The sequence below is a fragment of the Flavobacterium sp. 9R genome (genome assembly GCF_902506345.1).
In the GTDB taxonomy this organism is placed as follows: domain Bacteria; phylum Bacteroidota; class Bacteroidia; order Flavobacteriales; family Flavobacteriaceae; genus Flavobacterium.
This window is the reverse complement of the sequence record NZ_LR733413.1, coordinates 403,700-519,042: the sequence shown is the minus strand read 5'-3', so window position 1 is coordinate 519,042 and position 115,343 is coordinate 403,700. Positions and strand designations below refer to the sequence as shown.

General features: G+C 34.7%; 90 protein-coding genes (2 of these 90 running past the window's edge). 53 read left to right on the top strand and 37 right to left on the bottom strand.

All coding sequences use genetic code 11. From position 1 onward, the window contains the following. The 5 genes from FLAVO9AF_RS02305 to corA all read right to left on the bottom strand — a co-directional run. Positions 1–2,124 carry the 5' portion of a SusC/RagA family TonB-linked outer membrane protein gene (locus tag FLAVO9AF_RS02305; RefSeq protein ID WP_159683645.1) on the bottom strand. It extends 876 nt beyond the left edge of the window, so the window shows 2,124 of its 3,000 coding nt (coding positions 1–2,124); its start codon is at positions 2,122–2,124; the stop codon falls past the left edge of the window. A 242-nt stretch (positions 2,125–2,366) separates the two neighbouring features. Further along, positions 2,367–5,111, bottom strand: coding sequence for a histidine kinase (locus FLAVO9AF_RS02300; protein ID WP_236552263.1), 2,745 nt, complete (start codon positions 5,109–5,111; stop codon positions 2,367–2,369). A gap of 139 nt (positions 5,112–5,250) precedes the next feature. Then, complete coding sequence (locus FLAVO9AF_RS02295; protein ID WP_159683642.1) at positions 5,251–6,447, bottom strand: acetate/propionate family kinase; 1,197 nt, start codon at positions 6,445–6,447, stop codon at positions 5,251–5,253. 194 nt (positions 6,448–6,641) lie between these two features. Continuing rightward, positions 6,642–8,735 carry a phosphate acetyltransferase gene (gene pta, locus FLAVO9AF_RS02290; protein WP_159683639.1) on the bottom strand — a complete coding sequence of 698 codons (2,094 nt, stop codon included), beginning with the start codon at positions 8,733–8,735 and terminating at the stop codon, positions 6,642–6,644. 49 nt (positions 8,736–8,784) lie between these two features. Beyond that, a complete protein-coding gene (corA, locus tag FLAVO9AF_RS02285) occupies positions 8,785–9,855 on the bottom strand; it encodes a magnesium/cobalt transporter CorA (protein WP_159683634.1) in 1,071 nt (356 codons plus the stop codon). Positions 9,856–10,173: 318 nt separating this feature from the next. Between corA and FLAVO9AF_RS02280 the strand changes: the two genes are divergently transcribed. Then, positions 10,174–12,726 (top strand): zinc-dependent metalloprotease, encoded by a 2,553-nt coding sequence (locus tag FLAVO9AF_RS02280; RefSeq protein ID WP_159683630.1) that lies wholly within the window; start codon positions 10,174–10,176, stop codon positions 12,724–12,726. Between the two features lie 177 nt (positions 12,727–12,903). Further along, positions 12,904–14,304, top strand: coding sequence for a class II fumarate hydratase (gene fumC, locus FLAVO9AF_RS02275; RefSeq protein WP_159683627.1), 1,401 nt, complete (start codon positions 12,904–12,906; stop codon positions 14,302–14,304). Positions 14,305–14,458: 154 nt separating this feature from the next. Here the strand turns inward: fumC and FLAVO9AF_RS02270 are convergent, their stop codons facing one another. Then, the gene (locus FLAVO9AF_RS02270) at positions 14,459–15,013 is read right to left on the bottom strand and encodes a hypothetical protein (RefSeq protein ID WP_159683624.1); all 555 of its coding nucleotides are present in this window, start codon (positions 15,011–15,013) and stop codon (positions 14,459–14,461) included. A 159-nt stretch (positions 15,014–15,172) separates the two neighbouring features. Beyond that, complete coding sequence (gene dnaK / locus FLAVO9AF_RS02265; protein ID WP_159683619.1) at positions 15,173–17,056, bottom strand: molecular chaperone DnaK; 1,884 nt, start codon at positions 17,054–17,056, stop codon at positions 15,173–15,175. A gap of 969 nt (positions 17,057–18,025) precedes the next feature. Here dnaK and FLAVO9AF_RS02260 point away from each other — a divergent pair. The 5 genes from FLAVO9AF_RS02260 (at position 18,026) to FLAVO9AF_RS02240 (ending at position 25,486) form a co-directional block, all read left to right on the top strand. Next, positions 18,026–18,643: a hypothetical protein gene (locus FLAVO9AF_RS02260; RefSeq protein WP_159683614.1), complete on the top strand. Its 618-nt coding sequence runs from the start codon at positions 18,026–18,028 to the stop codon at positions 18,641–18,643. Positions 18,644–18,689: 46 nt separating this feature from the next. Continuing rightward, on the top strand, positions 18,690–19,394 hold the full coding sequence (locus FLAVO9AF_RS02255) for a hypothetical protein (RefSeq protein ID WP_159683611.1): 705 nt from the start codon (positions 18,690–18,692) through the stop codon (positions 19,392–19,394). 52 nt (positions 19,395–19,446) lie between these two features. After that, a complete protein-coding gene (locus FLAVO9AF_RS02250; RefSeq protein WP_236552262.1) occupies positions 19,447–19,875 on the top strand; it encodes a DUF5713 family protein in 429 nt (142 codons plus the stop codon). A gap of 105 nt (positions 19,876–19,980) precedes the next feature. After that, entirely contained in the window at positions 19,981–20,517 is a 537-nt protein-coding gene (locus FLAVO9AF_RS02245; protein ID WP_159683608.1) for a hypothetical protein, read from the top strand. Between the two features lie 493 nt (positions 20,518–21,010). Next, positions 21,011–25,486, top strand: coding sequence for a starch-binding protein (locus FLAVO9AF_RS02240; RefSeq protein WP_159683603.1), 4,476 nt, complete (start codon positions 21,011–21,013; stop codon positions 25,484–25,486). Positions 25,487–25,556: 70 nt separating this feature from the next. Here the strand turns inward: FLAVO9AF_RS02240 and katG are convergent, their stop codons facing one another. Then, a complete protein-coding gene (gene katG, locus FLAVO9AF_RS02235; protein WP_159683598.1) occupies positions 25,557–27,758 on the bottom strand; it encodes a catalase/peroxidase HPI in 2,202 nt (733 codons plus the stop codon). 224 nt (positions 27,759–27,982) lie between these two features. Next, the gene (locus tag FLAVO9AF_RS02230; RefSeq protein WP_159683593.1) at positions 27,983–29,914 is read right to left on the bottom strand and encodes an amino acid permease; all 1,932 of its coding nucleotides are present in this window, start codon (positions 29,912–29,914) and stop codon (positions 27,983–27,985) included. A gap of 528 nt (positions 29,915–30,442) precedes the next feature. On the opposite strand from FLAVO9AF_RS02230, the gene FLAVO9AF_RS02225 reads away from it, so the two are divergent. The 11 genes from FLAVO9AF_RS02225 (at position 30,443) to FLAVO9AF_RS02175 (ending at position 41,557) form a co-directional block, all read left to right on the top strand. After that, positions 30,443–31,651, top strand: coding sequence for an anhydro-N-acetylmuramic acid kinase (locus FLAVO9AF_RS02225; protein WP_159683589.1), 1,209 nt, complete (start codon positions 30,443–30,445; stop codon positions 31,649–31,651). A gap of 410 nt (positions 31,652–32,061) precedes the next feature. Further along, positions 32,062–32,526, top strand: coding sequence for a hypothetical protein (locus tag FLAVO9AF_RS02220; protein ID WP_159683586.1), 465 nt, complete (start codon positions 32,062–32,064; stop codon positions 32,524–32,526). Positions 32,527–32,600: 74 nt separating this feature from the next. Then, the gene (locus FLAVO9AF_RS02215; protein WP_159683581.1) at positions 32,601–33,179 is read left to right on the top strand and encodes a hypothetical protein; all 579 of its coding nucleotides are present in this window, start codon (positions 32,601–32,603) and stop codon (positions 33,177–33,179) included. A gap of 236 nt (positions 33,180–33,415) precedes the next feature. Continuing rightward, positions 33,416–34,954, top strand: coding sequence for a glycoside hydrolase family 10 protein (locus tag FLAVO9AF_RS02210; protein ID WP_159683576.1), 1,539 nt, complete (start codon positions 33,416–33,418; stop codon positions 34,952–34,954). Between the two features lie 21 nt (positions 34,955–34,975). Then, positions 34,976–36,295, top strand: coding sequence for an MFS transporter (locus tag FLAVO9AF_RS02205; protein ID WP_159683572.1), 1,320 nt, complete (start codon positions 34,976–34,978; stop codon positions 36,293–36,295). A gap of 55 nt (positions 36,296–36,350) precedes the next feature. Continuing rightward, a complete protein-coding gene (locus FLAVO9AF_RS02200; protein ID WP_159683567.1) occupies positions 36,351–37,160 on the top strand; it encodes a KilA-N domain-containing protein in 810 nt (269 codons plus the stop codon). A 63-nt stretch (positions 37,161–37,223) separates the two neighbouring features. Continuing rightward, the gene (locus tag FLAVO9AF_RS02195) at positions 37,224–38,819 is read left to right on the top strand and encodes a glycoside hydrolase family 3 protein (protein ID WP_159683564.1); all 1,596 of its coding nucleotides are present in this window, start codon (positions 37,224–37,226) and stop codon (positions 38,817–38,819) included. Positions 38,820–39,215: 396 nt separating this feature from the next. Beyond that, the gene (locus FLAVO9AF_RS02190; protein WP_159683561.1) at positions 39,216–39,854 is read left to right on the top strand and encodes a peroxiredoxin; all 639 of its coding nucleotides are present in this window, start codon (positions 39,216–39,218) and stop codon (positions 39,852–39,854) included. Positions 39,855–39,958: 104 nt separating this feature from the next. Next, complete coding sequence (locus tag FLAVO9AF_RS02185; RefSeq protein WP_159683558.1) at positions 39,959–40,267, top strand: co-chaperone YbbN; 309 nt, start codon at positions 39,959–39,961, stop codon at positions 40,265–40,267. 54 nt (positions 40,268–40,321) lie between these two features. Continuing rightward, complete coding sequence (locus tag FLAVO9AF_RS02180) at positions 40,322–40,579, top strand: hypothetical protein (RefSeq protein ID WP_159683555.1); 258 nt, start codon at positions 40,322–40,324, stop codon at positions 40,577–40,579. Between the two features lie 231 nt (positions 40,580–40,810). After that, positions 40,811–41,557, top strand: coding sequence for a class I SAM-dependent methyltransferase (locus FLAVO9AF_RS02175; protein ID WP_159683552.1), 747 nt, complete (start codon positions 40,811–40,813; stop codon positions 41,555–41,557). 17 nt (positions 41,558–41,574) lie between these two features. Here FLAVO9AF_RS02175 and FLAVO9AF_RS02170 read toward each other — a convergent pair whose 3' ends face one another. Then, positions 41,575–42,738 carry a hypothetical protein gene (locus FLAVO9AF_RS02170; RefSeq protein WP_159683549.1) on the bottom strand — a complete coding sequence of 388 codons (1,164 nt, stop codon included), beginning with the start codon at positions 42,736–42,738 and terminating at the stop codon, positions 41,575–41,577. 237 nt (positions 42,739–42,975) lie between these two features. Continuing rightward, a complete protein-coding gene (locus FLAVO9AF_RS02165; RefSeq protein WP_159683546.1) occupies positions 42,976–43,326 on the bottom strand; it encodes a 4Fe-4S dicluster domain-containing protein in 351 nt (116 codons plus the stop codon). 129 nt (positions 43,327–43,455) lie between these two features. Between FLAVO9AF_RS02165 and FLAVO9AF_RS02160 the strand changes: the two genes are divergently transcribed. The 6 genes from FLAVO9AF_RS02160 to FLAVO9AF_RS02135 all read left to right on the top strand — a co-directional run bounded on the left by FLAVO9AF_RS02160 (position 43,456) and on the right by FLAVO9AF_RS02135 (position 48,360). Then, positions 43,456–44,517, top strand: coding sequence for an acyl-CoA reductase (locus tag FLAVO9AF_RS02160; protein WP_159683542.1), 1,062 nt, complete (start codon positions 43,456–43,458; stop codon positions 44,515–44,517). Positions 44,518–44,607: 90 nt separating this feature from the next. Beyond that, positions 44,608–45,678 carry a 3-phosphoserine/phosphohydroxythreonine transaminase gene (gene serC / locus FLAVO9AF_RS02155; RefSeq protein ID WP_159683539.1) on the top strand — a complete coding sequence of 357 codons (1,071 nt, stop codon included), beginning with the start codon at positions 44,608–44,610 and terminating at the stop codon, positions 45,676–45,678. 191 nt (positions 45,679–45,869) lie between these two features. Then, positions 45,870–46,820 carry a D-2-hydroxyacid dehydrogenase gene (locus tag FLAVO9AF_RS02150; protein ID WP_159683536.1) on the top strand — a complete coding sequence of 317 codons (951 nt, stop codon included), beginning with the start codon at positions 45,870–45,872 and terminating at the stop codon, positions 46,818–46,820. A gap of 98 nt (positions 46,821–46,918) precedes the next feature. Then, complete coding sequence (locus tag FLAVO9AF_RS02145; protein WP_159683533.1) at positions 46,919–47,476, top strand: DUF937 domain-containing protein; 558 nt, start codon at positions 46,919–46,921, stop codon at positions 47,474–47,476. 117 nt (positions 47,477–47,593) lie between these two features. Beyond that, entirely contained in the window at positions 47,594–48,025 is a 432-nt protein-coding gene (locus FLAVO9AF_RS02140; RefSeq protein ID WP_159683530.1) for a DUF6146 family protein, read from the top strand. A gap of 32 nt (positions 48,026–48,057) precedes the next feature. After that, entirely contained in the window at positions 48,058–48,360 is a 303-nt protein-coding gene (locus FLAVO9AF_RS02135) for a DUF6787 family protein (protein WP_159683527.1), read from the top strand. Positions 48,361–48,399: 39 nt separating this feature from the next. Here the strand turns inward: FLAVO9AF_RS02135 and FLAVO9AF_RS02130 are convergent, their stop codons facing one another. From FLAVO9AF_RS02130 to msrA, 3 genes are read right to left on the bottom strand one after another with little or no spacing between them, the layout of a single operon-like run. Beyond that, the gene (locus FLAVO9AF_RS02130; protein ID WP_159683524.1) at positions 48,400–48,702 is read right to left on the bottom strand and encodes a hypothetical protein; all 303 of its coding nucleotides are present in this window, start codon (positions 48,700–48,702) and stop codon (positions 48,400–48,402) included. A 39-nt stretch (positions 48,703–48,741) separates the two neighbouring features. Then, positions 48,742–49,410: a GTP cyclohydrolase I FolE gene (folE, locus tag FLAVO9AF_RS02125; RefSeq protein WP_159683521.1), complete on the bottom strand. Its 669-nt coding sequence runs from the start codon at positions 49,408–49,410 to the stop codon at positions 48,742–48,744. Positions 49,411–49,424: 14 nt separating this feature from the next. Then, positions 49,425–49,958 (bottom strand): peptide-methionine (S)-S-oxide reductase MsrA, encoded by a 534-nt coding sequence (msrA, locus tag FLAVO9AF_RS02120; RefSeq protein ID WP_159683518.1) that lies wholly within the window; start codon positions 49,956–49,958, stop codon positions 49,425–49,427. A 152-nt stretch (positions 49,959–50,110) separates the two neighbouring features. Here msrA and FLAVO9AF_RS02115 point away from each other — a divergent pair, with 152 nt between their 5' ends. The 9 genes from FLAVO9AF_RS02115 to FLAVO9AF_RS02075 all read left to right on the top strand — a co-directional run bounded on the left by FLAVO9AF_RS02115 (position 50,111) and on the right by FLAVO9AF_RS02075 (position 60,628). Further along, positions 50,111–50,773 (top strand): ABC transporter ATP-binding protein, encoded by a 663-nt coding sequence (locus tag FLAVO9AF_RS02115; protein ID WP_159683515.1) that lies wholly within the window; start codon positions 50,111–50,113, stop codon positions 50,771–50,773. 34 nt (positions 50,774–50,807) lie between these two features. Further along, complete coding sequence (locus FLAVO9AF_RS02110; protein WP_159683512.1) at positions 50,808–51,572, top strand: TIGR02757 family protein; 765 nt, start codon at positions 50,808–50,810, stop codon at positions 51,570–51,572. Positions 51,573–51,639: 67 nt separating this feature from the next. Further along, positions 51,640–52,701, top strand: a complete 1,062-nt coding sequence (locus FLAVO9AF_RS02105) for a hypothetical protein (protein ID WP_159683509.1) — start codon at positions 51,640–51,642, stop codon at positions 52,699–52,701. Next, positions 52,692–54,134: a glycosyltransferase gene (locus FLAVO9AF_RS02100; RefSeq protein WP_159683505.1), complete on the top strand. Its 1,443-nt coding sequence runs from the start codon at positions 52,692–52,694 to the stop codon at positions 54,132–54,134. Before FLAVO9AF_RS02105 ends, FLAVO9AF_RS02100 begins: the two co-directional genes overlap by 10 nt. Positions 54,135–54,139: 5 nt before the next feature. Further along, positions 54,140–55,405: a YaiO family outer membrane beta-barrel protein gene (locus tag FLAVO9AF_RS02095; protein WP_159683501.1), complete on the top strand. Its 1,266-nt coding sequence runs from the start codon at positions 54,140–54,142 to the stop codon at positions 55,403–55,405. 2 nt (positions 55,406–55,407) lie between these two features. Then, positions 55,408–57,633 carry a DUF4838 domain-containing protein gene (locus tag FLAVO9AF_RS02090; protein WP_236552261.1) on the top strand — a complete coding sequence of 742 codons (2,226 nt, stop codon included), beginning with the start codon at positions 55,408–55,410 and terminating at the stop codon, positions 57,631–57,633. Between the two features lie 11 nt (positions 57,634–57,644). Further along, on the top strand, positions 57,645–58,010 hold the full coding sequence (locus FLAVO9AF_RS02085; protein ID WP_159683497.1) for a response regulator transcription factor: 366 nt from the start codon (positions 57,645–57,647) through the stop codon (positions 58,008–58,010). Between the two features lie 176 nt (positions 58,011–58,186). Further along, a complete protein-coding gene (locus tag FLAVO9AF_RS02080; RefSeq protein WP_159683492.1) occupies positions 58,187–59,212 on the top strand; it encodes a hypothetical protein in 1,026 nt (341 codons plus the stop codon). Positions 59,213–59,275: 63 nt separating this feature from the next. Beyond that, positions 59,276–60,628, top strand: a complete 1,353-nt coding sequence (locus tag FLAVO9AF_RS02075) for a DEAD/DEAH box helicase (RefSeq protein ID WP_159683488.1) — start codon at positions 59,276–59,278, stop codon at positions 60,626–60,628. A 77-nt stretch (positions 60,629–60,705) separates the two neighbouring features. Here FLAVO9AF_RS02075 and FLAVO9AF_RS02070 read toward each other — a convergent pair whose 3' ends face one another. After that, positions 60,706–61,821 carry a lactonase family protein gene (locus FLAVO9AF_RS02070; protein WP_159683483.1) on the bottom strand — a complete coding sequence of 372 codons (1,116 nt, stop codon included), beginning with the start codon at positions 61,819–61,821 and terminating at the stop codon, positions 60,706–60,708. A 333-nt stretch (positions 61,822–62,154) separates the two neighbouring features. Between FLAVO9AF_RS02070 and FLAVO9AF_RS02065 the strand changes: the two genes are divergently transcribed. From FLAVO9AF_RS02065 to FLAVO9AF_RS02050, 4 genes are read left to right on the top strand one after another with little or no spacing between them, the layout of a single operon-like run. Continuing rightward, positions 62,155–64,074 carry a BatA and WFA domain-containing protein gene (locus tag FLAVO9AF_RS02065; RefSeq protein WP_159683479.1) on the top strand — a complete coding sequence of 640 codons (1,920 nt, stop codon included), beginning with the start codon at positions 62,155–62,157 and terminating at the stop codon, positions 64,072–64,074. Positions 64,075–64,106: 32 nt separating this feature from the next. Next, positions 64,107–65,360: a dihydroorotase family protein gene (locus FLAVO9AF_RS02060; protein WP_159683475.1), complete on the top strand. Its 1,254-nt coding sequence runs from the start codon at positions 64,107–64,109 to the stop codon at positions 65,358–65,360. A 21-nt stretch (positions 65,361–65,381) separates the two neighbouring features. After that, complete coding sequence (locus FLAVO9AF_RS02055; protein ID WP_159683471.1) at positions 65,382–65,705, top strand: DUF4870 domain-containing protein; 324 nt, start codon at positions 65,382–65,384, stop codon at positions 65,703–65,705. Positions 65,706–65,724: 19 nt separating this feature from the next. After that, positions 65,725–66,366 carry an alpha/beta hydrolase gene (locus tag FLAVO9AF_RS02050; protein WP_159683466.1) on the top strand — a complete coding sequence of 214 codons (642 nt, stop codon included), beginning with the start codon at positions 65,725–65,727 and terminating at the stop codon, positions 66,364–66,366. A gap of 31 nt (positions 66,367–66,397) precedes the next feature. Here the strand turns inward: FLAVO9AF_RS02050 and FLAVO9AF_RS02045 are convergent, their stop codons facing one another. Both FLAVO9AF_RS02045 and FLAVO9AF_RS02040 read right to left on the bottom strand, forming a co-directional pair. After that, positions 66,398–66,898 (bottom strand): hypothetical protein, encoded by a 501-nt coding sequence (locus FLAVO9AF_RS02045; protein WP_159683462.1) that lies wholly within the window; start codon positions 66,896–66,898, stop codon positions 66,398–66,400. A gap of 14 nt (positions 66,899–66,912) precedes the next feature. Continuing rightward, positions 66,913–67,677: an MBL fold metallo-hydrolase gene (locus FLAVO9AF_RS02040; protein WP_159683458.1), complete on the bottom strand. Its 765-nt coding sequence runs from the start codon at positions 67,675–67,677 to the stop codon at positions 66,913–66,915. 97 nt (positions 67,678–67,774) lie between these two features. On the opposite strand from FLAVO9AF_RS02040, the gene FLAVO9AF_RS02035 reads away from it, so the two are divergent. Beyond that, positions 67,775–69,232 (top strand): TonB-dependent receptor, encoded by a 1,458-nt coding sequence (locus tag FLAVO9AF_RS02035; RefSeq protein WP_159683455.1) that lies wholly within the window; start codon positions 67,775–67,777, stop codon positions 69,230–69,232. A gap of 40 nt (positions 69,233–69,272) precedes the next feature. Here the strand turns inward: FLAVO9AF_RS02035 and FLAVO9AF_RS02030 are convergent, their stop codons facing one another. Both FLAVO9AF_RS02030 and bcp read right to left on the bottom strand, forming a co-directional pair. Next, complete coding sequence (locus FLAVO9AF_RS02030; protein ID WP_159683450.1) at positions 69,273–69,731, bottom strand: YciI family protein; 459 nt, start codon at positions 69,729–69,731, stop codon at positions 69,273–69,275. A gap of 152 nt (positions 69,732–69,883) precedes the next feature. Next, positions 69,884–70,336: a thioredoxin-dependent thiol peroxidase gene (gene bcp, locus FLAVO9AF_RS02025; RefSeq protein ID WP_159683445.1), complete on the bottom strand. Its 453-nt coding sequence runs from the start codon at positions 70,334–70,336 to the stop codon at positions 69,884–69,886. 356 nt (positions 70,337–70,692) lie between these two features. Between bcp and nth the strand changes: the two genes are divergently transcribed. Beyond that, positions 70,693–71,346: an endonuclease III gene (gene nth / locus FLAVO9AF_RS02020; protein ID WP_159683440.1), complete on the top strand. Its 654-nt coding sequence runs from the start codon at positions 70,693–70,695 to the stop codon at positions 71,344–71,346. A gap of 305 nt (positions 71,347–71,651) precedes the next feature. Here the strand turns inward: nth and FLAVO9AF_RS02015 are convergent, their stop codons facing one another. From FLAVO9AF_RS02015 to FLAVO9AF_RS01980, 8 genes are all read right to left on the bottom strand, one after another. After that, positions 71,652–72,236 carry an RNA polymerase sigma factor gene (locus FLAVO9AF_RS02015; protein ID WP_159683437.1) on the bottom strand — a complete coding sequence of 195 codons (585 nt, stop codon included), beginning with the start codon at positions 72,234–72,236 and terminating at the stop codon, positions 71,652–71,654. A gap of 268 nt (positions 72,237–72,504) precedes the next feature. After that, complete coding sequence (locus tag FLAVO9AF_RS02010; RefSeq protein ID WP_159683434.1) at positions 72,505–73,263, bottom strand: family 16 glycosylhydrolase; 759 nt, start codon at positions 73,261–73,263, stop codon at positions 72,505–72,507. A gap of 210 nt (positions 73,264–73,473) precedes the next feature. After that, positions 73,474–75,768, bottom strand: coding sequence for a beta-glucosidase BglX (bglX, locus tag FLAVO9AF_RS02005; RefSeq protein WP_236552260.1), 2,295 nt, complete (start codon positions 75,766–75,768; stop codon positions 73,474–73,476). Positions 75,769–75,832: 64 nt separating this feature from the next. Further along, entirely contained in the window at positions 75,833–77,467 is a 1,635-nt protein-coding gene (locus FLAVO9AF_RS02000; RefSeq protein WP_159683428.1) for a family 16 glycosylhydrolase, read from the bottom strand. Between the two features lie 12 nt (positions 77,468–77,479). Continuing rightward, entirely contained in the window at positions 77,480–79,102 is a 1,623-nt protein-coding gene (locus tag FLAVO9AF_RS01995) for a hypothetical protein (protein WP_159683425.1), read from the bottom strand. Between the two features lie 13 nt (positions 79,103–79,115). Continuing rightward, positions 79,116–80,594, bottom strand: coding sequence for a RagB/SusD family nutrient uptake outer membrane protein (locus FLAVO9AF_RS01990; RefSeq protein ID WP_159683422.1), 1,479 nt, complete (start codon positions 80,592–80,594; stop codon positions 79,116–79,118). An 11-nt stretch (positions 80,595–80,605) separates the two neighbouring features. Beyond that, entirely contained in the window at positions 80,606–83,650 is a 3,045-nt protein-coding gene (locus FLAVO9AF_RS01985) for a TonB-dependent receptor (RefSeq protein WP_159683419.1), read from the bottom strand. 242 nt (positions 83,651–83,892) lie between these two features. After that, the gene (locus tag FLAVO9AF_RS01980) at positions 83,893–86,697 is read right to left on the bottom strand and encodes a triple tyrosine motif-containing protein (protein WP_159683416.1); all 2,805 of its coding nucleotides are present in this window, start codon (positions 86,695–86,697) and stop codon (positions 83,893–83,895) included. A gap of 192 nt (positions 86,698–86,889) precedes the next feature. Between FLAVO9AF_RS01980 and uvrA the strand changes: the two genes are divergently transcribed. Further along, positions 86,890–89,697 (top strand): excinuclease ABC subunit UvrA, encoded by a 2,808-nt coding sequence (gene uvrA / locus FLAVO9AF_RS01975; protein ID WP_159683413.1) that lies wholly within the window; start codon positions 86,890–86,892, stop codon positions 89,695–89,697. A 91-nt stretch (positions 89,698–89,788) separates the two neighbouring features. Here uvrA and FLAVO9AF_RS01970 read toward each other — a convergent pair whose 3' ends face one another. The 6 genes from FLAVO9AF_RS01970 to FLAVO9AF_RS01945 all read right to left on the bottom strand — a co-directional run bounded on the left by FLAVO9AF_RS01970 (position 89,789) and on the right by FLAVO9AF_RS01945 (position 97,944). Continuing rightward, complete coding sequence (locus FLAVO9AF_RS01970) at positions 89,789–90,085, bottom strand: hypothetical protein (RefSeq protein ID WP_159683410.1); 297 nt, start codon at positions 90,083–90,085, stop codon at positions 89,789–89,791. Positions 90,086–90,332: 247 nt separating this feature from the next. Continuing rightward, the gene (locus FLAVO9AF_RS01965; protein ID WP_159683407.1) at positions 90,333–92,024 is read right to left on the bottom strand and encodes a mechanosensitive ion channel family protein; all 1,692 of its coding nucleotides are present in this window, start codon (positions 92,022–92,024) and stop codon (positions 90,333–90,335) included. 268 nt (positions 92,025–92,292) lie between these two features. Then, entirely contained in the window at positions 92,293–93,762 is a 1,470-nt protein-coding gene (locus FLAVO9AF_RS01960; RefSeq protein ID WP_159683404.1) for an oligosaccharide flippase family protein, read from the bottom strand. 51 nt (positions 93,763–93,813) lie between these two features. Further along, a complete protein-coding gene (locus tag FLAVO9AF_RS01955; RefSeq protein ID WP_159683401.1) occupies positions 93,814–95,139 on the bottom strand; it encodes a glycosyltransferase family 4 protein in 1,326 nt (441 codons plus the stop codon). Between the two features lie 27 nt (positions 95,140–95,166). Then, positions 95,167–97,587 carry a YfhO family protein gene (locus FLAVO9AF_RS01950; RefSeq protein WP_159683398.1) on the bottom strand — a complete coding sequence of 807 codons (2,421 nt, stop codon included), beginning with the start codon at positions 97,585–97,587 and terminating at the stop codon, positions 95,167–95,169. A gap of 48 nt (positions 97,588–97,635) precedes the next feature. Beyond that, positions 97,636–97,944 carry a DUF4834 family protein gene (locus FLAVO9AF_RS01945; RefSeq protein WP_370516441.1) on the bottom strand — a complete coding sequence of 103 codons (309 nt, stop codon included), beginning with the start codon at positions 97,942–97,944 and terminating at the stop codon, positions 97,636–97,638. A 103-nt stretch (positions 97,945–98,047) separates the two neighbouring features. Here FLAVO9AF_RS01945 and FLAVO9AF_RS01940 point away from each other — a divergent pair, with 103 nt between their 5' ends. Next, the gene (locus tag FLAVO9AF_RS01940) at positions 98,048–98,998 is read left to right on the top strand and encodes a transporter (RefSeq protein WP_159683395.1); all 951 of its coding nucleotides are present in this window, start codon (positions 98,048–98,050) and stop codon (positions 98,996–98,998) included. A 78-nt stretch (positions 98,999–99,076) separates the two neighbouring features. Beyond that, the gene (locus FLAVO9AF_RS01935) at positions 99,077–100,198 is read left to right on the top strand and encodes a GTP cyclohydrolase (protein ID WP_159683392.1); all 1,122 of its coding nucleotides are present in this window, start codon (positions 99,077–99,079) and stop codon (positions 100,196–100,198) included. 100 nt (positions 100,199–100,298) lie between these two features. On the opposite strand, the gene FLAVO9AF_RS01930 is transcribed toward FLAVO9AF_RS01935, so the two are convergent. Next, a complete protein-coding gene (locus tag FLAVO9AF_RS01930; protein ID WP_159683389.1) occupies positions 100,299–101,561 on the bottom strand; it encodes a pyridoxal phosphate-dependent aminotransferase family protein in 1,263 nt (420 codons plus the stop codon). 161 nt (positions 101,562–101,722) lie between these two features. Next, positions 101,723–101,893, bottom strand: coding sequence for a hypothetical protein (locus FLAVO9AF_RS01925; RefSeq protein WP_159683386.1), 171 nt, complete (start codon positions 101,891–101,893; stop codon positions 101,723–101,725). Here FLAVO9AF_RS01925 and FLAVO9AF_RS01920 point away from each other — a divergent pair. Next, a complete protein-coding gene (locus FLAVO9AF_RS01920) occupies positions 101,883–102,659 on the top strand; it encodes an NYN domain-containing protein (RefSeq protein ID WP_159683383.1) in 777 nt (258 codons plus the stop codon). The genes FLAVO9AF_RS01925 and FLAVO9AF_RS01920 overlap by 11 nt on opposite strands. A 62-nt stretch (positions 102,660–102,721) precedes the next feature. On the opposite strand, the gene FLAVO9AF_RS01915 is transcribed toward FLAVO9AF_RS01920, so the two are convergent. Beyond that, on the bottom strand, positions 102,722–103,390 hold the full coding sequence (locus FLAVO9AF_RS01915; protein ID WP_159683380.1) for a carbonic anhydrase: 669 nt from the start codon (positions 103,388–103,390) through the stop codon (positions 102,722–102,724). Between the two features lie 168 nt (positions 103,391–103,558). Here FLAVO9AF_RS01915 and FLAVO9AF_RS01910 point away from each other — a divergent pair, with 168 nt between their 5' ends. The 3 genes from FLAVO9AF_RS01910 to FLAVO9AF_RS01900 all read left to right on the top strand — a co-directional run bounded on the left by FLAVO9AF_RS01910 (position 103,559) and on the right by FLAVO9AF_RS01900 (position 107,084). After that, on the top strand, positions 103,559–104,137 hold the full coding sequence (locus FLAVO9AF_RS01910; protein WP_159683377.1) for a non-canonical purine NTP diphosphatase: 579 nt from the start codon (positions 103,559–103,561) through the stop codon (positions 104,135–104,137). A gap of 206 nt (positions 104,138–104,343) precedes the next feature. Then, a complete protein-coding gene (locus tag FLAVO9AF_RS01905; protein WP_159683374.1) occupies positions 104,344–106,227 on the top strand; it encodes a DEAD/DEAH box helicase in 1,884 nt (627 codons plus the stop codon). A gap of 89 nt (positions 106,228–106,316) precedes the next feature. Continuing rightward, the gene (locus FLAVO9AF_RS01900; RefSeq protein ID WP_159683371.1) at positions 106,317–107,084 is read left to right on the top strand and encodes a carboxypeptidase-like regulatory domain-containing protein; all 768 of its coding nucleotides are present in this window, start codon (positions 106,317–106,319) and stop codon (positions 107,082–107,084) included. Here the strand turns inward: FLAVO9AF_RS01900 and FLAVO9AF_RS01895 are convergent, their stop codons facing one another. Continuing rightward, positions 107,085–107,477, bottom strand: a complete 393-nt coding sequence (locus FLAVO9AF_RS01895; protein ID WP_159683366.1) for a LytTR family DNA-binding domain-containing protein — start codon at positions 107,475–107,477, stop codon at positions 107,085–107,087. It abuts the gene before it with no gap. A 221-nt stretch (positions 107,478–107,698) separates the two neighbouring features. On the opposite strand from FLAVO9AF_RS01895, the gene FLAVO9AF_RS01890 reads away from it, so the two are divergent. The 7 genes from FLAVO9AF_RS01890 to FLAVO9AF_RS01860 form a co-directional block, all read left to right on the top strand. Then, positions 107,699–108,079 carry a hypothetical protein gene (locus tag FLAVO9AF_RS01890; protein ID WP_236552259.1) on the top strand — a complete coding sequence of 127 codons (381 nt, stop codon included), beginning with the start codon at positions 107,699–107,701 and terminating at the stop codon, positions 108,077–108,079. Positions 108,080–108,288: 209 nt separating this feature from the next. Next, a complete protein-coding gene (locus FLAVO9AF_RS01885) occupies positions 108,289–109,089 on the top strand; it encodes an MbnP family protein (RefSeq protein ID WP_159683362.1) in 801 nt (266 codons plus the stop codon). A 274-nt stretch (positions 109,090–109,363) separates the two neighbouring features. Beyond that, the gene (locus FLAVO9AF_RS01880) at positions 109,364–110,404 is read left to right on the top strand and encodes a cytochrome-c peroxidase (protein WP_159683358.1); all 1,041 of its coding nucleotides are present in this window, start codon (positions 109,364–109,366) and stop codon (positions 110,402–110,404) included. Positions 110,405–110,449: 45 nt separating this feature from the next. Further along, on the top strand, positions 110,450–111,412 hold the full coding sequence (locus tag FLAVO9AF_RS01875) for a transporter (RefSeq protein WP_159683354.1): 963 nt from the start codon (positions 110,450–110,452) through the stop codon (positions 111,410–111,412). A 10-nt stretch (positions 111,413–111,422) separates the two neighbouring features. Next, on the top strand, positions 111,423–111,806 hold the full coding sequence (locus tag FLAVO9AF_RS01870; protein ID WP_159683351.1) for a hypothetical protein: 384 nt from the start codon (positions 111,423–111,425) through the stop codon (positions 111,804–111,806). Between the two features lie 56 nt (positions 111,807–111,862). Continuing rightward, a complete protein-coding gene (locus FLAVO9AF_RS01865; protein WP_159683348.1) occupies positions 111,863–114,007 on the top strand; it encodes a TonB-dependent receptor in 2,145 nt (714 codons plus the stop codon). 92 nt (positions 114,008–114,099) lie between these two features. Then, positions 114,100–115,343, top strand: the 5' portion of a protein-coding gene (locus tag FLAVO9AF_RS01860) for a PepSY-associated TM helix domain-containing protein (RefSeq protein WP_159683345.1). Its footprint extends 349 nt past the window's final position; only the first 1,244 of its 1,593 coding nucleotides appear in the window; it begins with the start codon at positions 114,100–114,102; the stop codon falls past the right edge of the window.

The window sequence follows — 115,343 nt, the reverse complement described above, 5'->3', positions numbered from 1 at the left end:
CAAAATTACATTGGTAGTATTCTTATCATACACGTCAAAAGTTCCCTTCAAGCGGTTATCCAACATTTCTATGTCAATACCTGCAGATGCCTCTTGAGTGATTTCCCATGATAAACTTGGGTCAATTTGTGAATTAATAGTTGTTCCTTCATTCAAAATTGAACCTCCTAAATACGTATTCAATCCTGAGGAGTACGCTTGGTTGTTTAATGGCACATTTTGGTTTCCTAATTTACCCCAACCACCTCTGATTTTCAATACGTTAATCGCTTTAACATCGGCCATAAAATTTTCCTTAGTTACAACCCAGCCTAAACCAAATGCTGGAAATGTTCCCCAACGATAATCTTTACCAAAATTAGAAGAGCCATCACGTCTTATCGTTCCAGTAAACAAATATTTATCCATTAATTTATATTGAAAACGACCAAAATAAGAAGCTAAACGAGTTTGATTGAACATCTCATCTCTATAACTAATAACGTTTGCAGCATTTTCAACACCATTAAGTGCCCAATAATTTTCATCTTGATTTACGTTTTTTCGAACAACAGTCAATTTTTCACGAGACCCTTTAACAGAAGCCTCCATACCAGCCGTAACTTCTAAATCATGAATATCACTAAACACTTTACTGAAAGTAAAATAGTTCATTAAATTCCAATTAAAATATTGCTCCCTTCCTTTTGTCAATAAATTAATGTTTGAAGTAGCTGGATAAGCAGATGCAATTCTAGTAGGATCAGCTGCTAGCCAAATGTTTTTAGTGTCTTCATAATTATACTGTTTCCAAGTATAATATTCCCCATTAAACTGTGAAGTAAACTTTAAAGGTTTGATTATTTCATAATCTAATTTTAAACCTCCTTGTAAAGTTACGCTACGTTGTTCTTCGTTAAAAAAGTCCAATTGTGCCACAGGATTCCCAACATTGTTAAAAGAAGACCCAGATGGAGCAGCAAAACCATCAGCACCAACAAAAGACACACCGTATTGTCCATTAGCAAAACGAACAGGGACAATTGGTGATTGTTTATAAGCATTAGTAAAAGCACTCAATGGTTTAGGAGAGGCATTTGCTGATGTAAAACTAAAGTTTTGATTTACCGTTAATTTCTTAGAAATCTTGTATTCATTATTGTTTCTAAAAGTAGTTCGGCTGTAGTCCAATCCATTCAAAATTCCTTTTTCACTATAGTTTCCTGCACTAAAAAAGTATTTCACCGTTTCTGATGAACCTAATATCGAAACGTTATTTTGAGAGTAAGTTCCTGTTCTAGTTATGGCATCAAACCAATCTGTGTTTACTGGTTGATCCTGCGAAAAGGTAGTAGACTGTAATGCCACATTTGAATAATGAGCATATTTATTACTACCCGCCATTTTTACCTTCTTGAGTGTAGTTCTAAATCCGGTGAAATTTTCAAGTTCTACAGTTACCTGATCCCCTTTCCCTTTTTTGGTGGTTATAATAATTACACCATTTGCTGCTCTGGTTCCGTAAATAGCAAGTGAAGAGGCATCTTTTAAAATTTCATACGAAGTAATATCATTGGTATTGATATTATTAATGTTTTCGGTTGGCATACCATCCACTACATACAAAGGAGTTCTTCCTCCAAGTGCAGTTCCAAGCCCTCTAATTACAACAGAAGGAGAGCTTCCTGGTAAATCTGATGAAATCACCTGAACGCCCGCCGCTTTTCCCTGAATTGCTTGTGAAGCATTAAGTACTTTCGTCTTAGTTATTTCTTCGGATTTAATGGAAGAAATAGCTGTTGTGTTATCTATCTTTTTACGGGTACCGTAACCTATGACGATAACATCTTTCAAAACGGTATCATCAGACTCGTACAAAGTAATTTTCATAAAACCCGAAGAAGCCTTTACAGTTATCGAGTTAAAACCTAACATAGAAATCTTTAATGATTCGCCTTCTTTGGCTTTAATCGCAAAATTTCCATCAAAATCAGCATCAGTAGATGTATTAGAAGTCGAAGCTACAACAATTGCTCCTGGAATCCCTACACCTTTACTATCTTGTATTTGACCTTTTATAGACTGCGCATGCAGGTATGCTGGCAGCAAAAGGAATGTTAATAAACTAAAAATAAAATTTCTCATAAGATTGTAATTGGTTAAAGTTGTCAACCAAAATTAGTCAATTACAACGTTGTAGTTGAGTTGTTAGAGTACTACACAACTACATCATACAAAACAAAAAAACACTTAATACACACAAATACAACACTTTAATAAAAATAAAATCAACATTAGAAACGCAATATGATGTAGTAATGATGTAGTATGGCGATTCAATAAAGCTTTACAATCAATAAGAATTTGATAAATAATACTTGTTTTTTTTATATAGTTAATAAAAATTTGGTTAGATTTTCTTCTTGTGATAGTTGCAGTTTTTTTCGCAATCGGTATCTATGAAGCTCTACTCCTCTAAAAGAAATATTCAACATAGGTGCAATTTCCTTAGAAGAAAGGTTCATTTTCAAATAAATACAGAGTTTGATATCCTTTGGAGTCAAATTTGGATATCGTTTACTCAAGTTCGAAATAAACTCTTTGTGTATTTGATTCAAGTTGGTTTCGAATGCTTCCCATTCATGCTTATTGACTGAATTAATTTTGATTACTTTCTTGATTTCATTCTTCAGTTTACTCAAATCCGATTCAGAATCTAAAATATTCTGAATACTTTCCATCATTTCGGTTTGTTTGGCAATGGATAAGGATTTACCAGCAACTTCAGAGGATTTGGTTTGAAGCTCTAATTCTAAAATATGCTTTTCATACTCCTGAAACTGTAACTCATTTTGGGCTTTAAGTTCCATCTCAAGGATTTCATTTTGATGTTTCAATGCCTCTTCTTGTAATTTCAATTTTTGAATGTAGCGTAACTTATTCCATTTATAATAAACGAAAAATATGATTCCAATAACCAACAAATACAGCAAAATCATCCAAAATGAAAAATACCAAGGTTGTTTTACCACAAAAGAAAAACTCGACAACTCACCAAAACCAACTCCATTATGATTGTAAATGGTAACAGTATGTGACCCACTATTTAAGTTGTTTAAGACAATGGCTCCGTCTTTTAACGAAACAAAATCATTCACTTCATCGATTTTATAAAACAAATGAGGCTTGTTTACCCCATAAATTCCAGATATGACTCTTATCTTCAACTCAGAATTAAAGTCAATTTTGCCTCCATCGTTAACAATAGATTGATTGCTGAATGCCTCAATTTTAGGAATAACATTGGTTTTATCATTGAACGCAAATTGTAGCGAAATAAAACCATCATCTAAATTGAGCAAATAATTATTTCCAGTTTTATAGACTTTTAAATTGTCATTAATCAATTTTCCTTTGTAATACTTCTCCTGAATTACATTCCATTTAAATTGATTTCCCTCTGCCAAGATATGATACAAAATACCATCTCTAATAATTAAAAACTGCTTATCATCAATAGCAATAACATCCGAAACATTCTTAAAGTTAGACTGAAACCAATCATTTATCTCCAGTAAACCTGTCAATGAATTATAAGTGTACCAAGAATTATTTATCAAAAACAACAATTCATTTTTGAAATCAAAAATTTTGACACCAAAATCATTCTGTATTTTAGACTGTTGCGTAATGTTTTCTATTTTTTGAGTCTTAAAATTATCATCATATTGAATGCAATACAAACCACGATAATTATCAGCAGCCCAAATTTCATTTTTTCGATTTTGAGCTAAATACTTAATCGGTTTTAGTAGTTTCTGAATAACCCTGCTTTCCTTCAAATTATTAGGATTGGGATACACCAAAATTCCAGTATATGTAGCTTGCAAAAAAGATGCATCGACAGCACTTTTTACAAGATTCCATCCACCATTCACTCCATTTAATTTGGATAGGCCAGTAGATGATTGATATAAAAATGTCCCATCATTATGACCAATCATAAAACCTTGCTGAATAGGGGATATATTCCAAGATTGTCCTTGCGTATTTGGAAGCAAACTAAGCTTGTTTTGTTCAAACTCAAAAACACCATGATTGGATGCAATAAGATAACTAGATGCTGTGGCCTTAACCACAGAATAAACAGAACCCAAAGCTCCAGAATTATCATATAATATAGAAACGGGAGAATTGATTTCCACGTGCGAAATACCATTATCAAGACCTAACCACAAATCATTCTCGTTATCAACACCAATACTTAGTACAGAATTGTTCAATAAAACATTCTTCCTATTGATGTTCTGAAAGGTTTTTTTAGCAAAATCATAAATAAAAAGCCCTCGCAAGCCAGTACCTATAATCAATCTATCCTTACTAACAAATTGAGCCAGATTTATGGTCGTATTTTTTAATAATTCGTTCAGAGGATGCGACCAAGGAATTAATTTCTCGTTTTTGGCAATAAATACACCCCGTTTTTGAGTAAAAATAAACAGTTCCTCACCCCTTTTCTGAATACCATGTACAACACTGTTTTTTAGCACATCCCATCCTGGGATAGCCTTCAATTGATTCTGAACTAGTTTGAAAATCCCTTTTTCTACGGTAGCCACGAATATATCGCCATCAATCAAGAAACAATATGAAATCATATAAGGAAAAGTGATTTTTTTCACACTACCTTTTTCATAAACATAAATTTGATTAAAGGATTGAAAATAAATGGCATCTTTAACTTTAAAAATTTTCCAGATTTCTTCGTTTTCATTCTCAAAAAAAATATTTTTTCCCTTTGAAATTGAAAAATAGAACATCTTACCTCCACTTCTTTTCCAATAACCAAACTCTTTATACGAACCAGAATAAATCCTATCTCCATCTGAAAAAATTGAACGAATAATCGTCTTGTTGGGCAAAAGATATTTTTCCCAAACAACTCCGTTGTAACGCAATAGGTAATGATTGTTAGCAAAGTACATGGCTTTATCTTGGCCCTGCACTACACTCCAAACTTGGTTATCTCCTTTGTAACTCGATTTATCATAATTCTCAACGAAAGGAAGTAATTCTTGCGATTGACAAAACAAACCAAACAGTAATAAGAAAAGGGAAAGTACTTTTTTCAAAATAGTGATTTTATCCTCAAATTTAATAGGTTTTAAACAAAAAAGCTTCTGAATTCAGAAGCTTTTTTAATATAATTGAATTGTAGAATTTGTTCTTGATTATCTAACCAATTTCCTTGTTGTTACAATGTGACACAATTTAGCTCAGCAAATCATACACCTGATTGGCAATCTCTACTTCCTCATTGGTTGGAACCACCAATATTTTTGTTTTAGAACTTGGCGTGTTAATTTCTCTGATTTCTTTAGAGCGAATGCTGTTTTTCTCTAAATCCAATTCAAGACCAAAATAATCCATATCAGCACATACTAATCGACGAATATAATCTGAATTCTCTCCAATACCAGCTGTAAAAACAATAGCGTCCAAACCATTCAAAACAGCGGCATACGAACCAATGAATTTTTTAATTCGATAGGCGTTCATTGCGAGTGCCAACTGACATTCCTTATTGCCTGCCTCGGCATTACTTTCAATATCTCTCAAATCGCTATAGCCTGTCAAACCTAGCATTCCACTTTGCTTTTGTAATAACGCATTCACTTCATCAGTAGAGTAGCCTAAAGATTTTACCAAATAGAAAATTATCGATGGGTCCACATCACCGCTACGAGTTCCCATAATCAATCCGTTCATAGGTCCAAAACCAAGCGTGTGGTCTATACTTTTTCCGTCTTTTATAGCCGTCATACTACATCCATTTCCTAAATGAATCGTAACTATTTTGTCAGCTTTATGGTTGGCCGTTTGCGTTAAATACTGAATGGCTTTTTCGGAAACATACTTGTGGCTGGTACCGTGAAATCCGTAAGCACGAATTTTATGTTCTGACAATAAATAATTCGGAATAGGATATTTATAAGCCTCAACTGGCATTGTTTGATGGAAAGCCGTATCAAAAACCGCCACTTGTTTGGCCGATTCAAAAATTTGTTCTGCCACAATAATCCCTTCTAAATTAGCAGGATTGTGTAACGGAGCCAACTCAAAAAGTTGTCGGATTTCCTCTTTTACTTCGTTTGTAATTACTACCGTATTCGAAAAAGAACTTCCTCCGTGCACCACTCTGTGCCCAACCGCTTTAATTTCTGAAGTAGACTGAATCACCCCAACTTTTTCATCCATCAACAACTGCGCAATTTTTTGCAAACCCACTTTATGATTGGCAATTGGTAATGACTCCACAATTTTATTCGTCGCTGTGGTGTAGGTCAAATTAGAAGTATCCAACCCAATTCGATCAATCATTCCACTACAAATTACCTTTTGTTCTGGCATTTCAATCAATTGATACTTTATCGATGAACTTCCTGAATTTATAATTACAATTTTCATATATGCAAATTTTACTATTATGTTTGGCTTACAACCAAGCCTATTTGTTTCATTTTTTGAAGCGGCAAAAATACGCTTTCTTGTGGTCAAAGTCCCGTCATCCATTATAATCTTTTTCCCCGAAAAAAATCGGGGCAAAAGGATTTTCATTCCTACCGGGGCTAAAAGGCAACAACTTACCTTTTTGTAAACATTTACAATCCTTGTGCTTGTATGGCAGTAATTACCACCGTATTGATGATATCATCCACCGTACAACCTCTACTCAAATCGTTCACCGGTTTGTTCAATCCTTGCAACATTGGACCAATCGCCAAGGCGCCAGTTTCTCTTTGAACCGCTTTATAGGTGTTATTTCCTGTATTCAAATCTGGAAAAATCAAGACACTAGCCTGTCCTGCAACTTGTGAATCTGGCATTTTACTTTTACCCACACTCATATCTACCGCAGCGTCATACTGAATCGGTCCTTCAATTTTAATATCAGGACGTTTGGCTTTTACAATTTCGGTAGCGGCTCTTACTTTCTCCACTTCATCACCTTTACCAGAAGTTCCAGAAGAATACGACAACATCGCTACTTTAGGGTCTATTCCAAATGCCAAACTCGAATCCGCCGATGAAATAGCGATTTCTGCCAATTGTTCTGCGGTTGGATTCGGATTAATCGCGCAATCTCCAAAAACAGAAACTCTATCTTCTAAACACATAAAGAACACGGAAGAAACCACAGACGAATTAGGCTTAGTTTTGATAAACTGAAGCGCTGGCAAAATAGTATGTTGCGTCGTATGCGCCGCTCCCGAAACCATTCCGTCAGCGTGTCCTTTGTACACCATCATCGTACCAAAATAAGACACATCTTCCATTAAATCCCTTGCCATCGCCAACGATACATTTTTGGCTTTTCGAAGTTCATAATAGGTGTTTACATAATCCTCATAATGCTCTGATTCCGTTGGATTAATTATCGCTACTTTATCAAAATCAAAGTCTAAACCAAGTTCTGCTACTTTGCTCTCCACTTGTTTTCGGTTACCAATGATAGAAATATCAACCACATCCATAAGTTGCAAACGCGAAGCCGCAATTAAAATTCGCTCGTCATTTCCTTCAGGTAGCACAATATGTTTGCGATGTTTTTTGGCACGTTTTACCAAATTGTATTGGAACATCTTTGGTGTAATACCATCTGATTCGAAAGAGGTAAACTTCTCCGCCAAAGCATCAATATCTACATATTTTTCGAAAGTAGCTATCGAGGTTTCGATTTTCTGTGTATTGTTGGCATAAATCTTAGACTTAATCGCACCAATTTGATTCGAAATATTATACGTTCCGCCTTCTACAGTAAGAATTGGAACCACTGTTGACAACCCTTCAATCAATTTCAAAATACTTTCCTCTGGCATAATATTTCCTGTCAAAACAATTCCAGAAACAGAAGGATAATTAGCCGACTCATTGGCTTGTAACGCACCCAAAATAATATCGGCACGGTCACCCGGCGTAATGATCAAACCATTTTCTTTTAGATGCAATAAATAATTAGGCAATTGCATCGCTCCAATACTATAACTTCCAGTTTGGTTGTTCAAATATTCGTGACCAAACAACACTTTGGCACCAATCTCATTTACAATTTCTTGAACCGTTGGATTGTTCAAACTCGAAATCAATGGAATCGTATTGATTAAAACTGAACTTGGTAGGTTCTTTTTCAAATCATTCGTAACCAATTCAATATTTTCAGGTTGTACTTTATTAGCAATCACCGAAATCACTTCAACATCTTTTACTTTGAACGTATCGTAAGCCAAATACAAACTATCTACCAATTCTTCTAGTGTTTTGCCAATACCTGAACCAATGATGATAGTTGGGATACCTAGATTTTTAGCAATAAGAACATTAATTCCTAATTCTATAGCGGTACCTTCTCCTATAAAACTCGTTCCTTCTACCAGAACAAAATCAAACTTTTCTTCCAGTCGTTTGAATTTTTCAATAATCACATCCAGTACTTCACCAATCTTTCCTTTGTTCTTTTTCTTGATTAATTTGCTCTTGGTAAAAGCATAAGCATCTTCAAACTTCATATCCAATCCAAAATGAGAAATCACAGTTTCAATATGATTGTCAAACTGTCCTTCCTCAAAATCCTCTATAATTGGTCTAAAGTACCCAACGCGAGCTGTTTTACCAATTAACAACTGCATTAATCCTAAACTGATAATCGATTTACCACAGTTTTGTTCGCTAGTGGCTATGTATATTGCTTTATTCATTGTAACTAATTTTAATCATTTTTTCCTATTCTAAAATCCTCTATAAACACTAAAACCAACGCCTCTTTTTGAAGTAAACTACCATTGCAATTCCAATGGCCAACATCAATAATAGTATATAAAAATAACCGTTTTGATAACGCAATTCTGGCATATTATCAAAGTTCATCCCATAAACGCCAACTATAAATGTCAACGGAATAAAAATAGCCGATACTATAGTTAGCGTTTTCATAATTTCATTCATCTTGTGCGATTGCGTTGTAAAAAAGAAATTCGAAGCACTTTCTAATAAACTCATATCCGAATCAATTTGTTCCAAAAGTTCTAATGTTTTTTGGTACAAACGAGCAAAAAACACAAAACTATCGGGTTGCATTACATTAAAAGTGTTATCGTCTTTTATACTTTTTATATCATATAACGAATCGCGTAGCGGAATAATGGCACGCTTTAAAAAATTGAAATTATCCCTATGTTTTTCTATTCGCTGTAAAATTACTGGGTCAGAGCTAGTTTTAGATAAATTCATAATCTCTTCCAAACGGTCTTCTTCATTTTCGATGGTGATGTAAAAATTTTCCATTACAGCATCAAGCAAGGTATACAACAGATAATCCGTTTTTTTGGTCCTCAAAATAACCGAGTTCTGACGAATGCGTTCTCGAATATGAGTAAAAAAATCCGAACGCTTTTCTTGAAATGAAATAAGCAAACCATCTTTTAACAAAAAACTAATTTGCTCAACATTAATATTATCAGAATGCTCTGTTGGCAAAATCGATTTAATATTAAAAAACAAACGATCGTGAGATTCTTCCAACTTAGTTCTTCGACTTGTGTTTAGTACATCTGACAAAACATAAGTATCAATCGAAAAATGAGAACCTATCGCCTTAATCAATTCAAGATTGTTTAAGCCATGAATATTCAACCAATTATTTTTAGCAAAATCAACTTGTTTGGTCAACTCTTTCAATTCAAAATCCATATACTCAGAAAAGCTAACTCCATCATAAACAAAAAGTTGCATCTCCGACTCTTTGTTTTTGTGAACACCCGTATATTCTAAACTATTGGGCTGTACTTTTCGTCCTTTGCGGTATTTTATTTTTCTCATGAATTGAATTTATCTAGTAATATTACGAAAAATAAATTAATATTTAGCTGAATTCAAGTCATTTGACTTTACAAATTACAGAACGTACTGTGGTTACACTAGTTATATTTTTGACAAAAATAAAATAAAAAAACAGTACTATTTATGAGAAAAATCAGGTTTTAAATTATTTTAAAACTGCTATCAACATTTGTTAATCTTTAAATTTTAACTTACAAAACTGCGCTTTTTTTGTTTTTTTTTAATAGGTTTGAAGCAAGAAAACTATTTCATTGTAGAATTTTCAAAAATCTATTATCTCTAAAAAATCAAAACAATATGTCAAAAACCAAATTGTTATTGCTTAGTACTGCACTTCTTTTATGCGGTACCGAAGTAACCTTTGCACAAAGCAAAAAAAAGAAAGATGCGGGCAAAGAAGCTCCGAAAGTGGAACAAAAAGCTCCAGAAAAAAAAGGTCCTAAACCGTATAACAAAGTAGTCGATTCTACTGCCGTTACTCAAAAAGGGCTTTTCGACATTCACAAAACTACCGACAATAAGTTTCTTTTCGAAATCAACGATACGCTTATTGGTAAAGAAATCATGACGATCACCCGTTATTCTAAAACTCCAGCAGGTGGAGGTGTTTTTGGGGGTGAAGAAGTAAATCGTCAAGTTATCAAATGGGAAAAAGGATTGAACAACAACCTTTTGTTACGCTCTATTACACACGTAATTACTTCTCCAGATGAGGACAAACCTATTGCTCAAGCAGTAAAAAATTCATCAGCTGACCCAATTATTGGTAACTATGAAATTTTAGCCTTCAAAAAAGAAGGAAAAGAAACTACAGGTTATGTAATTGATGTAACTCCAACATTTGAATCGGATTTACAAACTTTCTCTTTGGATCCTATCAAAAAGCAATTACTCAATATTCAAGGGTTTCAAAAAGACCGCTCTTTTATTCAAAAAATGAGCAGTTACCCAATTAATGTTGAAATCAAAACCGTAAAAACGTACGCTACTACTGCACCACAGTTATCGTTGAATCCAACACCTAGAATTGGAACCAACTTACCTGCTGCGTTGGATGCAGGAGTGGTGACTATTGAATTGAATACTTCGATGTTATTGTTACCAAAAGTACCTATGCGTAAAAGAACTTTTGATGCTCGTGTTGGTTTCTTTGCTAACCAAATCGATGTTTTTGAAGAAGAATCTCAAAAATCGGATACTGAAACTTTTGCTGTTCGTTGGAAATTAGAGCCTAAAAACGCGGATGACGCTGCCAAACAAAAAAGAGGTGAATTGATCGAACCGAAAAAACCAATCGTGTACTACATCGATCCTGCTACTCCTATCAAATGGAGAAAATTCATCAAGCAAGGAATTGACGACTGGCAAGTAGCTTTTGAAGCCGCTGGTTGGAAAAATGCTATTCGTGGCGAATATTGGCCAGAGAATGACCCAACGATGAGTTTAGAAGATGCGCGTTTCTCTGTATTACGTTATTTTGCTGCCGATATTCAAAATGCTTACGGTCCAAACGTACACGATCCAAGATCTGGGGAAATCCTAGAAAGCCATATTGGATGGTACCACAACATTATGAGTTTGTTGAGAAACTGGTATTTAATTCAAACTGCAGCTGTTGATCCAGCGGCAAGAAAAAAACAATTTGATGACAACCTAATGGGCGAATTGATTCGTTTTGTTTCTTCTCACGAAGTGGGACATACTTTAGGTTTACGTCACAACATGGGAGCAAGTAATGCTACTCCAGTAGAAAAACTTAGAGATGCTGCTTTCCAAGAAAAGAACGGTCATACCTCTTCTATTATGGATTATGCTCGTTTCAACTACGTAGCACAGCCAGAAGATGGCGTAAAACACTTATTCCCAAGAATTGGTGATTATGACAAATGGGCCATCAAATGGGGGTATTCTTATTTTGCTGACGCCAAAGATGAAAAAGCAGAAAAAGCCATCTTGAATGAGATGACCAAAGAAGCCTACAAAAATCGTCGTTTGTGGTTTGGAACAGAATCTAGCCCTTATGATCCAAGATACCAAACAGAAGATATTGGAGACAATGCTATGAAAGCTTCTGCATACGGAATCAAAAACTTAAAACGTATTTTGCCAAACTTAATCATTTGGAGTGCTGAAAAAGGAGAAAGCTATTCAGAATTAGAAGAAATGTACAATGCTTTGACTGGACAATTCAGACGCTACATGGGACACGTGACTAAAAACGTAGGTGGTATTTATGACACACCTAAAACCTATGATATGTCAGGTAACCAATTCGAAGTAGTTCCAAAAAGCATCCAAAAAGAAGCCGTTACGTTCTTGAACACTCAATTATTTGCTACACCAAAATGGTTAATGGATCCTAACGTATTATCCAAAATCAATCCTGAAAGTGGTGTGGAAGCTATCAAAGCGATGCAAGACGGAACCCTTTCTAACTTATTAGCTGGAGACAGAATGGTACGTTTGATGGAAACTGCAGCTATGAGTCCAGAAAACTATTCTGTAGATGAATTAATGACCGACTTGAAAAAAGGAATCTTCTCAGAATTAGCTGGTGGTGCCAAAATAGACATTTACCGCAGAAACATTCAAAAATTGTATGTGGATAAAGTTATTGCTATGCTAAAACCAGGTAATGCTGTAGTACGTTCTAACAGTGTTGGTGCGGCTTATGGTATGAATTCAAGAACTGTAAATTTAGCCCAAACCGATTTGCCTTCTATCGCTAGAGGACAATTGGTAGGATTGAAAAACGAAATGAAAGTCGCTGCAGCAAGAATGGATCGTTTGAGTAAATTCCACTTATTGGATTTAGTAGCTCGAATCGACAGTGCTTTGAATCCAAAATAACAAGCAACGTTTTAGTTGAATATCAAAAGGTCTCGTTAATAGCGAGACCTTTTTTTATGTTCATATTTGTATTTAACCAATATAAAACCAATGAATTAAAAACAGTTCCATTTAAACCAATCAAAAACGGTGGTATTCACTAAATTTGAGTAGTATTCATATTAAAACCATAAGATTATGGAATTCAGAATAGAAAAAGACACCATAGGAACCATTCAAGTACCAGCTGATAAATATTGGGGTGCACAAACCGAACGCTCCAGAAATAATTTCAAGATTGGTCCACCCGCTTCAATGCCCAAAGAAATCATTGAAGGATTTGCTTATTTAAAAAAGGCAGCCGCATATACCAATTGTGAACTAGGTTTTTTATCTCTTGAAAAAAGAGAGGCCATTGCAACCGTTTGTGATGAAATTCTATCTGGAGCTTTAGCGGATCAATTCCCACTTGTCATTTGGCAAACGGGTTCCGGAACACAAAGTAATATGAATATCAATGAGGTTATTGCTAATCGAGCTCAAGTACTCAAAGGATTAAAAATTGGTGAAGGAAAGCCGTTTATCAAAGCGAACGACGATGTCAATCAATCACAATCCTCCAACGACACATTTCCAACAGCGATGCATATTGCGGTATATAAAGTAATCACTGAAATTACATTGCCAGGTGTTGAAAAGTTAAGAGACACACTTAAAACTAAAGTTGAAACATTTAATGACATTGTCAAAATAGGTCGTACCCACCTAATGGATGCTACCCCACTAACTCTTGGTCAAGAATTCTCCGGATATGTAGCTCAATTGAGTTATGGAATAAAAGCAGTACAAAACACTTTGTCCCATCTTTCAGAAATCGCGTTGGGCGGAACTGCGGTAGGTACAGGACTCAACGCACCAGAAGGATATGATGTAAAGGTGGCGCAATACATTTCCCAATTTACAGGACATCCATTCGTTACAGCTCCCAATAAATTTGAAGCATTAGCAGCTCATGACGCCATTGTAGAAACTCACGGAGCATTAAAGCAACTGGCCGTTTCCATCAATAAGATAGCCAATGATATTCGGATGTTGGGTTCTGGACCACGATCAGGAATTGGTGAACTATTGCTTCCGGAAAACGAGCCAGGATCTTCTATTATGCCAGGAAAAGTGAACCCCACACAATGTGAAGCCATTACTATGGTTTGTGCTCAAGTAATTGGTAATGATGTGACCATTTCAGTAGCAGGTATGCAAGGACAGTATGAATTGAATGTATTTAAGCCTGTGATAGCAGCCAATTGTTTACAATCAGCGCGCTTGTTAGGAGAAGCTTGCTATTCATTTGAAGAGCATTGCATCAAAGGTATTGAGCCCAATTACCAACGTATCGAAGAACTAGTCAACAATTCCTTGATGTTAGTTACAGCATTGAATCCTAAAATTGGCTATTACAAATCAGCTGAAATAGCCCAAGCAGCTCATCGTAATGGAACCACATTAAAAGAAGAAGCTATTCGATTGGGATATGTAAGTTCTGATGATTTTGATACTTGGGTAAACCCCAAAGAAATGGTAGGTAAACTAAAGGAATAAAAACACAAAAAAAACCGAGCCATTTCTGACTCGGTTTTCATTATTTATGTTCTTCAGAAGATCTCGATAAATATCGGGATAAGCGATTCATATCATTTTTTATTCAATGCAGTTCGTTGAAAAACGAGACCTTTTTTTATACCTTCCTATTTCATTAATTTTTTGAAATCGTCTTAGTCAAAAAATTAACCTCTGAAAATGTACCCGTAATAGTGATTTTTTCTGGAGCATCTTTAGAAATATTTTTACTTTCCTGAATTTTTGTTTCAAAACTAAACGTACCTGAGAATGTTTTTTTGTTCAAATCTATTGCTGTATACGTTAGATACCCTTTAATTGGAAAGTAAGTAATCTCTTTTTTATTTACTTTTTTGATAAGTTTAAAAACTGCCCTACCATTACTTCCCATAAAGCTATCCGTAAAGTCATAGTCTTTTAGAATACTTGAAGGAGTTAGATTAATTGGTTCAAGAACACCTATCATAACTTTATAATTAGCATCATCAACTATTAAATTAAGATTTTGAATCTCATTTTCCTTAACAGTTATTAGATTAGCGTATTGCACATCACCTGCCCAAGCCTTCCCATCAATGGTAGCAGCAACTTTAGACTTTTGAACATTTTTTGGTATTTCATCCTCATCATTAGAGCATCCAATAAACAAGAACGTGGCGAACAAGACCCCTAGGGCATAGTTTTTTTTCATATTCTGTAGCTTTTAAGTGTTAACTATATCGAAATTAACAAAACAATCCTTAAATAAATATTAAAAAGTAAGATATAACTCCTAAAAAAATCATAAAAAAAAACCGAGCCATTACTGACTCGGTTTCAATCTTACTACTTAGTACTAGGTACTAAATACTTATTTAACCTCTTCGAATTCAACGTCTTCAACATTATCTCCTTGTGCTTGAGCTTGTGGCTCAGCAGCAGCTTGACCTTGTTCACCTTGAGCGTACATCGCTTCAGTTGCTTTTTTCCAAGCAGCGTTGATGTTATCCAAAGCAGTTTGAATAGCTGGAATGTCTTGAGATTGGTGCGCCATTCTCAATTCAGTTAAAGCGTACTCTACAGCAACTTTGTTATCGTCAGATAATTTATCACCAAGCTCTTTCAATTGAGATTCTGTTTGGAAAATCATACTGTCAGCTTCGTTCAATTTCTCTGCTCTTTCTTTTGCAATTCTATCTGCGTCAGCATTTGCTTCTGCATCTTTTTTCATTTTCTCGATTTCTTCAGCAGTTAATCCAGAAGAAGCCTCGATACGAATATCGTGAGATTTACCAGTTCCTTTGTCAGTAGCCGATACTTTGATGATACCGTTAGCATCAATGTCAAAAGTAACTTCAATTTGAGGAACACCTCTTGGTGCTGGTGGAATTCCGTCTAAGTGGAAACGACCAATAGTTTTGTTATCCGCAGCCATTGCTCTAGCTCCTTGCAATACGTGGATTTCAACAGATGGTTGAGAATCAGCAGCAGTAGAGAAAACTTGAGATTTTTTAGTTGGGATAGTAGTGTTAGCTTCGATTAAAGTAGTCATTACACCACCCATAGTTTCGATACCTAAAGATAAAGGAGTAACGTCAAGTAACAATACATCTTTTACATCTCCAGACAATACACCACCTTGGATAGCAGCTCCAATAGCTACAACCTCATCAGGGTTAACTCCTTTAGATGCTTTTTTACCGAAGAATTTTTCAACTTCTTCAACAATTTTTGGCATACGAGTAGAACCACCTACTAAGATAACTTCGTCAATGTCAGAAGTAGACAAACCTGCATCTTTCAATGCTTGTGCTACTGGAGCCATAGAACGTTTTACTAAAGTATCTGCTAATTGCTCAAATTTAGAACGAGATAATTTTTTCACTAAGTGTTTTGGTCCTGAAGCCGTAGCTGTAACGTATGGCAAGTTGATTTCAGTTTCTGCAGAAGAAGACAATTCAATTTTTGCTTTCTCAGCAGCTTCTTTAATACGTTGTAATGACATTGGGTCTAAACGTAAATCAATACCTTCTTCAGCTTTGAATTCGTCAGCTAACCAGTCAATGATTACTTGGTCAAAATCATCACCACCTAAGTGAGTATCACCATTAGTAGACAATACTTCGAAAACTCCGTCTCCTAATTCCAATACAGAGATATCAAAAGTACCTCCACCTAAATCGTAAACAGCAATTTTTTGGTCAGTTCCTTTTTTATCCAATCCGTAAGCCAAAGCCGCAGCAGTTGGCTCGTTGATGATACGCATAACTTTCAAACCAGCGATTTCACCAGCCTCTTTTGTAGCCTGACGTTGTGCATCGTTAAAGTAAGCAGGAACAGTAATAACTGCTTCAGTTACTGTTTGACCTAAATAGTCTTCAGCAGTTTTTTTCATTTTTTGAAGTGTCATAGCTGACAATTCTTGAGCAGTGTACAAACGACCGTCAATATCCACACGTGGTGTATTGTTGTCACCTTTTACAACTGTGTAAGGAACTCTTTTTGCCTCTTCTTGAGTTTCAGCAAAAGTATGTCCCATAAAACGTTTGATAGAAGCAATAGTCTTAGTTGGATTAGTTACTGCTTGTCTTTTTGCAGGATCACCCACTTTAATTTCTCCACCTTCTACAAAAGCGATGATAGATGGCGTTGTTCTTTTTCCCTCTGCGTTAGGAATAACAACTGCTTCATTACCTTCCATTACAGAAACACAAGAGTTGGTCGTACCTAAATCAATTCCGATTATTTTACCCATTTTTAATATATTTAATTTTTATTGTATACTCGTTTTAACAACTCGAGGTCGGTAAGTCAAGGACTGTGCCAAGCCGATGTCAGTCTATAAATTGTCAGTTTGCTCCAAAAATGGCGGAAAAAAATATGACAAGATGACATTTTCAATTTCAAAAAGCAAAAAACAAAAAACAAAAAACAAAAAGCAAAAAGCAAAAAGCAAAAGGGAAAAGGCAAAAGGCAAAAGCAAAAAGCAAAAGGCAAAAGGCAAAAGCAAAAGCAAAAGCAAATTACAAAATTTCAAAAACGTCACCCTGAGCGCAGTCGGAGGCAAAATTCCAAATTCTTAAATTCCAAATCCTAAATCCTAATTCTTAAATCCCAAATCCCAAAAACGTCACCCTGAGCGCAGTCGAAGGGCAAATCTCAATCCTTGCAGTTACTACTCCCCTCTTGAAATCGAAGATTCAACGACTCTAAAGCAAATAAACAAATGGAGTTATAGGGGCTGGGGGTGTGTTTTTATATTGCCAATCCTAAATCCTAAATCTCAAATCCTAAATCTCAAATCCTAAATCAAAAATCCCAAAATATCCTCCTAAACATAGTCGAAGGGCAAATTCCTCCATTACACAACTATTTAGGAGCTTAATCCTACTGTCCGCTATATCTGTGGCTCTGAACCCCAGAGCCACAGGATGCCGCTCCCATCAGGGCTAGAAACGTTATGCGAAGAAATTCCAATTTATAAATTACAAATCCCCTTTTTTTTGCAGTTACAACTTCCCTCTTGAGAGGGGTTGGGGGTGTGTTTTTTCAAACAATAACCATAAACCAATATCAACAAACCCTAAACAAGCAAAAGATTTGTAATGAAAATTGTATATATTTGAGAATACTATATAATGTGATTCTTATCCTAGCAAACATCCAGAAAAAGAGTACTTTGAAGTGATTTTATCAAACACATGTACTAGTTATAAGCAATTTTATGAAAACTAAAACTGAAAACATTGACAATAGATTTCAAGACGAAAATTACACAATATGTAATTTTCAGAATGATATATATGTTGAGTGTCCAAAATGTAACAAAAAGGCAGTTATTAAAAAAGAAACACCCAATTCTTACTTTTCTGAAAGAATTTTAACTTGTTCATATTGTCATTATTCACAACGAGGACGTAAAGAAACTTTCCGAGTGGAATTAAAATGCAATTGTTCAAATTGTTCTTCGCAAATTAATTTGATAATACCGAATGTTAATGAGAAAAAAGAAAAAATAGCAGTTAGATGTAAAAATTGTGGAATAACACAAGATTACGAGCCAAGAAATATTTCACAAGAATGGTTGTTTTCAAATAGCGGAAAAACAAATGAAAATTATTTTGGACTTCCACTTTGGATAAACTCAAACTTCAGAAATCATATTTTTTGGGCTTTTAACTATGAACATTTAGCCTATTTGAAAAAATATAAATCCGCTGATTTAAGAGAAAGAAACAATCGAACTCATTGGACAATGGTTGAGAAACTTCCTGATTGGATGAAATCAAGCAAAAATAGAGTAAAACTAATTAAACTGATTAACGAACTTGAAACAAAATAAAAGCTAAATAAAGTATAGTGAGAACAGGTAATAAGCATTTACATATATGAAAAACATAAGTGAATTCAACAGTAAAATAGTTAGCAATTATTTGAGGTTTAAAAGCAATTCTGAGTCTTTGCTACTTATTTGCAAAGATGTAATTATTTTTCGTGAAGAAAAATTGAATACATTAAGTGAAAGATTAGAAATAAGTAAAAAATCATTTTCAGAAGATGGAGATTGGGATAAATACGTTGATAATAATCTATCAGTAATGTTAAGTCAAAAAGTTTACGAAAACGACTTTGATTATCTCTTTTATAATTCAATATTTATCTCGCTATTTTCACTATTCGAGATTCATTTCACAAAACTTGGAAAAAAATGTGAACAATTTGAAGATAAAACACTAAAAATAAAAGATTTAAAAGGGAATAGCGATATTGATACTGTCAGAAAATATATGAATTTAGTTCTAAATATAGAAACTGCCTCTGCTGAAAACCAATCTTGGAAAGAACTAGAAGATTTTAAAAGCATTCGAAATGCAATTGTACACAATGAGAATCAACTCAATAAAGTCAACACAACAAAAATACACTCTTTAAAGGGTATTCAAAAACTTAAACAACATAATATTAAATATTCGGAACAAGAAGTATACTTTAAAATTAATAGCTCAGAATTCCTTATTGACTTTGTGAATACATCTAATCATTACTCTAAAATACTCTTGAATGAGATTCTAACAGCAGCTAACCCTAGTTAGAAAAGAAAAAAACATCAATGAACCAGATAACAAATAATTAATTTTATAAAAAATGAAAGGATATTTTATTGCAATAATTTCTTTGATTTTATTTTCTTGCAATGGTCAGCAAGCGACAAATCAAAATACAATTGTCAATCAAGAAAATTTAAAAAACGATAAAATGAAGAATTATGCCTATTTAAAAGATATGTATGCTGATTCCTATTTCCCAAAATTTCTCGTTGACAAAGTGAAAACAATCCTTATTGAACTATGTATTGATATTGAAAAAACATCGCCTAACAACAATGACGCACTTTATAAGTTAACACATACAGCGACAAAAAAAATAAATAATTTACAAAACGAATTCTCTGAGCAAAACAGCGAAATAGAAACTGGTGCTAGAGAATCAATTGCTGCTGACTTTGACTTTATTGCTAAAGCTTATGGATTCAATGCTGATGCAGAAGAACTGATAGCTCCCAGAGAGTGGTAGAAAACTAGCAATTACAACTTCAATAGATTCGGGCAATTTCCTTTTCATATTACGATTTTATACCAGCCAAAACCACCTTAACCGCAAGCAGCACCATTTTTTCCTATGCGCAATACAATCAAAATCTTTGACTTCAAAAACCAAACAGGCTTTCTGTTTGGTTGCTTGATTTTATTTTCAAGTTGCAAAAAAGAGTTACAACCAACCATCGAAAATCCAAAGTTTGTGAGAACGTGGTATGACACTGTTCAAGGAATGCCTTTTAGAGCAAAATTAAGCATCAAGGAAAACAACAGCTTCGAATATTCAAGTCGAAGTTGCGAAAGCGGTTCCAAAAGCAGCGGAAAATGGAGAATTGAAAAGGACACTATCATTTTAAATAGTACAAAACCAAAAGGATGTTTGTTTCAACATCCATTTGGAGTTATATGTATTCCTTTTAACGAGCCGTATAGTGGAGATTACAAAACAATAAAAGACTGTGAACCAAGCGGTAGTGAAGCTACTTATGAAATCTTTGAGAATGAAAAATTCATCTTCAAAAATGACACGCTGATTCATACCAACAAAGTAAAAGACAATTGTCCCAACATTAGAATTGCCTTTTCAACAAAAGAGAAACTTAGGCGAAGTAGTAAATAAAAACGTTTGACAACATCATTCCCAAAACAGCACTGTTCAAAATGAATACTGCTGTTTTTTTTATGTTATGAAAACCAAAAACCCTCACCTAGCCCCGATGGCAGTGGCATCCTTGCTTGGCGGGGTTCGACAAGCAAGATATAACGGACAGCGGGACGACTCGTGTGGTGCGCAAGAATGTGGTGCTCCTAGAGAATATCCGCTCTATTTTAAATCGGAAATGCTCTGTTGGGTTTCATTTTAATATTTTTCAAAATAATCATCATTTTAACCTTAAAAACAGGCATAACTATTAAAAAAATAGCACATTTTCAATATGATGTTAATTTTATAAGAATCTCTAAATTCATTTGTTATAAAAAATACTTTTAAAATAAAGTTGTAAACACTAAAACGTTGTAGTAGAAACCTCAACTATGACATTCATAATTTGAACACTATTTTTTGATAAATTTAACAAAAGTTTAATGCTTTATTTACCAAAACTTAAATTATGAAAAAACTAGTACTATGGCTTATACCCCTACTCGTCTACGGTTTTGGAGCGAAAGCACAAATAAGCACTTCTTATTTGTGGCATTTGCACCAACCCACTTATTGGGGTGATGTAAGCAAGAAAAACCCCAATCGCTACCAGATAGTTAAAGAATCGCAAGATTTGAAAACATCGGGAGCTAACAACGACAAGAACGGACTAGCCCATCCTACTAATAACTTAGTGGAGATTTTTAGTACCGGTGACCGTGTAGCAGCCTACCAATTTGCTCCAAAAAATGCCATATCCTCGATAGCTGATTTGCCCAAAGCAGGGGCTCAAATCACTTACGGAGGTTCATTGATGGAAAACGTACAGGAATTAGCCCAAGCCAACCAATGGGGCTATTCGACTTCGTGGACGCAAAATATTAAGGATGCCAAAGGCTGGAAAACTTCGGGAGGATTCCCAAGAATGGAAGTAGTATCTTTTACAATGCACCACGCCTTATCGCCATTGTTAAGTGACGAAGCCTTGACCAAAGAAATCAAAGCGCACCAATACTACAGTGCTCAATTGTTTGGTACCCACGATTCGAAAGGCTATTGGCCAGCAGAATGCGCTTTCTCAGAAAGAATCATCAAAACCTTAAAAGAGTGTGGCATTGAGTGGTCGGTCATTGCTAATAGCCACCTTTCAAGAACTTTATCCGACTATCCCCTAAAATACGGTTCTGGTGGGACGATGTGTGATGTTCCCAACAAAGCTGACCAAGTAGATACGAAAGGAAATACGTGGTTTTCGGCTCAAAAAGATGCCCGCGGAGGACAATTTGCCATTCCTTACTCCTATTTGCCTTATAAAGCCAAATACATCGATCCTGAAACCGCTCAGGAATACAAAATCACCGTGGTTCCAATGGCAGATTACGAAAGTTATGAAGACGGCTATTCTGCAATTGGCACTACTCTAATAGATCCTATTGCAGCCAAAGCTTCAACCTCTCCAAGACAACCTTTGGTTTTATTTGCTCATGATGGCGATAATGCTTGGGGTGGCGGTTCATCATACTATAACGAATCGGTTACTGGTTTTTCGCATGCCTCGGCAGCCAAGGGAAATAATGCTACAACTATTCCACAATATTTACAAGATCATCCTGTCCCAGAATCTGAAGTTGTTCACGTAGAAGACGGCGCATGGGTAAATGCTGATGGGGATTTTGGTCATCCACAATTTACCAACTGGCTTTGGCCTTTCTTTGATCCTGTTACCAAAAAATTCAATCCGAATGGTTGGACAGAAGACATGATGAACCAAGCCATAACTACCGCGGGTGAAAATCACGCCATCATGGCCGAACAACTCGAAGGAAGCAATCTCCGCATTAGCGAAATCGTAAATCCAACAGCAGCCATAAGTCCAGCTGAAAAAGCATGGCATTTTTTGATGGCCGGATACGACAGTGGAAATGCCTATTATGGTTTAGCCGAAGATTTAGAAATCAAAACAACCTTGGCTGTGAACCGCTGTGTGGAGTTTGCACAACCAACACTTAACGCTCACCCAGGCGTTGACAACACCAAACCTTCTGTTTTTATTCCACAGCGATGGCCTTATAATCCTGGAGAAAAAGGATACGGAGCGCCTTATGCTTACAAAGAATTCTTGAATTCAGCCGACTTTACAGTATACACTTTTGCATATGATGTAAGCGGGGTTGAAAGAGCCGAACTAAAATACCGTATTGATAATGATGGGAAAAACAGTTTAAGCTCCAATCATAACGATACATACGCCGGTGGAACTGATGTGGGTTCTTGGGTAAGTTTACCAATGACCGAAAGGGTTTTCCCTAAAGGCAATGTAACCAACAGTACCCAAGCCGATTTGTACATGCTGCCTACGGTAATTGCTAATCAATACCATGCAGAAATTGCTGGACTTTCGGAAAAATTAGTGGATTATTACGTAGAAGTAACTGATAAAAAAGGCAATGTCACCAAATCGAAAATTCAACACGTTTGGGTTGGAAAAAATCTAGATGTAGCTCCAAAACTTACGTTTACGCCAGACATCACAAATTCTCCAACAACAGTAGACGTAACCATAAAAGCCACCGATAGTACTGACCCATCACCAAAAATCTACTACACCACTGATGGTAGTGTTCCAACAACGGCATCGGCTAGCGCAATTAGCAGCAAAACCATCACCATCACTCAGACGACCACTATAAAACTGTTTGCGGTTGACAATGAAGGAAACATTTCAGAAACTGTTACCAAAACTATTTCAATTGGAGCTTTACCAGAATTCACAGTGTATTTCAAAAAACCAACCAATTGGAATACAGCTGTAAAAATCTATTATTGGTCTCCTACAGGAACAGCACCAGTTGTAGCCTATCCAGGAGTAGCTATGACTAATGATTGTGGCGATTGGTACAAATACACCTTCCCAAGTACAGTATCCGCTTCGAACTTACTTTTTACAGACGGTACTTTAAAAACCGGCGACTTATCGGCAACCGCAGGAATTAAATTTTATGATGGAGCTTGGCTAGCCAGCGAACCTGCTAATCGTTGCAACGTCACTCCTATTGCACCTGATTTGACCATTGCACCAGTGGGCGGCAATTTCACTACTGGCGCCACAGTGAATGCAACACTTACTGCAAATGAAGCGACATCTACCATTTACTATACTTTAGACGGCACAACACCAACAACTGCTTCGCCATCCGCTGTAGGTAGCAAAAGTATCGCCATTACCAGTACTACTGTGCTTAAAGCCTTTGTAAAAAACACCGCTGGAACTAGCTCTGCTGTCAAAACAGAAACCTACACTTTTAGCACTCCTAGTACCTTTACGGTGTATTTTAAAAAACCAACCAATTGGAATGCAGCGGTAAAAATTTACTATTGGTCACCAACAGGAACTGCCCCAGTAGTAACTTGGCCTGGAATTGCGATGACTAAAGATTGTGGGGATTGGTACCAATATACATTCCCGAGTACGGTTTCTGCTTCAAATTTATTGTTCAACGATGGGACTTTAAAAACTGCTGATTTAACTGCTACAGCGGGAATTAAATACTATGATGGCGCTTGGTTAGCTGGAGAGCCTGCCAATAGATGCCCTGTTATCTTACCAGATGTAACCATAACTCCAGTGGGCGGCAACTTTACTACTGGTACCACTGTGAATGTAACACTTACAGCCAACGAAACTACATCAACCATCTACTACACCCTCGATGGGACGACGCCAACCATAGCATCGCCTTCAGCTGTTGGCAGTAAAAGTATAGCCATTACCAACACTACAACGCTTAAAGTTTTTGTAAAAAACACCGCTGGAACTAGCTCTGCTATCAAAACAGAAACGTATACGTTTAGCACTCCCGCAACTTTTACGGTGTATTTCAAAAAACCAACCAATTGGAATGCTGCAGTTAAAATCTACTATTGGTCACCAACAGGAACTGCTCCAGTTTTAACTTGGCCTGGTATAGCGATGACCAAAGATTGTGGTGATTGGTACCAATATACGTTCCCAAGTACGGTTTCTGCTTCTAATTTACTGTTCAATGATGGTACTTTAAAAACTGCCGACTTATCTACAACAGCAGGAATTAAATACTACGATAGAGCTTGGTTGAATGGAGAACCTGCCAACAGATGCCCTACCATAGCTCCTGATTTGACTATTTCAAAACTTGGAGGTAGCTTTGCAACTGGATCTACAGTAAATGTAACCTTAACGGCCAACGAAACCACTTCGACCATTTACTATACCCTCGACGGAACGACGCCAACTACAGCTTCGCCTTCAGCCATTGGAAGTAAATCATTTGCCTTTACTTCAACTACTGTCTTGAAAGCTTTTGTTAGAAACACGGCTGGAACCAGCTCGGCCATCAAAACAGAAAACTATACGTTTAGTGCGGTACCAACAATTACCGTATATTTTAAACCACCAACAAACTGGACCGTAACTCCAAAAGTATATTACTGGAGCGCTACACCGACTGGTAGTATAGCAAATGCAGTCTGGCCAGGAGTAAACATGACAGCAGACGCCAATGGTTTTTATAAATATACTATCACTGGACCAACTGCAATAAATCTCATTTTTAATAATGGTTCAGGAGGGAGTACTAACCAAACTCCAGACTTAATTGCAAAAACAGATGGTTTTAGTTATACTTGGGGAGATCCTGTAAATAAAACTTTGGGAACAAATTCGAATAAAGTCGAAACCACTAACGTAATTCGCGTGTATCCTAACCCAGTGAGTCATACTTTGCAAATTCAATCTGTGATACCTGCTAATCATTTTATAGTTTTCTCTTCACAAGGAAGTACTGTACTTGAAGGAAAACCAGAAGACAACACTATCAACGTTAGTCAACTAAGTGATGGTCTTTATTTTATTCTACTTCGTTTTGAAGATGGTCAAGAAACGATGCAGAAAATACTAAAAAAATAAAATTCATTTAATCTATAATAAAAAAGTGGGCTTAAAAGCCCACTTTTAATATTCATAATAGTTTCATTCATTACAAATCAAATCGATCAGCATTCATTATTTTTACCCATACTCTAACGAAATCAGCAACAAATTTTTCTTTATTGTCATCTTGAGCATATACCTCTGCATAAGCTCTTAGCACGGAATTAGAACCAAAAACCAAATCAACACGAGTAGCAGTCCATTTAGTTGCTCCAGATTTTTTATCTACAATATTGTATAGATTATCTCCGGCTGGTTTCCAACTATAATTCATATCTGTTAAATTAACGAAAAAGTCATTGCTAAGCACTCCTTCATTATTGGTAAATACACCGTGTTTTGTTCCTTTATAATTGGTTCCAAGAACACGCATACCTCCAACTAAAACAGTCATTTCGGCTGCAGTTAATCCTAAAAGTTGTGCTTTATCCAACATCAATTCTTCAGGCTCTACAACATATTTAGCTTTCATAAAATTTCTAAATGCATCATTTGTTGGCTCTAAAACTTCAAATGATTCTGCATCTGTCATTTCTTGACTAGCATCTCCTCTGCCATAAGCAAATGGAACTTTTACTGTAAATCCTCCCTCTTGAGCCGCTTTTTCGATAGCTGCACTTCCACCTAAAACAATTAAATCTGCTATACTAACTTTTTTGCTCAAGCTTGACTGAATTGCTGTTAGTTTATTTATAACATTCTGTAGACGCTCTGGTTCATTTGCAATCCAGTCTTTTTGAGGCGCTAATCGAATTCTGGCTCCATTGGCTCCACCTCTAAAGTCAGACCCTCTGAAAGTTCTTGCACTATCCCAAGCGGTATTGATTAATTCGGCTCTTGTTAATCCACTGTTTAGTAAGGTAACTTTTAATTCTTCAATTTCTGCCTCGCTTAAAGTATAGTCAACTTTTGGAATAGGATCTTGCCAAATCAAATCTTCAGCTGGTACATCAGCACCTAAATATCGGTCTTTAGGCCCTAAATCACGATGAGTTAACTTGAACCAAGCTCTAACAAAAACCTCTGAAAAATATGCAGGATCATTGTAAAAACGTTCCGATATAGCACGGTAAGCTGGGTCCATCTTCATTGCCATATCCGCATCAGTCATAATTGGATTTCTTCTAACCGATGGATTGTGTGCATCAAATGGTTTATCTTCTTCTTTGATATTAGTAGGCTCCCATTGCGAAGCTCCTGCTGGACTTTTTGTTAATGCCCAATCGTGGTTCAATAATAAATAAAAGTACTCGTTGTCCCAACGTGTAGGATTTGTGGTCCAAGAGCCCTCTAATCCACTCGTAACCGTATCACCAGCATTTCCATTACCTTTTGGATTTAGCCAGCCCAAGCCTTGATTTTCGATAGCGCCCGCTTCTGGTTCTGGGCCTAATTTTGAAGCATCACCATTTCCGTGTGCTTTTCCAACAGTGTGACCACCAGCTGTTAATGCAACAGTTTCCTCATCATTCATTGCCATTCTTTGGAAAGTAATGCGAACATCATGTGCAGTTTTAAGCGGGTCAGGCTGTCCGTCTACACCTTCAGGGTTTACATAAATTAATCCCATCATAACGGCTGCCAACGGATTTTCTAAATCACGTTCCCCAGAATATCTAGTTCCTTCACTTCCACTTTTTGCCAACCATTCTTTTTCTGCTCCCCAATACACGTCTTTTTCTGGGTGCCAAATATCTTGACGTCCTCCAGAGAATCCGAACGTTTTTAATCCCATTGACTCATAAGCCATATTTCCAGCAAGAATCATCAAATCCGCCCAAGAAATTTTATTACCATATTTCTTTTTTATAGGCCACAACAACCTCCTTGCTTTGTCCAAATTGCCATTATCAGGCCAGCTATTCAAAGGTGCAAATCGGATGTTACCAGTTCCAGCACCACCTCGCCCATCAGATATTCTATAAGTTCCCGCTGAGTGCCACGCCATTCTAATCATTAATCCGCCATAATGTCCCCAATCTGCAGGCCACCATTCTTGACTAGAAGTCATAAAAGCTTTCAAATCATTTTTTAACGCTTCCAAATCTAATTTTTTAAACTCTTCTGCATAATTAAAATTTTTCCCCAATGGGTTGGTTTTACTATCGTGTTGATGAAGAATATCTAAATTGAGTGCTTTAGGCCACCAATCGTGATTATTTGTACCTGAAGTTGCACTTTTGGTTAGTGCCCCACTTGAAAAAGGACATTTTCCGCCTTCACTAAAAGAATTACTGCTGTTTTCCATAATATATGTTTATTTAAATTGATATCTTAATGAATGCTAATTTACCATAGTTTTATCTTTTGATTTTTCAATTTTAATAGATAAAAACTATATAAAAAGTGTAAAACATTATGTATAAAGATATTAAATAAACACAAATAAAAGGAAATCAATACGCTACAAATTGAAACAAAAAAACCTCTTAGCAAAACTAAGAGGTCTGATATTAAACGATAAAAATATACTTAGCGAGCTTCAGTATTCAATTTACTATTTTTTCGGCTAAAGCTAAAATAAATAACCAAACCAATTAACAACCAAATTCCAAAGTATATCCAATTCCACACACTCAATTCAGCCATCATGTACAAACAACAAATTAAGCCTAACAATGGAATTAATGACAAATTCTGCTTGTATGCCCAAACACACAATCCTATTAAAGAGAATAAGAAAATCCACATAGGTATTTTATGCTTAAACAAAGCAAAACCACTTTCGTATTTAATAGCATCAGAAACTGGTAATCCAGCCACTACGCTTTCATATTTAACATCATCTTCTGCATGTTTGCTCAATAAGTTTTCAAGGTCAGAAGAAGCTTCCGCTGCTTTTTCTCCTTCTAATGCAATTAAATAATCAGAAACCAATTTAGTTTCTTCTTTATTCAACGAAGTAATAATAGAAGAAGGTGAATTTACTTGTGTCTTATTAGTAATAAAATCCATAGTCGCTTTTTCATTAAATCCAAAAGCAAAAACAAGACCTATTATCATTAAAACAGGCATAATAAACTTTGAATTCACATAAGGAGTTTTGAACTTACCACGAGGAATATCTGTTTTATTTTGCAAAGACAACACACCAGCACATACTAAAACAAAAGCGAATAATGTTCCGATACTACACAAATCTGTAACCATTGTCAAGTTTAAAAACAAAGCTGGCACAGCTACTACAAAACCGGTAACTATTGTTGCAAAAGAAGGTGTTTTAAATTTAGGATGCACGGTAGAAAATTTCTTTGGCAACAAACCATCACGACTCATACTCATCCAAATACGAGGTTGTCCCATTTGAAAAACCAATAAAACACTCGCCATAGCAATTACAGCTGAAACTGCAATAATTCCAGACATCCATTTTAAATCTAATTTATCAAACACAAAGGCCAATGGATCACCAACATTCAATTGATTATAGCTTACCATACCTGTTAAAACTAGCGCAATTGCAATGTATAATAATGTACATAGTATTATAGCCCACATCATACCTTTTGGTAAATCGCGTTGAGGATCTTTACACTCTTCTGCAGTAGTAGAAATTGCATCAAAACCAATATAGGCAAAAAACACAGCAGAAACACCTTTTAAAACACCAGTAATACCATTAGGAGCAAACGGAGACCAATTAGCAGTATCAACATAAAAGATTCCAACAGCTATCACCAATAAAACGATACAAACCTTAATTGCAACCATTAAATTACTAGCATTTCGAGATTCTTTCATTCCACGGTACACTAAAGCAGTAATCAAGACGATAATCAAAAGTGCTGGCAAATCGGCTACTAAATGGAAAGAACCAATAGTTGGACAAGTTGTCCACGCAGTGTAAGCAGCTTGAGTGGCTGCTGATAAATTTTCAAAAGACTTTCCGCCTTGCATTAAAGCAGTCGCGTCTTTAAAACCATTTGAAGCTGTCAAATAATCCATTTGAACCCACTGTGGCATCGTAATCCCGCCGCTTTCTAAAAGCCCCGTAAAGTAATCACTCCAAGATATTGCTACGGTTATGTTACCTACTGCATATTCCATAATCAAAGCCCAACCAATTATCCATGCAATCAATTCACCAAAAGCTACATAAGAATAAGTATAAGCACTACCAGAAACTGGAACCATAGAAGCGAATTCGGCATAAGCAAACGCTGCAAAACTACAAGCAACAGCTGTAAACAAAAATAAGAAAATAACCGCTGGACCGCCGTCTGCACTCGCTTTACCTATGGTACTAAAAATCCCTGCTCCTACAATAGCAGCAATACCAAAAGCAGTAAGATCACGAGCTGTTAAGTGCTTTCCTAAAGCTTCATGCCCGTCCAAATTATTTTTCTCAACTTGCTTTAAAATGTCTTGAACTGTCTTTTTTCTAAATAAACCTTTTAATGCCATTTTTTAAATTTTATCGGTAATGGTTAGTTAATGTATGCTTTGCAAATAAATGCTTTTAAAACTAAAAATTAAATTATTGAATCATAAAAATTAAAACAACCCGTTTAAAAAATTGTTTTATCTTTTAAAAAAGCAATAACTAAAACAATTTATTTTTTATTGCGTTAAAAAAGTCAAATATATACATAAAATAGACATACAGAAAAAAATTTGTGTTTTTATGTTTATAATTTACTAACATTTAATTCACACTGGCATAAAAATACTAATATCCTTAGTATCAAGATTACAATTTTGATTTTTTTTAAAAAATGAACTATAACAATTGAGTGAAACCCGTGATTCAACAAAATTAAAAGTTTTCTTCTTGTTAAAAATCAGAATACAATCTTCAAATACAATAAATCATCCTCTCTTTTGTGTCAAAAAAATAAAAGATAAGGAATAGTCATTTAAAAACACAACTGCTTTTTACAACAATCAATTTTATACTACTTTTGAACCATTACTCAACTTTAATTCGCTATTATGAATCCAAATATCCAATCTTTGATTACCGTTTCGCAAAAATCAGTACGAAATATTATTGGTCTAATGTCAGGAACATCACTTGATGGATTGGACGTTGCTTATTGCAAGATTTCTGGATCAGGAACCTCAACTAAAGCGGAAGTAGTGCATTTTACAACTTTTCCTTATGACGAGGAAACCAAATCAGAAATAAGAAAAGTTTTTGCTCAAAAGACAATCGATTTTCAGCATTTAGCTTTGCTAAATGAATGGATAGGCATAAAACACGGCGAAATTGTCTTGGATTGTTTACAACAATGGAAATTAAACACTTCAGATGTTGATTTGATTGCATCACATGGACAAACTGTTATGCACGCTCCCAAAAGTCTCCACCAACAAAATAAATTTCCCAATGCAACTTTACAAATTGGCGACGGAGATCATCTTGCTGTAACTACGCAATGCATTACAGTTTCTGATTTTAGACAAAAACATTTAGCCGCTGGAGGAGAAGGCGCTCCTCTGGCTGTGTATGGAGATTATTTTTTATTTAATTCTACTACTGAAAATAGAATATTACTCAATATTGGTGGAATTTCAAATTTTACCTTACTACCAAAATCAGGTTCATTTGATTCCATTTTTGTTACCGATACGGGTACAGGAAATACGCTAATGGATGCCTACACTCGTTTACACTTCCCAAATCAAGATTACGATATAGACGCAGCTATTGCAAAAACTGGCAAAGTAAATCAACCCTTATTACAGAAATTAAAAAGTGACGCTTTTTTCAGTGCCTCATTCCCAAAAAGCACAGGTCCTGAACTATTTAGCCTTGCTTTTCTTAACAAAGCACAAAACGAATCGGATACTACTTCTATACCTGTTGCTGATGTTTTAGCAACACTAACACAATTTACCGCCGAAACTATTGCTGAAGCTATCTTAAAAGTAACAGCTACACAAATTGAAAAAAACACCGCAACTACTGTTTATATTTCAGGTGGTGGCTTTCACAATCCATTAATAATGAAATACTTAGAAAAATTACTTCCATTCGCAATTGCATCAACAACTTCACTCGGAATTAATGGAGATGCTAAAGAAGCATTGCTATTTGCAATCCTTGCCAATGAAACCATTTGTGGAAACTTAAACAGTTCTAAAAAGAATAACAGCATCCCAGCAATAAGTATGGGAAAAATCTCATTTCCAAGATAAAAAGCATTTTACTTCGACAAAAAGCAATAGCGATACTATTAAAATGGTTTTTTATGTTAAATAAAATTCATCCTGATTTTAGAATAGTAATAGTACGCAAGAAATTATCTTACAATTAATTCTTAAAAAAAATGCCAAAAACATAATTTTAGCACCTTTTTACTACAAGAAAAGATTTTTTTTAACATTTGAAGAATCTCTTAAGTTAGATTTAATTTAAAATTCATTGATTATTTGTAAATTTAATATAGAAAAACAGCATAATAAAAGCCATTTTCAGACTAGTCAATTTGGAATTTTGAACTAAAAAATAGAGGCATCTATTTTTTTACAACTATTTAGATAACATAAAATTTAAATAGTATGTTTCTTTCACCGAATCACTGTTTCATTTTAAAAAAACCTTCGAAATGAAAAATAAGAAAGAAAATAATAGTTTCAATTGTTATCTATCAAATGCCAAGAGTTACGGGCAACTTATGGATTATAACAATGAATCAGAAGATTCAGTTCTAACGAAAAGAAAACTTGTTGTTGAAATCAATACCTTAAAAAAATCACTTTCTGATTTACAAATCGAAAAGGAGGATTTAAATATGCAATTACTTCAGCAGTTCAAAGAATTAAAAAGAACTCAAAAAAACCTTAATAAAGACTTTCATAAAGGGTTAGAGGAAATGATGTTTATCCTTTCGCATAAAGTGAGACTACCATTAACCAATATTTTAGGTTTAGCTAATTTATTGACTAATGTTGATAATTCAAATGATGAAAATCTTGCATACATTGAATTACTCAAGGCATCAGCCAAAGATTTAGACAATATTACAAAGGAACTTGGTTCATTCATTTATGAATTGAATCACAAAAAATGAAACCGCTTCCAAATAAGGAATTCATATAACACGCTCACTATGACTTAAAATCAAAACCAAAAAAACACTCGATTATGAAAACAATTGTCTTATTACTAGTAACGGCACTCACATTTGCTCAAAATGATAAAGAAAACTATCTTTCATTTTCAGGTGCATTAGATGCAAGGAATTTAATATCAGGAAGCAATCCAACTAATAACGAAAGTGCTCTGAATTATCTTCTACAATTTGCAATGGTTTCAAGGAATTTCGAAATTAATGTAGGATATGAACGTTTTTCAATGATTCAATATAGCAAAAACACCATCGGGTTTGGTTATCATATTCCACTTCATACAAGAATTGGTAATCTTAACATAAAATCAACAATAATACCATCCATCGAACCTACATTGATTAACAGATGGGGAAATTGGGGAGGTGGAATTTCTTACGAACAAAAAAGTTCTCACATATCTGCAGGAGCCAACCTAGCCTACAGAATACATTTATCAGATTCAATTGCAATAGAATATTTATTTAATGTCCTACCAAGAGTAGACCTTAGTGCTATGTATGGAAGTGCTAGCACAAAAGAGAAAAAAAGCGCCAATGGAATTCCAATTATTGGCAGTAACTATTTTAAACTTGTATATAAAATTGGAAGATAAGCCCTAAATAAAAGAAGATGAATTTTAGCCTTTTTTGCCCAAAAAATAAAACCTCATTCAGAAAGTAGTTGAATGAGGTTTTATTTTTTCTTACCTCGCTTAAAATAGAAAAAAATCATTCTCAAAAAGCCTTCCCTTCAACTAATCAATCAACCTTTAAAAGAATTTATTGAATAATAATCCTTTTTTCTAAAGTAAAAAAAACTATTTTTGAATGCATTATAAACGAAAACATAATGACCAAAAATAAAGTATTACCTCTACTATTTATTTTATTACTATCTATCATTACCAAAGGGAACGCTCAGAAAAAAGATCATTATCCCAAAAATGAATTTAGAGGTGTTTGGATTGCTACTGTCGTAAATATTGATTGGCCCAAAAAAAGTAATGATTCTGTTGCTAAACAAAAAGCGGATTATTTACAAATTCTTGATACCTATCAAAAACTCAACTATAATGCGGTTATCGTTCAAATTCGAAGCGTGGGAGATGCCTTCTATCCTTCAGAATTAGCTCCTTGGTCTCGCTTTTTGACTGGAAAAGAAGGAAAAGCTCCTACCCCATATTACGATGCTTTGGAATGGATGATTGAAGAAGCCCACAAGAGAGGATTCGAATTCCACGCTTGGCTTAATCCCTATCGTGCCACTTTCGACTTGAATAAAGCGCAACTTAGCCCTAATCACGATATTTTTAAGTACCCACAATGGATGATTACTTATGGTGGGAAAATGTATTATAACCCAGCATTACCTGAAGTTCAAAATCATTTAGTAAAGGTGGTTGAAGAAGTTGTAATGAAATATGATATTGATGCCATTCATTTTGATGATTACTTTTATCCTTATAAAATTAAAGGAGAAGAATTTAACGATGCTGATTCTTTCAAAAAATACGGTAATGGAATGAATCTCGAAGATTGGCGTAGAAACAATGTAACTACATTTGTAAAAAGCATTCACTCTGCCATTAAGAATCACAAACCTTGGGTACAATTTGGCATTAGCCCTTTTGGTGTTTGGAGAAATAAATCGATGGACCCTAAAGGTTCCGATACACAATCAGGACAAACCAATTATGATGATTTGTATGCCGACCCTATTCTTTGGATGCAAAATAAATGGATAGATTATCTATTGCCTCAATTGTATTGGAGCATTGACCACAAAACGGCTTCTTATGCCAAACTACTAAAATGGTGGTCAGAAAACACCAATGGTGTTAATCTCTATATGGGAAACAGCACCTACAAAATCAAAGGTGATTCGGATAAAAAATGGAACAACATTCACGAAATTCCCAATCAAATTGATTTGACTAGAAGCTATGCTAATGTACAAGGAAATGCATTTTATAGCGCTAAATGGTTTATCAATACTCATCAAGACGTCGCACAATTGCTACAAAATCATCAGTATAAATATCCTGCAATTCCGTTGCCTGTTCCCAATTCAAAACACGTCGTGATAGATACACCTGTAGTTAATAAAATTGAAATTGATTCGGTAAATTGCACTTTTACTTTACCAATGCCTTTGAATACCAAAATTCGTTATGTAGTGGTGTATAGTGCCAAACGAGACTCTAAAATTGACCTTCAAGAAGCTAGTCAAATTATGACTAAATATTTTGTCGACCCAAAAGCAACAATAATCAATTTTAGCATTCCGCTAAGTGACATAGACAAAAACAAAGCTTTTGCTCTTACTTTCATTGACTTTTATGGCAATGAAAGCAAAGAAACCATCATTGATTTACCCAAAGAAGACTAACCCAACCATTTCTACCATTCTATGAAATCAGAAAAAAATCCTTGGTATTGGATACCACTTTTGAATTTTGCATCAGGTTTTCCGTATGCCATAATCATATCTGTATCTGTTTTGATGTACAAAAATTTAGGCATCAGCAATGAAGATATTGGAATGTTTACTAGTTTACTCTACTTGCCTTGGGTGATTAAACCGCTTTGGAGCCCATTTATCGATTTGCACGCTACCAAAAGAAAATGGTTTTTGGCGATGCAATTGGTCATTTCGATTGCTTTTTTAATCGTTGGATTAACCATTCCGATGCAACATTTTTTTGTATTGAGTTTGGCTTTATTTTGGGTGGGTGCTTTTGCTTCAGCTTCAAATGATGTAGCTATTGATGGATTCTATTTATTGGCGCTAACCAAAGACAAACAATCTTTTTTCTTAGGGATCCGCAGTACTTTTTACCGTTTATCTATGCTTACTGCCAATGGCTTAATTGTACTTTTGGCTGGATTTTTAGAAGAAAAATACGGAGACAAAAGCAAAGCTTGGTCTTATACTATGCTCGTGGTGGCATTGATTATGATTTTCATCACGGTCTACAACTTTTTTATGACGCCAAACCCAGAAATTGAACAGGAATACATAAAAAGCAATGCCAATCATAAAGGAAGTTTTACCGAAGTATTTGTTACTTTTTTCCAAAAGAAACAAATAGGATTGATTCTGACATTTATATTAGTATATCGTCTTGGAGAATCACAATTGATGAAGATGCTTTCTCCTTTTTTGGTTGATGATGTAGCCAAAGGCGGAATGGGATTAAGTACCGAAGATGTTGGGATTATTTACGGAACCTTTGGGGTAGCTGCTCTAGTTATTGGCGGAATCATTGGCGGAGTCGTCATCTCGAGAGACGGTTTAGGAAAATGGATGCTCCCAATGATTTTAACGATGCATTTGCCAATTATTGGGTTTGTTTATTTATCCCATTATCATCCTTCAGAAATAGTTAATATACATTTTGAATTCTTAAAGATTATATTTGATTATAATTTAAATCCACACATTACTGCGGTCGTTGTGATTGAACAATTTGGTTATGGCTTTGGTTTTGCGGCTTTCTTAATGTATTTAATTTACGTAGCCGAAGGAGAATCCAAAACCTCTCACTACTCTATCGCTACTGGATTTATGGCTTTAGGAATGATGCTTCCCGGAATGGCAAGTGGTTATATTCAAGAGTATTTGGGCTATGGTAACTTCTTTATTTGGGTGTTTTTAGCAACAATTCCGGGGATTATTTTATCTCGCTTTTTGATTTTTCCTTATGATTTTGGAAAAAAAGAAAGTTAAATTGACTCTATAAAAGTAAATTTAGTTTATAACAAATTAATTAACTGGAGTTTAAATGGCAAAATTAAACGTACAAGGAAAAGAGATAACAATAATTCAATCCAATAATCAAGATTATATTTCTATCACTGATATGTTGAAAGCTAAAGATGGAGATTTTTTTATATCGGATTGGTTAAGAAACAGAAATACTATAGAATATTTAGGTATTTGGGAGCGAATTCATAATTCAAATTTTAATTATGGCGAATTCGCCATAATTAAAAGTCAAGCAGGCTTAAATAACTACAAATTAAGTGTAAAAGAATGGGTAGAAAAAACTAATGCAATTGGCATTAAAGCTACCTCTGGGAGATACGGTGGTACTTATGCTCATCAAGATATAGCTTTTGAATTTGGAATGTGGATAAGTCCAGAATTCAAAATTTATTTGGTTAAAGAATTCCAAAGATTAAAATCAGAAGAGAACAGCCTAAATAAACTTGAATGGAATTTACAAAGAACTATTTCTAAAATAAATTATAGAATTCATACAGATGCCATAAAGGAAAATTTAGTTCCAAAAAGCTTAACTCCTCATCAAAAAAAATTAATTTATGCTGATGAAGCTGACATTTTAAATGTGGCTCTTTTTGGTAAGACTGCCAAGGAATGGCGTAGCGAAAATCAAAATGAAAAAGGTAACATAAGAGATACAGCAACAATTGAACAACTTGTTGTTCTATCTAATCTTGAAAGTATTAACGCAATGCTAATATCACAAAAAAATAATCAGCAAGAAAGATTAATAAAATTGAATGAAATAGCCATTATACAAATGAAATCTCTTGTAAATTCAAAGGCATTATCCAATAAAACTAAGTAAAATTTTTTTTTTACCCCTCAACATACAATTCATTTATATGGCCTATGCTATAAAGTATAAACAATGACAACCGAACAAAAAATAGGACAATTCTTTTTTCCCGCCGTATTTATTAACGACAGCGAGGAAAACATTCAGGCAACAGAGCATTTAATTCGTGAATACAATATTGGCGGCTTAACCTTTTTTCACAGTCGAGCTAGTGCGGCTACCAATTATGAAGGCAACAAAAAAATTGAATTCAATGATGAGAGTTACGAACGATTAAAAGCCTTAATTATACGTTACCAAAAAGCTGCAAAAACACCGCTTTTAATGAGTATAGATGCAGAATGGGGCTTGGCAATGCGCGTTGAAAAAACACCTCAATATCCTTATGCCATTACACTTGGAGCTGTTCCTGTAGCAGATAAAGAATTGGTCTATGAAATAGGAAAACAAATTGGAAAGGACTTAAAATCGGCTGGTATTCATTACAACTTAGCTCCTTTGGCGGACATAAATACCGACCCAAACAATCCTGTAATTGGGTATCGTTCTTTTGGAGAAGACAAAAACAAAGTCGGCACCTTTGCTTTAGAATATTTGAAAGGAATGACAGTTGCTGGGATTTTGGGTTGCTTAAAACACTTCCCAGGTCACGGCAATACCAATGTCGATTCCCATTTGGGATTACCCGTTCTGAATGAGACCTTAGACGAATTACTGTCGAATGAATTAGTTCCTTTCATTAAAGGAATTGAAAACAAAGTCGACTCCATAATGATTGGGCATTTGGCGGTTCCTGCTCTTAACAATGGAGCAAATACTTCGGCTACACTTTCTAAAGCAGTGATTGAAGGTTTACTTAGAGAACGATTGGAATACGATGGTTTGGTGATTTCGGATGCATTGAATATGCATAGTGTTTCCAAACTATACCCAACTAAAGGGATTTTAGAATGGGAAGCGTTTAATGCTGGAAACGATGTGTTGTGTTTTGCAGAAAATGTACCCGAAGGGATTCAGGAAATTTTAAAAAGAGCTAACATCGCAAGGATTGAAGCCAGTTTTGAACGTATTTGGAAATGCAAAGTACAAGCTGGATTGATTACCGATAGCAAATTTGAAGAAACTGATTTAGACTGGAATTCTACAGCTGTAATCAACCAAAAATGTGCTGAAAAAGCCATCACATTAGTAAAAAAAGACAGCAACTCATCTATAACTGATTTTATCAACAATGGTGGACGGATAGCAAAAGTGAGTGTGTATAGAGAGAGTGACAATCCGTTCTTTGAAGGATTAGAAAATACGATTCAGGGAGATTCTTTTTCGATTACATTGGGAGAGGAAAATCTGGAGGAAAAACTACAAGCAATAGACAAATATGACACTTTGATGATTGCTTTATTTGTGCCAAAAGCCAAACCTTTAGCCAATTTTGAAATTGAAGATGCAATTATTACTTGGCTAAGTGAAGTGGTGTTGACTAAAAAAGTGGTCTTGCATTTGTTTGGGAATCCGTATGCGCTACAAGTGCTTCCGAATATTATGGCAGCCAAAATTGTTGTCGTAGCCTATCAAGACCTTATTGAATTTCAAGAAGTAGCGGCACAAAAAATAGTATTGAACCAAGCATACGAAGGAACTTTGCCCGTGACTTTACTTTTGAAATAACTAAATGTAAAGAAATATAGAAACGATAGTGGTAAGCTATCGTTTTTTTTTGACTGATGCTCACAAGAAAGCCCATTGCTGCTTTTTAGCCCCGATGGGAGCGGCATCCTTGATTGCCGGGGTTCGGCAAGCAAGATATAGCGGAGAGCGGGACTTTGTTTCCATAAAAGCCTAAAGTTTCCTGCTCCTAAAAATTAGCCAAAATAGACCTACAAACCACTAGTTATCAATATTTTAAATTATCTACAACGTTTTCGTTAAAAACTGTTATTTTTTTACAAAATAAGCAACTCCTATTCGATTATAGTTAATTATAATTAAAACTTTGAGCAACTCGGACACTTACTAATTACCTTTGCCAAACAGAAATAAACAAAATTTTAAATCATAATCATTATGTCATTAGTAGGTAAAAAATTTCCAAGTATTGCGGTTGATGCTATCTCTGAAATGGGAGACAATTTGAAAATCAACATTTTTGAAGAAGCTGTAAACAACAACAAAAAAGTATTGTTGTTCTGGTACCCAAAAGATTTCACTTTTGTATGTCCAACAGAATTACACGCTTTTCAAGCCGCTTTACCAGAATTTGAAAAAAGAAATACAATTGTAATTGGTGCTTCTTGCGATACTAACGAAGTACACTTTGCTTGGTTGAACACACCAAAAAACAATGGTGGCATCGAGGGAGTAACTTACCCAATCTTGGCTGATACTAACAGAAACTTGGCTAACATTTTAGGTATTTTGGATATCGAATCTACTAGCTACAGCGAAGAAACCGATTCTGTAATCCTTGAAGGTTCTAACGTAACGTACAGAGCTACTTATTTGATTGACGAAACTGGAAAAATTTTCCATGAAAGTGTTAACGATATGCCATTAGGTCGTAACGTAAACGAATACTTACGTATGGTAGATGCTTACACGCACATTCAAGTAAAAGGTGAAGTTTGTCCTGCTAACTGGGAAGCTGGTAAAGAAGCAATGAGTGCAGATAGAAAAAGTACTGCTGAATACTTAAGCTTAAACTAATAACAAGTTCCAAATTTTAAATTCCAAATTCCAATGTAGTTCGTTTTAGCACTATCAAAAATTGGAATTTGGGATTTTAAAAATTGAATTTTAAAATTTAAATTATGTTAATCGAATTAAACGAAGATACGTTAGGTGCTTTGGTAGCACAAAACGAAAAAGTAGTGGTTCAATACTCGGCTTCTTGGTGTGGTAATTGCAGAATTATGAAGCCAAAATTCAAAAAAATGGCCACTGAAAACGAAAATCTAACGTTTGTTTTGGTGGATGCTGAAAATTCACCTGAATCTAGAAAGTTAGCCAATGTGAGTAACTTACCTACTTTTGCAACGTTTGTTGGAGGAAAATTAGTTAACGAAACACAGACTAATAAAGCAGAAGTTTTAGCCGATTTAGTAAAAGAAATCGCTTAAAAAAACGAATTACTCCTCCTTACAATTATTTCCAATCTTTATACATTTATTCCAATGAAATTACCTGTTATCAAACACCTGACTCAATTTATAGAAGAAAACGATCAAGATTACATCATTGAAACTATAGAAGTTTTAGAAGCACTTACCGAAGTTCCTTCTTTGAAAGACGAAGAGTTGGATGTGATAGGCGAATTGATTTCGAATATGTATGGTGCTTTGGAAGTACATAAAATGGTAAAAACGGGTACTGATAAGAAAGAAGCTTTGAACACGTTTATGAAGCGTGTTTTGGGTTCAATTGATAAATAGGTTCTGTTTCTAAAACATAAAAAGCCTGCAAAGACAAAGTTTTTGCAGGCTTTTTTTATTATATCTTTCTTCACCGATTATGCTAGCGCATAATAATTCTAACTTGCATTTAAAAAAATATTTTACTGTTGAAATACCATTATTGTTTGCATAAAAAAAATTAAACCATTTAAAATACTATTTTTGTTAGTAATTTAGAGTCAATTATTTACGGTTTTTAATCTATCAAGTATGAATACATTATTTACAGATAAAATGGCTAGTGTATACGATGCTATGTATCAAACTTTCATTGATTATAACGAAGAATATGACTTCTACAATACTATTATTCAGAAATACGAAAGTCAATCAACTCTAGAAATTGGTAGTGGCACAGGAAACTTAGCACTTCGTTTTTTTCAAAACAATCAAAAGTATTTGGGGCTTGACGCAAGTGAGGATATGATTGCAATTGCCAAAAAAAGAACTTCGAAAAGTACGTTTATTCATGGCGACATGAGAGAGTTTACATTAGAAAATCCAGTTGATTCCATCCTCATCACTGGTCGCTCTACTAGCTATTTAATTTCTAATGAAGACGTCTATTATTGCTTTGACTCGGTTCACCAAAATCTTAATAACGAAGGTGTATTTGTGTTTGACTTTATTGATGCAAATAGGTATATTCCTTATTGTGAAAACAACAAAAGCATCATTCATAAAGCGAATTGTGAAGGAATCCTGCATTACAGAGACAGTAATTGGAAACTTACCACGGCGGATAATTTTTTGATGGAATGGACTGCTACTTATTACACTATCCAAGATAACGAAAAAGAGGTGATAGCAGAAGATTTTTCTACGGTTAGAGTTTTTACTTTAAATGAAATTGAACTTTTCCTTTTTATGAAAGGATTTGAAATTCTTGAAGTAATAGACAGAAAAACTTATGCATTTGACACCTATGTTATTGTTGCAAAAAAGAAAAAAAAGTAGTTTTAAAACAATGAGTTTTACATTTTTTTCTCAATTATCGAAATGATTCGCTGTTCCTCATCAGTAGCTGCTAAACCAGAGAAATCCCAATAATTAGTTAGAATACTATTCCCTTTATTAATCAAGCTTTTGTCTTTAAATACTTGAGGTTCTCTATAAGTATAATTTTGATTACTAAAATTAGTAGTTACTAAATAATTTCTAACTTCTATATTCTTAGTTTCCTTTTTATACATTTTCTCAAAACCAATTTCTTCCTTTGAACTTACTAGGAAATAATTAGCCTCTTCAACTCTATAAGTAGTTTTTACATTAGACATATAGATGTTCTTGTCGCCTTTTCCAGTTTTTCCTGGATTTCTAGCCAAACTAATTTCTGAAATTTTAGAGCTTACCTCGATTATTAAGTTTTTCTGATTATCATAAATAATCTTAAACTCATCTAATAAACCTTTGGAGTTATCTAGTGGAGTTGCTGTCAAAACATAATAAGCATCGTTTTCAGAATAAGAACGCACCAAGAAATAATAATTATCTTTTGCTTTAGGATCCAAAAGAGGAGCAAGATACTTAAATGTATAATAATTTTCCATTATATCATTTAAGTTGTATCCCAACAAATCAGCGCTCACTTCATCTTCAACGACACCGAAAGAGCGGTTTTGCTCAACAAGAATGGTCGAATTTAATTTTTTTTTATCCCCCACAATTTGAAAATTCAACAATCCATCAGTGTAATAGGAATACACACCATTAAGTTTAAAAAACTCTCTACAATACACCTTTAAACGTGCTGGAACATTGAATTTTTTGATAGAATTTGCAACTAATGATTTTAAAATTTTTTGTGGATGCTGACGGGTAACTACCAATTCATCTAACTTATTCAAACTACTTTTCAAATAAATGATATTCCCTTTTTGTTTTAGAGTTGCAGGTCGAACCGTAATGCTTACATAAGAAGGATGCGATAATTGATAATTAGAATTTCCGTTTACAATAAAACTAACTTCCCCTTCCTTATTGCTTAGAAGAATTTGTTTCGTTTTAGCCACTAAAACAGTCACATCTTCTATAGGAAGTTGCGTATCCATATCCTTAATAATCAAAGTTCTTTCTATTTTTTGAGCTAGAACACTTGAACTAACTAGTAATAAAAAGACAAGTAGTGTTCTCTTCATAAGAAGTGATTTTATGTCTTACCTAAAATTCAGAAACTTTTAATATTTTAGATAAAAATAAATAAATTGTTGATAAAAAAAAGAAAAAAAGAAAAATATGTCTACAAAGCCGACTTTATTTTTTAATTCTGCACCCAAACAGAAGAAAAAGTAAGAAAATAACAATAGTTATTAACAATCTAAAAAACAAAAAACCTGAGTAAAACTCAGGTTTTCAATATGGTAATAACTTAAAAACTATTCGTTATGTAAAAACGATTGTCTGTTTAAAAGTGTTTCTTCATCTTCTACGTGATTATCATCAGGAATACAGCAATCTACTGGACAAACTGCAGCACATTGTGGTTCATCATGAAAACCTTTACACTCTGTACATTTTCCTGGAACAATATAGTATACTTCGTCAGAAATTGGAGTTTGTGGTGCCTCAGCATCTATTTCAGTACCATCAGGTAAAATTACTTTTCCTTTTAATTTGGTGCCATCTTTATAACGCCAATCGTCTGCGCCTTCATAAATTGCAGTATTTGGACATTCTGGTTCGCAAGCTCCACAGTTAATGCATTCGTCTGTAATAATAATTGCCATCTTTAACTAAATTTTTTAATTAAAATTTAAAGTGATTGTTTTTATAATAAAAAACAACTGTTGTCATTAGCTTCTAAAAAGCTTATTTTTGTGCAAAATTACAATCAAAAGATTTCATACACAAGCAATATGACATTAGAAACAAAAAAAAGTAAATTTGTTGAATTAGGAAAATTCTTGAGTCAATTTTCTTCTATAGAGAATCCCTCGAAAAATGATGTTTTGGGCAACGATTTATTTTTTGACGAATGTCTTAATCTAATTGCTCTTTCTCAGTCGCATAATGGTTGGTACACTCCTGAACAAGTCTGTTTTGCTTTTCAATCTTGGGCGAAAGCATTAACCCAAGAAAAACTAGACCAATGGCTATCTGCATATGATTTCACAGACAGACAGCCTAAAACAATTGCCTTGATTCTTGCTGGAAACATACCTTTGGTAGGTTTTCATGATTTCTTATCGGTATTGATTTCGGGACATAATGTTCTAGTAAAAACCTCTTCGAATGACCAGCATTTACTTCCGTTTATAGCGAAATACCTAATTCATATTGCCCCTGAATTCAAAGATAAAATCACTTTTGTTGAGGGAAAATTAGAAAACTTTGATGCCGTTATCGCAACAGGAAGTAACAACACTGCTCGCTATTTTGAATATTATTTCAAAGACAAACCTTCAATTATCAGAAAAAACAGGAACTCAGTAGCATTGCTAACTGGTGAAGAATCCCGCGAACAACTCGAAGCTTTGGGTGAAGATATTTTCCGCTATTTTGGTTTGGGATGTCGCAACGTATCAAAACTTTTTGTGCCAAAAAACTATTCTTTCGATGCTTTTTTTGAAGCCATTTTTAAATACAAAGAAGTTATTGAATATGAAAAATATGCCAATAATTACGACTACAATAAAGCCGTTTTCTTGATGAGCAATTTTAAGTTGCTAGACAATGGCTTTTTGACCATCAAAGAAGATAATGGCTACAGCTCGCCTATTTCGAGTACTTTTTATGAGTTTTATGAAGACATCGATGACGTGGTAAAGCGCTTACAAGACGAAGAAGACAAAATTCAGTGTATAGTTTCTAATAATTTAATCTCCAACAGTATTCCCTTTGGGCAAACCCAAAGCCCTGAATTATGGGATTATGCTGATAATGTAGATACAATTTCATTTTTACTAACAATAAAGTAGAAAATTGTATAATTATTTCGAATAATTCAGCTTGTTTTCAAGTATGATTGTCGAAATTTGCATTTTTAAATTTTCGGATACTTACAAACCATGAAAAAACACAACTACAGCGCAGGACCATGTATTTTACCACAAGAAGTTTTTGAAAAATCGGCTCAAGCCATTTTAGATTTCAACAACTCAGGATTATCAATTTTAGAAATTTCCCACCGCAGTAAAGACTTTGTTGCCGTAATGGAAGAAGCCAGAGCTCTTGCTTTAGACTTATTAGGTTTAACAGGCAAAGGCTACCAAGCTTTATTCTTGGCTGGAGGAGCTAGTTTAGAGTTTATTATGGCGCCTTACAACTTGATGAAAGAAGGAGGCAAAGCTGCCTATTTAGACTCTGGAACTTGGGCCAGTGCTGCCATTAAAGAAGCAAAAACTTATGGAGAAACGGTAATCGTGGCTTCCTCTAAAGAACAAAATTACAATCATATTCCAAAAGGATATACGGTGCCTGAAGATGCAGATTATTTTCACTGTACGAGCAACAACACCATTTTTGGAACACAAATGAAAGAATTTCCAAAATTGAATATTCCAATCGTTTGTGATATGAGTTCGGATATTTTTTCACGTGTTTTAGATTTCACTCAATTTGATATCATTTATGCAGGTGCTCAAAAAAATATGGGTCCAGCAGGAACAACTTTAGTAGTGGTTAAAGAAGAGATTCTTGGCAAAAACGGTCGCGTGATTCCAAGTATGTTGGATTATGCCAAACATATCAAAGCAGAAAGTATGTACAATACTCCACCTGTTTTCCCAGTATACACTTCGCTATTGACTTTGCAATGGTTGAAAAACTTGGGAGGTGTAGCAGCCATCGAAAAAATCAATAACGAAAAAGCGGCTTTATTATACAATGAAATCGACAGAAATCCATTGTTTAGAGGAACAGCTGCTGTAGAAGACCGTTCGAATATGAACGTTACTTTCTTATTGAACGACGAAGCACATAAAGATACTTTTGACGCGATGTGGAAAGCCGCTAATATTTCAGGACTTCCAGGACACCGTTCTGTAGGAGGTTATAGAGCGTCTATCTATAATGCGATGCCAATAGAAAGTGTTCAAGTTTTGGTTGATGTTATGAAAGCTTTGGAAGCAGCGGTTTAATCGCTTACACCAAATTTTCTTGAAAGCACAACTCCCCTAGCCCCGATAGTAGTGGATATCCTTTTCTATTTTTTCTTTAAAAATAGAAAAGATAGCAACGGATAGCGGGATTAGCTCCTAAAAAAATAAAAATATAGTATAGTTGATTCTTTGGCACAAACAAGGAATTAGAGAAACAAAATAAAAACAAAATGAAAGTATTAGCCAATGACGGAATTTCAAAAAGTGGAATTCTAGCTTTAGAAAAAGGTGGTTTTGAAGTAATCACTACAAAAGTGGCGCAAGAACAAGTGGCCAATTTTATTAATGAAAACAACGTGAGCGTTATCTTGGTAAGAAGTGCTACCAAAGTGCGCAAAGACATTATCGATGCTTGTCCTGGTATCAAAATTATTGGTCGTGGCGGTGTTGGTATGGATAATATTGATGTGGACTATGCAAAAAGCAAAGGGATTCACGTAATCAATACTCCTGCTTCTTCATCAGAATCGGTAGCGGAATTGGTTTTTGGACATTTGTTTACAGGAGTTCGTTTTTTACACGATTCTAACAGAAATATGCCTCTTGAAGGAGACTCAAATTTTGATGGTTTGAAAAAAGCCTATGCTAATGGTACTGAACTAAGAGGAAAAACTTTAGGAATTGTAGGTATTGGACGTATTGGTCAAGCTACTGCAAAAATGGCTTTAGGACTAGGTATGAAAGTTATTGCTGCCGATAGTTTTATTCCTCAAGTAGACATTAAAGTGGAGTTTTTTGATGGACAATCTATCACTTCTACTATTGTTTCTCAATCATTGGAATCGTTGTTTCAAGAAGCAGACTTTATTACTTTGCACGTACCAGCTCAAAACGGGTATATCATTGGCGAAGAACAATTGGCTACTATGAAAGACGGCGTAGGAATTGTAAACTGCGCTCGTGGTGGTGTAATTGATGAAGTTGCGTTAGTAAAAGCTTTGGACAGCGGAAAAGTAGCTTTTGCAGGTTTAGATGTTTTTGAAAGCGAGCCAAAACCAGAAATGGCGATTTTGATGCATTCTAAAATCTCGTTGACGCCTCATATTGGTGCAGCTACTGGAGAAGCTCAAGACAGAATTGGAACAGAATTAGCCTCACAAATTATTGCTTTGTTAGGATAAGTAAAAGTCTTCAATATATCAAAAGGGTAATTTATTAACAGCAGTTATAAATTACCCTTTTTTATTTAAATTTGAGAATACTTTAAATCTAAAATACTATGTTTGAGCAATTAACACAATTAGTGCAGCAATTTGGAGATGATGCTGTTGTAAAAAACAGTGCTATACCAAATGAGCATAACGAGGCAGTTATGCAGGAGACGGGCAACTCAATTTTCGCTAGTTTACAAAAAATGGCTTCTGAAGGAGGAGTTGAGCAATTGGCAGGTTTGTTGCAAGGCAATAATGCCCAAGATAGTTCCAATCCTGCAGTACAACAAATCACACAACAACTTACTGGTAGTTTGAGTGAAAAATTCGGAATAAGCGGAGAAGCAGCTTCTGGAGTAGCAGGAAATATGATTCCGAAAATTCTAGGTGGATTGATGGGCAAAGCCAATGACCCAAACGATAGTTTTCAAATTTCGGATATCATTGGAGCAATTGCTGGCAATAGCGAACAAGCGGGTGGTATTATGGATACTATTTCTAAGTACGGAACACAATTTGGCTTAGATCAAAATGCGGATGGAAAAGTAGATATTAGTGACGCTATGAATCTAGCAAAAGGTAGTGGCGGAATTGGAGGAATACTAGGTAAATTATTTGGTAAATAAAAGCAAGAAAACATAGAGAAAAGCGTCATTTCCTTAAAAGAAATGACGCTTTTTTTATGATAGAATTTACATTTTTCAGGCTCAGATTTTGTAAATTTCGATTTCAATAGTTAAGCCATGAAAAAGATAGCTTTTATAATCGTGCTTATTGCAATAATTGGCGCTTGTTCGACTCCAAAGAATAGTCTAGCTTCAGTTCCTACAACCAATCCAGTTAAAGGAGACACAATAAGAATTGCTAATGATTCATTAGAATATGAAGTAATCATTATTGACCCAGGTTTTAGCACTTGGTTGAATTCTATTGCACTTCCAAGAGGTTATTATTCGCAATTTTATTTAGAAAATAAGAACCGATTTTATATTACAGAATGGAACAATAGAGCGCAACAACCGTTACGATTTGACCCAAATTTATATGAAATGACAATAAATTATGACCCACAGATAAATTATGGATACGAAGTGAATTATTTAATCTACAATTATATGATTTATTTCCAAAATCGATACCAGCAAAGGCTATTTGGCAATGTCCCGATACGATAATCTTAGTATATTTGTACAATTGACACTTTAGAATGAAAAAATTAAAAGAACGTTGGGGAATAGAAAGTAACTTTCAATTAACATTAATTTTTATTGTTTTTGCAATCACTGGTTCAGCATCCGCATGGTTATCTAAACCTTTTTGTTATTGGCTGGGCATTACCAAAGCCGATTTGGGATTTTGGTTCACTCCTGTTCGACTCCTACTTATTTTTCCTATTTATCAAGTGCTTTTAGTTTGCATAGGATTTCTATTTGGTCAATTTCGATTTTTTTGGGCTTTCGAAAAGAAAATGCTCCGAAGTATGGGACTCGGTTTTCTTTTCAAAACATAAAAAAAGCTTCATTTCTGAAGCTTTTTTTGTTGGTATTAATTAAGAGTTTTTCTGTTTCTTTATGAGATAAGTGTATATCCAAGTCAAAGTAAAAGTGGGAATAACATCCGAGAAAGGAAAAGCTTCTTCTATAAATGTAATCGCTCCCGCAACTTTTCCAACACTTCCTTTGTACATCCAGGTCATTAAAAAACCCGCTAAAGGTGCCCAAATCACATCTGAGAATTCACCTATCATTGGTATGGAAAAAGAAAGCATTCCGACAGCATCAAACAAGATACTCAAGAATAAATGTCTTCTTTTCTGAGAAGTTTCAGCGCTAATTTCTGCTTGGTTTGTCATTTTTTAATTTTTGAAAAGTCCAAACAAAAATAGTGCCTTTTATTCTTGCTTAATCATATTGAAGAAATCATTTCTATTTTCTTTTTCATTAAAAATCCCCCCATATTGAATCGTAGAGGTAAAACTAGTTTCATCTTTGATACCACGGCTAGAAACGCACAAATGTTTTGCTTCCATAACAATGATAACATTATCCGTCTCCAAAACAGTTTTTAATTCATTAAAAATTTGCATAATCAAGCGCTCTTGTACTTGAGGGCGACGAGAATAATAATCGACGATTCGGTTCAATTTTGACAATCCAATCACTTTTCCGCTAGAAACATACCCTATGTGAGCTTTCCCTACAATTGGTAAAAAATGATGCTCACAGGTAGAGTTAAAATTAATATTGGCTTCAACCAGCATTTTGTCATAATGGTAGCTATTCTCGAAAACCGAAATTTTGGGTTTGTTTTTAGGGTCTAAACCACTAAAAATCTCTTGAATATACATCTTCGCCACACGGAATGGAGTACCACTCAAGCTATCATCTGTCATATCCAATCCCATTTCTTCCATAATGGCGTGAAAATGATGCTCAATTCGTTCCATTTTCTGGGCATCCGATTTTACAAATGCGTCAGCTCTAAGAGGTGTATCTGCACTAGTGGCTTGGTGATTATCACCTAAAATTTCAATTAATTCTCTATCTAATACTGTGTTCATATTTTAGGTGTTATTTATTTTAATAATCTAGTAAACGATTCAGAAAGTTTGTTCATTTTGGGAGTAATGACGTAATGACAATACGATTGTTCCTTATTTAGTTGATAATAGTTTTGATGGTACTGTTCTGCAGGATAAAACTTTGAAACTGGTGAAAGCTGAGTAACGATAGGGGAATCAAAAACTTTAGCTTCTTCTAATTGATTGATATAGGCCTCAGCAAGTAACTTTTGATTGTCCGAATGATAAAAAACTTCACTACGGTATTGTGTTCCTACATCGGCGCCTTGTCTATTGAGTGTTGTTGGATTATGTGTAGCAAAAAACACTTCTAAAAGAGTTTCAAAAGCAATTAAGTCCTCATCATATGTAATTTGAATAGCTTCTGCGTGTCCTGTTGTACCTGTACATATTTGTTGGTAGGTTGGATTTTCAACAGCACCTCCAATATAACCCGACACTACTGATTCTACTCCTTTGAGCTGTAAAAAAACAGCCTCGGTACACCAGAAACAGCCTCCAGCAAATGTTGCAATTGATTTATTCATTAAAATCGAATTATAATTTTGTTTAACAAAAATAGCAAATAATTAAACAAAAAAGATCATTTAACTAAATATTAATAAATGTTACTATAAAGAAATTTTATAATAGTTGAGTGGCAGACAAAATCTTTGTTTCTTTGTAAAAATAGATTGGAATGATACTTGCAAAAAACATACATAAATTCTACGACCAACTTGAGGTTTTAAAAGGAGTTGATTTACATATCACTAAAGGAGAAATTGTATCTATAGTGGGGGCCTCTGGTGCTGGAAAAACCACTTTACTTCAAATACTTGGCACTTTAGACAGACCGACTTCGAGTGAAAATTCAAGTTTGTTGATTAATGGAGAAGATGTCTTGAAAATGAACGACAAAGCTTTGTCACGTTTTAGAAATTTAAACCTAGGGTTTATTTTTCAATTTCACCAGTTATTACCAGAATTTACCGCATTAGAAAACGTATGTATTCCTGCTTTTATAGCTGGAAAAAACAAATTAGAAACAGAAATTGAAGCGAAGAAATTATTGGACTATTTAGGGCTTTCTCATAGACATCATCATAAACCTAACGAATTATCAGGTGGTGAACAACAACGAGTGGCGGTAGCTAGAGCATTAATCAATAAACCCGACATCCTATTTGCAGATGAACCTTCAGGGAATTTGGACACTACATCAGCAGAAAACTTGCATCAACTCTTCTTTAAACTTAGAGACGAGTTGGGACAAACCTTTGTTATTGTTACACACAATGAGGAGTTAGCCAATATGGCCGATAGAAAATTAGTGATGGTAGATGGGCTAATTAGTGCTTAGCAATTAGAACCCCAAAAAGCATTTATTTAAAAATATGACTGAGGCTGAACTTAAAGACTTTCTTAACGAAAAAGTACTACAATACAACACCCTAGATTTTATAGAAAGTGATCCGGTTCAAATTCCGCATTTATTTACTCAAAAAGAAGATATCGAGATTGCAGGTTTCTTGAGTGCCACTATTGCTTGGGGCAACCGCAAAATGATTATCAAAAACAGTATCAAAATGATGGATTTAATGGGGAATTCTCCATATGATTTTGTCTTATCGCATTCAGACAGCCATTTAGAAAGACTCAACACATTTGTTCATCGAACCTTTAATGGACAGGATTTTCAATCTTTTATCAAAGGACTACAACACATTTACAACAATCATAACGGTTTAGAAGCTGTTTTTGCGAAAAATCAAGAGCCAACAAGTGTTCAAAAAAGCATACATGAATTCAAAAAAGCTTTTTTTGAAATTCAGCAACCGCAACGAAGTCAAAAACACATTTCGGATCCGTTGAATAACTCTGCGGCGAAAAGAATCAACATGTACTTGAGATGGATGTGCCGACAAGATAATAAAGGAGTAGACTTAGGCATTTGGAATAGTATTTCACCATCCAAACTTTCGTGTCCGCTCGATGTTCATTCAGGAAATGTTGCACGGAAATTGGGACTTTTAACCAGAAAACAAAATGATGCTAAAGCTCTCAATGAACTTGACAATCAACTCCGACTTTTAGACCCAAAAGACCCTGTTAAATATGATTTTGCTTTATTTGGTCTAGGAGTTTTCGAAGGCTTCTAAAAACATAATACATTACATTACAGAAAGTTATTCCTATTTTTATTACATTTGAAATACAAATGTTTATATGGATACTTTTCTTTACTATATTAAAAACTTTGCAATTCCAATCCTCCTTGTTGGAATTCTTTTTGCTAGTATTTTTTTAATTTTTAAACGATTACACAATCAATGGTCGTATAAAAACAAAAAAAAATACCGCACATTCATTCAGCATTTTTTAATAGAAATCACAATTGAAGAATTTAATAAACAAAAAGTAAAACAAAAACTCAAACTTTTCAGAAATAGCATTCCTTTTAACAGCGCCTGGTGTAAAGAATTAATTATTGATGAAATGATTCGGTTAAAAAAGAATCTAAAAGGAGACAAATTGGTTATAATTAGCATTTTGTACAAAAGCTTAAAACTACATAAATATTCATCAAAATTAATCTATGATTTTAGAGCCTATAAAAAATGTATCGGTTTTTATCATTTTATGATGATGGATTATTATAAAGGAAAGCATTTGATTATACCTTATTTACAAAGTGAAAATGACTTAATTCGGTCTAATGCCAATGTCACTTATATTGCCCTTACCGATTTAAGTGAAGAGCATTTAATCCATACTCCCGAAAAAATATCAAAGCTGAATGTCATAAAAATTATGGATATTATTTATTCTAAGAAAAAAGAGTATCCAAAAAGTTTAGATTTCCTTATAGCATCAAAAAATGCCTTATTAATAAAGATTGGTCTAAAGATAAGAGCCTTTTACAACCATAGAGCGGATACAGATCAAATTTTACAACTTCTTTATCATAGATCTGAATCCGTACAAATAGAGGTTCTAAAAACAATTAGCAAGTTGTTCCTTATCGAAGCTGAGGATAAACTTTTAGATATTATTACGAGCCAATCCAAAAAATTTCAAATAAATTGCTACAAATGTCTATCAACTATTGGTTCGAATAACACAACAAATTTTATAATTAAAACAATTCATGGTATTAAAGATGTAGACGTACAATTTTCAGCCATTTATTGTATTGAACATTTAAACCCTATACAAGCAGAACAACTAGCTACAACCAATTTTGAATTGGAAAAAATGCTAAAACATGTAAAAACAGTATGGAAATAATCAAAAATTTAGTGGCGGTCGTTCTATATGGTTATGAAATCTTCATAGCTCTTTTCTCATTATCCTATGTAATTTTTTATTTCATATTAGCTATCCTATCCTATATTGCTATTGCAAAACACATAAATAATAAGAAACTGTTAGAAGATGAAATTGTAACAAGATCGAACTATATGCCTGGAGTTTCTGTAGTAGCTCCAGCTTTTAATGAAGGTGTAAACATTGTCTATAATGTAAAATCATTACTCTCCCTAACCTATCCAAAATATGAAATCATAATTATTAATGATGGAAGTACTGACGATACCTTAACAAAATTAATAGATGAATTTGAACTTGAAAAAGTAGATTTTTTTTATCAAGAAAAAATTAAAACCAAACCTGTAAGAGGACATTACAAATCAAAAAACCCAATTTATTCAAAACTTTTAATTGTAGATAAAGAAAATGGAAAAAGCAAAGCAGACGCATCGAATGCAGGCATTAATTCCTCACAATACCCTTTGTTTTTGTGCACTGATGTCGATTGTATTCTCAAAAGAGACACAATACTCAAACTTGCAAAACCTTTTATAGAAAACGAAACAAAAGTAATAGCAACTGGCGCTGGTATTCGAATATCCAATTCTTGCGAAATAAGAGATGGTTTATTGGTAAAAGTTCATTTTCCCAAAAAATGGTATCCCCGATTTCAAGAATTAGAATATGTACGTTCCTTCATTTTTGGAAGAATGGCTTGGAGCCAAATCAATGGGTTATTACTCGTTTCTGGTGGTTTAGGAATGTTTGATAAAGAAACAGTAATTGCAGCTGGAGGATATTGGCACAAATCCCTAGGTGAAGACATGGAATTAATAACACGCATGAGAAAATACATGCATGAAAAAAAAGAACCCTTTTTAATAAAATACATTCCTGAATCACTCTGCTGGACAGAAGTGCCTGAAACTAGAACTATTTTTATTAGACAGCGCGTAAGATGGGCTAGGGGATTAGTTCAAACTCTATATTTACACAGAAAAATGTTTTACAATAAGAAATACGGCCGAACTGCTTTTGTAACATTACCTTTCTTTTTTGCTTTTGAATTTTTGGTCCCAATTATCGAACTATTAGGAATTATTGTACTTGCATTAACTTACGTTTGGGGTTTAATTAATTTTGAATTTTTAATTATAATGACGGCTTTTGTCTATTTGGTTTATTTATTCATAACCTTAGTTTGCATTTTAATTGATGAAATTTTATATCGCAGTTATGCAAATTACAAAGAACTTTTTATTTTGATTGGAATGGCAATAATTGAACCTATTGTATATCATCCTTTAACGATTTATTCCTCATTGAGAGGATATTGGGATTTTATAAGTCAAAAAGAACAAAAATGGGGAGTTATGGTAAGAAAGGGTTATGAACAACCCAAGCAAATCTAAAACTTATGAGACAGTTCTGTAGTTATCATCATTATGCTTTTACTTTGTTCTTATTTTTGGGAACAATGTCACTTTGTGCCCAAAAAATGAATACTGATAGTTTGCTCGTATCCATTATCTCAGATATGAAAACTTCCAATAACTATCAAAAGAACATAGAAAAATGCTTGTTGGGAAAAAAAATAGCACCTGATTATCTTGATTTTCAATTGCTGCTAGGAAGAAATTATGAATTCATCAAACAAACAGATAGCGCCCGATATTACTACAAAAAAGTACTGGACAAAAACCCAAAATACGAAGAAGCCTTTTTGTATCTAATCAACTTAGATATCCGTGAAAAAAAGTATAATGAAGGATTAGCTACCACAGAAAAAGCCTTGACCCTATATCCAAAATCAATAGTTTATTATCAAAAGAAATCAGAAATTTATGGTTTACTTCAAGAGCGTGAACAACAAATAAAAAGCTTAAAAGAAACCCTTGAAATATTCCCTAACGATACCAAAACCCTCTCGGAATTAGAACAGATAAATCAAGAGAATAGAAACAACAGGATTGGAGTTAACTACAATTACACTGCTATAAACCGAAAAGAAATTGGACCTTGGCACTTGCTCCATTTAGAGTATGTCAATGATCAAAAATGGGGTTCCATAATTGGTAGAATTAGCTATGCTGAGCGATATGCTATCAATAATTCCATTTCAAAAGGAATGCAATATGAAATAGAATCGTATTACAAAACTAGCAAAAGAAGCTATACTTACTGGGATGCTACTTACAGCAACGACCTTGTTTTTCCTAAATACAAACTGGGGGGGTCTTTCTATTTAAATTGGGGAAAAAGTTGGGAAGCCGATATGGGAATCCGTTTCATCAAAACCCAAAATCTTGATGTTCTCACATTGGTAACAGGAGTTTCAAAAACAATCGGCTCTTATTGGCTGTCCGTAAAGGCCTACCTTAACAATAACAAAAAAAAGTACAATCCAGTATTTACATTAAACAATCGATATTACTTTAATTCAAAATACGATTATGCCACACTAAATATAGGTTTTGGAACGTCTCCCGATGAAAGAACCACTATTGCACAATTACAAAACCGACTCAATTTAAACTCCTACAGGATGGGTGCAGGATATTACAAACTGTTACTAAAAAAATTCGTTACAGGTATCCAATTGAACTACAATTACCAAGAATACATTCCTAATGAGTTTCAAAATGAATATGAGCTATCGCTATTATTACATTATAAATTGTAATCATGAAACTGAAAATAATACTCTTATTATTAATAAATGGATTTGCTTCCTTAACTAATAGTATGGCACAATCGAATACCATCCAAATTTCGAATCAGCAAAAAAAAGTAGCCATTACCTACTCTTGTGCTGAATCTAAACTTGCTGCTGAAATTCTCTATTCTTATTTGGAAAAATCATTGCCCAGCACTTTTGAGATAAAAGATAGAAATAGCACAAAAAATGACACTCAAATTACACTTGAAATAGAAAAAAACAATAAAGAATTAAAAGATCAAGAGTTCATACTAAAAAGTAACTCACAAGACATTTCCTTACTAGCTACCAATTTAAAGTCCTTAAAATATGCGGTATATACTCTCTTAGAAAAGTGGGAATTTAGAAAATTTACTTCCACAGTATCCTATATACCAAAACCTGATGAATTTACATTTCCAAAAAAATTCTATAAAAAATACCGACCTTCATTTGCTTACAGAACCTTATTATACCCTGATTCTTATGATCAAACCTTTCGTGAATGGCACAAATTAGACTGGTTCACAGATGATTTTGGTCTTTGGGGACATACTTTTGATCGATTAGTACCTCCAAGAACACATTTTAAAACCAATCCAAAATTGTACGCTTTATATGAAGGAAAACGTAGAGCGGAATCATTATGTATGACAAATGACACAGTAGTAGAAATAGTATGTAATGAACTAGAAAAAGTTATAGCCGAAAAGCCAAATGCCCGCTATTTTTCAATAAGTCAAAATGATGATGTGATTTATTGTGAATGTGCTCAATGCAGTAAACTCAATAAAGATCACGGTGGTCCACAGGGCTCTCTCTACAATTTCTTGAACAAAATTGCCAAGCGATTCCCTAAAAAACAACTATGTACATTGGCCTACTTACATACTTACAATCCACCTATCAACTTAAAAATAACATCAAATATTACAACATTATTTTGTCCAATAGAAATGGATCGTGGTAACCCAATATCATTAAAAAACAACAATAAACCAGTGGCTAACGCACTTGCAAGATGGCAAAGTGCTAGCAAAAATCTTTTTGTCTGGGATTATACAGTTCAATTTGCTAATTATATGTCGCCTTTTCCCAATATAGCCTATTTTGAAGAAAACTATACAACATTTAAAGAAAACGATGTGAAAGGTCTTTTCGTTCAAGGATATGCGGATGTTCCTGGTGATTTTAGCGAATTAAGACAATACCTTTTAGCAAAACTGTTATGGGATACTTCTATTGACGTTAAAGCAACTACAGCTGATTTCCTAAGGGGCTTTTACGGAAAAGCAGCCACAGAAATTGAAAATTATTTGAAGCTATTAACCGAAAACCAAAAAAAGAGCAAGGCTTACCTTGATATTTATTCTGGCCCAGTACAAAACAGAACTACCTATCTTACTCCTGAAGCTATGAATCAATATGATAAAATCTTAGAAAAAGCGTGGCAAGCTGTAGATGAGGACAAAACAATTCAACAAAGAGTAGAAAAATTAAGACTTGCATTAGAATATACCTATTTTGAGCAAGCCAAGTTTTATGGTGCAGATGCTCACGGATTATTTATAACTGACAGTAACGGAAAAAAAACTATCAAAGAAGGATTAAATGAACGTGTGCAGCGTTTTTCACAAGAATGCAAGAATGATGGCATTTATGAACTCAGTGAAGGCGGTCCTTCTCCCGAAACCTATTATAAAGATTGGTTGAATATTGCGCAAAACACATCACAACATCTAGGAGAAAAAATGACGATAACCCAAATTACTCCTCCAGCAAATGAATATTCAGGAAAAGGTGAAAAGGGATTATTAGATGGAATAAAAGGTTACAAGGATTTTAATATCACCTGGATGGGTTGGTACGGAAAAGACCCAGAAATAATTATTGATACAAAAAAAATAAAATATTCAAGCCTCAAAATGGGTTTCCTAGAAGACCAACGTCATTGGATATTTCCACCAGATAAAGTCACTATTTTTGGTCTAAAAAACAATAAATGGGAACTCATCACCTCAAAAAAAGCAATAGATTTAACTGAAGATTACGATATTACAACAAAAAATTGGGAATTTAACACTACTATTTTTAGTAAATTTGACATTATTAAAATCAAGATAATTAATCAGCAAAGGATTCCAGAATGGCGCAATCGGAAAAATAAAAAACCGATGGTTATGCTGGATGAAATTGAATTTTTTTCTAATTAACTGTATAACTTATGAAAGCAATCCCAGAAATACTGATAGTAGAAAATAATGAAATGACACTTGAAATTCTGACCATCGTGCTTACAAAAGAGAATTATCATGTTACAATTGCTCACGATACAAATGAGGCAATAGCAATTGCTAGTGAAAAAAAATTCGCCCTCGTATTGGTTTCCATATTAGTACCTCCAAGATCTGGTTTTGAAGTAATTAAATTCTTTACAACCTACCAAAAAGATGTTCCTGTAGTAGTTTTATCAACACAAGCTGAAGAGGAAAAAACAGTAGAAGAGTCATTTTTATTAGGTGTTGCTGACTTCATTGCCAAACCTTTTAATCCTAACGAACTCCTTCTGCGTATAAAACGATTATTATAAAATAGTCATAAAAAAACTATTCATTCAATAGTATTGAAAGCACTTTAAATCTGCATTACAACTGTTTTTTTAATTAATAAAAAGTCTTTAACATAACAAGAAACAACAATAAAACACTAATTAACAAATGTTTAAGATGTTTTTCCTATCTTTGAAATTAAGTAACTCTTTTCATTATGAAAGAATTCTTGTCCAAAATAGCTCCAAACTCTTATACACTACTAACCATTACACTCCTTGTTTTGGTAATTCTGTTGGTATTGCTGCGCCCACAATTCCGAAAATACAATCAAAAAAAACAAAAAAAAGCACTCACTTTCATTAAGCACTTTTTAATTGATGTTGTCAATAACCATACTGACAAAGAATATATTAAAATCAAAATAAAAGAGTTAAAAAAGAAAATTCCATTGCAGAGTAATTACTGTAAAGAAATGATGATAGACGAAATGATTCTCATCAAAAAGAAACTAAGTCAAGAAGAAGCAGAAACAATAACGTTAGTATACCGAACACTGAAACTCCAAAAATATTCCTCTAGTTTAATCAATGATAGTAAAATCTATAAAAAATGTCTAGGTTTTTATCATTATCAAACTATGAATTATTCAAAGGGCATAAACAAAATAATGCCTTATCTAAAAAGTAAAAATCAGTTACTTCAATCCAATGCAAGTGTTGCTTACCTTTCGTTAACTAATATCTCAACAGGAAATACCCTTTATCAAAGCAAAAAAACAATCAAACGAAATAAAGAGAAAATAGAAAACCTGTTTTACATCCAAAAGTATCCCTATAACAGCAATATCGATTTTTGGTTGAAAGCAAAAAAAACATCAATTTTATTGTTAGGACTAAAAATTGCCGCTCATGAAAGCAACGGAAACGACACCAATGCCATTATTCAATTACTTTCATACAAAAGCAATACCGTAAAAAAAGAAGCGCTCTTAACCATAAAAAAACTACACCTACAAGAAGCCGAAGCCACAATTCTTTCTTTATTTGAACAATTTACTCCACAACTTCAAGAACAAAGCTTACTCACTTTAGAAATAATTGGATCTTCCAAAACAATAGAATACCTGCAACCTAGAATGTCTTTTTTTGAGAATAATGAACTAAAGGATATTGCAACATATTGCTTGGAAACGTTATTAAAAAAAGAAATAACCATGTCTTCTCAAAAAGTGACCTGCTAAGTACAAACCAAGAAAATAGTATTTACAGCTTATATTAGTATCTTTGCAAAAAAAATAATGCAAATGAGCACTTTCGAGCAATTCAATCTTCCCAAATCCTTACAAAAAGCAATAGATGAAATAGGATTTACCTCTCCTACTCCCATTCAGGAAAAAACTTTTTCTGTAATTATGTCTGGTAGAGATATGATGGGAATTGCACAAACAGGAACTGGTAAAACCTTTGCTTACCTAATTCCTTTATTGAAACTTTATAAATTTACGCACACCAATACACCAAAAATCGTAATTCTAGTACCTACAAGAGAGTTAGTGGTACAAGTTGTAGAAGAAGTAGAAAAATTGACAAAATACATGTCGGTAAAAACACTTGGAATCTATGGTGGTGTAAATATCAATACACAAAAAAAGGCAGTTTACGAAGGCGTTGATATTTTGGTTGGAACACCGGGTAGAACAATGGATTTAGCTTTAGATGCTGTTGTTCGCTTTGATGAAACTCAAAAATTAGTAATCGATGAGTTTGACGAAATGCTCAACTTAGGGTTTAGAACGCAATTAACGGCTCTATTGGCAATGATGAAAACCAAACGTCAAAACATATTATTCTCTGCTACAATGACAGATGAAGTAGATACTGTTTTGAATGATTATTTTGATTATCCTGAAGAAGTTACCCTTGCAGCCTCTGGAACTCCTCTTGAAAACATTACACAAGTTTCATACAATGTTCCAAATTTCAATACTAAAATCAATCTTCTTAAGCATTTGTTGGAACAAAATGAAGACATGACCCGAATCCTAGTTTTTGTGAACAACAAAAAAATCTCGGACATGCTTTTCAATCGAATAGATGAATTGTTTGAAGGCCAATTTGGTGTCATTCATTCCAATAAATCGCAAAACTATCGATTAAGTACGATGGCGGAATTTCAAGAAGGAAATTTGAGAGGTTTGATTACCACCGATATCATGGCAAGAGGATTAGACATTTCAAACATTACCCATGTAATCAACTTCGAGATGCCTGAGCTACCAGAACTATACATGCACCGTATTGGTAGAACAGGAAGAGCTGATGCCACTGGAACAGCAATTAGCTTCATTACTCCTCGTGAAGAAGAGTCTAAAATTGAAGTAGAAGTTTTGATGAATATGGAATTACCGATAGCTAATTTTCCAGAAGAGGTTGAGGTTTCTACCAAATTAATCGAACCCGAAAAAGACCGTCAACCCATTAAGTTTTTAATGAAAAAAGTTAAACTTGAGGGAGATGGCGCTTTTCATGAAAAAAGCAAAAAGAACAAAAAAGTCAATCTTGGTGGACCATCAAAAACGAAAAAGAAAACACATGGTTCTGTAAATAGAAACATGCTTAAAACAAGAGATAAAAAAAGAAAAGACTCCAACAAATAAGCCATAAAAAAAGCCACGAATTCACAAATTAATAAAATTGGTGAATTCGTGGCTTTAACCTTTTTGTTTTGAATAGATTACAAACGTTTTTCAAAAAGCAGATGAACAGGCTCGCAAACCGAAATTCTTTTTCCCGTATCGGTCAAACTTCCTGTGCTTTTATCTCTTCTAAAAACCACCACTTCATTACTCGCTTGATTCGCAACAAGTAATAAACTTCCCGTCGGATCTATTACGAAGCTTCTTGGACCTTTACCTAAAGTACTTACCGCCTCTTTAAACTCCAATTTTCCGTTTTTCAATACTTTAAAAATCGAAATAGTATTTGCTTCTCCTCTATTAGTAGCATACAAAAACTTTCCATCTGGTGATAACGCAATGGCTGCAGAACGAAAATCGCCTTTATAATCTCTAGCCATTACTGAAGTATCGTCTACCAAAGTCAATTCACCTTTAACAAAACTATAAGTCAACAAACCACCATCTAGTTCATTCAAAACATAAACATATTTTCCCTCTTCATCAAAAGTCAAATGACGTGGTCCCGCTCCAGGCTTTACACTTACACTACTTTTGAAAGTCAAAATATCTTTGCTTGCATCAGCATTATAATTGTAAACATAAATTTTATCAGCGCCCAAATCAACAGCCAAAACATATTTTTTATCAGATGAAAAAGCCACCATATGCATATGTGACGCTTCTTGACGTTCTTTATTTGGACCACTACCAGATAGTTGTACAATTTGTTTAGCATCGGTCAAACTACCATCAGCATTCTTAAAAAAAACAGTAATATTTCCACCAGAATAGTTAGCAGTAATTACGTTTTTATCATCTGTAATAACATGGCACGGATCAGCTCCTTTAGTCGCCTGCTTATTCAACACAATCATTTTGCCCGTTTTACCGTCATAACTAAAGGACGTAACTGTACTTGTCGCCCCAGACTCATTAACTGCGTAAAGATGCTTATTATCTGAAGAAAGCGCCAAATAACTAGGATTCTGAATATTAACAGTTGAGCCATTCAATAAAGAATTTCCAGAATTAACATCGAATTTAAAATTATAAATTCCTTTATTTTCGCATTTATTGGTATAAGTACCAACAATCAAGTGATAGAGATCTTGCTGAGCGCTAACTGTCGTAACAAAAGAAACAAAAAGTAGCACTAAAATCTTGCTTTTCATAATATATGTATTTTTTAGAGTCGCGAAAATACTCATTATTTTGATATAGTAAGGCAAATATTCGCTTTTTGAAAAAACCAAACAAGCTGCATTATTTGTAGGTACAAATTCGTATTTTTGAAAGGTCAAAAAGAGCTGTTAAGTAATTTTTGAAGCACAAACAATAAGAAAATTTGTTAGCATCGTCCCGCTCTCTGTTATATCTTTTCCTTTTTAAAGAAAAAAGAAAAAGGATGTCACTGCGATCGGGGCTAGAAAGTCACAAAACCCCTTTCTGTAAACATCAAAAAAACAAACATTACTAACCACAGACAAAAGTAAACCTTCCATAGAATGCATTTTAAACACCCTGAGATTCTATACTTTTTATTCCTTTTATTAGTGCCTATTTTGGTGCATTTATTTCAGTTAAGAAGATTCAAAACCGAATATTTTACCAATGTTCGCTTCTTAAAAAAGCTAACAATAGAATCGAGAAAAAGTTCAAAAATCAAGAAAAGACTCTTACTAGCCACTCGATTATTGTTACTTTCCGCTCTAATTTTAGCTTTTGCACAACCTTATTTTGAAGCAAAAGACCATAAAAATGCTAACAATGAATTGTATATCATTTTAGACAATTCCTTCAGTATGCAAGCCAAAGGAAACAGAGGTGAATTACTCAAAAGAGCTGTTCAAGAACTATTAGAAGAAACACCAGAAAACAGCACTTTTTCACTTTTAACAAACGAAGAAAATTTTTGGAATACGGATATTAAATCAATACAAAACGACTTACAAAACCTAAAATATTCTGCCATTCCATTTGACTTAGATGCTCAATTAGCCAAAATAAACACTCGAAAATCTATTTATAAAAAAGACATTATTCTCATTTCAGATGGCGTTGGCACACAACAAAAACAAGACAATAAAGAGGAAATTTATTTTATAAAACCAGAAGCCGAACAAAAAAACAACGCCGCTATAGACAGTGTTTTCATCAATCAAACGCTCGATAACTTTTATGAAATCACAGTCAGTATTAAAGGTTTTGGAGAGGATTTAGCCCCTTTACCAATTGCGCTTTACAATCAAAACAAATTGATTGCAAAAACTATCGTTACGCTAGATACGAAAAAGAAAAACGTAAATTTTACTATTCCAAAACAAGAGTTTAATGGCTATGTCACTATAAACGACAAAGGATTACCTTATGACAACGAATACTTTTTTAGTATTGCTAAAAACAAAAAAACAGCTGTTTTAAGTATTGGAGAGCCTCAAAAAAGCGGCTTTCTTTCTCGAATTTACACTTCAAATGAATTCAATATCACTACCTCTGATTTACGTTTATTGGATTACAATAGTATAGAAAAACAAACGACTATAGTCCTTAACGAACTTCCTGAAATTCCACAAGCACTTCAAACCACCTTGCAAGCATTTGTCAACAAAGGAGGAAATTTAGTAGTCATCCCTTCAGAAAGCACTACTGTTGCAAGCACCAATTCTTTCCTAAAAAGCATTGGAAACATACAAATGGGAGCTTCTGATAACAGTAATCCCAAACAAATCACTAAAATCAATTTTGACCACCCTCTTTTTAGCGGGGTATTTGAAAGTAAAATCACCAACTTCCAATACCCAAAAGCCGAAAAATCTTTTGTAGTAAAAAGTACTTACCCGAGCATTCTTTCTTACGAAGATCAAACGCCATTTTTAACATCAATTCCAAAATCTACTGGCACTTTGTTTCTTTTTTCGGCGCCATTAAACACAAAAAACAGCAACTTTCAACAATCTCCATTGATTGTTCCAGTGTTTTATAAAATGGGTATAAACAATAAAAATGCCTTATTGTACGCCGCAACTATAGGAAACAATACTCCATTTTGGGTAAATACAACTTTAACCAAGGAAGCCGTCCTTACAGTTAAAGGAAAAAATGAACAATTCATCCCAATTCAACAAATGTTAGATAACAAAGTAAAAGTAACATTTGCTGATCTTCCAAAGCAATCTGGTAATTACACGATTTTTAATAAAAATGAAGCACTAGAAAGTATTTCTTTTAATTATGCGCGAACCGAAAGCGATTTAAGCAAAGTAACTACAGATTTCGGTGAAAATTTTGAAAGTATAGATAGTATAAGAAGCGTTTTCAATACTTTACAAACCAACAGAACAGACCAACAAATTTGGAAATGGTTTCTTATCTTTGCACTGACCTTTTTACTAATAGAAATGGCCATTATCCGATTTTTAAAATAACAAAAGTTTAAAAAAACTTATCTCCTAGACCCATGAAAATTCTCCTGAGAGCAGCAACAATTATCGATTCTAAAAGTCCCTTTCACAACCAAACTATGGATATTTTAATCCAAGACGGCTATATTAAACAAATAGGAGTTGCGCTCCCAACAAACGGAGCCGAAGAAATACAATTACCACAAGTACACGTTTCTTCAGGATGGTTTGATAGCAGCGTTTCCCTAGGAGAGCCTGGTTTTGAAGACAGAGAAACCATCAGTAATGGTCTTACTGTAGCTGCAAAAAGTGGATTTACAGCCATTGCTTTACAACCCAACTCACATCCTATCATTGATAATCAAGGGCAAATTAATTTCGTACTCAACAAAGCAAAAGATGCCCTAACCCAACTCTACCCTATTGGTGCACTAACCGTGGGTAACGAAGGAAAAGATATGGCCGAACTTTTTGACATGAAAAAAGCAGGCGCTATTGCATTTGGAGACTATAATAAAAGCTTGGACAATGCTAACTTGTTGAAAATCGCTTTGCAATATGTACAAGATTTTGACGGACTAGTGATTGCTTTTGCACAAGACGAAAAAATAAAAGGAAATGGAGTTGCTAACGAAGGTTTAGCATCAACAAGATTAGGATTAAAAGGCATTCCAACGCTTGCTGAAGAATTACATATTGCAAGAAACTTGTTTTTATTAGAATACACAGGAGGTAAATTACACATTCCAACCATTTCAACACAAAAATCAGTTGCGTTGATAAAAGAGGCAAAAGCCAAAGGTTTACAGGTAAGCTGTAGTGTTAGCGTACATCATTTAGTATTAAACGAAGATCAATTGGATGGTTTTGATACTCGATACAAAGTAACACCACCGCTCAGAAGCGAATCGGATAGAAAAGCGTTACTAGAAGGAATTCTCGACGGAACTATTGACATGATTACAACTGATCACAATCCTATTGATATTGAACATAAAAAAATGGAATTTGACGGCGCTAAAAACGGTACTATTGGATTAGAAAGTGCTTTTGGAGCGTTGTCTACTATATTGCCAACGGCTGTAATCATCGAAAAATTAACCGCTGGAAAAACAACTTTTGGAATTCCGACTCACTCCATCAACGAAGGAGAACCAGCCAATTTGACTCTTTTTACCACCGAAGGGGAAAGTATTTTCACCAAAGAAAGCATACTGTCAAAATCTAAAAACTCCGCTTTTCTAGGTCAAAAATTACAAGGAAAAGTGTATGGTTGTATCAACCAAAATCAAATGATTTTGAACCAATAATTAGCCTAAATCACAACTAAAATGAACACATCAGACAACGGAAAAAATATCGCCATTGTAAGCTATCTTACCATTATTGGCGCCATTATCGCCATTTTTATGAACTCCGAAAAGAAAGATTCTTTTGCCGCTTTTCACATTCGTCAAGCCTTAGGTATTTTCGTTTCTTTCTTTTTAATTGGCTATTTCATTGGCTATTTTGATAGTTGGATGATTTCTTCAGCCTTTTATGTATTCTATTTTATCCTATGGATTTATGGCTTTGTAGCAGCATTACAAGGAGAAGCCAAACTTATTCCGCTCTTGGGAGAACAGTTTCAAAAGATATTTAAAAACATAGAATAACATATTTTAAATACATTTTATGAATTTATCCTTAGAATACAAAATAAGAGAACCTAAAGTTGTTTTAGCAGAAAATCCAGTATTAATTTTACTACACGGTTACGGTAGTAATGAAGCAGATTTATTCTCTTTTGCACCAGAATTACCAGATCATTACTATATCATTTCGGCTAGAGCGCCTTATGATTTACAATACGGCAGTTATGCGTGGTATGCTATTAATTTTGATGCTGATCAAAACAAATTTTCAGATAACAATCAAGCACGCGAATCTCGTGATTGCATTGCGAACTTTATCGACGAATTAACACAAAATTACCCTATCAACAAAGAAGAAGTAACGCTCATTGGTTTTAGTCAAGGAGCCATTCTGAGTTATGCTGTAGCACTTTCTTATCCCGAAAAAGTAAAACAGATTGTTGCGATGAGCGGCTATTTGAATCCTGATATCATAGCTGAAGATTACTTAAAAAACAATCTGAATTCGTTGCGTATTTTTGCATCTCACGGCGTAGTAGACCAAGTGATTCCTGTAGAATGGGCCAGAAAAACAGCTCCTTTTATGGAAAAATTAGGCGTTGCTATAACCTATAAAGAATACCCTATCGGACACGGTGTTTCGCCACAGAATTTTTATGACTTCAAAAATTGGTTAGAATAAAAAAAGGTGCTTAAAGCACCTTTTTTTATGACTATTTATTATACAACAACGACTGATTGACTTCAAAAGAAATACTTTCATCAGTATTGACAAAGTATTTTATAAGGACTTCTCCCCAATATTCGCCATCGCTAAAATCAGCAATAATCCATCGGTGATTCAAAATTCTAACTTTGTTTATTACAAATTTATTGGGTCCAATTGGATCTTGCCCTGTGTATGGATTTCCTTTGGGATTGTTATTAAAATCAAGTAATTTCTCTGTTACAACAGGAATCAATTTTTCAATTAAAATTGTTTTATCTGGGTTGGTCGCTTCAAAATAATTTTGGGCGTTTTCATTTTTACCCAAAGAAAAATAATTGGCATCATCCAATTTCAGTTCAACTTTTTTGATACTATCTCTAAGTTTGGTAGTGACTTTTGCGAATTTTTCTTGCTCGAATTTTACTTCTTTATTCAAAAACATATAGGTATAAATATTGAATAAAACAGCCAATATAAAACCATAAAGCAGGAGTGATTTTTTCATTTTTAAAATATAAATTAAAGGGTAATAACTAAATTATCGTAGGCCAAAAATACATTTTCTGGTAATTCTTTTTGAACATCTTCGTGAAAGCCTAATAAATGACTGATATGCGTCAGATATGTTTTTTTAGGCTGTACTAAAGCAATAAAATCGAGCGCTTCTTGAAGATTAAAATGGGTATTATGAGGGGTGATGCGCAAAGCATTCAAGACCAAAACCTCAAGATTTTTCAATTTTTCAACTTCTTCTGGAGCTACCGTTTTCACATCCGTCAAATACGCGAAATCATCAACTCTATATCCAAAAACCTGTAAATCGCCGTGCATAACATCAATTGGAATAACCGTTTTACCACCCAATACAAAAGGTTGGTTATTGATTACTTCAATCGTTTTTACCGAAGGAGCGCCTGGATATCTGTTTTCGGTTTCAAAAACGTAATCAAAACGCTTTTTCAAATTTTCGATTACGCGTTGATGCGCATAAATTGGCATTTCGCCTTGTCTAAAGTTAAACGGACGAATATCGTCTAAACCCGCAGTATGATCTGAATGTTCGTGAGTAAATAAAATTCCGTCTACTTTTTGACAATCCGATGCCAACATTTGCTGTCTAAAGTCGGGACCGCAATCGATAACGTAAGAATGGTCTCCCCAGGACATCCATAGTGAGACACGAAGTCTTTTATCCTTATAATCAGTGCTTTTACAAACAGGATGGGTACTCCCAATGATTGGAATTCCTTGAGAAGTGCCAGTGCCTAAAAAATAGATGTTCAAAAGAGTGTTATTTTTTTACAAAAATAGAATTATTTATGATTCATTTCGAAATCGAATTAATTAACTTTGTCACAAAACACCACTATTTAGATTCAAAATGGATACAAAAAAAATCAAACTTAAGGGAGATAAAGTCATTGAGCAAATACCATCCATAAAGGATAAAGCACTGCGAATAAATCTCAACGAAAATATTTACGGAACATTTGCTGAAATTGGTGCGGGACAAGAAACGGTAAGACATTTTTTTAGAGCAGGAGGTTCTTCTGGAACGATTGCGAAAGCAATGTCGGCTTATGATAAAGATTTTAGTGATGCAGTTTACGGAATCGAAGAAGATGGACGATATGTAACCGAAAGTCGTCTCAAAAAGATGTTGACTTTTGAAGGAGAATTGATTGAAGAACGTTTAAGCAGAGTAAAACACCCCAACAAATTATTTTTTAGCTACGCCAATACAGTAGCAACCATCGATTTTGCAAAGCAATTCAAAGGCCACGGTTGGGTAGGTATACGCTATCAATTGGATCCAGCAGAAGCCTATAACGAAATCATCATTCACATTCGTTTTAAAGAAACAGATTCTCGTTTACAACAAGAAACTTTAGGTATCCTTGGGGTAAATTTAATTTATGGCGCTTTTTATAAATACAACGATCCAAAAAAATTATTACGCTATTTATACGATCACTTAGACAAAGATCAATTAGAGATTGATACCATCAACTTTTCGGGGCCACGATTTGCAGAAGTTGACAACCGATTGATGAGTTTACAATTGGTAAAAAACGGAATGACCGATGCGGTAATGTTCAATCCAGAAGGAAAAAACATCTTGCCAGCAGCCATTTTATACAAAAAGAATATTCTAGCTTTTAGAGGTAGTTTCCGTCCTGTTACTAAAGTAAATATGGATATGTATGAAAACTCCATAAAAATGTTCTTGGAGGAAAACAAAGTAGAAAAAGAAAATACCCAAGTAATTTTTGAAATTACGCTATCGAATTTACGTTCAGATGGTGAGATTGACGAGAGAGATTTTATGGATAGAGCCGAGTTGCTATGTTCTTTGGGTCAAACCGTAATGATCTCTAATTTCCAAGAGTATTACAAAGTGGTAGAATATTTTGCTAATTATACCAAAGCCCGTATGGGATTAGCGATGGGGGTTAACAACTTGGTTGATATCTTCGACGAGAAATACTACCGTCACTTGAGTGGTGGAATTCTTGAAGCATTTGGTAAATTATTCTATCGTGATATGAAAGTATTCTTATATCCAATGCTTGGCGAAGAGGGAGAAGTTATTACCTCTGAAAATCTTAAAGTACATCCAAGAATGAAAGAATTGTACAAGTTCTTTAAATTCAACGGAAAAGTGGTAGATATTACAGATTACGACCCAACAATCCTAGAAGTATTCTCTAGAGAAGTACTCAAAATGATTAGCCAAGGAAAACCAGGATGGGAACCTATGTTGCCTTCTGGAGTGGCAGAGATCATCAAAAAACAACGCTTATTTGGTTACGATCCAGAAAAAGTATTACAAGCATAATAAACATCAAAAGCCAAGTTTAGACTTGGCTTTTGTATTATTAATGGTTCATTTTCCAAACTTTATCGTGATATGGCAAGTATTCAGGTAATGCCGCTGAACCATACCAAGGAAACACCTCGGCACTTAATAATTTTGCCTTGATAGCTGGATCGGTTTCTAATAATTGATTTGCTTCTTCAATCGTGGCAACATTCAGGATAAAAATACCTCTCAAATTGGCTTCATTCTTACCCATTGGCCCAGCCACAATCAACTTTTTAGCGTTAGCCAATTTTGCAATATTCGTCATATGGCCAGCAAAACAATCCGCTATGAATTGTTCATCTGTCGTTGTATTAGTGCCTGTTTTTAGCAATACAAAAACATAGCTTTTCATTCCATACTCATCTGCTCCAAGTTGTAGTGCTAAAGAAGCATCATATTTTGGATTGTCATTTTGAGCATAGCTTGAAGTATATAATAAAAGTATCGTAAAAAGTAATAGTGCTTTTTTCATAACCTGATAGAATTAAGAAACAATGAAGTTTTAAAGTAACTATCAAATATAAACATTATTTACTCTTATTGATTTCTATTCGATCAAGCACGAAAAACAAAAAGCCAAATGACACTGATCATTTGGCTTGTTAACTACAACTAAATTTGTTGTTATTTCAAAATCTGTGACGCGTGTACTTTTGTTTTTACGTCAGTGATTACGTCCTCGATGATTCCTTTTTCATCAATAACAAAAGTGGTACGGTGAATCCCATCATATTCTTTTCCCATAAACTTTTTAGGTCCCCAAACCCCAAAGGCTTGGATAACAGATTTGTCTTCGTCAGCCAATAATGGGAATGGAAATTCGTATTTGTCTTTGAACTTGGCTTGCGCTTTGGCACTATCGGCACTAACACCAAGTAACGCATAGTTTTGTGCTTCAAATCGGGCGTAATTGTCTCTTAAATCACAAGCCTCGGCAGTACAACCTGGCGTGCTCGCTTTTGGGTAGAAAAAAACGACTAGTTTCTTTCCTGCATAGTCTGCTAATTGATGTGTTTTTCCGTCTTGATCAACTCCTGAAAATGATGGAGCTTGGTCTCCTTTTTGTAATGTGGTCATAACTTTTTTATGGTTTGTGGTTTATTGTTTAAAGTTTAAGGTTGTTTTTTGTGGTTTGTTGTTGATTGTTTATTGTTAAAAGTTTAAAGTTGTTGTTGATGACTTCTACTTTCTGCCTTCTGATTTATGGTTTGTTTTAGCTATTCGTAATCGTTAAAGAAATGCGTTATGCCCCAGATGGTAGTGGAAAGCCCGTACTGAAAAACTGTTATTTTTTCTTGATAAAAAAGAGCGACCAACGGAAGCTCCTTTTTTGTCTTAGAAAAATACAGTTTTGAAGGAGGACTTGTAACGTACAGCTGGATTAGGCACATTATAAAAAATAGGCTATTTTTACCTTTTATAAAAGTAGTAAAATGACCAAACAGGAGCGCGTAACATTTGTTATAAATACGTTAAAAGAATTCTACCCAACGATTCCGATTCCCTTAGATCATAAGGATCCGTACACTTTATTGGTCGCTGTTTTGCTTTCAGCACAGTGCACAGATGTGCGGGTAAACCAAATTACACCGCTGCTATTTGCCAAAGCGGATAATCCTTATGATATGGTGAAATTATCGGTAGAGGAGATTAAAGAAATCATTCGTCCGTGTGGTTTGTCGCCTATGAAATCAAAAGGAATTTATGGTTTGTCTGAGATTTTAATTGAGAAGCATAATGGTCAAGTGCCACAGAGTTTTGAAGCGCTAGAGGAATTGCCTGCTGTGGGACACAAAACGGCTAGTGTAGTGATGTCCCAAGCTTTTGGTGTACCTGCTTTTCCGGTTGACACGCACATTCATAGGTTGATGTATCGCTGGAATTTAACGAACGGAAAAAACGTAGTTCAGACTGAAAAAGATGCCAAGCGATTGTTTCCTGAAGAGCTTTGGAACGACTTGCACCTGCAAATTATTTGGTATGGCAGAGAATATTCGCCTGCGAGAGGTTGGGATATCGAGAAAGATATCATCACCAAAACCATTGGTCGAAAATCTGTTATTGACGACTATTATAAAGGAAAGTAAATAACTCGGAAAAAAATATAAAAAAGCCCAAAATCGAGAATGATTTTGGGCTTGCTTTTTTTAGTGAAGTGCTAAAAAAGTGCTGATGCAATTCCTAATTGGATATAATTTCAAAACTGCTAGTCTTTGTTTTTAGGACAGTTAATGTTTTGGAATAATTCAAAAGAAAAGAAACTACTTCTTTTTTTGGTTTTAATTCTTTTGAAACTGCATTTTTTTTAGAGTAAATTTTGGCCATATACAATGAATATAATTAGTGATTAGACTGATAATCAATGTACAACGGCAAATCTTACCTTTTAGTATCAATTCGTTAAAATAATTTGATGTTTGTCGATAACTTTTCTCAAATTAAGCAAAGCATATCGCATTCTTCCTAAGGCGGTATTGATGCTAACCCCTGTCACCTCTGAGATTTCCTTGAAACTCATATCTTGGTACATACGCATCATTACCACTTCTTTTTGATCATCAGGTAATTCGTTTATGATGCGACGAAGGTCTATTTCGACTTGAGAAGCGATCAATTGGTTTTCGATAGTTAATGAATCATCAGACATTACAGAGAAAATGGAAAAATCTTCGGTTTCTCTGTAGAGTGGCATTTTTTTGTTTTTTCTAAAATGATCAATAATGAGATTGTGGGCAATACGCATTACCCAAGGTAAAAACTTGCCTTCTTCGTTATAAGAGGTTGATTTTAAGGTACGAATTACTTTGATGAATGTATCTTGGAAGATATCATTCGCTACATCACGATCTGGAATTTTAGAATAAATGAATCCGAAGATTTTGGATTCGTGGCGTTTGATTAATAGTTCTAGTGCCTTTTCGTTACCAGAAACATACTCTTGAACTAAATACGCGTCGGTGAATTGTTTACCAGCCATAGTCTTACCTTTTAGTTTAGTTTTAAATTTGGGGAAATTCTCTAAAAAGTAATTTTGAACTATAGGCTTTATTAGTTTTGGTTAGTTAATGGCCAAATTTAACAAATTTTTATCTTAATAAACAAATAAAAAGCGCAAAAATTAAGCACTATCGTTAAATAAATAATAGAAAAAAGCCTGAATTCTTAAAAATAAGACCAGGCTTTTCTTGTTCAGCATTCTTTTATATAACTTGTTTTTGGAGAAAGTTATTCGTTTAAAAACTGATTTATTGATATACTTTGATATAATCAATATAAAAATAATCAGGTAGTGCCGCATCGTCTACTATTTGTCCACCAAAATTACCTCCAATCGCCAAATTGGCAAGGAAATAAAACGGTTGATTGTAGGGCCAAGTGTTTTCATTCTTTTCTTTGGGTTGAAAAGTGTAAGTTAATTGATTGTCTACATAGAAAGCAATTTTGTCTTTATCCCAATCGATAGCATACAAATGAAAGCCTTTCTCGATATCTGGAATGGTAGTTTTCTTAGTATTTATGGTATTTCCGTGACTGTCTTGTGTATGCAATGAATTAAAAATAACGTGTGGTTCACGGCCTACGTATTCTAAAATATCAATCTCACCACATTTTGGCCAACCTGCTTCTTTGAAGTTAGAACCCAGCATCCAAAAGGCAGGCCATAAACCATTGGCCACAGGTAATTTGGCTCTAATCTCAAATCGACCGTATTGGAACTCCTTTTTGCTTTTGGTATTGATTCTAGTTGAAGTGTATTTATTGCCTTCTTTTTTGGCTTTAATTACCAAATTCCCCTTTTCTATCGCGTGATTCGAATCGGTGTACAATTGTCGTTCATTGTTTCCCCAACCGCAGTTAGGACACCCATCACCAATTTCAATATTCCAGACTTTTTCGTCTAGAGTTTTTCCGTTAAAATTTTCTTCCCAGACTAGTTTTCGTTGCGTTTGCTGAGCAAAACTAAAACTCACCACTCCTAGTATTAGTATTATATACTTTTTCATCTCTAAAAATTAATTCGTTATTGTTTTACCCAGAGAGAGGGCAAATCATAAAATATAAAGCGTTGATTTAAACTTGTATTTCTAATTTTTTTCAGGTATCCTCATTAAAGAGTATACGTTCGAAGTAAAAAAAAACACCATTAAAAATTAATTCATCTTGCAGCAGTAATGAAAACGAAATACAAGTTAAACCAACTACTAACTCCTTTATTATTGGGCAAATTGAAAATCTGCCTGTAATGTTTGTGCAGAACTTCCGCCTACAAATACTTTGAAATCGCCAGCTTCAGCTTCCCATTTTGCATTGGCAGTATAGAACTCGATTGTTTTTTCATCAATCGTAAAAACTACTTTTTTGGATTCATTGGGCTGTAACTCTATCATTTCAAATCCTTTCAATTCTAAAACAGGTCGTGTAACACTAGCAAATAAATCCCTGATATACATTTGAACCACTTCTTTACCAGCCACTTTACCAGAATTGGTAACCGTAACTGAAACTTCGATTTTACCATTCGTTTTAAATGAAGGTGACGATAATTTCAAATCTGAATAGTCAAATTTGGAATAACTCAACCCGTAACCAAAAGGATAAAGAGGCGTGTTTTTTTCATCGATATAATGCGACCAAAAAACACTCTCTGGCTCATTTGAGGATGGTCTTCCTGTATTTTTATGATTATAGTAAATAGGAACTTGAGCTACATTTCTAGGAAAGGTCATAGGTAATTTTCCACTAGGATTGTAATCGCCATATAACACTTGAGCAATTGCGTTACCGCTTTGTGTTCCTAATTGCCAAGCTTCAACAATCGCTGGAATATGTTCGTCAGCCCAAGGCAAAGCCAGCGGACGACCATTATTTAAGACTAAAACAATTTTTGGATTTACGGCATAAACCGCCTCAAGTACTTCTTGTTGCACGCCTGGCAAACCAATATCAGTTCTACTGCGTCCTTCGCCAGATTGCAAACCGTGTTCTCCAAGAACCATTACCACGATATCCGCATTTTTGGCAGCAGTAATTGCCTCTTCAAAACCGCTTTTGTCTGTAATATTGATTTTGGTTTCAAAAACAAACTTTGGTTCTCCTAAAGCTACATCGGCGCCTTTTGCATAGGTCAACTGATTGTCTTTGTAAGCTTGTAATCCTTCTAAAACAGAAACTGCGGTATTGTCATCGGCTGCAATACGCCAACTACCCAATGGACTAGTTTTATCTGCTGCAAGTGCACCAATTAACGCTATTTTTTGACCTGATTTCTTAAGTGGTAAAATCTCATCTTTGTTTTTCAACAATACAATTGATTTTTTAGCCATTTCTAAAACCTGTTGATGGAATTCAGGTTTACCTACAGTCGCTTTTTCATATTCCTCGTTGCAATATTTATATGGATTATCAAATAAGCCTAAAACAAATTTGGTTCTCAAAATACGTTTTACAGCTTCATCGATGGTGCTTTCTTTTACTTTTCCTTCGCGAACAAGCTGAACCAAATGCTCTACGTAAGCACTAGATTCCATATCCATATCAGAACCCGCATTTATAGCCAACTCGGCAGCGTGTTTTAAATCTTTTGCATAACCGTGCGCTTGCATTTCCATAATAGAACCCCAGTCAGACACCATAAAGCCTTGAAATCCCCAATCTCCTTTTAGGATTTTTCGCTGCAAATAGGCATTACCTGTTGCAGGAATTCCATCCAATTCGTTGAAAGAATTCATAAAGGTTCTTACGCCAGCATCGACCGCAGCCTTAAAAGGTGGAAAAACTACATTTTGTAAAGTAGATTCACCAATATCGACTGTGTTATAATCTCTACCAGCTTCTGCAAAAGCATAACCAGCAAAATGTTTAGCACAAGCCAAAATGTTTTTATTGCTACTAAAATCTCCTTGGAAACCAACTACTCTAGCTTTGGCAATCAAACTTCCAAGATATGGGTCTTCGCCAGCACCTTCCATCACTCTACCCCAACGTGCATCTCGAGAAACATCTACCATTGGTGCAAACGTCCAGTTGATTCCAACAGCCCCAGCTTCTTCTGCAGCCATAGCTGCCGATTGCTGAATGGCTTTTAAGTCCCAACTCGCCGATTCTGCCAACGGAATGGGACTAATGGTCTTATACCCGTGAATTACGTCAAAACCAAATAATAAAGGAATACCCAATCGAGTTTGTTCTACGGCAATTTTTTGTAGCGTTCGAACTTCTTTTACTCCTTTTACATTGAGCATCGAGCCTACTAATCCTTTCTTTAAATTTTCATATTTTTTAGCGGCTTGACCTTCTTTTGGTGAAGGACCCGTAACATCCCAAAAACCATTGTATTGGTTTAGCTGTCCCACTTTTTCCTCTAAAGTCATTTTCTTTAATAAAGAAGTAACTTTTTTATCTAAACTAACTGCCGAAGCAACGGGTTTAGTTTGAGCAGTTATAGAACCGAGGTTTAGACCTGCAATAACTAAGGCCATTACAAGTTGTTTTTTCTTTGTGAGTATCATAAGCTCGCTATTAAAAAATAGAAGATTGATTGTGAATCAATCTTCTATTGGTTTAGTTTATAAATTATTGGTATACTCTAATGTAATCCACTTCCATAGTAGATTGCGTAAATGCTGGATCAATTGCTCCACCAAAGTTCCCACCCATAGCCACATTCATTATCAAGAAAAAGTCTTTATTGAACGGCACTGTGTTGTTGTTTGCAAAAGAATGAAATAATTTATCATCTACATAAAACTTTATTGACGATGGAGTCCAAATGGTTTTATACACATGAAATTCTGTTGATGCATTGGCAATTGTAGTACTACCAGTGTTTCCATTTCCACCAGAATTTCCTGGGTAATGCAACGTTCCATGAATTACATTTTGCGCATTGCCTACATGTTCCATAAAATCGATTTCACCACAAGCAGGCCAAGAATTTGTTTTATAATCTTGTCCCAAAGACCAAACCGCAGGCCATGTTCCCCCACCAGAAGGTAACTTGGCTCTAAATTCAACTTTACCATAAGTGAATTCATATTTATCTTCAGATTTTAAACGAGCTGAAGTATAAGTAGAACCTTCTTTCTTAGCTGTGATTTTCAGCATTCCACCTTGAACAACAACATTTGTAGCACTATTGGTATACGTTTGAGATTCATTATTACCCCAACCGCCAGCTCCTAAATCATACCCCCATTTGGTTGCATCTGGAGCACCATCGGTATTGAATTCATCTGACCAAACAAGATTAGTATAATCTGTTGGTCCAGTGGCTTGTCCTGGTGGAGTTGTAGTAAAAATATGGTACCATGCCAAAAATGCATTGCCACCCATTACCGCTCTTACCACCATACGATTTTCAGTAATTGATAAAATTTCATAGGAACTACTACCTATATAATATCCCATAAATCCATTATCTGAAAAATTCATCACTGTTCCGCGTGTTTGCGTAGCTGCATTTGGATTTTTGCTAACAAATGATTCTGATGGACTCAAAATAACCGTTTTTAGTCCACTCGTATCTAAATCTCTACAAGCATCATCACCTCCGCCAATAAAAGCACCGTTATAATATGTTTGTCCCTTATTGTCTAAATTAAATTTCAATTGATCGCCTGCAACAGAGAAAGTCATCACGCTGTTATACAAACAAGTAGATGCTTTTTCATTAGCCGCTGCACCATAGAAAGCTGGGTAATAATTTTGGGTTCCAAAATTGGCATCCGTATGCGAAGTATTTGGTCCCACGCCTAGATGACCTACTTCTGATTGTGACCAATACCATTTTTTCGAAGAACCACCTGTTAAAAATTTAATAGCCTCTTCATCTTTGAAATTACTAAAAACGGTAACTTCAACAGTAGTATTAGTAGTGATTCCCCCTTTTCCACTTGCCAAAACAGTTACGGTATAAGTATTTGTTCCTGGTTTTGCAAAGCCTTTTTCAAAAATACCACTTGGGGCATTTTGAGAAGTTCCATCACTAAAAATGTATTTGTAAGAAATCGCATTATCAGCAGTGGCTGTAAAAAGCACTTTTCCTGATCCATCTCCGTTGGGAGCAGTAGCAGACTTACCTACGATATCTACTTTTACCGCTAAATTTGTAGGAGCATCCAAAGAGCCGAACTCTACATTATCGTCCTGACAATTTACCATAAGTAGCAGTAAAAAGGCAGCTGTTATATATTTTAAAATATTTTTCATTTTTGAATAGTTTTAGTTGGATTGTTTGATATCATCAAAATAATAAGTAGCACCAGTTCCATTCACACCAAAATCAGGGAATAAAATCACTCTGTCGTATTTATTGGACGTGCTAAATGCACCGAAAGAGGTAAGATCAAACGTTAATACTTGCCATGAATTTGCAACTGTAGTAGTCGCTTCAACCTCTACAAAAATTGTTGGATTTCCGTTACCATCTTTAGGAGAAGTAGAATCTTCCATTTTGAATAAAATCTTAGCACCAACTTTAGGCGACCAAACAGTCACTTTTACTTTGGTTCCTTTTGTAAAATCTACTGTAGAGTCAAGATTTAAACTAGCTCCAGCCCATACTTGTGCTCCTGAGGGTTTATCTATTTTAACTACTTTGTTAGACACATTTGCTCCTGTTTTATCTGGATTATTGACTACCGATGCTGGAATCGCACCAAAATCTGAAGCTCCAAACCCACTCCAAGCATAAGTTATACTGGCTTCAAAATCGATTGGCATTTGAATAGTTTGTGTTGGAGATTTATAGAAGTAAATGTTATCTATGAATACTGAGCCTTTTGCCCATGGCGTTCCAACAAATTTCAATTGAAAAATATCAGCTACCGTCAATCCTTGGCTTGTAAATGCTGAAATTGGAATATCAATACTTGTCCATTGATTCGCTACAAGATCTTTCACTACTGGTTTTTCACCATTGGTTTTACTAATCAATGAGGTTTCAATTTTTTCCAAATCGGCAGTCCAAACATCCATATGAATGTACTCCATTCCTGATACGTTGATTGTTGTTCCGTCAGCCAAAGCAATTCCTTGATAACTCAAATTAATGTAGTTTAGCATCTTGTCTCCATTCAAATCAAACTCAGCCCAACTACTACCTTGACCTCCTTGTCCCCAATCTGGGAAGAAATTTGTTCCTGCAACATTGGTGTATTTTGAACCGTAAAGAGAGATTACATCTCCAGCTTGTCTGTTAGGAGGCGTAGGTGCTGAGGCACTTGGTTTATTTACTACCGTAACTGTAAAGTCTGTTGAATATTCTGTAGTTTTTATAGCAGCACTTTTAGAAACCACACGGATTTTATAAACTCCTGCAGCTTGGTACGTATAAGAAACCGATTCACCATTGTTTACCGAAATTGGATCTGGTTTTCCTGCTTCACCAAAATATACATCATAAAACAAAGCAAAATCTGCCGTCGCTTTTACTGTAACTTTTTTAGAAACCGTCAAATCATTTTCGATAGTAACCACAAGGTTTTCTGGTGCTCTAAAAGCTACTACTACTTTTTGGATTACTTCTGTTCTTTTTCCGTCAATGGTAGTTCCCACAATTTTGGCGTCATACACCCCTTCTTTGTAGATGTGATCTACAGTACCACCTGGAGAAACATATCCTGGAGTTGTTGTTCCGTCTCCGTAAAAAATTTCATATCGAGTAACCCCTTCTCCTCTTGGCAAGAAAGTTACTTTTCCAGTATTGTCTTGAGTAACCGTTGTTAAAGCGGATATATTTGCTGGAGCTCCAACACTGCTTACATCTATAAGGTCATTTTCGTTAGTACAACTTACTATCAAAATAAGCGCTAACATGCTTAGTATATAAACTATTTTTTTCATCGTTTTTTATATTTTAGTATCCAGGGTTTTGTTGCCAATTTCCGTTTGAAAATTGAATTTCTTCAATAGGTAAAGGGAATAATTCGTTTTTACCAGCAGTAAATCCTGGAATTTTTCCAGCTGCTTTACCAGTTCTAACCAAGTCAAAGAAACGATGTCCTTCACCCAAAAGTTCTACTCTTCTTTCTGCCAAAATAAAATCTGTCAAAGCTGCTCCAGAAGCTGTAATGTCGTGATTGGTATCGCCAAAAGCACGACGACGTACTTGATTCAAATACAATCTAGCTTTGGCATCATCAATTCCACCACGGCTGTAAGCTTCGGCAGCCATTAATAGTACATCGGCATAACGAATCGCTCTGTAGTTGTTAGGATTGGTCAAATTCAAATCTCCCGCTGCATTAGCACTTCTTTTTCTTGGTAAATATTTTCTATTGAAATACCCAGTATGTTCATTTCCTTTACCAAAAGTAGCGCTAGTACTAGTTGCCCAAGCCTCGATGTCTAGTATAGCTACATCTTTTCTTCGGTCACCAATTTCGAAAGCATTGGCCGCTTCTTTTGTTGGAACATTAAAACTAAATCCAGGAGAAAAAACACTACCTGAATAGTTTCTAATACCATTAAACCCAACTGCTACATTCCCTTCACTACATTGTAAACATCCAAATCCAGCTCCTTCAATATCTGTATATTGTACTTCAAAAACAGATTCTGCATTGTTTTCACCAGCTTCTTCAAAAATGGAATTATAGTCTGTAACTAAAGAATAAGTATTAGACGTAATCAAACTCTCTAAAGTACTTGCTGCCTGAGTGTATTTGTTTTGATACAAATACGCTTTTCCTAGTAAAGCTTGTGCAGCACCTTTGGTAGCGCGTCCTTTTTGAGAAGGAACAGCAGCTAAATTTGCCGAAGCATAAATCAAATCCGCTTCAATAGAAGCATATACTTCTTGGATTGTAGCTCTTTTGATTGTTTTCTCATCACCAACTTTAAAGCGAGCATCACCTTTCATCGGAATACCTCCAAACCATTTTACCAATTCAAATTGGTAGTAAGCACGTAAGAAACGAGCTTCTGCAATGATCTGGTTTTTGCCTGAAAAATCGGTTTTGTCTTTGAATTCCAAAATGTAATTGGCTCTTTGAACCCCAGCAAACATCCAGTTCCATAAATCACGTAAATTACTATTTACGGGCGTATGAATCATATCGTCTATTTGTTGAAAACCTATCACATCAGTTGGACTTTCTCCACCGGCAAGTGTGTTATCTGAGGCAATTTCACCCAACAAAACATTCACATAAGATGATTGTAATAAATCGTAAGCGGCTACAAGTGCTTTGTCATAATCGTCTTTAGAATTAAAATAATTTTCCGAGTCTATTGAGTAAGCAGGAGAACGATCTACAAATTCATCCGAACAAGAGGTAACTGTAAGTGTCATAACAAATACGGTTACTATCGTAAAAAAAAGATACTTTTTCATTGTAATTGCAATTAAAAATTAATGTTTAGTCCAAACAAATAAGTTCTTGGAATAGGATAAAATCCATAATCAATTCCACCTCCAATAGGCGCTCCATTTGAAGCTCCTGGATCGTAACCTTTGTATTTAGTAAACGTGTACAAATTGTTTACACCAGTATATATTCTGAATTTTGACACTCCAATTTTTTCAGAAACGGTTGGACTTAAAGTGTATCCTAATTGAACATTTTGTATTCTTATATAAGAAGCATCTTCCACAAAATAATTCGAGAATACATTATTTGAGGTAGCTCCTGTAGTTACTCTTGGCGTTGAATTAGTAGAACCCTCTCCCGTCCATCGATCCAATACATAATTCAATCGATTTGCATCAGACAAAGTTCTTTCGTAATTACGGACCATATCATTTCCTACTGAAGCAAAAGTATACACTGCTAAATCTAAATTTTTATAGTTTACTTGCATATTGAAACCCATCGTAGCTTCTGGAATTGGATCACCAATATTGGTTCTATCATTAGCATTGATAATTCCATCTCCATTGATATCCACATAGCGCAGATCTCCAGGAGCAGCATTCGCTCCTAAAGCAATTTGAGATGGATGAGCATCGATTTCGGCTTGATTTTGAAAAATCCCATCTGTTTTGTAACCAAAGAAATATCCAATTGGCTTGCCAACTTCCATTCTTGAAGGAGCGGGTTGTCCTACTCCAAAAGATCCTCCTTCAATAAATCCTGTTCCGTTATCAACAGCCAAAACTTCATTTTTAAGGAAAGTCACATTGTATCCTAAACTTAATGATAAATCATTAGTAAAAGTATGTTTGAAATCCATAGAAAATTCAACTCCTGAATTTCGTACTGTACCTGCATTCAAGGTTGGCGCTCCAGCTCCTGGTGCAGCAATTCCACTAATACCCGACACAGGGATATTTGGGATTAATAAATCTTTACGAGTATCGATAAAGTAGTCTGTAATAATAGAAAGTTTATTGTCGAATAGCTTTAAATCCAAACCAACGTCAAACTTTCTGGCTTCTTCCCATTTCAAATTTGGATTAGGAATTTGACCATTCGCCGTTCCATTTACCAATACTCCATTAAACACATAAGTAGCTTCACCTCCTAATAAACCAACATAACCATTGTTTGGAATTTGGTCATTTCCTAGAGTACCATAACTAGCTCTTAATTTCATAAAATTAAGCGTTTTGGATTCTCCATAAAAAGGTTCATCTGAAACAATCCAACCTGCGGTAAATGATGGAAAGTAACCTACTCTGTTGGTAGGTCCAAATTTAGTAGAAGCATCACGTCTTAACATAGCTGATAATAAGTATCTTCCTTTGAAATCGTATTGAATTCTACCAAAGTAAGACAATCTTCTTTCATCATATACATAAGAGCTATTAGTTTTAGCATCTAATGTTCCTGTGGTCAATGAAATATCCGCGAACTCCCAAGAATTATTTGGTACATCATAACCTGTAGCGAAAAGTCCATTCCCCCATTCCTTGAAGATGGTATTTCCTATAGTCCCCACAAAACTGTGGTCTTCTCCAATTTTTTTGGTATAAGTTCCAAAAATATCAAACGAGTAATTATTGTCATTTACGGCACCTTGTGTTATAGAGCTACGTTGCACATCAAAAACTTTACCTCCATAGTTTACTTGTTTAGCGAAATCTTTGGATTCACTATTAGAGGTATTAAAACCAATAGTACTAGAAAGCACAAAACCATCAAATAATTTATAGTCTAACCCGAAATTACCATTCAATTTCTTAAAGCTATAATCGTTGTAGGTGTTGTCTATTTGTGCCAATGGATTAATAATTTCAGTACCTAAACCTGTTGTGCTTGGCACTAAAGTAAAGTTACCATTAGCATCATAAGGTTTTAAAGTGGCGGGAGTGTTCAAAGCATTAAATAATACCGAACCCAATCCATTCTCATTTAAAGATTTTCTATTAAAATAAGTATAGATAACATTCGTTTTTAATTTCAATTTATCCGTCAAATCTGCACCAATAGAAACTCTGGCTGTATTTCTCAAAAATCCAGATTTATCAGTACCAACAATACCTTCTTGATCCAAGTGAGAACCACTGACTGCATATGTCATTTTTTCAGATCCCCCTGAAATGGAGATATCGTGATTAATGATTGGAACTCCTGTACTGAATACTTCTTTTTGCCAATTGGTTCCTTTACCTAAACCTGTAACATTTGGATAAGGAATGGTTTGACCACCATTAGCATAACTTTCGTTCAATAACAAAGCATACTCTGTAGCATTTAGCGTAGGCAAAGTTCTCGTGGTTTCTTGAAAACCTACATAAGTATTGAAATTGATTTTTGTTTTTGCGTTCTTTTTTCCTGTTTTAGTAGTAATCAAAATTACCCCATTAGCACCAATAGTACCATAAATGGCAGCTTGTGCATCTTTCAAAACAGTGATGGTTTCGATGTCATTAGGGTTGAGCAGTCCTAATTCACCAACATAACCGTCAATAATAGTGGTTGGTCTATTTTCACCATTAGTAGCAATACCACGAATACGGATATCTAAAGCGGCACCTGGTGAACCTGACTGAGTCGTCACATTTACCCCAGAAACGGTTCCTTGAAGTGCTTGTTCAACTTTTATTGGCTTAATTACATCCAAAGCTTTGGCATCAAGAACCGAAACAGCACCTGTAACTTCTCTTTTTTTCTGGCTACCGTAACCAATAACTACAATTTCTTTCAGTTGACTGGCTTCTTCCTCCATTTTTACTACCAATGACTCACTTCCTTTAACAGTGACTTGAGTATCTAAATAACCAACGTAACTAAAAATAAGTACTGCATTGGTTGGGACCTTGCTCAACTTAAAACTTCCATCAAAGTCAGTTGAAGCACTTTGTGTTCCATTTTTTACCCTCACATTTACACCCGGAAGTGAGGAGCCGGATTTGGTATCGATTACCTTTCCATTGATTTCATTCGTTTGTGCATAACCCAAAGAGGCCAGCAAAATGAATGCAATTACTACTAGTTTAGATTTCATAATATTTTGGTTTTGTATTGAATCCTAAAATTACTACAACTACAACGTGATAGTTAAAAAGTAACCTCTACAAAAAACATACAAAACAAAAAAATTAGCTTTTATTTAAGTAAACAGCAAAAAACAAGCGTGTTTATTAAGAAATACATATTGAAACTTGTTCTTAAAAAAAATAAAAAAAAACCACAAACAATAGAGATGTTGTGGTGTTGTATAGGTAAAAAGTTGCTTTTTTTTAAAAACTATACGGTTAAAATGTATTCTACTAGCCCTTGTTCATGTGGTAAATCCATTTTTTTACGCAAACGATATCTTTTTATTTCTACACTTCGTACTGAAATGTTAAGTAATGGAGCAATTTCTTTGGAAGAAAGATTCATTCTTAAATAAGCACATAGGCGCAAATCATTTGGAGTAAGGGAAGAATGTACTTGTTTTACCCTCTTTAGAAAATCTTTATCGACACTATCAAATGCTTCTCTAAATACTTTCCAAGAATCCTCTTCGGTTATGTTTTTATTAATGGTAGAAATTACAGATTTAATATTCGAGGTTTCACTTTGTGCAGTTTTCTTTAAATCCTCTTTTATAAAAGCCAATAATTCATTTTTACTATTCAAACTCATTGTAGAAACTGCCAATTCACGACTTTTTGAATCTACATCTTGTGAAAGTTGTTCATTGCGTAAGCGCATTAACTCTTGTTCGTTTTCTAATTCTTTAATTTCTAATAAAAGGTTGTTCTCTTCGATTAATTTGGCTTCTTGCTTTTCATAATAATTTTTGTAAGCCTTATGAATATAAAATACCAAAACAACAAATAATACTAAATAGATAATTACAGCCAAATTGGTAAGGTACCAAGGTTTTAAAACGGTAAAAGAATAAATAGCTGTATTTTCTAACAATGTGTTCGAAAACTTAGCTCTAACTTTAAATACATAGTCGCCTGGTGGTAAATTTTTAAAATTAACAGCAGAACGAGAACTCCATTTACTCCACCCTTCTTGAAAACCTTCAAGTAAAAATTGATATTCGGCATTGATATACTTATTGTATTCAGGTACCGTAAAATTAAAAGCGATGTTATTTTGCTCATAATTAAACTTCCCATCTTCCGGAATAGCATAGTTATAAGAACCTTCGTTCAAACGATTTACAGCAATGTTCGTAATGGCTACTTTATAATTTTTAAAACTCAAATCATTCAAATTCAAAGTATAGTAACCATCAACTGTTCCTATGAGGAAAACAGAATTTGAGAGTTGCGTACAATTCTCATAACCCAACATAGAGTTCGTTAATGAAGCTGGAATCGGAATTACATTATCCTTTAATTGATTACTCAATTTACTTAAAGATAAGTAATGAATATAGTTCTTAGTAAATAACCACAATCTATTGGAATCAACAATCATTTGACCTGAAGTATATTCATCTTTGCTAAAAACAGCGCTTAATAAAGGGTCTTTTATGAATTGCTTAGTTTTTGAGTTCAACTTAAAAATTCCTTCCTTGTAGGCATAATAAATTGAGCCGTTGAATTGAGCTAAACTTGCATTTTTCCCTTTTTTAGGGTTGGAATAGGTGTAAAAAGGAGCTGTTTTTGTCAATTCTTTATTCAATTGTAAATGAAAAACACCTTTGTATTCGTGGCTTATGTATACTTCAAGACCTTTAGTGATTTCAAAACTTTTGGCTGAATAATCAAATCCAGCTATTTTGTTTTTAAACACCCACTGATTATTAACTTTTTGAAGTAGCGAAATCCCATAATAATTGCCTTGCAACAAAAGGTCTTTCCTATTAGGTACTGGACTAAACTTCCAAGTACCAGAACTTTTAAAAATAGGAACGGCAGTTCCTCCTTGAATTAAAAAACTACCTGAATCATGTCCACAAAACAATTCTCCATTCCACTCAAACAAGGACCAAACTTGTCCCTTAGTTCCGTTTATAAACTTAAACTCTTCATTAGAATAATAATTTTTATAAAAAAGCCCCTGATTGGTCCCTACATATAGCTTTCCTCCTAAAAGTTTTGTAGCATAAACAGTACCCAAAATCCCTGTATTATCAGTAAAACTTTTGATAGGAGACTGCAGGTTGATACAATTGATACCATTGTCTAAGCCAATCCATAAATTTTTATCAGCATCTTCAAACAAGGATAAGGCCGTATTGTTACTCAATCCTTTGGTTTGTGATATATGATGCTGGAGTTTTCCGTTTTTATCAATTATAAAAACACCATTAGAAACTGTTCCTACTGCGAAACTTCCATTAGACAGTTGTTGACTATTATAAATATTATTTGCAATTAGCTGATGGTCAACTTCGGTTACAAATCGAGAAACCGTCTGATTAATTAGAGTATAAAAACCGTTCCATTGTGTTTGAATCAAAAGTCCTTGATCTACAGCGAATACATTGATAATTTTATTGTTTTTCAGTACAGGGTCATTCGAAACCAAACTTTCTTTTCCACTAACAATTTCAAATAGTCCATTCGAAACCGTTTGGTAGTATATCGCATTTGAAGTTCGATAAGATTTTAAAATACCGCTTTGGGGAGCAATTACTCTAAAAGTTTCTTTTTTAGAATCATAAATAAAAATTTTATTCAATGATTGAAAAATAATCCATTGGTCATAATTCAAAATATTCCAAAACTGCTCATCCTCTTGAATTTTACTTTTAATCTTTTTGCTTAATGAGGTATAGTGCAATTGTCCATTTTTTTTGCGTAGCCAATAACCAAATTCCATATAACAGCCCGTATAAATTCGTTGTCCAATTACTTTTACAGAACGAATAATTGTTTCATTGGGTGATGGGTACAAATCCCATTTAGAACCATCAAAAGTGAGTAAACCCTCATTATTGGCAAAATATAAATATTGATTTTGGTCCTGAGAAATCATCCAATTCTGATTGCCAGCACCATAAGTATTAGGTGCATATTTTACAATTGGTGGCAATTCTTGAGCAAAAAACTTGATGACCGAAAATAGTGTTACTAGTAGTACCGCTTTTTGTAATCGCATAGGATAAATTATTTATGTAAAACTATAACTTAATATTATAAATTCTAAATAAATCAGCAGAAACAAAAGATTCACAACACAAAAAACAAATACCATAGCGCCTTTTTTAATCAAATATGGCTAAAAATTGTGATTCGTTCAACCTCAACAAACAGGGCAAAATTGATTACTTTTGTGCAAATTCATTTTACTATGCCGATTGAACTTTCTACTATTGACCCAAAGCAAAATATCATCATTAAAGGTGCTCAGGTTCACAACCTAAAAAACGTGGATGTTGTAATTCCAAGAAACAAATTGGTTGTAATTACAGGACTATCTGGCTCCGGAAAGTCAAGTTTGGCTTTTGATACGCTTTATGCAGAAGGACAACGTCGTTATGTCGAAAGTTTATCTTCTTATGCAAGACAATTTTTGGGCAGATTAGACAAACCAAAAGTAGAATACATCAAAGGGATTGCTCCCGCTATTGCAATTGAACAAAAAGTAAATACAACCAATGCACGCTCAACTGTAGGTACCTCAACAGAAATCTATGACTATATCAAGTTGTTGTATGCACGAATTGGACGTACCTACTCTCCTATTTCTGGTCAAGAAGTAAAGAAAAACACAGTAACCGATGTGGTTAATTGTGTTAAGGAATTAGCATTGGACAGTAAATGGTTACTCCTAGCACCTCTACATATAGAGGAAGGCCGAAAACTGCAAGATAAATTAAAGATACTTCAGCAACAAGGTTTTGCAAGAGTGCTAGTCGATCATGAAATGCTTCGTTTAGACGATTTCATTACTTCTATTGCCGACAAAAAAGAGAAAGAGTTAGAAAAATTAACCATCGAACTTATCATTGACAGGATTGTAGTAAAGAATGAAGAAGAGTTTTACAATCGATTGGCAGATGCGATTCAAACGGCTTTTTACGAAGGAAAAGGGGAATGTTTTTTACAAGAACTTAACCAAAATAATCGTTTTAGCTTTTCTAATAATTTTGAACTGGATGGTATTTCCTTTTTAGAACCAAACGTTCACTTATTTAGCTTTAATAATCCCTATGGCGCTTGTCCCTCTTGTGAAGGTTACGGAAACATTATCGGAATAGATTCAGAACTTGTTATTCCTAACACCACACTTTCTATTTTTGAAAATGCCATTTACCCTTGGCGAGGAGAAAGTATGAGTTGGTTTAGAGATGAATTAGTCAAAACCGCATACAAATTTGATTTTCCAATTCACAAACCTTATTTTCAACTCAGCGAAGAACAAAAAGAGTTATTATGGACTGGTAATCAATATTTTCAGGGGCTTAATGATTTTTTCAAAGAATTAGAAGAAAAAAATTATAAAATTCAAAACAGAGTGATGCTTTCTCGTTATAGAGGCAAAACCAAATGCCCTACATGCAAAGGGAAACGTCTTCGCCCAGAAGCATCCTATGTTAAGATAAACCACAAGACAGTGTCTGATCTTGTAGATTTACCAATAAAAAATCTAGTCGATTTCTTTAAAGAAATTCAATTGGATGAATATGAAAAACAAATAGCAAAACGTTTATTGATTGAAATTAATAATAGATTGTCTTTTTTGACCGAAGTAGGATTGGATTATTTGACCTTAAATAGAAACTCGTCAACTTTATCAGGTGGAGAATCACAACGTATTAACTTAGCTACATCTCTTGGCAGCAGTTTAGTAGGGTCTATGTATATTTTAGATGAACCCAGTATAGGCTTGCATCCCAAAGATACTGAACGCTTAATTAATGTATTACTTTCATTACGAGATTTAGGAAATACAGTAATCGTGGTAGAACATGATGAAGACATTATGAAAGCTGCCGATATGATTATTGATATTGGTCCTGAAGCAGGAACATTAGGTGGAAGCTTAGCAGCACAAGGAACATATGCTGAAATCCTCAAAACAGATTCGTTGACAGCTAATTATTTAAGTGGTATCAAAACTATTGCAACTCCTAAAAAAAGACGTACTTACAAGAATTTCATAGAAATAATTGGAGCAAGGGAAAACAACCTGCAAAATATAGATGTCATCTTTCCATTAGATGTACTTACCGTTATTACAGGCGTATCTGGAAGTGGAAAAAGTACTTTAATCAAAAAGATTTTGTTTCCTGCTATGCAAAAAAAGCTAGAAAACATTGGTGAAAAAGCAGGGCAATTTTCAGAAATGAAAGGTTCCTTTTCTCATATTAAACATATCGAATATGTTGATCAAAACCCTATCGGAAGAAGCTCCCGTTCTAACCCTGTAACGTATATCAAGGCTTATGATGACATTCGAGATGTATTTGCAAAAGAAAAATTATCAAAAGTTAGAGGATACCAAGCCAAACATTTTTCTTTCAATGTAGATGGTGGTCGATGTGAAACTTGTAAAGGTGAAGGAACCATCAACGTAGAAATGGTTTTTATGGCTGATGTGCAATTACCTTGTGAAACTTGTAATGGGAAACGATTCAAAAAAGAAATTTTAGAAGTTACCTTTGAAGAAAAGAACATTCACGATATACTTACAATGACAATTGATGATGCCATTGTTTTTTTTACAAAACATAAACAAAATAAAATTATTCAAAAACTACAACCTTTACAGGATGTTGGTTTGGGGTATGTACAGTTAGGACAATCCTCTTCAACTTTATCCGGTGGAGAAGCACAACGTATAAAATTAGCCTCATTTTTAGTTAAAGGAGCTACCAAAGAAAAAGCCTTGTTTGTTTTTGATGAACCAACCACAGGTCTTCATTTTCACGATATCAAAAAATTATTAGCTTCTTTTGACGCTTTAATAGAAAAAGGGCATTCTATACTTGTCATCGAACACAATTTGGATTTAATAAAATGTGCCGATTGGATTATTGATTTAGGTCCAGAAGGTGGGCAAAATGGAGGAAAAGTTTTAGCTGTGGGAACACCTGAAGAAGTCGTTAAAAATAAAAAATCTGTAACAGCAAAATACCTAAAAGAGAAACTATAGTAAACTAAAGAGGTACTCAAAAAAACAGCCACGAATCAAGTAATAAAATACTAGAATTCGTGGCTAACTTTTATTAAGGAATTAACTAAATCTAACCCATATAGCAATTTTCTTGAAATACATTTCCTTCTTCATCTAGGCCAACAACTATCTTTTTAGCCTTTGAAATATGGCTCAAATAAAGCCAGACAATAGACCAAATCCCTAAAGTAATACAAGATAATTTAAAGTTTAATTTGTGATTTACCCTTTGTGGTTTTTTAGATAAAACAGCGAAAGGCAATGCATCATTACGCTCTTCTAAGATAAATCCTTCTTCTAATTTAGAATTAATAGATTTTGTAAATATGGTTAAATCTTCTTGGTTCAATGGTTGGTTATTTTTCATGCTTTTTTGGTTTTAAAGATTAAAATCCATTTCAATAATTAGATATTAATTTTTCACAAATTTAACTTAGTTAAAAAGCATGCACAATACCCACTTTTAGTGATATTTGAAATTACAGAGTATTAAAAAACATAAAATACTATAAATCAACACTTTATACAAATTGATAAATTTAAAAATTAGATAAACAGCAATAAAATCCGATAAAAGTAACTCGAAGAGAATAAAGTCTTAAACTTTATTTAAACTATTTCTTATTTTTATAATCATTACTTATCTGAAAAACGGACGGCTGATAATCTCTAGATAAGTAAGACTCTGGGATAGTCGTATGATTCCCATCTCTCAATGCTTTATAATGTGGTGACATAATTTCTATACCCGCTTCATTAAAACAATCCTGAATGTTTTGATGCAAATTTGAGTAGATAAGTGGCTGCTTTGTAGCTTCTTTGGTGTAAGCATTAATTTCATACGATACATAAAAATCATCTAAACTGGTTTGTAATACAAATGGTTTGGGTTCTTTCTCAATCAAGTCTGTACGATTTGCTGCTTCAATTAGGGCTTTATGCACTTCACGCCAAGGTACATCATAACCAATCGTTACTGTGGAATGAATCACTAATCCATTGGTATTAGTTCTGGTATTAGCAGAGAAATTTATAGATGAACTCGACAAAACCGTCGCATTAGGAATAGTTATATCTTCCATTTTAGGAGTTCTAATTCGGGTGACAAGAGCTGTTTTTTCAATTACAGAACCACTAACCTCGCCAATTTTGATAAAATCACCAATCTTGAAAGGTCGCATATAAGTAATTACTAATCCAGCTACCATATTGGCAATTGCATTCGAAGAGCCAATAGAAAACAAGATACCAACAAAGACGGTAACTCCTTTGAAAATAGGCGAATTTGAACCTGGCAAGTATGGAAAAAGAATCACTAACATAAAAGCATACAGCAATACTCTTATGATATTAAATGTCGGTTTAGCCCAATCGCTATAAAATCCATCGATATTGATGTTTTCTTTTTGAATTTCATCTACAAAATACTTCACTATTTTTAAGGCATAATGAAACAAAACAACAATTACGATAATAGAAAATAAATTAGGCAAGAAATCAATAAAACTTACCAAAGCAAACTTGGCAGGTTTCATAATCCAATGAATCAGCGTCGTTGTATACCCCACAGTTGATGGAAAAACGCTAAAAAGCAAGGGTAACGAGAGATATATTATAAAAATAAAAACTATGGTACGAATGATTCCAATGATTCGCAACGTAAAATAGAGCTGGTTGGCTGGTGATAAAATGTGAAAATTCTTGATTAAAATGCCTTTGAAATATTTTTCATCATTTCGGATTAGGAAATATTTAAACTTTCGAAAAACAACGTTTATACCAAACAAGAGTAAAGCAATACATCCTATAAAAAGAAGTTCTAGCGCTATGCGTTTGATCCATTTGACTGGGGCGTTATTTTCTTTTTCTTTTACGATAGCTTTGGAAATGATTCCAATATTTTGCTGCGCCAAAGATTGACTGTCTTTACCAACAGTTTTGGCATCTACCGTGGTGATAGACATAATAATAAAGGCTTCTTTGTAAACGATATCAAGCGTAATATCGGCTGGAACAATTTTTAGGGAATCGGCTTCGAACAAAGGGTCGCTGTAAATTTGTCGGATTCTGTCAGCAATTGCTTTGGCTCGTTTCTCGGGAGAAAACCCTCCTATTTTATTATGAATAAAAAACAAGGTATCCTGAAAAGGTGCTACTGGATAACTATCCTTAAAAGTAACCACATTCACTGAATCAGTAACTTTTGGAGTGGTTACAACGGGCTTTACTTGTTGTTTTTGCGCCCACAAAACAGAGGTTAAGGTCAATGAAATTAATAGAATTCTAAAAGCTTTCAAGTGAATCATAGAAGATGACTGTATTTATTAAAATAAGCTATTGATTTCTTTGTAATGAAAGCAAGAAAGCTAAATGCTTCCTTTTAGCCCCGACAGCAGCGGCATCCTTTGCTTTTTTCTTTAAGAAGCAAAGATATAGCGGATGGCGGGACGATGTGACCAAAAACGCTTCTAATCACTGCTCCTAAACATTATTTATCTGAAAATTAGCTTAACAAATATAAAGACAAAACAGTATACTTTTAACAGAATCTCCTCTATTTAAGACAAGTATGTGCTATTTTTTTATTTTTAATTTAATAAAGAGCGTATCGATAGCCTGATTGATTTCGGGAGAAATAACCATTTTATAGTTTGCATAAACATACACCACGGTTAGCAAAATCGATTTTAACGTAATGCCGATTAAAGGATGAAATGGAAATTGCCAAAAGTAAAAAAGCAGAAAAATTGCCAACGTAACTCCCAAAGACACTAAGGTTGGTTTGCTAAAAGGATATAAATGCATACGATTGACAACAAAATACAATTTGGCTATACTGTACGCAGTAATTGACAACAAAGTAGCAAATGCAGAGCCAATTATGCCATATAAAGGAATAAAAATCCAATTGAGTAAAAAGGTTAACACGGCTAACATTACTCCCAAAAACAGCACCATACGGTAGTATTTGGAGTTGAAAATAATGGCATTATTGTTTCCTAAAATCAAATCGAAGTATTTAGAGATTCCAATCATAAAAACGACCATAATTCCGCCCGCATATTCTTGGGGCAACAATTCATACAACTGATTGATGTTGACAAAAATGCACAGCATTACGAATCCGCCCACCATTTGTAGATTTATAGACGTTTTTTTGTACAAGACATTCAACTCGTCGTATTTGTTATCGTGCATTAATTTGGCTGTAATTGGATACACAATTTGATGCATAGCGCGACTTGGTACTGAAATCACTAAAGCAATAAACGTTGCTACCGAATAAATTCCAATAGCCCCAATGTCTAGATACTGATTCAACATAATTTTATCTCCGTCAAGTAGCAAATTCGCAACACTTCCAGATAAAATAATGTAGAACGAATACTCTATAATTCCTTTTACGTGTGCTGGAACTACCCATTGAAAAACAGGCTTTTTGATTCGGAAGGCATAAAACATAGTGACCAAAAAAGCTATAAAATAAATCCCCGCCGTAAGATAGATAAACTGTACCGCTGTAATCAACTTAAAATACATAGCCAAAAGGGCTAGCAATGAAAATAGTCGTAAAGCAACCTCTTTGATAAAATTTCCAAAGACAGAATGCATATGTACTCTTGCCCAAGCATAAAATATTTCGAAATATGCCATAGATAATCCTACAAGAGGAATCATCCAAATAAAATCTTTTACAATTGGATTCTTTTTGGTAACAAAAAATAAAATTTCATCATAGAAAAACAAACCAATCAAAAGCAGTGGAATACTGAAAAGCAATGGAAACAAAACAGTAAAAGACAAAAACTGATTTCTCTCGTCTTCGGTTTTGCACTGCGAATAAAATTTTACCAAGGTGTTTTGCATTCCAATAGCGAATAAAGGCATCAATACATTGGCACAGGACAAAATATAATTAGATAAACCATAATAGGTTTTACCCAAAATAGGTGGAAATAAAAACAAGGTACTTATCCCGCCTATTCCAAAACCGATGTAAGTTATTATAGTGTTTTTTAGTGATTGATTTAAAACAATGCCCATTATTCGAAGGTAGAATTTAGAAGTTAGAGGTTTGAAGTTAGAGGTTTGAAGTTACTGTTTTAAGGTTAAAAGAGTAGCTAATTCTTTGGTTAAACTTTTTCTGGAATATTTTTGCAAACCTACTGGATTCGACTGCAATTTTCCTTCCAAAAACTGTTGATAGTAGGCTAAAATGGTCGCTTTCAATTGCTGTTTTTTATCGTATTCGAAAAACACTCCTGTATTCGTACTAGTGATAATCTCGGCAAAATCAGAGTCTTTGGGTCCAATAGCGATAATTGGCCTTCCAGAAACCATATATTCGAAAAGTTTCCCCGGAATGATGCTTTTGGTATCTTCTGAATCTATTTCGATTAACAATAATACCTGCGATTTACGTTGATGCGCTACAGCTTCATCGTGTGGTACATAGCCCAAATTATTCAAATAGTCGTTCAGTCCAAATCGCGTAATCGTATCCAATACTTCCTGACTTACAGCACCCATCAACTTAATCTCCAGCTGATTTTTAAAATCAGGGATTTCGGCAACTAACTCCACTAAACTTTCCCAAAGAATCAGTGGATTGCGTTCGGATAAAAACGAACCAATATGTGCCAAAGTGAATTTGGTATCTAATGTTTGTGGTGCCACATTTTCAGTGTCATACCCATTCGTAATAACTTCAATTGGTTTTGAAGTAATGGCTTGAAACTCCGTTTTAGTCGTTTTACTAGTTACAATAATCGTATCAGCGGCATTTAGCACTTGATGTTCTAATTTTTTATGCTTTTTGGCAGCATAACTAGACAAACGCAAGGCTTTGTGATATCCAATAGTCGTCCAAGGGTCACGAAAATCGGCGAACCATTTTACATTTACTTTTTTCTGCAACTCCAATCCAATTAAATGCAAACTGTGCGGTGGACCTGAAGTAACGATAGTATCTATATTATTTTCAGCAATATATTTTTCTAAATAAGCCACAGAAGGTTTTACCCAAAAAACACGGGCATCTGGAATGAATAAGTTCCCACGTATCCACAATAAAAACGCTTCCAAAAAGGATTGTTTTTTTTGATTAGGAATGATTCCCGAACTTATTTTTTTGGTTTTATTTTTAGAAAAAAAAGAAGCCAATTGATAGGGTTCAAAAATGCTTTTTCTTAAAACAATAGCTTGTTGCGACACTTCTTTTTCTAAATGAGCATCGACTATTGGATAGGTTGGATTTTCTGGAATATAAACAATGGGCTGTATATCAAAATCTGGCAAATATTTCACAAACTTAAGCCAACGTTGCACCCCAGGCCCACCGGCTGGCGGCCAATAATAAGTGATGATTAAGAGTTTACGCCCACTTGTCCCCAAAGGGGAAATTCCTAATGATTTATCCATCAAATCAATTTCAATTTTTCAATACAATTACTTTCCCTTATTGGTAGCTTTTTTTCGCTCTACATATATCCCTCCTACCAAAAGCAATAGCATTCCAATAGAACTAACCAAGGCTATGAGACTTCCTGTTTGAACCACTTGTGGCTCGAATTTGAATTCCACTTTGTGTTTCCCCGCTGGAATATCAATAGCTCTCAATACATAATCTGCTCTGAAAATTGGGGTTTCTTTGCCATCAACGTAGGCTTTCCAACCTTTAGCATAATACATTTCAGAAAACAGCGCTAAACCAGCATTAGCATTAGTTGAAGTATACGTTAGATGATTCGGTTTGTAGGCATCCAAAGTAATTACCGCTGAAGTATCTTTTACAAAGCTTTTATTTTGAATGGCAAACTCTTTTGTATTGACAATTGCCACATTTTTAGAATCGAATTTATCCAAAGCTTTCATTTCTTCATCGGCAGAAGAAACTGTTATTATTTGACTTACAAACCAAGCGTTTCCATTGGCATTAGGATTAACGGTTGGGAATTCTTTGCCTTCTTTATCGGTTTGAATGATGTATTTTACATTTAAAAAATCTAAAACCTCAATATTATTTTTAGCGATTTGATAATCGAATAACTGCTGAATTCTTCTAGGCTTAGCCGCGTGATAACCTCCCAAAGATTTATGAAAGTATGAAGCCCTTGCGCTTGATAAATTCCCACTTACCTCAAAAACCCTGTAATTAGAAGGGTCTCTCAAAATTTGAATATCAGCAGGAGTTTCTTGAAATGGAGCTGCCACTTCTCTACCATTCATAAAATCTTTTCCTGAAACATATTTTTTATCCACGAAGAAAAGATCAAAAATCATCAAAACGCCAACAACAATTATAGCGGTATTTTGTGCCAAACGCTTTTGGGTATACAACCACAAAATTGCAGCGATAACGATTATAAAAAAGGAAGAGCGTAACAAATCGGCCGTGTATAAACTCATACGATCTGCTTTTAATGCGTCTACAAATCCCGGACCATAGTTTTGCAAATACAATCCATCGTTGCTACCAGCATAACTCCAAGCACCTTTGCTTACAAAAAGAATGAGCATAACGCCTAAACCAAATAATGCTGTATGCAAAATTCCTTTAGTTTGTTGTGGCCTTTCTAGAGTAAAAAAGGATTGTAATCCCATAATGGCTAATACTGGGAAACATAATTCCAGAATGACCTGAATAGACGAAACGGCTCTAAACTTATCATACATCGGAACGTAATCAATGAAGAAATCTGTCAATAAAGAAAAGTTTTTTCCCCAAGACAAGACTAACGCAAACATAGCGCCTCCAAAGAATACATATTTAATTTTCCTTTTGTCTATAAATAATGCTAAAACCGCCAAAAAGAAAACCACAACTCCAATATAAGCTGGAGCAGCTACAATTGGTTGATCTCCCCAATACGTTGGTAATCCATTTGCAAAATCGGCAGCTTGATCTTCAGGAACACCTTGACCCACCATAAATTCAAACATAGCACTATCTTTCCCAAGAGCTTCACTATTCGAACCACCAAAGAGTCTTGGAGCAATCAAATTGAAACTCTCCATAATACCATAACTGTATTCTGTAATGTATTCGCGAGACAAGGCGATGTCTTCCGTTTTCTTTGAACCGTCTGGATTAAATGTCAATTCACTTTTCCCACGAGTACTAAAAGCAGCATATTCAGAAGTAGCTAGTAAATTGGTAGCATTTGCTCCAATAGCCAAAATTCCTGCAATAGCTAATATTGCAAAGCTTTTGCCAAGGTCTTTATATTGTTTCTCTTTGATGGCTTGATACGAATAATACCCTACCAAAATCAACAAAAGCAACAACAAATAATAGGTCATTTGAAAGTGATTCGCATTAATTTCTAGAGCTGTGGCAAACAACGTAACCAAGCCACCTAGAATATATTTACGCTGAAAAACAAGTATAAAACCTGCAATTACCATAGGCATATACCCAATTGCGTGGGCTTTGGCATTGTGCCCCACTCCTAAAATAATAATCAAATATGTAGAAAAACCAAAGGCAATCGCACCAAAAAAAGCTTTTAACGGATCGATTTTCAATACCAATAAAAGACCATAGAATCCTAAAAAGTATAAGAATAAATAATCGGCTGGTCGAGGTAAGAATCGGATAGCATCATCTAGAGCACCGATGTAATCGTGAGGGTATTTTGCTCCTAATTGATAGGTAGGCATTCCTCCAAAAGCAGAATTTGTCCAATAAGGTTCTTGATGTTCAATGGCTCTAAAGTCGTTTTGTTCTTTGGCCATCCCAGTAAACTGAGCGATATCGGACTGGAAGATTTGTTTTCCTTGTAGAACAGGATAAAAATAAATTAAAGAAATAACTACAAAACCTAGAATAGCTAATGCGTGCGGGTAAAATTTATTTAAAACTTTCAATGGATTCAGATTTGAATTAGATTAAAAAATGGGCTTCAGCGCACAAATTTAATCTATTTCTTCGTAATCCACATATTCTCCCACTTTTTTGGTTTCTTTTGGATTTTTGGAACGAGCAGTATCTACAATAATCTCATCTTGATTATTGTATCTCCTATTATTTTGAGCATATTTTTGTTGCGCATATTGTTGCTGCTGCTGAAAATTTTCACCAGCTTTCTCTACCGCTTTTTTAACTAAAATCGGTAAAAAAAGTTTAGCCAAAAATTTAAAAACATAGTAAAACATTATCATGTAAAACAATGTTCTTACAAATCCACTAAAAGAAGCTAGTTGCATATCTAAAAATTTTTCCAAAATTAGTAAATCAAATGTTCAAATTTAAAATCCGTATCTTAAATAAATAATAAAATATAGTACATTTGGTTGCGCTACTATTTTAAATCAAAAGAATATAACTATGCTCCCATTCAAAAAAATTGTTTTAATCGCTTTATTTTTATCCCCTTTTGCTCACTATGGGCAATTTACCGATCAAATTAACTCCAATCGCCCTGGAGAAACTATGTCGGCTTATGGTGTGGGCAAACATGTCATTCAACTAGAAACTGGTGTTTATGGTATACAATCAAATCACAGTTTATTGAACTATGATGTCAATGGCTTCGGTCTTGACGCCACGATTCGTTGGGGAGCTTTTTTAGAAAGATTAGAAGTTATTGCTGATATTCAATATCAAAATGATCAGTTAAAGACTGACTTAAGTACTACAAATCGAGCTAATTTCAAACAGACCAATTTAGGAGCAAAATATTTAATTTACGATCCTTTTAAAAATTACGAGAAAAAAGTCAATTTTTACAGTTGGAAAGCCAACCAACGTTTTAATTGGAGGCAGTTTTTACCTGCCGTTTCTTTATTTGCTGGAGCTAATTTTGTTTTCGAAGGAAATCCTTATGCCTTTACATTAGAATCTAGCATTTCTCCAAAAGTGATGTTGATTACACAAAATCATTTTGGCGACGGAAGATGGGTTTTTGTTACCAATATTATTGCTGACTACATTGGAACCGATTATCCAACTTATGGTTATGTGATTACTTTAACTCGTGGTTTTAGTAAAAAATGGTCAGGATTCATTGAGAATCAAGGATACAAAAGTGACTTTTATAGTGATGCAATTGTAAGAGGGGGCGCTGCTTATTTACTGAACAATAACTTTCAAATAGACGCTTCTATAAGTACGAACTTCAAAGATACTCCAACCCTTCTCTATGGAGGATTTGGCGTTTCTTGGCGCTATGATGGTTTTTACAAAAACGGAATAGCAAGAATGAAAAAAGAAGACAAAAAGAAAAAAGCTACCGACAATCAAGAACAAGAAAGAAGAAGAAAATCCAAATACGACTAACAAACAAGCCCATAATTGGGCTTTTTTTATGGACAAAAGTTGGCTATATTCGCACCTACACTTTACACTTTATAATCCATGATTACGATTCACGAAGCCAAAAGCAAAAAAGAAATCACCGAGTTTATCAAATTCCCTTTTTCTCTCTATAAAGACAATAGCTATTGGGTACCACCATTGATTGCAGATGAATTAGAGACATTTGATAAAACCAAAAATCCAGCTTTTGAAAATGCTGAAGCCTATTTTTTTGTCGCCAAAAGAAACCAAGAAATTGTTGGAAGAATCGCCACTATCATCAATTGGGATGAAGTTAATAATCAACAGAAAAAAAAGGTTCGTTTTGGTTGGTTTGATGTTATTGACGACATAACAGTAACCCAAGCGCTACTTGAAAAAGTATATGAACTAGGGCGCAAAAACAACCTAGAATACGTAGAAGGCCCGATGGGTTTTTCTAATCTTGACAAAGTGGGCGTACTAACCGAAGGCTTCGAAGAAATTGGCACGATGATTACTTGGTACAATCATCCTTATTATGCGCAACACTTCGAGCAATTGGGTTATGTTACCGAAAAAGAATATGTAGAAAATAAATTCCCTTTTTCAAATGTAAAACTCGAAACATTCGACAAAGCACAGGAATTGATTAAAAAGCGATACCAATTAAAAGCCATCAATTTCACCAAAACCAAAGATGTCCTTCCTTATGTGGACAAAATGTTTGATTTATTCAATGAATCGTATGCCAAACTTTCCTCGTTTGTAGCCATTACGGATATTCAGAAGGAGTATTTCAAAAATAAATACATCAACTTCATCAATCCAGAATACATTAAATATGTAGAAGACAAAGACGGAAATCTAGTCGCTTTTGCCATCGTGATGCCGAGTTTTTCAAAGGCGCTACAAAAAGCAAAAGGCAAATTATTCCCTTTTGGTTTCCTTCATTTATTACAAGCAAGAAAAAACAGCAAAGACGTTCTTTTTTACTTAATTGGCGTGCATCCCGACTACCAAAACAAAGGAGTTCACGCTATTATTTTTAAAGAATACCATACTACTTTTACCGAAAAAGGCATTCAAAACTGTATCCGAACACCAGAATTGGCAGACAATCTGGCTATTCAATTACTTTGGAAAAACTTCAACCCCACCATTCACTGCCGAAGAAAAACGTTTCGAAAAGAACTTCTTTAATAAAAAAATGGCCAGTGGTCAGTTTTAAACCTCAGTAAAACAAAAAAAATCCATTCGCCAAAACGAATGGATTTTCTATATAAGTGAAAACCTAAAAAAATTAAGCTTCCATATCTACTGTAGTGCGTGCTGCAATTTCTTTATACGTACCGTTAACTAGTTTCTCACGAATCGCTTCGAAAGCCGCCAAGGTTTCTGCAATATCTTCTAAAGTATGAGAAGCCGTTGGAATCATACGCAATAAAATAATACCTTTCGGGATTACTGGATAAACTACAATCGACAAGAAAATACCGTAGTTTTCTCTTAAATCATTCACCATCACCATCGCTTCTGGAATACTTCCTTCTAAGTAAACAGGAGTAATACAAGTGTTGGTATCACCAATATTGAAACCTTTTTCTTTTAATCCGTTTTGTAACGCATTAACATTTTCCCACAATTTATCTTTAATTGAAGAAGATTCACGCAACAACTGCAAACGTTTTAAAGAACCAAGTGTTTGAATCATCGGTAACGCTTTCGCAAACATTTGAGAACGCAAGTTGTATTTCAAATAATCGATAATGTCTTTATCTGCTGCAACGAAAGCACCGATATTTGCCATAGATTTTGCAAACGTAGAAAAATAAACATCAATTCCGTCTTGACAACCTTGCTCCTCACCTGCTCCGGCACCTGTTTTACCAAGCGTTCCAAAACCGTGTGCATCATCAACCAATAAACGGAAATTGTATTTCTCTTTCAAGGCTACAATTTCTTTCAATTTACCTTGTTGTCCACGCATTCCAAAAACACCTTCTGTAATGAACAAAATTCCTCCACCTGTTTCTGTCGCCATTTTAGTAGCACGTTGCAGGTTTTTCTCCATACTCTCTAAATCATTGTGTTTGTAGGTAAAACGTTTCCCCATATGCAAACGCACCCCATCAATAATACAAGCGTGTGAATCTACATCATACACAATGATATCGTTTTTAGTCACCAAAGCATCAATGATAGACACCATTCCTTGGTAACCAAAATTCAATAAATAAGCCGACTCTTTCATCACGAAAGCAGCCAATTCTTGCTCCAATTGCTCGTGATATTTCGTGTGTCCGCTCATCATACGTGCTCCCATTGGGTAAGCTGCACCAAACTGAATGGCTGCATCTGTATCTGCCTGACGCACTTCTGGATGATTGGCCAAACCTAAATAGTCGTTCAAACTCCAGTTCAATATATTTTTTCCTTGAAATTGCATTCTTGGTCCCAATTCTCCTTCTAATTTTGGAAAAACAAAATAACCTTCTGCCTGAGAAGCCCATTTTCCTAAAGGACCTTTATTGTTTTGGATTCTTTCGAATAAATCTTTTACCATAATATAATGACTTAATACTACATTTTTATTAAGGCGCAAAATTAAATATTTAAAATTTATAATTACTCCCAAAATCCTTTTATTTTACTTAAAAAAATAGCCTTTTCAAGAGGATTATTTTTAGTAGCAAAATCCTGCTCTACATTACAAGCTCTTATGACTCAACCGTATTTTACTAAAGCACTAGCAGGAGCTTCTTTTAGTCGCTCTGCTAGCACAAGTAAAATATTCGGTTGAGCCACAAGAGGCTTTTCATTTCCATCAGGGCTAGGCAAAGTGCTAACCACAAAGTTTGTATCTTTGAACACCAAAGCATCAAAAATGTCAAACAACACCAAAGAATTAAAACTAGCCGTCCTTATTGACGCCGACAACGTTCCGTATAGTAACATCAAAGGTATGATGGAAGAAATCACCAAATACGGCACTCCCACCACCAAACGTATCTATGCCGATTGGACAAAACCCAATTCTAATGGATGGAAATCAGTTTTATTAGAACACGCCATTACACCTATTCAACAATACAGTTATACTACGGGAAAAAATTCCTCCGATTCCGCTTTGATTATTGATGCAATGGATTTGTTGTACTCCGATAAAGTTGATGGTTTTTGTATCGTTTCTAGCGACAGCGATTTTACCCGTCTCGCCATTCGGTTACGTGAATCAGGTATGAAAGTCATTGGAATTGGCGAAAAGAAAACCCCAAACGCCTTTATTGTTGCCTGTGACCGTTTCGTGTTCATAGAAGTTTTAGAAGGTGCTACCAAAAAGAAAAAACCAAAAGCCACTACCACTGCCACTCCATCTGACACCAAAAAAGTAGTAGAAAAAGAAACGGCAATCAAAATAGACAACCCAACTATTGACCTTATCGAAGATGCTATAGATGCCATAAGCGACGATGATGGCTGGGCATTTTTGGGCGATGTGGGAAATCTAATCGTCAAAAACAAACCCGAATTTGACCCAAGAAGTTATGGCTTTAGCAAACTTACACCAATGCTCAAATCACTAACCGACATTCTCGAAATCGACGAAAGAGATTCGGATAAAAAAGGCATTAAACACGTCTATGTAAGACTTCGTTATTAAAAACAAAAAACTGCAGTTCAATAGAGATGCAGTTTTTTCACTTAAAACAAATAATTCTAAAGTTAGCTTTTCAAATTACTTAAATAATTTTCAGGAAGAAATTCAACTTTACCCGTTTTTAAATCATACACAGCGCCAACAACCATAGTACTATTATCTTTAGTAGACTTGGTCAAAACGGGTTCTAAATTTTTCAATTGCTCCACTTGCATCGCAACGTTAATCTTTACAGCATTTTCAATCTCGTCACCGTGCTGATGTTTGGCCAATTTTGCAGCAGGCTTTATAGCATTGATTAAGCTTACTATGTGCCCTGGAACCTCTGGCAACTTGCAAGCCGCGGCTACAGCACCACATTGGGTATGTCCTAAAACCACAATTAATTTGGCTCCCAAAACCGCATTAGCAAATTCAATACTGCCAAATGAAGCATAAGAGGAAACTTGACCAGCGGTTCTTACAATAAACAAATCTCCCAATCCTTGGTCAAAAATAATTTCGCTAGGCACTCTAGAATCAGAACACCCCACAATAACCGCAAAAGGCTTTTGTCCCGAGGCCAATTCCTTAATTCTATTGACATCTTGGTGAGGTTTTATACTCTTCCCAGCTACAAACCTACTATTTCCTTCCTTTAAAGCAGCCAATGCTCTTTCTGGCGTAACTTGTGCACGAACAGAATAATAAGAAAGCATCAAAAATAAACCTAAACAAACGCTCAATTGTTTCATAACTTTTACTTTTAAAATTTGATGTAAAACTAAAAGATATAAAAACATAAACATAGTTAATGTTTTTGATTGTAATCATAAAAATATTTAATACGTAACTTTCAAAAAAGAAGAAGTTCATTTAAGTACATCTAGAAAATAATATCTTTGAAACTAAAAATTAAAGAAATGAAAATAGTATTCGCCACCAATAACGAAAACAAGATAAAAGAAATCCAGAGTATGCTTCCAGAAAACATTACCATTGTAAGTCTTCAAAGCATTGGTTGCTTGGAGGAAATTCCAGAAACTGCTCCTACTATCGAAGGAAACGCTATTATGAAAGCGAATTACATAACCGAAAAGTATGGTTATGATTGCTTTGCTGATGATACAGGCCTTGAAATAGAATCTTTAAACAACGAACCTGGTGTTTTTTCTGCTCGTTATGCTGGAGAACAACGTTCAGCTGAGGACAATATGAACAAAGTATTACATCTTTTAAATGATAAGAATAACAGAAAGGCTCAATTCAAAACCGTAATTTGTTTGAATCTTAAAGGTGAACAATACTTATTCACAGGCATAGCCAAAGGAAGCATCACTTCAGAAAAAAAAGGTAATGGTGGTTTTGGATACGACCCTATTTTTCAGCCTGAAAATTACAAAGAGACATTTGCAGAACTTTCACTTGAAACCAAAAACAAAATCAGTCACCGTGGTATCGCCACACAATCATTACTTGCATTTCTGAATACAACTCATTAACAATCAAAATTGTATCATTTTATATAACATTTTTTACCATTTCTCGCCATAATTTCACATCTAAAAAGACTATTAAAACACAAAAATCAAAAATTAAAAAGCTAACAATCTGAAAATCAAATCACAATAAATCATTAAAACTTAAAATAGCATTAGTTAATCTGAGAAATTAACAGTAATTTTGCACCCTATTTTAAAAATACATAATGAACAAATTTGAACAATTAGGATTGAGTGAATCGTTACTGAAGGCGATTTTAGATCTAGGATTTGAAAATCCGACTGAAGTACAGGAGAAAGCGATTCCCCTATTATTGGAAAAAGACACAGATTTAGTTGCGTTGGCTCAAACAGGGACAGGGAAAACGGCAGCTTTTGGTTTTCCAGTTATTCAAAAAATTGATGCCAACAATAGAAATACACAGGCGTTGATTTTATCTCCAACGCGCGAGCTTTGCTTACAGATTACCAACGAAATTAAAAACTACTCAAAATACGAAAAAGGTATTAATGTGGTAGCCATTTACGGAGGAGCAAGTATTACCGAACAAGCGAGAGACATTAAAAGAGGAGCACAAATTATTGTGGCTACTCCAGGAAGAATGCAAGACATGATTAATAGAGGTTTAGTAAACATCTCTCAAATTAATTACTGTATTCTTGACGAGGCAGACGAAATGTTGAACATGGGATTCTATGAAGACATTGTAAATATCCTATCGACTACTCCAGACGAAAAAAACACTTGGTTGTTCTCTGCAACTATGCCAGCTGAAGTTGCAAGAATTGGAAAACAATTCATGCACAATCCAGAAGAAATTACTGTAGGAACCAAAAATTCAGGTTCTGCAACAGTATCACACGAGTTTTATTTGGTTAACGCAAGAGACCGTTACGAAGCTTTGAAACGTTTAGCTGATGCTAATCCAGACATTTTCTCAGTAGTGTTTTGTCGTACCAAAAGAGACACCCAACAAGTAGCTGAAAAATTAATCGAAGACGGATACAGCGCTGCTGCATTACACGGAGATTTATCTCAAGCACAACGTGATGGGGTAATGAAATCGTTTAGAGGAAGACAAATCCAAATGCTAGTAGCTACAGATGTAGCCGCACGTGGTATTGACGTAGACAACGTAACTCACGTAGTAAACTACCAACTTCCTGACGAAATCGAAACCTACAACCACCGTTCTGGCCGTACTGGTCGTGCTGGTAAATTAGGTACATCGATTGTAATCGTTACCAAAAGCGAATTGCGCAAAATTTCTTCTATCGAAAGAATCATCAAACAAAAATTTGAAGAAAAAACAATTCCTTCTGGAATCGAAATCTGCGAAATTCAATTATTGCACTTAGCCAACAAAATCAAAGAAACGGAAGTAGACCACGAAATTGACAACTACCTTCCTGCAATCAATGATGTATTAGAAGGTTTAAGCAAAGAAGAATTAATCAAAAAAATGGTATCGGTAGAATTTAACCGTTTTATCAACTACTATAAAAAGAACAGAGATTTATCTAGCCAATCATCTGGTTCAGATCGACGTGAACGCGACGATAGAGATGGTGCTTCTAGAGGAAACAATAGTGGTGCAACTCGTTACTTCGTAAACATCGGTTCTAGAGATAACTTTGACTGGATGACTTTGAAAGATTTCTTAAAAGAAACTTTAGACTTAGGTCGTGATGACGTATTCAAAGTAGATGTAAAAGAAGGATTCTCATTCTTTAATACAGATGCTGAACATACTGATAAAGTAATGGACATCTTAAACAATGTACAATTAGAAGGACGTCGTATCAATGTAGAGATTTCTAAAAATGATGGTGGCGGAAGACGCGACCACAACGGAAGAAGCTCAGGAGGTTTTGGCGGTAGAAGTTCTGCTCCAAGAAGAGAAGGTAACTTTGCTCCAAGAAGAGAAGGCGGATTCCGTAGCGAAAGAAGCTCAGCTCCAAGAGAGGGAGGATTCAGAAGCGAAAGAGGAAGTGCTCCAAGAAGAGAAGGTGGTTCAACAGAAAGAGCCCCAAGACGTTCAGAAAGTTTTGGCGACAGCCCAAGACCAAGAAGACCAAGAAGAGACTAACATTCCTTTGTTAATTTTCTTATAATAATACTAAGAAACTACAAAATATTTAATTGCGATTTACTACTTTTAAAGCTTTAAATTCGTATATGAGATATTTTGTAGTTTTCTTTTTTATGCTACTTTCAGTTAGCAGTTTCGCACAAGAAACCAACCCTACTTTAAAAGTTTCTGGAACCATCGTTAATGACAGCAATGACCAACCATTATCTTACGCTAACATCATCAACGTCAACAAAGTAAAAGGAACTACTACAGATACTAAAGGAAATTTTGAAATTGAAGTTTCACAAAGTGACACCTTACACGTCTCATTATTAGGTTTTCAATCCATCAAAGTTAGAGTTACAAACGACTGGTTGAAAAATAAAACCACCGTAATTAAACTGACAGAAAAAGCAATAGCCCTAGAAGAAGTAATTATTCGACCATTTCACCTCACAGGATATTTAGAAGTAGATTCAAAATTAATTCCAGTAAAAGAAAACTTCAGATATAGTATTTCAGGATTAACTGCTGGTTACGAAGGTGGACAATATTCACCTGATGCTTTCGGAAAAGTGCTAGGTTCTATTTTTAATCCTGCAGATATGTTATATAACTTTTTTGGTAAAAAACCGAAAGAGCTAAGACGCTTAAAGGATTTAAAGAAAGACGATACGGTACGCAAAGCATTAGAATCTAAGTACGATAGAGAGATGATTGCTACCTTATTAGGAATAGACAAAAATGAAATCCCAGACATCCTAAAACGATGCAATTATTCGGACGCATTTATTCAAACAGCCAATGATTTGCAAATTATGGATGCGATAAGTGGTTGCTATGAAGAATATAAAATCTTGAAGAAAAAATAACTACTCTTCTTTATTTTTTCGGATTTTTTTGATGCGCTTGGTTGCTTTCTTCACCGCATCTTTAACCGCACTTTCACTAAATGGTTTGATCACAAAATCAGCAGGATTATATTCCGAAGCTTTAAAGAAATAACCAGGATAAGCTGTAGCAAAAATAATTTGAAAATCAATCGTATCCAATTGATCCAAAACCTCAAAAATTTGTTTTTCTCGCATGTTAATGTCTAAAAAAACAATATCAGGTTTTTTGGAAACAATCTCAGACAAAGCTGTTTCCATAGTTTTAGCAACACCAACAATCTCAAGTTTTAAGCAATGCGTAGAGATAATTTTCTTTAAAATCTCAATGTTGATCATTTCGTCATCAACAAGTACAACAGAATATACGTTCATAAAATGGTTAGGAATAAATGGTGGTATTTTTATTCTAAATAGTTTTTAAATATAATTAAAAACCGCAACAAAAAAACAAGATAGCATTACATTTATCAAGAACTTATTGTTAATAGCATACAATAACAACATAAAGCTAGAAAATTGAATTTTATGAAAATATAATTTTGTAATCTAAAATCTTGTCCTACTTTTGCTCCTCGAAAAACAATACAATTGTTGTGAAAAAAATTGGCGTATATCTTTTAACCCTCACATTGCTATTCCCTATTTTTGGGAATCTAGCAATATACACCCAATTTAAAGCCAACCAAGAGCAAATCATCAAAACTATTTGTTTACAACGAAAATTAGTTACCAATACTTGTAACGGACGTTGTGAATTACAAAAAAGCCTAAAACAATTTGATGAGAATGAGAAAAAAATGGAAAACATTCTGAAAGAAAAAGCAGATTTTGTTTACCTTCTTCATTCAACACCTACAGCATTCGAAAGTAACACTACTATAACTTTAACAACCAAGTTGAACGTTTTTCATACGTCTGGAAAAACCATTTCCAAAACAAATTCAACTTTCAGACCTCCCTCCTTTTTACTATAATCTTATTCAAAATCCATTTCAATCTCAATTGAAAAGCATTGACTTGTATGAAAAATACAATGTCAAGCAATGATTGCTTATGAAAGATTCCTTACATTCTGATTTGACAATGCATGAAATCATTTCAAAAAAGAACATATAGCAAGTTCTTTTTCAATACAATTATGCAAAAAAAACAAATGAATATCATAATAGTAAAAAACCAACTCATGAAAAAATATATTTTAAAAGCAACTTTAGCTTTAACAGCAATAATCACAATAACAGCTTGTTCTAACGATAACGACGAAGCAATCACAGGAACAGGAGCTTTAACACTTGAATTTGATAACGCTTTCAAAGCAAATGACCTTATTCTAACTTCACAAGCGAATACAACAGCCAACAACGAAGTCTTGAAAATCAGTACAGTAAAATACATCGTCAGTAACATAGTGTTGACCAAAGAAGACGGAACAACGTTCACTTACCCAAAAAGCGAAAGCTACTTCATTATAGACGAAGCTACTCCAGCTAGTTTAGAAGCTCAATTAAAAAACATTCCAGCAGGTAATTATACCAAAGTAAAATTCGGAATTGGAGTAGACAAAGCACAATGGGAACTTGGTGCCACAGGACAAGGCGATTTCTTAGCCAAAGCACAAGCAGCAAAAATGATGTGGAGCTGGACTGCAGGATACAAATTCTTAGCTTTCGAAGGGACCTTTACTTCAAGCACAGTAACAACTCCTACTTCGTTTATGATCCACACAGGACAAACAGGAACCGATTACAACTACACTGAAATCACTTTGGATTTAGCTACCAAAGCATTAGTGAGAACCAACATTACCCCACAAGTACATATCATCACAGATATCTCTAAAGTGGTAGACGGAACCAACACCATCAAATTGACAGACAACAATATGGGTGGTATGGGTGCTATGATTATGAGTGGTTCAAAATTAGCTTTAATCACCGCTAATGTTAACCAAATGTTCAAAGTAGATCACGTTCATAACGACTAATCCACTTCACAAAAAGCGATTGAAAGTCTTCATCTATTAAGAATAAGGAGCGAATCATCTGGCATTTTTGTCAACAAGATTCCCGCCATCATTCCAAAACTTGTGAGCTGAACACCAGCTCACAAGGTTTTTCCCTTCTGTCGGGGCTAGAAGACCAACACTTAGGATACTTTGGAAACATTCAAACGAAAATCGCTTTCAATCGTTTTTTCACCAAAATCGCTAACCCAAGTTGTCGCGATTCCCTTTTTAATAACAAAATGTACACATACAAATGAAAACAAAATACCTATTGTTGTTCATTTTTCCTATTCTTTTGAGTTGTTCCAACGACAACGACGAAGACTATCAAAATGTACCTATCGACTTCAAAGTCCCCTCCAACTTTCCTCCAGTTGCCTATAATTTTGCCAATAATCCATTGACAGAAAAAGGATTCGAATTAGGAAAAAAATTATTCTATGACGGACGATTGGCTTCAGATGGAACCGTTTCTTGTGGTTTTTGTCACGAACAAGAAACAGCTTTCACGCACCACGGACACACCGTAAGTCACGGAGTAGACGGTGCTGTGGGCACTCGAAATACGCCTTCCATTCAAAATTTAGCCTATCAAACGACCTTTATGTTTGATGGCGCTACCAATCATTTGGACTTACAAGCCATCATCCCTTTTACCAGTCCAATAGAAATGAATGGCGATTTCAACAAAGCGCTTGCAATGATGAAAAAGGACCCTGAATACCGAAAGTTATTCAAATCCGCTTTCACTGACGGATTAATTAATTCTGAAAATATGCTAAAAGCCTTGGGACAATTTATGGTAATGGTTACCTCAAGCAATTCAAAATTTGATAAATTCAGAAGAAATGAAGGAGGCATCACACTAAGCACGACCGAAAAAGAGGGCTATGCTGTTTTTAATGCCAAATGCGCCTCTTGTCACGCTACAGATTTAATGACTGACCATTCTTTTAGAAACAATGGCTTACCCGTAAATCCAGCAGTAAATGATGTGGGACGTTACCGAGTGACAGAACTAGCCGCCGATTTATATAAGTTTAAGGTACCAAGTTTAAGAAACATCGAAAAAACGGCACCTTATATGCACGACGGACGCTTTGGAACACTAGAAGCCGTTTTAGATCATTATGCCAATGGTGTAGAAAACTCAACAACTTTGGATCCCGTTTTAAAACAAAACGGAAAAATAGGTATCGTACTTTCTGTTCAAGAAAAAGAACAACTTATTGCCTTTTTAAAAACACTAACCGATTACGAATACCTCACCGACAAACGCTTCTCGGAATTTTAAAAGTTAGCAAAAATTGTCAATAAACATAAAAACAACCCATCAAGAATGAAAAAAATATTCCTATTACTTCTTATTTTATGCCATCAAATAGGATTTAGCGCAACGACAGAAGACCCAATTTCGGGATTTACCTTTCAAAAGATGCTAATAGAAAGCTATGACGATTTTTGTGATGCTTGTGGTTGTTCTGCAAGTGGTGGAAGTATGGGCTTCAGTTCTATGCTGAACTCTAATTTTGTGGGAATTCGGTATTTTTATCAAAGTTACTCTAGCCAAGACGGCATATTTGCTAATTCGCCTTGGGTAGACGAACACTTTAATACCCTTCAAATTTGGAGTAAAATTCCCGTTACAGAACAATTACAACTTTCGCTATTAGTTCCGTACCAATTTCATAATAGGGAAAGAACCACTGGCAACGAATCCATCAAAGGTTTGGGCGACATCACCTTAATGGGATTGTATACTATCTATAAAACACACAAAGACAGCACTCTTTTGATTCATAAATTACAGCTTGGAGGTGGGGTAAAAATGCCCACTGGGAAGTTTAATGAAACTAACAATGCTGGAAACATCAACCAAAGTTTTCAAGTCGGAACTGGGAGTTGGGATTTTTTATTAGCTACAGAATACATCCTTAAAAAAGGAAAATTAGGATTGCATACTATGGCCAATTATACCGTAAAAACAGAAAACAAAAAGCAATACCAATTTGGAAATCAGTTCAATTATGGCAGCACGCTGTTTTATTTATTTGATACTTCCGCTGTTCAATTTGTACCTCAATTAGGAATTGCAGGAGAAGTTTATGCCACCAATAAACAGTATGGGTTGAATTTACCTAATACTGCTGGAGACGTTTTGTTTAGTAAACTTGGTCTAGAACTAGGAAAAGACAATTTTTCTCTTGGAATTAATGCTATGCTCCCTATCAATCAACACTTGGCCAATAGTAAAATGGAAGCCAATTATCGTTGGAGTATTAACTTGAATTATAGTTTATAACCACCCGATTTTGAAAAAATTTCTTGTAATTAGTTTATCATTTATTCTTATGCTCCCACTTATGGAGCGCGCTATCCTATTTACACTATTCAAAATCAATCAAAATGAAATTTCAAAAACGATTTGTGTTCAAAGACAACTCATCAACAACACTTGTAACGGTCGTTGTGAACTACAAAAAAGTTTAAAAAAACTAAATGACAATGAAAAAGATTTTGATAACCGCTTAAAAGAGAATACCCACATCATTTATGTGAAATCTCTTTTAGAAACCAATTATTCTCTAAACGTTTTCATTTTTGTAACCAAGAAAAAGTTTTACAGCACTGTTCAAAAACCCATTTCAATAGTTTTATATCATTTTCGACCACCATCTGCTACGCTTCTACTTTAGTAAATGTTTTTAAAACAAAAAAAATCAACTTAAGATTAGAATTTCAGATAAACCAAATGAAAAAATACATTACAGCCTTATTACTAGTAGGGCAAATCGCTATTGCGCAAAATAAAACCGAAAAAGACAGCACCAAAACCCAAGATTTAGAAACCGTTTTTGTTACCGCCAACCGTACAGCCACACAACGAAAACAAACCCCAACTGCGATCAGCAAACTAAACGCCAAAACTATAGACGAGGCTAAAGCCGTTGCTGTATTCGAAGTAATCAACAAAATACCTGGCGTATTGATGGTCAATTTAGGGAACGAGCAACACTCTATGGCTATTCGTCAACCTATGACCACAAATGCCTATTATTTATACCTTGAAGACGGATTACCTATTCGCCCTATGGGAATTTTCAATCACAATGCATTACTAGAAATCAACCAATTCAACCTTCAAAATATTGAGGTAGTCAAAGGACCAGTTTCTTCATTATATGGACCTGAAGCTGTGGGCGGTGCCATCAATTTAATTTCAAAAAAACCAACAGTAGACCCAGAGTTCAAATTCGGAATCCAAGCCGACCAATGGGGCTACCACCGTATTCAGGCTATGGTAAGTGCGACTGTTGGCAAAGTTGGTTTTCACATAGCTGGAATTTCAAGTTTGCAAAAAAATGGCTGGATGGCTTTCTCTGATTATAACAAAGACAATCTGAATGCTCGTATCGACTTCAACATCAGCCCAAAAACTCGATTAATCGGTACAATGATGTGGGGTAAATATTATTCGGATATGAGTGGAAGTGTAAACGAAGATGCTTTTTACAACAGAACCTACAAAAGCACCACCGATTTCACTTACAGAAAATCCGATGCCTTACGAACTAAACTGGCACTTGAACACGACTGGAATTCCAACTCAAGTAGTGCCTTGACGGTTTATTTTAGAGATAACAAATTAGGACAAAATCCTTCCTACTCTATTCGTTGGACCACTGGAAAAACTACAGCAACAGGCGAAATTAACTCTAACAATTTCAAAAGTTATGGCGCCATTGCACAACACACACAAAAACTATCCTTTTGGGACACCAAAATTGTAGCAGGTGTGCTTTATGACTACTCTCCAGTAACCTATTGGGCGTATAGAACCGACTTAAAAGCCAACCTAAACCCAGGTGGATTAACAGTAAACAATTACGAACAAATCGCAGAAAGACCAGACATCAAATTAGTGGACTACACAGCAGATATCTACAACTCTGCCGAATATGCGCAAATTTCAGTAAGTCCTATTGAACAATTGGTGCTTACTGGAGGCTTGCGTTATGACAATATGAAAGTTGATTATGACAATGCTCTCGATACATCCATCGGAACCAAAATATACGACAAAGTAACCTTCAAAGCTGGAGCCAACTTCAATCCATCTACTTACTTTGGATTTTATGCTAATTATGCACAAGGATTTGCACCTCCAGGAATCACATCTATTTTTAGAGCCAAACCCGGAACAGGTGGAACCACAGGGAAACCCGCTGAGTTTTACTATAATCTTGAGCCAGCTACTTTCGATAACTACGAAGCTGGCGGTTGGATAAATGTTCTAAAAAACAAGTTGTATTTTGATTATGCTATCTACTATATGGATGGCAAAAATGAACTGTTAAGCATCCGTCAACCAGACAATTCAACCGATTTTCAATCTGCGGGTGAAACAAGACACAAAGGAGTTGAATTTGGTTTTAGCTACAAACCTTCAGAGCAATGGCACATTCGTTTTGGAGGAACTGTTGCTGAGCACACCTTTATCAACTTCAAAGTATCGGATAGACCAACCGATGCATTGAAAAACTTAGATGGTAAAGAAATGCCTCAAGCTCCAAGATGGTCAGGAAACGCTGAAATCAGTTATTATCCAAATTGGCTACCCAATTTTAGAACAGCTCTAGAATGGCAATCGGTAGGAAGCTATTACCAAGACCAAATCAACACGGTAAAATACGCAGGTTACGATATTTTCAATTTTAGATTGGGCTATCACTACAAATCCCTTGAATTCTTTGGAAACATAATGAATTTAACCGATAAATTATACGCCTTCAATGTGTCGCGTGCCAATCTAAGCACCTCACAACCATCGTATACTGCCGCCGCACCTAGAACCTTCTTAATAGGATTACAATATAATTTTTCATTAAAAAAATAATTAGGAGCTAATCCCGTCATCCGCTGTATCTTTTGGGGCGAACACCGCCCCAAAAGGATGCCGCTACTACCGGGGCTAAAAAAAAACAAACAATGAGCACGACCCACAACAACGAGAAAACATCCAAGAAAAAGGATTCGAAATTCATCAAAAAAGTAAAGCAAAAAATATACGCTTGGCACAGATACATTGGGATTATTACGATTGTGCCCGTTATTTTTTGGACACTGTCAGGGATAATGCATCCTTTTATGGCGCATTTTTTCAAACCGACTATTGCCAATGAGCAAATCGAAAAAGTAACCATCGACTCCTCAAAAATCAACTATTCCCTTCAAGAAGTATTGCTAAAAAACCAAATCAGCACCTTCAAGAATTTCCGAATAGTATCTTTTGACAAGGCTACTTATTATCAAGTGAAAACTGAAAAAGATTTACTGTTGTACTTTGATACAGCAACCTCAAAAAAACTAGAAAACGGAGACCAACACTACGCACACTGGCTTTCGCTTTACTTTTTAGAAGACCAAGAAAGTACTATCGCCAAAACGGAAGTAGTAACCGAGTTCAATTCGCAGTACAAATACATCAATCGCTACTTACCAGTTTACAAAATCACGTACAATCGTCCAGATGCTATGGAGATTTATGTAGAAACCGCTTCGAGCAAACTAGCTACTTATAACCCAAAATCCAGACAAGCCTTCATTTGGTTTTTTGACACGTTTCATAATTGGGCGTTCATAGATTGGATTAGCAACAACAGCATCCGTATAGTAGTAATGTTCATTTTCCTTGGCATTATCTTCTTCTCAGCCATTAGCGGGATTGTAATTTATGGCTTATTTTGGAAACAATTCAAAAAAACAGACAGTCTAGCGCCCAAAAAAGGAATTAGAGCCTATCACCGTCAAATCGGGATTTGGTTTTCGTTTTTTACCTTAACCTTTGCTTTTAGTGGGGCTTATCACGCTACAACCAAATGGGAACCTTATGTGCTAGACAAAATGGTGTATGAACCCCTTTTTAAAACCAATGAGTTACCAACCGCTAATACAGCCTTAGCTTTAGATTGGAAAAAATTGGAAAACACCAGTTTGATTCGTTATAATGATAGCATTTATTACCGTTGCGAATTACAATCCAATAACAAAACCGCTACCGAAAAACCAAAATGGGGCAACAAAAAAGCACAACCCGTTAGCGAAATTGTGTACATCAACAGTGTTACCAACAAAGTACGCCCAAATTTAGATATAGATTACGCTACTTATTTGGCTAATTATTTTGATGACAACAACCAGCAAGCCGCTTGCTGTGAAATGGACAACAGCAC

What these genes read in the sequence shown, in the direction of transcription:
- FLAVO9AF_RS02295 (WP_159683642.1), bottom strand. Translation starts at nt 6,447, where the DNA reads ATGAAAATTGTAATTATAAATTCAGGAAGTTCATCGATAAAGTATCAA.
- pta (WP_159683639.1), bottom strand. Translation starts at nt 8,735, where the DNA reads ATGAATAAAGCAATATACATAGCCACTAGCGAACAAAACTGTGGTAAA.
- corA (WP_159683634.1), bottom strand. Translation starts at nt 9,855, where the DNA reads ATGAGAAAAATAAAATACCGCAAAGGACGAAAAGTACAGCCCAATAGT.
- FLAVO9AF_RS02280 (WP_159683630.1), top strand. Translation starts at nt 10,174, where the DNA reads ATGTCAAAAACCAAATTGTTATTGCTTAGTACTGCACTTCTTTTATGC.
- fumC (WP_159683627.1), top strand. Translation starts at nt 12,904, where the DNA reads ATGGAATTCAGAATAGAAAAAGACACCATAGGAACCATTCAAGTACCA.
- FLAVO9AF_RS02270 (WP_159683624.1), bottom strand. Translation starts at nt 15,013, where the DNA reads ATGAAAAAAAACTATGCCCTAGGGGTCTTGTTCGCCACGTTCTTGTTT.
- dnaK (WP_159683619.1), bottom strand. Translation starts at nt 17,056, where the DNA reads ATGGGTAAAATAATCGGAATTGATTTAGGTACGACCAACTCTTGTGTT.
- FLAVO9AF_RS02260 (WP_159683614.1), top strand. Translation starts at nt 18,026, where the DNA reads ATGAAAACTAAAACTGAAAACATTGACAATAGATTTCAAGACGAAAAT.
- FLAVO9AF_RS02255 (WP_159683611.1), top strand. Translation starts at nt 18,690, where the DNA reads ATGAAAAACATAAGTGAATTCAACAGTAAAATAGTTAGCAATTATTTG.
- FLAVO9AF_RS02250 (WP_236552262.1), top strand. Translation starts at nt 19,447, where the DNA reads ATGAAAGGATATTTTATTGCAATAATTTCTTTGATTTTATTTTCTTGC.
- FLAVO9AF_RS02245 (WP_159683608.1), top strand. Translation starts at nt 19,981, where the DNA reads ATGCGCAATACAATCAAAATCTTTGACTTCAAAAACCAAACAGGCTTT.
- FLAVO9AF_RS02240 (WP_159683603.1), top strand. Translation starts at nt 21,011, where the DNA reads ATGAAAAAACTAGTACTATGGCTTATACCCCTACTCGTCTACGGTTTT.
- katG (WP_159683598.1), bottom strand. Translation starts at nt 27,758, where the DNA reads ATGGAAAACAGCAGTAATTCTTTTAGTGAAGGCGGAAAATGTCCTTTT.
- FLAVO9AF_RS02230 (WP_159683593.1), bottom strand. Translation starts at nt 29,914, where the DNA reads ATGGCATTAAAAGGTTTATTTAGAAAAAAGACAGTTCAAGACATTTTA.
- FLAVO9AF_RS02225 (WP_159683589.1), top strand. Translation starts at nt 30,443, where the DNA reads ATGAATCCAAATATCCAATCTTTGATTACCGTTTCGCAAAAATCAGTA.
- FLAVO9AF_RS02220 (WP_159683586.1), top strand. Translation starts at nt 32,062, where the DNA reads ATGAAAAATAAGAAAGAAAATAATAGTTTCAATTGTTATCTATCAAAT.
- FLAVO9AF_RS02215 (WP_159683581.1), top strand. Translation starts at nt 32,601, where the DNA reads ATGAAAACAATTGTCTTATTACTAGTAACGGCACTCACATTTGCTCAA.
- FLAVO9AF_RS02210 (WP_159683576.1), top strand. Translation starts at nt 33,416, where the DNA reads ATGACCAAAAATAAAGTATTACCTCTACTATTTATTTTATTACTATCT.
- FLAVO9AF_RS02205 (WP_159683572.1), top strand. Translation starts at nt 34,976, where the DNA reads ATGAAATCAGAAAAAAATCCTTGGTATTGGATACCACTTTTGAATTTT.
- FLAVO9AF_RS02200 (WP_159683567.1), top strand. Translation starts at nt 36,351, where the DNA reads ATGGCAAAATTAAACGTACAAGGAAAAGAGATAACAATAATTCAATCC.
- FLAVO9AF_RS02195 (WP_159683564.1), top strand. Translation starts at nt 37,224, where the DNA reads ATGACAACCGAACAAAAAATAGGACAATTCTTTTTTCCCGCCGTATTT.
- FLAVO9AF_RS02190 (WP_159683561.1), top strand. Translation starts at nt 39,216, where the DNA reads ATGTCATTAGTAGGTAAAAAATTTCCAAGTATTGCGGTTGATGCTATC.
- FLAVO9AF_RS02185 (WP_159683558.1), top strand. Translation starts at nt 39,959, where the DNA reads ATGTTAATCGAATTAAACGAAGATACGTTAGGTGCTTTGGTAGCACAA.
- FLAVO9AF_RS02180 (WP_159683555.1), top strand. Translation starts at nt 40,322, where the DNA reads ATGAAATTACCTGTTATCAAACACCTGACTCAATTTATAGAAGAAAAC.
- FLAVO9AF_RS02175 (WP_159683552.1), top strand. Translation starts at nt 40,811, where the DNA reads ATGAATACATTATTTACAGATAAAATGGCTAGTGTATACGATGCTATG.
- FLAVO9AF_RS02170 (WP_159683549.1), bottom strand. Translation starts at nt 42,738, where the DNA reads ATGAAGAGAACACTACTTGTCTTTTTATTACTAGTTAGTTCAAGTGTT.
- FLAVO9AF_RS02165 (WP_159683546.1), bottom strand. Translation starts at nt 43,326, where the DNA reads ATGGCAATTATTATTACAGACGAATGCATTAACTGTGGAGCTTGCGAA.
- FLAVO9AF_RS02160 (WP_159683542.1), top strand. Translation starts at nt 43,456, where the DNA reads ATGACATTAGAAACAAAAAAAAGTAAATTTGTTGAATTAGGAAAATTC.
- serC (WP_159683539.1), top strand. Translation starts at nt 44,608, where the DNA reads ATGAAAAAACACAACTACAGCGCAGGACCATGTATTTTACCACAAGAA.
- FLAVO9AF_RS02150 (WP_159683536.1), top strand. Translation starts at nt 45,870, where the DNA reads ATGAAAGTATTAGCCAATGACGGAATTTCAAAAAGTGGAATTCTAGCT.
- FLAVO9AF_RS02145 (WP_159683533.1), top strand. Translation starts at nt 46,919, where the DNA reads ATGTTTGAGCAATTAACACAATTAGTGCAGCAATTTGGAGATGATGCT.
- FLAVO9AF_RS02140 (WP_159683530.1), top strand. Translation starts at nt 47,594, where the DNA reads ATGAAAAAGATAGCTTTTATAATCGTGCTTATTGCAATAATTGGCGCT.
- FLAVO9AF_RS02135 (WP_159683527.1), top strand. Translation starts at nt 48,058, where the DNA reads ATGAAAAAATTAAAAGAACGTTGGGGAATAGAAAGTAACTTTCAATTA.
- FLAVO9AF_RS02130 (WP_159683524.1), bottom strand. Translation starts at nt 48,702, where the DNA reads ATGACAAACCAAGCAGAAATTAGCGCTGAAACTTCTCAGAAAAGAAGA.
- folE (WP_159683521.1), bottom strand. Translation starts at nt 49,410, where the DNA reads ATGAACACAGTATTAGATAGAGAATTAATTGAAATTTTAGGTGATAAT.
- msrA (WP_159683518.1), bottom strand. Translation starts at nt 49,958, where the DNA reads ATGAATAAATCAATTGCAACATTTGCTGGAGGCTGTTTCTGGTGTACC.
- FLAVO9AF_RS02115 (WP_159683515.1), top strand. Translation starts at nt 50,111, where the DNA reads ATGATACTTGCAAAAAACATACATAAATTCTACGACCAACTTGAGGTT.
- FLAVO9AF_RS02110 (WP_159683512.1), top strand. Translation starts at nt 50,808, where the DNA reads ATGACTGAGGCTGAACTTAAAGACTTTCTTAACGAAAAAGTACTACAA.
- FLAVO9AF_RS02105 (WP_159683509.1), top strand. Translation starts at nt 51,640, where the DNA reads ATGGATACTTTTCTTTACTATATTAAAAACTTTGCAATTCCAATCCTC.
- FLAVO9AF_RS02100 (WP_159683505.1), top strand. Translation starts at nt 52,692, where the DNA reads ATGGAAATAATCAAAAATTTAGTGGCGGTCGTTCTATATGGTTATGAA.
- FLAVO9AF_RS02095 (WP_159683501.1), top strand. Translation starts at nt 54,140, where the DNA reads ATGAGACAGTTCTGTAGTTATCATCATTATGCTTTTACTTTGTTCTTA.
- FLAVO9AF_RS02090 (WP_236552261.1), top strand. Translation starts at nt 55,408, where the DNA reads ATGAAACTGAAAATAATACTCTTATTATTAATAAATGGATTTGCTTCC.
- FLAVO9AF_RS02085 (WP_159683497.1), top strand. Translation starts at nt 57,645, where the DNA reads ATGAAAGCAATCCCAGAAATACTGATAGTAGAAAATAATGAAATGACA.
- FLAVO9AF_RS02080 (WP_159683492.1), top strand. Translation starts at nt 58,187, where the DNA reads ATGAAAGAATTCTTGTCCAAAATAGCTCCAAACTCTTATACACTACTA.
- FLAVO9AF_RS02075 (WP_159683488.1), top strand. Translation starts at nt 59,276, where the DNA reads ATGAGCACTTTCGAGCAATTCAATCTTCCCAAATCCTTACAAAAAGCA.
- FLAVO9AF_RS02070 (WP_159683483.1), bottom strand. Translation starts at nt 61,821, where the DNA reads ATGAAAAGCAAGATTTTAGTGCTACTTTTTGTTTCTTTTGTTACGACA.
- FLAVO9AF_RS02065 (WP_159683479.1), top strand. Translation starts at nt 62,155, where the DNA reads ATGCATTTTAAACACCCTGAGATTCTATACTTTTTATTCCTTTTATTA.
- FLAVO9AF_RS02060 (WP_159683475.1), top strand. Translation starts at nt 64,107, where the DNA reads ATGAAAATTCTCCTGAGAGCAGCAACAATTATCGATTCTAAAAGTCCC.
- FLAVO9AF_RS02055 (WP_159683471.1), top strand. Translation starts at nt 65,382, where the DNA reads ATGAACACATCAGACAACGGAAAAAATATCGCCATTGTAAGCTATCTT.
- FLAVO9AF_RS02050 (WP_159683466.1), top strand. Translation starts at nt 65,725, where the DNA reads ATGAATTTATCCTTAGAATACAAAATAAGAGAACCTAAAGTTGTTTTA.
- FLAVO9AF_RS02045 (WP_159683462.1), bottom strand. Translation starts at nt 66,898, where the DNA reads ATGAAAAAATCACTCCTGCTTTATGGTTTTATATTGGCTGTTTTATTC.
- FLAVO9AF_RS02035 (WP_159683455.1), top strand. Translation starts at nt 67,775, where the DNA reads ATGGATACAAAAAAAATCAAACTTAAGGGAGATAAAGTCATTGAGCAA.
- FLAVO9AF_RS02030 (WP_159683450.1), bottom strand. Translation starts at nt 69,731, where the DNA reads ATGAAAAAAGCACTATTACTTTTTACGATACTTTTATTATATACTTCA.
- bcp (WP_159683445.1), bottom strand. Translation starts at nt 70,336, where the DNA reads ATGACCACATTACAAAAAGGAGACCAAGCTCCATCATTTTCAGGAGTT.
- nth (WP_159683440.1), top strand. Translation starts at nt 70,693, where the DNA reads ATGACCAAACAGGAGCGCGTAACATTTGTTATAAATACGTTAAAAGAA.
- FLAVO9AF_RS02015 (WP_159683437.1), bottom strand. Translation starts at nt 72,236, where the DNA reads ATGGCTGGTAAACAATTCACCGACGCGTATTTAGTTCAAGAGTATGTT.
- FLAVO9AF_RS02010 (WP_159683434.1), bottom strand. Translation starts at nt 73,263, where the DNA reads ATGAAAAAGTATATAATACTAATACTAGGAGTGGTGAGTTTTAGTTTT.
- bglX (WP_236552260.1), bottom strand. Translation starts at nt 75,768, where the DNA reads ATGATACTCACAAAGAAAAAACAACTTGTAATGGCCTTAGTTATTGCA.
- FLAVO9AF_RS02000 (WP_159683428.1), bottom strand. Translation starts at nt 77,467, where the DNA reads ATGAAAAATATTTTAAAATATATAACAGCTGCCTTTTTACTGCTACTT.
- FLAVO9AF_RS01995 (WP_159683425.1), bottom strand. Translation starts at nt 79,102, where the DNA reads ATGAAAAAAATAGTTTATATACTAAGCATGTTAGCGCTTATTTTGATA.
- FLAVO9AF_RS01990 (WP_159683422.1), bottom strand. Translation starts at nt 80,594, where the DNA reads ATGAAAAAGTATCTTTTTTTTACGATAGTAACCGTATTTGTTATGACA.
- FLAVO9AF_RS01985 (WP_159683419.1), bottom strand. Translation starts at nt 83,650, where the DNA reads ATGAAATCTAAACTAGTAGTAATTGCATTCATTTTGCTGGCCTCTTTG.
- FLAVO9AF_RS01980 (WP_159683416.1), bottom strand. Translation starts at nt 86,697, where the DNA reads ATGCGATTACAAAAAGCGGTACTACTAGTAACACTATTTTCGGTCATC.
- uvrA (WP_159683413.1), top strand. Translation starts at nt 86,890, where the DNA reads ATGCCGATTGAACTTTCTACTATTGACCCAAAGCAAAATATCATCATT.
- FLAVO9AF_RS01970 (WP_159683410.1), bottom strand. Translation starts at nt 90,085, where the DNA reads ATGAAAAATAACCAACCATTGAACCAAGAAGATTTAACCATATTTACA.
- FLAVO9AF_RS01965 (WP_159683407.1), bottom strand. Translation starts at nt 92,024, where the DNA reads ATGATTCACTTGAAAGCTTTTAGAATTCTATTAATTTCATTGACCTTA.
- FLAVO9AF_RS01960 (WP_159683404.1), bottom strand. Translation starts at nt 93,762, where the DNA reads ATGGGCATTGTTTTAAATCAATCACTAAAAAACACTATAATAACTTAC.
- FLAVO9AF_RS01955 (WP_159683401.1), bottom strand. Translation starts at nt 95,139, where the DNA reads ATGGATAAATCATTAGGAATTTCCCCTTTGGGGACAAGTGGGCGTAAA.
- FLAVO9AF_RS01940 (WP_159683395.1), top strand. Translation starts at nt 98,048, where the DNA reads ATGCTCCCATTCAAAAAAATTGTTTTAATCGCTTTATTTTTATCCCCT.
- FLAVO9AF_RS01935 (WP_159683392.1), top strand. Translation starts at nt 99,077, where the DNA reads ATGATTACGATTCACGAAGCCAAAAGCAAAAAAGAAATCACCGAGTTT.
- FLAVO9AF_RS01930 (WP_159683389.1), bottom strand. Translation starts at nt 101,561, where the DNA reads ATGGTAAAAGATTTATTCGAAAGAATCCAAAACAATAAAGGTCCTTTA.
- FLAVO9AF_RS01920 (WP_159683383.1), top strand. Translation starts at nt 101,883, where the DNA reads ATGTCAAACAACACCAAAGAATTAAAACTAGCCGTCCTTATTGACGCC.
- FLAVO9AF_RS01915 (WP_159683380.1), bottom strand. Translation starts at nt 103,390, where the DNA reads ATGAAACAATTGAGCGTTTGTTTAGGTTTATTTTTGATGCTTTCTTAT.
- FLAVO9AF_RS01910 (WP_159683377.1), top strand. Translation starts at nt 103,559, where the DNA reads ATGAAAATAGTATTCGCCACCAATAACGAAAACAAGATAAAAGAAATC.
- FLAVO9AF_RS01905 (WP_159683374.1), top strand. Translation starts at nt 104,344, where the DNA reads ATGAACAAATTTGAACAATTAGGATTGAGTGAATCGTTACTGAAGGCG.
- FLAVO9AF_RS01900 (WP_159683371.1), top strand. Translation starts at nt 106,317, where the DNA reads ATGAGATATTTTGTAGTTTTCTTTTTTATGCTACTTTCAGTTAGCAGT.
- FLAVO9AF_RS01895 (WP_159683366.1), bottom strand. Translation starts at nt 107,477, where the DNA reads ATGAACGTATATTCTGTTGTACTTGTTGATGACGAAATGATCAACATT.
- FLAVO9AF_RS01885 (WP_159683362.1), top strand. Translation starts at nt 108,289, where the DNA reads ATGAAAAAATATATTTTAAAAGCAACTTTAGCTTTAACAGCAATAATC.
- FLAVO9AF_RS01880 (WP_159683358.1), top strand. Translation starts at nt 109,364, where the DNA reads ATGAAAACAAAATACCTATTGTTGTTCATTTTTCCTATTCTTTTGAGT.
- FLAVO9AF_RS01875 (WP_159683354.1), top strand. Translation starts at nt 110,450, where the DNA reads ATGAAAAAAATATTCCTATTACTTCTTATTTTATGCCATCAAATAGGA.
- FLAVO9AF_RS01865 (WP_159683348.1), top strand. Translation starts at nt 111,863, where the DNA reads ATGAAAAAATACATTACAGCCTTATTACTAGTAGGGCAAATCGCTATT.